The following is a 115343-nucleotide window of genomic DNA, read 5'->3' as shown; positions in this document are numbered from 1 at the left end:
CAGCAGCCCCACTCGGTGGACACCATCAAGGAAATGGTCAACGTCCTGCTCCTGCAGGGCAACTTCGGCAAGCCCGGCGCCGGGGCCTGCCCGGTCCGCGGACACTCCAACGTCCAGGGCGACCGGACCATGGGCATCTGGGAGAAGCCGAAGGAATGGCTCCTCGAAGCACTGGATAAGGAGTTCAAAATCCAGTCACCGCGCGGCCACGGTTACGACGCCGTGGAGGCGATGGAGGCCTTCGAACGCGACGACGTGGACGTTTTCGTGTCCATGGGCGGCAACTTCTCCCTGGCCTGCTCCGACACCGAGACCCTGGAGGCCGGGATGCAGCGGATCGGCCTGACGGTTCACGTATCCACCAAGCCCAACCGGTCCCACGTGGTTCACGGCCGCACGTCGCTCATCCTGCCCACGCTGGGCCGGACGGACAAGGACGACAAGCACCCGGGCGGCGCCCAGTTCCTGTCCGTGGAGGACTCCATGTCCGTGGTCCACTCCACCCAGGGCAGGCTCCACCCGGTGTCAGAGCACCTGCTCGCTGAGCCGGTGATCATCGCCCGGATGGCTGACGCCACCTTCGGCGCGGACCACCCGGTGGACTGGAAGGCCATGGCCGCGGACTACGACGTGGTCCGGGACCACATCTCCCGGGTCATCCCGGGTTTCCAGGACTTCAACCAGCGCGTCCGGACCAAGAACGGCTTTGTGCTGCCCAACCCGCCGCGGGACACCCGGTCGTTCAAAACGGACATCGGGCGCGGACGCTTCACGGTCAGCCCGCTGGAGTACCTGACCCCGCCGGCGGGCCACCTGGTGCTCCAGACCATCCGCAGCCACGACCAGTACAACACCACGTTCTACGGCGTGGATGACCGGTACCGCGGCATTTCGGACGGCCGCCGGGTGATCCTGGTGCATCCGGAGGACCTGGCCGAACTCGGCTTCCAGGACCGGGATCTGGTGGACGTGGTGAGCACATTCCGCGGGAACGACCGGCAGGCGGACAAGTTCCGGCTGGTGGCCTACCCGACGGCCAAGGGCTGCGCCGCGGCGTACTTCCCGGAGGCCAACGCCCTGGTGCACAAGGAGAACGTGGCCCGGGTATCAAACACCCCAGGGTTCAAGGCCATGTTCGTCCGGTTTGTGCCGCACCCAGCGGAAGCAGCAGCGGACGCCCCGGCTGAACGCAGCGAGGCAGCAACGCCGCACCCTGAAGGCGCGGCGGCCCAGCCGGCGTCGGTCGGCTAGGACAGGCCCCGGCCAGGACGGCTAGCTGCCTCCGAGCACCGCCCACCCGTAGCCGGGCAGGGCCACGGCGTCCCGTTCCGGATGCCGGTGGGCCCGCCCGGCCACGAGCGTGCCCGACCCTGCCGGCACTGGCAGGTCCGCAGGCGTGCCGGAAAGGTTCAGCGCGACCGTCAGCGCGCCGCCCTCGGCTCCACCGCCGCCCGTCAGCGCGCTGGCGTCCCCTGCGCCGCCGTCGGCCCGGACCTGGTAGACCAGGTGCTCGTTGGTGAGCGTCAGGACCGTGGTGCGGGCCCGGTGCAGCCAGGCGTGGCGCCGTCGGAGGCTGATCAGTTCCTGGTGCAGGTGGTAGACCGGCCAGCCGGTGCCCGCCAGGTCTGCGGGGCCGGCCGGAAACGCCGGACGGACCGCGTCATCTCCGCCGGCGCGGTCCTCCTTGATGCCGCGGAAGGCCTGCTCATCGCCGTAGTAGATGCACGGTGTCCCGCCCACGGTCATCAGGACGGTGAGCGCCAGCGCCAGCTGGTCCGGGTTCGCCAGCTTGCTGGCCAGGCGGGTGACGTCGTGGTTGCCTACGAAGGTGAGCGGCACGAAGGTGTCCAGGAACCCGTTGTGCCGCTCGAGCGCGGACGCGAGTTCGTAGAAGTTGGCGTCGTTGAGTGAACTCCAGACGGCCTTCCACAGTTCGTACTGCGTGACCGAGTCCAGGCTGCTCCGCTCCACTTCGCCGGCGAAGTCGCCGTGGATGTACTCGCCCACGAAGTAGGAGGCCGGATAGTCGCGGCGCACCTCCGCCAGCACCGGGGCCCAGAACGACGGCGGCACAGCGTACGCCGCGTCCAGCCGCCAGCCGTCCGCTCCCCGGGCCAGCCAGTGCTTCATCACGTCCGTGACCAGGGCGGCGACTCCCGGTTCGTCGTGGTTGAGCGCCACCAGATGATGGTGGCCCTCGAAATCCTCGTAGCCAGGCTCGGTCCCCGGCGTCCATCCGGAGTCCGGCCACCGAAGGCGGAACCACGACGCGGACGGGGCTTCCGGGCCGTCGCTGAGCACAGCCTGGAACGCCCCGAAGCTGCGCCCCACGTGATTGAAGACGCCGTCGAGCAGGACCTTCAGTCCACGGGCGTGGCACTGGGCGATGAGCTCGTCAAAGTCCGCGTCGTCGCCCAGCCGGGGGTCGATGCGGAAGTAGTCCGTGGTGTCGTAGCCGTGGGTCTCCGAGGCGAAGACAGGCCCCAGCGCGAGACCGGAAGCTCCGAGTTCCACCACGTAGTCCAGCCAGGGAACCAGCTGGCCCAGCCGGTGCACCACCGGCCGGCCCTGCTCCTTGGACGCTAGCTCCGCGGCAGTCTGCTCGGCACCGACGAAGCCGATCGGGTAGACCTGCCACCAGATAGCGTGTTGGACCCAGTTCGGCTCCGTCATGGTGATCCACCTTTCCTCAGCTTCCCAACATACTCGGTCAGCTCCCTGGCCGGACCTTGAGCAAATCCTTGCATTTCTTTGACCTGACGCTGAGCTACGTTCGCCACACTCGAAGGGAACGGTCAAGTACGAGTCAGTTTGCGCACCGGGGATGGTGAAGGTCCGCATGCAAAGAATTCAAAGCGGGGAAAAACTGCTGGGTGAAGCCCTGGCGCGGGCCGCCGTCGGACTGGTGCGGGAAGCCCCCGGGTACAAGAGGCGGGCCATCCACTACGCGAAGCACGCCTGGAAGGTCTATTACCTTTCCCGGGCCCTGGCCAAAGCGCTCGAGGACTCACGGGAGGCTTCCAGCTGGCCCGGCGACCGGCTCCAGGTGGGCACCCTGATGTCCCGGCGGGTGGAGCTGATCACCCGGCGCCTGCAGCGCGAAACGGACGCCTACGCGGCGGGCTAAGCACTTTTCCGCAAGCCCTCCTGACCCGATTTAAACCGAGAACGACGGCGACACTCCGGGCTCACCGGTGTGTCGCCGTCGTTCCGGCGTAAAAGAGGGTCAGGACGGCCGCCGGCCGCCGGCCGTCAGCCCCGCAGCCGCTCCATGCCGGGGTCGAACAGTGGCTCGGCCGAGACGGTGGCCGCGATGCGCCGCCCGAAGTACTCGACCTCCACGGCGTCGCCCTCGGACACCGACGCAGGCAGCCAGGCGTACGCAAGGGGTTTGTGGACCGAGTAGCCGTAGGCGGCGCTGGTGACGTATCCGGCAGCTTCGCCGTTGACGTACACCGGCTCCTTGCCCAGGACCAGGGACGTGCCGTCGTCCACGGTCAGGCACCGCAGCACCTTGTCCGCGGCCTGTTCCTTCCGCGCGGCGAGGGCCTCACAACCCACGAACCCGGTCTTGTCCTTGGCGATCGAGAAGCCCAGGCCGGCCTGGTACGGGTGGTGCTCGGACGTCATGTCCGTACCCCACAGCCGGTAGCCCTTCTCCAGCCGCATGCTGTTGAACGCGCCGCGCCCGGCCGCGACGATGCCGTGTTCCCGGCCGGCCTCGAACAGCAGGTCCCACAGCTTCAGCCCGTACTCGGCGGTGGTGTACAGCTCCCAGCCGAGCTCACCGACGTAGGAGAGCCGCATGGCTGTGACGGGGATCCCGCCCACCGAGATTTCCTTGGTGCGGAAGTACTTCAGGCCCTCGTTGGAGAGGTCGTCCGTGCTGAGCTTGCCGATCACCTCGCGTGCCAGCGGCCCCCAGAGCCCGATGCAGCAGGTGCTGCCGGTGATGTCCGAGACGTGCACCCACCGGGCCGGATCCGCGGCGGACTGCTTCCGGGCCTCGACCCGGAGGTAGTCGAAGTCCACATTGCTGTTCACGCCAAGCTGGAACTGTTCCTCAGCGAGCCGGGCGACGGTCACGTCGCTGCGGATGCCGCCGTCGTGCTCCAGCAGCAGGCAGTACGTGACGGCGCCGGGCTTCTTGGCGATGTTGCCGGTGCTGAGCCGGTGCAGCAGAGCCTGGGCCCCAGGCCCCACAACGGACAGCCGCTTCAGCGGCGTCATGTCGAAAAGTCCGACGGCGGTGCGCGTCTTCCACGCTTCGGCCGCCGAGATGGGGGACGAGAACATGGCGGACCACTCGTCCCGCTCCGGCGCCTGCCATTCTGTGGGAAGCTCCTCGAGCAGGACGCGGTTGGCCTCGAACCAGTGCGGCCGCTCCCAGCCGGCGGACTCCAGGAAGAATGCACCCAGCTCCTTCTGCCGGACGTTGAACGGGCTGACCCGAAGGTCCCGCGGGGATTCCCTGGGCTGCAGCGGGTGCATCACGTCGTAGATCTCCACGAAGTTCTGCTGGGACGTTTCGCTGACGTAGGCGTCAGAGGTCTGCACCTTTTCGAAACGGGTGAGCTCGCAGCCGTGCAGGTCGGTGCGGGAACGGCCCTCGACGAGCAGCTCCGCCATGGCCTTGGCCACGCCGGCCGAGTGCGTGACCCAGACGGCTTCGGCCACGAACAGGCCTTCGAGGTCGGGCGCCTCGCCCATGAGCGGGCCGCCGTCAGGGGTGAAGGAGAAGATGCCGTTGAAGCCGTCCTGGATCTCGGAGCTACGCAGTGCCGGCAGCAGGTCCTGGCTGTCCTCCCAAGCGGGCAGGAAGTCTTCCAGGGTGAACTCCAGGCGGGAGGGCATGCGGTGGTCCGACATTTCCTCTGCGGAGACCTTCGGCAGGGCGGACATGTCCGCCGGCATGGGGCGGTGGGCGTAGCTGCCGATGCCGATGCGGTCGCCCCATTCGCGGTAGTACAGGTCCTTGTCCTGGTAGCGCAGGATGGGCTTGCTGGCGCCCTTGGGGAGCTCGTTGACGCCCTCGAGTTCGGGCAGCGGGGTGCTGACGGCGTACTGGTGGGCCAGCGGCAGCAACGGGACTTCCAGGCCCACCATCTTGCCGAGTTCACGGCCCCAGAAACCTGCGCATGACACCACGATGTCCGCCGGGATCACGCCGTCGGCCGTTTCGACGCCGGTGACCTTACCGCCGGCCTGTTCTATGCCGGTCACGGCGGTGGAGCCGAGGTAGGTCACGCCGCGCTCGCGGGAACGCTCGATCAGCAGCTGCACGGCACGGGCAGCCAGGGCCAGCCCGTCCGTGGGGATGAGCAGGCCGCCCAGGACCTCGCGGCCGCCGGTGAGCTTACCGGTGTTCAAGAGCGGGTAGATCTTTTCGCATTCATCAGCGTCGACGATCCGGCTTTCGACTCCCCAGGAGGTCATCACCCCCATCTTGCGCTTGAGGTCGGCCAGGCGCTCGGGGGTGGTGGCCAGTTCCAGGCCGCCCACCTGGTTGAAGCAGGACTCACCGTCCTTGCTCAGGGAGAGGAACTTGTTGACCGTGTAGGTGGCGAATTCGGTCATGGTCCGTGACGGGTTGTTCTGGAACACCAGGCCCGGCGCGTGCGACGTGGAGCCGCCGGCAAGTTCCAGCGGGCCCTGTTCCACCACCGTGATGTTGGTCCAGCCGCGGGTGGCGAGTTCGTCGGCAAGGTTGGTTCCGACAATGCCGGCGCCGATAATGACAACGCGTGGTGATGCGCTCATGGGTTGTTTCTCCTGTTTTTGCGTAAGAGGCGTTGGCGTTAGCGGAAGACGACGGTGCGGGTGTTGTTGAGCAGGACCCGGTGCTGGCAGTGCCACTTAACTGCACGGGACAGTGCCTGGGATTCGGCGTCCCTGCCTACCGTGACCAGTGCGTTCGGGTCCAGGCTGTGGTCCACCCGGAACACTTCCTGCTCGATGATCGGGCCCTCGTCCAGGTCTGCGGTGACGTAGTGCGCGGTGGCTCCGATGAGCTTCACGCCGCGGTCATAGGCCTGGTGGTACGGCTTGGCACCCTTGAACCCGGGCAGGAAAGAATGGTGGATGTTGATGGCACGGCCGCGGAGGCTGGCGCACAGGTCGTTGGACAGGACCTGCATGTAGCGTGCAAGGACCACCAGGTCCGCGTTGTACTCGGCCACCAGTTCCAGCAGGCGCGCTTCAGCTTCGGGCTTGGTAGCGGCCGTTACCGGGACGTGGATGAACTGCAGGCCGGCGGCTTCCGCCATGGGGCGAAGGTCCTCGTGGTTGGACACCACGACGGCGATCTCCGCACCCAGGCTGCCGGCGCGCCAGCGGAAGATGAGGTCGTTGAGGCAGTGGCCGAACTTTGAAACCATCACCAGCAGGCGCTGGGGGCGGCCATCGTGGATGGCGAATTCCATGTCGAACTCATCGGCGATGGCGGCGAACTCCGCGCTGAGGCCTTCCGCGGAAACTTCCTTGTCTCCCGGAGTGAACGCCGTGCGCAGGTAGAGCTTGCCGCTGATGTGGTCATCGAACTGCTGGTGTTCAACAATGTCGAAGCCGCGATCAGCGAGGAATGCTGTGATGGCCCGGACGATTCCGGGGCGCTCCGGGCACGCAAGGGTGAGGACATACTGTACGGTGTCGGTGCCGCGGACGCCGGCAACGTCGCCGGCCTCCACCGTCGCGTTACCGGTGGGGCGGCCTTCGAGGACTGTGGTCATGGTCTACTCCTAATTCTTTGCAGGGGCTTGGGTGTCAGCGGGGGAAGCCGCGCAGCGGCCGTCGTCCGGACAGCGCTGATCACATTGATGCTTGGTAACGAGATCGAACTGCACGCCGCCGTGCTGGTCCACGCCGCTGCGAATGGCGCGCTCCACTACGGAGTCCGCCAGTCGGCGCCGGAGGGACAGCGGATCCCGGCGCAGGTCCTTGACCAGGGCGAAGCACAGCAGCAGCATGACCAGCACAAACGGCAGGGCCGCCACGATGGTGATCCGCTGGAGGCCGGAGAGCGCCTCCGAGGGTTCATCACCGCCGGCCAGCATCATGACGGCGGCTACTGCGCCGGTGAGCAGGCCCCAGAAGATGACCAGGCCGCGCTTCGGGTCGGAGGACCCGTTGGAGCTCAGGGATGCCATGATGATCGATGCGGAATCGGCTCCGGTGATGAAGAAGATGGCCACCAGGACCATGGCGAGAACCACCACTGCTGCGGTGAGCCAGGCAGGCATGGACATGTTCCGGACGAGGTCGAACAGGGCGCCGTCGAAGTCGATGGACGGTGACCCGCTGGCCATGGACACCAGTCCGGGGGTACCCGCCTTGTCCGCTTCCTCCTGGACGTGGAACGCAGTGCCGCCGAAGATACCGAACCAGATGACGCTGACGATGCTGGGGACCAGCAGGACGCCGGTGACGAACTGGCGGATGGTGCGGCCGCGGCTGATGCGGGCGATGAACATGCCCACAAACGGCGTCCACGACACCCACCAGGCCCAGTAGAAGATGGTCCAGCCGGACATCCAGGTCCGGAGCGCCTCGTCGCCCACGGCTTCGGTGCGGGAGGACATCTCGGCCAGGTCCCTGGCGTAGTCACCGACTGCTGCGGGAATGAGGTTGAGGATAAACAGTGTGGGCCCGGCGAGGAAAACGATGAGCGCCAGGATCACGGCCAGGACCATGTTGATGTTGGACAGCCACTGGATGCCGCGGCTGATGCCGGACACCGCCGAGGCCACGAAGCAGGCTGTCAGGACGGCAACGATGGCCACCAGGATGGGTGTTCCCACTTCCCCGATCCAGCCGTTCGACGTCAGGCCGCTGCCGATCTGGAGGGCGCCGAGGCCCAGGGAAGCGGCCGTGCCGAAGAGCGTGGCGAAGATCGCCAGGATGTTGATGAACTTGCCCACCGGCCCTTCCACCGTCCTGATGCCGAACAGCGACGTGAACGCTGCCGAGATCAGCTGGCGGCGGCCCAGGCGGTAGGTGCCGTAGGCCATGGCGATGCCGACGACGGCGTACATTGCCCAGGGGTGCAGGGTCCAGTGGAAGATGGAGGTTGCCATGGCCGTCTGGATGGCTGCCGGCGTCCGTCCGTCCACCGTTCCCGGCGGCGGGGAGATGTAGTGGTACAGCGGCTCGGCCACACCGTAGAACATCAGGCCGATGCCCATGCCGGCCGCAAACATCATGGCAATCCATGACACGGTCCGGAACTCGGGCTTCTCGCCGTCCTTGCCGAGGGGAATGTTGCCCCACTTGCCCAGGGCCAGCCAGAGCACAAAAACAACGAACAGCGAGGCCAGGACCATAAAGAGCCAGCCGGTGTACTCCATTACCCAGTCGAGGGCGGCTGTTGACGTGGCGGCCAGGCTGTCCCGGCCCAGGAAGCCCCACGCCACGAAGGCCAGGGCCAGGACCCCGGTGATGCCGAAGGTGGCCTTGTCGAGGGTGAGTTTGCGGTTCCGCCGCTCTGCCACAGCCTGCTCGGCTTTGGTCTGGCGGAGTTCCTGCATGATCTGTTCGGTGTCCTCGGCATCGTGTGAATCGTGGGAATCGTGGGAGGAAGGAGAGTTCTCGGGTGCAGGAACGAGCTTGGGCTCCTCCAGCTCAACGGGGGGTTGGGCATCCGTGCGGATGTCGCTGTTCAAAGCCATGTCAAGTCCTTTGGTTTGAATTCATGGGCTGAAGCTGTACTCCGGCGTCCCCAAACCGGGCGGAAGATCGGGGCCTTCCTGGCATTCATTGTTCAAGGCCAGCTCTGCTTTCATCGCGGCGGTTGTTCCGTAAAGAGCAACACGTCTCGCCATAAGCAACAGAGTGGTCCGTATCACTGTCACGTGTCAAGGTTTTTCTGAAGTCTTAAGCCCTGTTTCAGGGAATCCGGCTGCGCCTTGACGGTGGACCGGGGCAGGGGCTAGGCATCGATAACCAGGTCCGTCTGCGCCGTGGAGCAGCAGGGCAGGAACTTGCCCGCCGAGATTTCCCGCGCCCGGATCCCTCCCTGGTGGTTCATCTCGATCTCCCCTGAGAGCTTGACGACCTTGCAGGAGCCGCACATGCCTTCCTTGCAGTTCGCGCCAATCCTGACGCCCGCACGCTGGGCCACCTCGAGGATGCGCTCGGTGGGATCGATCCGGACATTGATGCCGGTACGCATGAAGGACATGGTGAGGCTGCCTGTCCCCACCGTGCCGAAGCTCGAGGCGTCAGGTGAACCGGCTTCCGGCTCCAGGCCCGGGCTGTCGACGGCGGGGTCGGAGCCGGGGGCCTCCGGGTCGCTGATTTCCAGCGGCAGCCCCGAGGCCTGCAGAGTCCCGTCGGCGTCGTAGCCAGGCTCGTAGAGCCCGAATGCGGCGGGCTGGCTTTCGAAGTAGTCCTCGGCGGATTCGGCGATCTCCTCGGCGATCTCCTCCGCGACGTCGGCTGCAAGTGCCACCTCCGCCTGGTATTCAAGGAGCGTCTGGCGGTCTCCCGAGAAGAACTCCATGAATATGGAAGTGTCATCGACGCCGACCTTTTGGAGGAGCTCGGCGGCGGTGTTCAGGTAACCCTCGGGACCGCATGCGTACACCTGGCGGCCGTTGGCATCGGGGGCCACCTCCTCGAGCATGGCCGCCGTCAGCCTTCCGCTGAGCCCTTCCCACCCCTCCGGTACGCTGCGGTCGCCCAGGGAGTAGTGGACCTTGACGCGCGAGTCCACGGAGGCGATATAGGCCAGTTCCCGGTGGAAGGCAAAGCCTCCAGCATCCGAGCCGTGGTAGAGCACCACAACATCGGCGTGTCCGGGCAGGGAATGGATGGTCCGCACCATGGACATGATGGGGGTGATGCCTGCGCCGGCGGCAAGCAGGAGATACCGTGCCCGTCGGTCGGCATCGGGCAGGTGGAATGCTCCCACCGGTCCCAGCATCTCAAGAACGGTGCCGGGTTTGACGTTCTCGTGCACCCAGGGTGAGGCCAATCCCGTGGGGTCGCGCTTGACGGTAATACTGAAAGTCCACGGCTCGGTGGGCGAACTGGACAGCGAGTAGCTGCGGTCCACCGGTTCCTGGTCCTCGCCATTCACAGGAAATGCGACGTTCACGTACTGGCCGGCACGGAACGCCAGGGGTGCGCCGTCGCATCGGCGGAACACGAAGGTCATCATGGCGCCGGCCTCGGGAACGGTCTCGACGCATTCGGCCATGAACTCCTGCGGATGCCATGGGCCCAACGCCCGGGCTGCCCGTGCGGGTGCCTCGGGGCTTCCCATCACCCTGTTCCACGGCATCTCAAGACCGCGAATACGCTGTGGTTCCTGGATTGCCGTTTCAGTGAGGAGTTCAATCATGCCAAGTGCTCCTGCACGCGCTGCACGTACCAGTTGATGAATGCCTCGACCTGGTATTCGCTCTTCATGTACGGACCGGGCTCGTAGGCGGGACTGCCGGCACCCTGCTGGCACAGCTCCACGAACGCCTTGTCCTGCAGGTTCGTTTGCTTCCAGGTGTAGGTGAGCTCCTCCAGGTCGTAGTCGACGCCTTCCACGGCGTCGTCAGCCACCAGCCAGGTGGTGCGTACGAGGCTCTGGTGTTCGTTGATGGGAAAGACGCCGAACGTGATGACGTGGTCGCCAAGGAAATGGAACCAGCTGTTGGGCTGCAGGTGCATCGAGCAGCGGCCAAGGCGGAAGTCGGGCAAATCACCCAGCAGCTTCTTGGAAAGCCTCCGCCCGTCCGCGGAGAACGACTCACCCTCTCCATCGAGTGATTCCCGTGAGATACGGATTCCCGCGATACGCGTGTCAAGCTGCTCGACCACCTCGTGGGGAAGGCCGTAGCGGCGGCAACGCTCCTCGAGGGAGGACTGAGCCTCCTTGTTCCGGTTCCACGCTTCCTCAAGATGGGGCGGAATCAGGCCCTCCGTCAGGCCCCAGGTGGGGAAGAGGGAGCAGGCGAGCTCAGGGTGGCCGTCGCAGTGGTAGCACTCACGGTTGTTCTCCATGACGAGCTTCCAGTTGCCCTCTTCGATGATGTTCTGCTGGTAGGCGATTTTTGTCTTCGAGAGATCGTGAGGCGCCAGGTAGGGCTCAAAGATCTTTGCGGTTTCGTCGAAGTCCGTCGGCGCATCATCGGCAATGCAGACGAAGATAAGTCCGGCGACCTCGCGGCCGTGGGCGCGCTTGAGGCCGAAGCAGCTCTTGTCGAACTTCGTTTCCCCCGGCGCGGAGGCATGGATCAAATTGCCCTCCGGGGAGTAGGTCCAGGAGTGGTAGCCGCAGACCAGGTTTCCGGTTGACCCGGCAGCTTCGGTGAGAACGCGGGCGCCGCGGTGGCGGCATACGTTGTGCAGGACGTTCACGGCGCCATCGTCGTTGCGCAGCACAATCAGGGAGTAGGGCCCGTAGTCGACGGTGACGTAGTCGCCCGGCTCCGGCAGTTCGGCGGTGCTGGCGGCAAAGATCCAGAGCTGGCCGAAAATGGCCTCCATGTCGATGTTGAAGATCGAGCGATCGGTGTAGAACGGGGCATCGAGGGAGTAGCCGGTGCGCCGGAACTCAAACAACGCGGTAATTTCCGCCAGCTGCTCGGCCGGCAAGGATGCAGCGAGCTTTCCGCGTGAATTGAGGGGGGCGTTCACTGAAGCAGTCATGGGTTTCCTCCCGGGAGGCATGGGTAGTGGGTGTTGCGGCGGCCATGCGTGGGCGGGGGTTAACGGCATGGTCGAAGTACTTGTAATGATGAGATTAGGGTCACAGGAGCTGCAACAAAAGCGCAAGATTTTGAAGATAACCATGCAGAATAGATGCATGATTGATCCACGGCTCATAACACTTCGGGTGTTTGCCCGGTGCGGCACTATTGGCGCAACCGCGGAGCTCACGGGCTATTCTCCCTCTGCCGTCTCCGCGCAATTGCGGGAGCTCCAGCGGGTGCTTGGAATGCAGCTGCTGACGAAGGACGGCCGGGGCCTGCGGCTTACCGCCACGGGACGCTTTCTGGTGGCGGGCTCGGATCCCCTCATTGCCCAATGGGAGAACCTGCGCGCCGCAGCCATGGATGCTGGCGACCAGGTGCAGTCCCGATTTGGGCTTGGGGGATTCTCCTCTGCAGCCGCCCAGTTGCTCGCGCCGCTGGCCGCCACCCTGCGCTCAACCCGCCCCCTGCTGGAGGTGCAGGTTCTTGAGGCTGAACCGGCCCGCTGCTTCGACTTGTTGATTGCGGAACGAATCGACCTTGCAGTTATCGTCGCCATGCAGTCCGACAGTTATGGTGAGGACGATCCGCGCTTCGAGCAGAGAGTTCTGCTCGACGATCCACTGGACGTGATCATTCCCGGTGACCATCCGCTGGCATCACGCCAAACAGCCACGCTTGAAGAGCTGGCATCGGAACCTTGGATTACGGAGGCCGCCGGTTCCACGTACCATTCCCTCTTCACCGCGGCGTTCACGGCAGTCGGGGTGACGCCGCGAATTGCCCATGAAGCCGTTGAATGGGAAACCCACATCGCGTTCGTGGGAGCGGGCCTGGGCGTCGGCCTGCTTCCCCGGCTGGCGCCTTTGCATGGTGCCGAAAACGTGGTTCGGTTACGCATCACCGGTCAGACGAAACCCACGCGCCGCATTGTCGCCGCGGTGCGCAGGGGCAGCATCGCCTCACCCCTGATCCAGGAGTCGCTCGGCATCCTGCAGGTCAACGCCAACCGGATTCTCACCGACCGGCTCAACGAGGACCTCTGAACGCTGCCGGCGTGGGGCGTCCTGGACCTGATGCCTTAGCGGCGGGTGTAGCCCATCTTTGCGCTGATCTGCAGTCCCGCCTGTTTCAGCGCTTCGAGCAGGCCGGGTGCTTTTTCCGGGTCAAAACGGAAGGCCGGACCGGAAATGCTGACCGCACCGATCACCGCGCCGAGGTGGTTGTACACCGGCACGGACATTGAGTTGAGGCCGATTTCGAACTCTTCGCGGACCACGCCGTAGCCGTCGCGGGCCACGTCAAGGAGTTGGGTTTCCAGCTCCTTCCGGTTGGTGATGGTCCGGGGTGTGCGGGCCGCCAGGCCGGTCTCCTTCAGGACGCGGTCGCGTTCGTCCGCAGACAGCGCCGCGAGCAGCACTTTCCCGCTCGACGTCGCGTGGAGCGGGGTCAGGCTGCCCACCCAGTCGTACGTGGCGAGCGTGGAGGGGCCCATGGCCTGGTCCACGTTGACGGCGTAGTTGGAGCGCAGGACGGCCAGGTTCACCGTCTCCTTGAATTCCTCGGCCAACGCTTCCAGCACAGGCCGGGCTTCACGGACCAGGCTGAGCCGTCCGGGGATGGAGCTCGCCAGCCTCAGGATGCCGAAGCCCAGCTGGTACTTGCCCCGTTCGCTGTTCTGGTGGACCATCTCCCTCGCCACCAGTGAACCCATCAGCCGGGAGACGGTGGACTTGTGGATGCCCATCTCCTCGGCAATTTCGCTCACGCCCGCATGGCCGTCCCGCGCCAGGATCTCCAGGACCGCAAGGGCGCGGTCCACTGACTGGACGCCGCCGTGCTGGCTCGAGTCCGCGTCGATGTCGGATTCGGGGTCGTTCTTCGAAGCCATGATCCATACCCTCAAGTAGTTTCTGCGGCTTGCTTACCCGCCACAAGGCCGCCTAGAGCGTCCTCTCGGTTTGTTCCACACTTTCGATCCTATGCCGAGATGCGTGCCGAAACCGGCATTGCGTTAAGGCCCGGACGTCACGGCAGGTGCAGGCGCATCAGCACGCGGGGAAAGCCGTTGAGCACGGAGTCCGTGCCGGCGGCCATGGTGAACCCGGCCTGCTCGAACAGCGTTCGCGTGCCAACGTAGGCCATGGTGAGGTCCACCTTCCTGCCTTGGTTGTCCACCGGGTAGCCCTCAATGGCCGGGGCGCCATGGCTGCGGGCAAAATCGACGGCGCCGCGCAACAAATGATGGGAAATCCCCTCGCCGCGGTGACCGGGCCGCACCCGGATGCACCACACCGACCACACGTCGAGGTCGTCCACATGCGGGATCTTGCGGGTGCGGGCAAAGCTGGTGTCGGCGCGCGGATGGACGGCCGCCCAGCCCACCACTTCGTCGCCGTCGTACGCGAGCACCCCGGGCGGCGGGTCCTGCGCCGTCAGCTGCCTGACCAGTTCCCCGCGCTCGGGGCCGCGCAACGCCAGGTTCTGTTTGGAGGGGATGCGGTAGCTCAGGCACCAGCACACGGTCGCGTCGGGGCGCTTGGGGCCCACCATCGTCCTTACGTCCTCGAACCGGGTCGCCGGACGAACCTCGATTGCCATGCCGCGGAGTCCTTTCGCTGCTGATCCTGATGTACGGTCCCAGGCCTAGCTGTGGGAATTACACCTAGCGCACTCCGTTGCTGTGCGCCATGGCGATTGCTTCGGTGCGGGAGGTGGCGCCCACTTTCCGGTAGATGTTGCGGAGGTGGAACTTCACGGTGTTCTCGCTGATGTGCAGTTTCGCGGCGATGGCCCGGTTCCGCTGTCCGGCGGCCAGCAGTTGGAGCACCTCGAGTTCGCGCTCCCCGAGCTTCCAGTCGGTGACGTCGGGCAGGGTGCGGGCCGGGGGATCAAGGGGGAGTGAGATGGCGACGTCGGCGCCCCAGCCGGGCATCACATCCACGGACATGCCGCCGTCGAGGGCTTCCACCCGCTGGGCGAGGCGGGCCATGGCGGGTGCGGCCGCAGAGAGCTCGCCGGGCCCGTCGTCGCGGACGTTGACCAGGAGGTTCTCGCCGTCGCAGTCCCACTGCGTCCGGATCCGCCGCACTCCCGCCTGGTCCACCATGGCAAGGACCAGCCCGCGGACGATCGCGCGGGCCGCGTGCGCCACTTCGCCCGGCAGGGCGCGGCCGTTGACGGGCGGCTCGATGAACTGGACGTCGATGCCGCTGAAGTTCATGAGCGGTTTCAGGTCCTCGCGCAGCCGCTGGAACGCGGTGGCCACCGGTTCCTCCACGAGTTCGGTGGTGCGGTCGTTGAGGGTGCGGAGCCCCACCAATGCCCTGGCGGCGACGTCGGTGGCGGACTTCCGCGCGGCGTCGTGGCTGAGTGCGGGCGACCGTAGCGCGGCGAGGAGGGTTTCGAGCGTGGTGGAGTGGTGGTCCACCAGTTCCGCCGTCACCCTTATCCGTTCGGCCGATGCCGCGCGGGATTCGATGAGGTACGACGGCGGCGCGTCCGCCACCTTTTCCCTGATCCGCTCCGCTGCCAGCGTCCACAGGTAGCGGAGCATGCGTTCCGCTGCTTCGCGGCGGTCCGGGTCCTGAGCGGGTACCGGATCGGCGAGGACCAGCAGCGCATTGCTGGGGGAAGACATCGCAAGGACCGGGTGCGCCTCGCCGCCGAGCACTGCTTCGCCCTGCCAGTGGCCTTCCGACCCCGCGTCACCCGCCGACTGTCCACGTGCAGCCGAGAGCGATGCCCGGATGCGGTCCAGTTCGGCGATGGAGACCCGGCTGATGATCGACTCGTCGCCGGCTTTCTTCTGCGGCCGGCCAGTGCAGTCCTCGGTGAAGATGACCAGGGCGCTGCTTCCCAGATAGGGGAGCGTGGCCTCCCGCAGCCGCTGGGCAATGGTGGCCAGCGGGGCGGTGGACAGGGCGGCGATGGCTTCGAGCAGGACGGTATCGGCGGCTTCCACCCGCCCAGTTTACGGCGCCGCGGGCATCTGCCTATCCCTTTGGGTAGTAAAGACCGTTCGATCATGGCGTTGGGCCCACCCAACAGGCGGTCAAGGATGGAGAGGTAGCAATTTTCGTAAAGGAGGAACCAGCCCATGAGCATCATCGCGGAAACCGATCCGGCAGCCCTGGCCGATACGTCCCGGGCCTTCGTCCGCAACCGGGTCCTGGTCCAGGACGAAATCAGGGAAGTGTCCGGGCGCGTAGACCCGGTGCAGGTGGCGGCCCTCGTGACAGAGCTCCGGCTGGCCGGCAGGATCTTCGTGACCGGCGCCGGCCGCAGCGGCCTGGTCCTGAAGATGGCGGCCATGCGGCTGATGCACCTGGGACTGACGGTGCACGTGGTCGGTGAGACCACCACGCCGGCCATCAGCGCAGGGGACCTGCTGCTCGCGGCCTCCGGTTCCGGCACCACCGCCGGAGTCGTCAAGGCGGCGGAAACCGCGGCCCGCCAGGGCGCGCGGGTCGCCGTCTACACCACCGACGCCGGTTCCCCGCTCGCGGCAGTTGCCGCCGCCGTCGTACGTATCCCGGCCGCCCGGAAGACGGACCACGGCTCGGCCGTGTCACGGCAGTATTCGGGCAGTCTCTTTGAACAGGTGCTGTTCACCACCGCCGAAGCAGTCTTCCAAAGCCTCTGGGACGAGGACGCGGCCGCTGCCGAGGACCTGTGGCAGCGGCACGCGAACCTCGAGTAGACCCACAATTTCCACCCAACCCCAACCCCAACCAGAAAAGAGACACCACGTGAAACTGCAAGTCGCCATGGACGTGCTGACCGTCGAAGCAGCCCTCGAGCTGGCCGGCAAGGTTGCCGAATACGTTGACATCATCGAGCTCGGCACGCCGCTGGTGAAGAACGCCGGGCTGTCCGCCGTGACCGCCGTCAAGACCGCCCACCCGGACAAGGTTGTGTTCGCGGACATGAAGACCATGGACGCCGGTGAGCTGGAGGCCGAGATCGCCTTCAGCGCCGGCGCGGACCTCGTGTCCGTCCTCGGCAGCGCCGACGACTCCACCATTGCCGGCGCGGTCAAGGCAGCGAAGGCCCACAACAAGGGCATCGTTGTTGACCTGATCGGCGTCGCGGACAAAGTTACCCGCGCCAAGGAAGCCCGCGCGCTCGGCGCCAAGTTCATCGAGTTCCACGCCGGCCTCGATGAGCAGGCCAAGCCGGGCTACAACCTGAAGGTGCTGCTCAGCGCAGGGGAGGAAGCCAGGGTGCCGTTTTCCGTGGCCGGCGGGGTGAACCTCTCCACCATTGAAGCCGTACAGCGTGCCGGTGCGGACGTCGCCGTCGTCGGAGGCTCCATCTACAGTGCGGATGATCCCGCGCTCGCCGCCAAGCAGCTGCGGGCGGCGATCATCTAGCGAGGCTGACGAGGAACTGGAACCTACCGAGTCGACGGCCCCGCCGCGGTTTGCTCGGCAGGTTCCAACTCCCGGAACGACTCAAGCGCGGGGTGCTGGGCCAGGGCATCGCGACCGTAGAGGCTAGCTGTCGCCAGCACGCACAGGGAGGCACCCTCCGAGCCGTGCAGGCTAATGGGTTGGGCGTCGTGGAACTCCAGTACCAGAGTTGACTCCTCCGGGCTGGGATAGCTCACGGAGACACCAGCGTAGTAGAAGCTCAGCCGCCCGGTGTTGGTGCGGCAGAGGATGCGGCGGTCGGTGACGAGCGTGCGCGATGTCTGGTGTTCGCGCCACATCGGACTGGCCGCGGCCGCGGCGGCATTACGACGCGAGGCGTTGCCCATTGCCTGCCCTGCCATCGCGGCAAGTACCCAAGCCGGGCGGCCCATGGTAAAGCCCGAGACGTGGCTGTAGACCGCGTCTGTGCCGTAGAAGCGAGAATAAGTCATCGGGGCATCCAGGATCAGTGCTTCATCGGGCTCAAGCATCACGTCCCAAGTACTAAGCGGAAAAGGGAGGCCACCAGCCAACAGATGCGCCTTGAGCTCGATTGCCCGCCGGCGTCCGTCCCTGAATGCCTGACGTGCGGCTCTTTGCTGCTTCTCGGACTTGGTCAACCAGCCGGCCTTTCTGCGAAGGCTACCAATGCCCTGGACAATCCGGATCAGCGTCACGACAGAAAAAACGACAAACAAAGCCAGCAGCATAAGCACTAGGGCGACTGCCCAAGCTGACCTTTCAGCCGTGTTTGCCAAAGCCGCCCCGACGAGACCCATTGCAACATACGCGGCACCCGCGGCAGCGGCCGGCCACCAAGGCCTCACCTTTCCCCAAAAAGATCGCATTTCAACTCCCCCAAATCGTCTCCGGACCTGTACCAACTTAGCTGCAGACGCCGTCGGTACCGAACACTGGCGTCGCCAGTGTTCGGTACGCCCACTTGTGCGTCAGGGCGGCTTAAATTCGAGTAGTGCGGGCCGTTCCGTCCGGACGGAGGCCATGCCACACTTGATGGACTATCGATTGACTGGGGGGATCCACGTCAGGAGATTGTCATGCGACCATTGATGCCCGCCACGACTCCGTCCCGCAGGTTGGCGGTGAACAACGCATGATGATCGGCTGGGCCTACCTCATGGCCGCAATCATGACGCTGGACTCGCTCCTGCTGGGTTTGCTGCTGCTGAACATGCGGTGGCCCAAGAGCTGGAAGAAGAACGGCTGACCTTCCCGTTCCGGACGCCGTCGACGAACGACCTGGGCTCCCGGCGCGCATTCACAGCTTGCCGACAGGATCCGAACAGCCGCGACTTACCTTGGCGCTGCATCTTTGAGTGAAGGACGGTGAAAACCGGCCGTTCTACCCAAAGAGCCGTTCATACGGCGGATCGAGGAGACATCAGATGTCACGCATGAAGAGAATCACGCTTGGCCTTTCGGCCGGGGCACTGGCGCTCGGCGCCGGACTGGGAGTCACCGGGATGGCCTCCGCGGCCGAAACCCCCACCCCGAGTGCCAGCGCATCGGCTGAGAGCACGGCGCCCGCAACCGGTTCCGCAGGGACCGACAACGGAATGCGCGGCGGGCACAAGGGCGGCGACCGCGGCCAGATCGCTTCGGACCTCGCCACGAAACTTGGCGTGGACGAGGCCAAAGTGACCGACGCCCTCAAGGCGTTCCGGGATGCCAACAAGCCCGCTGAGGGAACCACGCCCGCCGAGGGCACCAAACCGGACCGTTCCGCCATGGATGCGGCCATGGCCAAATCGCTTGCCGCCTCGCTCGGCGTCGAGGAATCCAAGGTCACTGCAGCCCTGGAGGAAATCCGGGCGGCAGGCCAGGCCGGGCGGGCGGCAGAGCTCAAGACCCGGCTTGACCAGGCTGTCACCGACGGCAAGCTGACGCAGGCCGAGGCCGACGCCGTCACCAAGGCCGTGGAAGCCGGGGTGATCGGCGGAGGCGGCCACTAAGAAGCAGACAGGACAGGACAGGAAAGCAGGGCAGGACGCTCTCTTCCTGCCGTTTTATGTGAGGCGCTCTCTCACTTTCTTGAGGAAAGTGAGAGAGCGCCTCTGGTTTTCATGGCGAAAAGTGAGAGAACGTTCCGGTTGGGGGCGGCCTACAGCACCTTGCGGATGGTCTCTTCAAAGCTCGTCACGTGGTGCAGGGCCAGTTCGCCGGCTTTGTCGGCGTCCCCGGCGGCCACCGCCTTGAGCAGTTCCACGTGCTCGGTGATGTGGCCGCTCACCGAGGGCACCTTGTCCAGGACCAGGCACCAGATGCGGGTGGCCAGATTGTCGTAGCGGATCAGGGTGTCTTCCAGGTGCGGGTTGGCTGCCGCTTTGTAGATCAGCCGGTGCACCGTCAGGTCATACTTCATCAGCTCGCGGGACTCCGCTGGGCTCGGATCAAGCTCCGCGATGATCGTGGCGACGTCCAGCAGTTCGCGGCGCATGGCGGCATTTGCCCTGGTTGCGGCACTTCGCGCCGCCAGCGGCTCCAGCAGCTCCCGGACCTCTGAGACGTCGGCCAGTTCCGTGAAGTCCACGGTGGTGGCAAAAGTTCCCCGGCGCGGATAGGACACCACCAGGTGGTCCACCTCAAGCCGCTTAATAGCTTCGCGCACGGGGGTGCGGCCAAACCCGAGCTCGGCCGCCAGCTGCCCGTCATTGATGGGCTCGCCCGGCCTGATCTCCAGCATGATCAGTTTGTCGCGGAGCTGCCGGTACGCGGCCTCCGCTTGGGACAGTACTTCGTCCTCGGCGGGTGGCAGGGCAGGAAGTGCATTCAAGGTGCCGCTCCGTTCTTCGCTACTCAGTCCTTCACCACTGGTCTTCACCACTCAGTGGCCCGGTCCCAACCGGAAGCTCAGTGCCACTTTGCCACCGGCTATTGACTCTCATGTGATCCCAATCATACCATTGACCTCACACTGATATATCAGTCATAGCAATAGTGGTATTTCAAAGGAGCATCCGTGGTTGAGCAGTTGAACGAGCGACTTTCCGCAGTCGATCCCGAGGTCCAGCAGGCCATCGCCAATGAGCTGGGCCGCCAGCAGTCGACGCTGGAAATGATCGCCTCGGAGAATTTCGCCCCGTCCGCAGTCATGGAGGCACAGGGCTCGGTCCTGACCAACAAGTACGCCGAGGGCTACCCGGGGAAGCGCTACTACGGCGGCTGCGAGCACGTTGACGTGATCGAGCAGCTGGCCATCGACCGGGTGAAGGCGCTGTTCGGCGCCGAGTTCGCGAACGTCCAGCCGCACTCCGGCGCCCAGGCCAACGCCGCCGCCATGTTCGCGCTGCTGAACCCGGGCGACACCATCATGGGCCTGGACCTGGCCCACGGCGGTCACCTGACGCACGGCATGCGCATCAACTTCTCCGGCAAGCTCTACAACGTGGTTCCGTACCACGTTCGTGAATCCGATCTCCGGATCGATATGGCAGAGGTCGAAGCGCTGGCCCTGCAGCACCGCCCCAAGCTGATCGTTGCCGGCTGGTCGGCCTACTCCCGCCAGCTCGACTTCGCCGAGTTCCGTCGCATCGCGGACCTGGTGGGCGCATACCTGATGGTGGACATGGCCCACTTCGCCGGCCTGGTGGCAGCCGGACTGCACCCCAACCCGGTACCGTACGCCGACGTCGTCACCACCACCACGCACAAAACCCTCGGCGGTCCGCGCGGCGGCGTCATCCTGGCCAAGGAGGAATACGCCCGCAAGATCAACAGCGCCGTGTTCCCGGGCCAGCAGGGCGGCCCGCTGGAGCACGTCATCGCCGCCAAGGCAGTGGCCTTCAAGCTGGCGGGCACCCCGGAGTTCAAGGAACGCCAGGAACGCGTCCTGCAGGGCTCGAAGCTGCTGGCCGAACGCCTCCTTCAGGACGACGTCGCAGCGGCCGGAATCTCCGTGGTCAACGGCGGCACCGACGTGCACCTGGTCCTGGTGGACCTCCGCAACTCCGAACTGGACGGACAGCAGGCCGAAGACGCCCTGCACCGGATCGGCATCACGGTCAACCGCAACGCCGTACCGTTCGATCCCCGCCCGCCGATGGTTTCCTCCGGCCTCCGGATCGGAACCCCGGCCCTGGCCACCCGCGGCTTCGGCGCGGTCGAATTCGCAGAGGTCGCGGACATCATCGCGACGGCGCTTATCGCCGCTGCTGCCGACGGCACCATCGGTGACAGCACCGTCGTCGAACTCCGTGCCCGGGTGACCGCCCTCGCCGAACAGTTCCCCCTCTACCCCCACCTCAATGGCGGCACCGACATTGCCGCTTTCGAATCAGACCTGATTGGAGCAGCCCAGTGAGTGCAGATCTCCTCCCCGAGCACCCGGATTTCCTCTGGCGCAACCCGGAGCCCAAGTCCTCCTACGACGCCGTGATTGTGGGCGGCGGCGGGCACGGCCTGGCCACGGCCTACTTCCTGGCCAAGAACCACGGCATGACCAACATCGCCGTCCTGGAAAAGGGCTGGCTGGCCGGCGGCAACATGGCCCGGAACACCACGATCATCCGTTCCAACTACCTCTGGGACGAGAGCGCGGCCATCTACGAGCACGCCCTGAAGCTCTGGGAAATCCTGCCGGAGGAGCTCGAGTACGACTTCCTGTTCAGCCAGCGCGGCGTCATGAACCTCGCCCACACCCTGGGCGACGTCCGCGAAAGCATCCGCCGCGTGGGAGCGAACAAGCTCAACGGAGTGGACGCTGAATGGCTGGAGCCGGACCAGGTCAAGGAACTCTGCCCCATCCTGAACATCAGCGACAACATCCGCTACCCCGTCATGGGCGCCACCTACCAGCCGCGCGCCGGCATCGCCAAGCACGACCACGTGGCCTGGGCCTTCGCCCGCAAGTGCGACGAACTGGGCGTGGACATCATCCAGAACTGCGAAGTCACCGGCTTCCTCAAGGACGGCGACCGCGTGGTGGGCGTCAAGACCAACCGCGGCACCATCAACACCGAGAAGGTGGGCCTGTGCGCCGCCGGCCACAGCTCGGTCCTGGCGGAAATGGCCGGCTTCCGGCTCCCCATCCAGTCCCACCCGCTCCAGGCACTGGTGTCCGAACTGCACGAACCGGTCCACCCCACCGTGGTGATGTCCAACCACGTGCACGTCTACGTCTCCCAGGCCCACAAGGGCGAACTGGTGATGGGTGCCGGCGTGGACTCCTACAACGGCTACGGCCAGCGCGGGTCCTTCCACGTGATCGAGAACCAGATGGCAGCCGCCGTCGAACTGTTCCCCATCTTTGCCCGGGCCCACGTGCTGCGGACCTGGGGCGGCATCGTGGACACCACGCTGGATGCCTCGCCGATCGTGGGCACCACCCCGGTGGAGAACATGTTCGTGAACTGCGGCTGGGGCACCGGCGGTTTCAAGGCCACCCCTGCCGCCGGACTCACGTTCGCCCACACCATCGCCACGGGCGCCCCGCACAAGCTGAACAAGCCGTTTGCGCTGGAACGCTTCGAAACCGGAGCCCTGATCGACGAACACGGCGCAGCCGCCGTCGCCCACTAGCCGCCGTCCCATAGAAAGAAGACGCACATGCTGCTTATCTCATGCCCCAACTGCGGCTCGCGCGACGAGACCGAGTTCCACTACGGCGGCCAGGCCCACGTGCCGTACCCGGAGAACCCGAACGACATGAACGACCGCGAATGGGCCGAGTTCCTGTTCTACCGCGACAACACCAAGGGCACCTTCGCTGAGCGCTGGCTGCACAGCACCGGCTGCCGCCAGTGGTTCAACATGCTCCGCGACACCGTCACCTACGACATCCAGGCCGTCTACCCAATGGGCACGCCCCGGCCTGACGTGTCCGTCCCAGCGGCGGCCGAGTCCGGCACTGCCAGCACCGCCGCTGACAGCACCACAACCGGCAGCGCCGCGCCCAGCACCTCTGCAACCAGCATTTCTGCAACCAGCACCGCCTCCAGCACCACCGCCCCGGAAGGAGCAACCAAGTGACTTCCCAGAACGCCCGCCTCGCCGCCGGCGGACGCATCGACCGCAGCATTTCCTGGCGTTTCACCGTGGACGGCGAGGAATTCACCGGCCACCCCGGCGACACGCTGGCCTCGGCCCTGCTCGCCAACGGCCGGATCGCCGCCGGCAACTCGCTCTACGAGGACCGCCCCCGCGGCATCATGTCCGCCGGCGTGGAGGAATCCAACGCGCTGGTGAGGGTCGAAGCACGGTTCCCGGGCCACGTAGCCGAATCCATGCTCCCCGCCACTACCGTCACCCTGGTGGACGGCCTGAAGGCGGACCTGCTCAACGGCCTGGGCCGCCTCGACCCCGAGGAGGACCGCGCCGAGTACGACAAGAAGTTCGTGCACACGGACGTCCTGGTGATCGGCGGCGGCCCCGCCGGCCTGGCCGCCGCCCGCGAGGCCGTCCGCACCGGCGCCCGCGTGATGCTGCTGGACGACCAGCCCGAGCTGGGCGGCACGCTCCTGTCCGGATCCACCGCACCGGACCTGGCCGAGGCCATCGAAGGCAAGCCGGCCCTGGAATGGGTGGCTGACGTGGAAGCCGAGCTCGTCTCGGCCGCCGAATGCACCGTCCTCAACCGCACTACGGCCTTCGGCGCCTACGATGCCAACTATGTCGTCGCGGTCCAGAACCGCACCGACCACCTGTCCAGCCCGGCCGCCCCCGGCGTGTCCCGGCAGCGGATTTGGCACATCCGTGCCAATCAGGTGGTCGTAGCTCCCGGCGCCCACGAACGCCCGCTGGTGTTCGAGAACAACGACCGCCCGGGCATCATGCTCGCCTCGGCCGTCCGCAGCTACCTGAACCGCTACGCCGTGGCCGCCGGGCAGCGCGTCGTCATCAGCACCACCAACGACAGCGCCTACGCCCTGGCTTCGGACCTCCGCGCCGCCGGCGTCAAGGTGGCCGCCGTCGTCGACGCCCGTCCCCGCCTCACGCCGGTGGCTGCCGCCGCCGTCGAATCCGGCACCCGGGTGCTGATCGGCAGCGCTGTGGCGAACACCTCCGCTTCCGAGTCCGGCGACGGTCGCCTGGACGCCGTCACCGTCCGCAGCATCAACGACGACGGCGAACTCACCTCGGGCATCGAAGAGATCGCCTGCGACCTGCTGGCAGTCTCCGGCGGCTGGAGCCCGCTGGTCCACCTCCACTCCCAGCGCCAGGGCAAGCTGCGCTGGGACGACGAGCTCGCGGCCTTCGTGCCGAGCACCGTGGTTCCGAACCAGCAGACCATCGGCTCCGGCCGCGGCAGCTTCGAGCTCGAGGACTGCCTCGCCGAAGGCATCTCCGCCGGTGCGGCAGCCGCCATCGGTGCCGGCTTCGCGTCGGAAACCAAGCCGTCAGTGATCGGCGAACCAAAGGCATCCGCCCCCACCCGCCAGCTGTGGCTGGTTCCGGGTCAGGAGGGCACGCCGGATGACTGGCACCACCACTTCGTTGACTTCCAGCGCGACCAGTCCGTGGCTGACGTGCTGCGGTCCACCGGCGCCGGGATGCGGTCCGTGGAGCACATCAAGCGCTACACCTCCATCAGCACCGCCAACGACCAGGGCAAGACCTCCGGCGTCAACGCCATCGGCGTCATCGCCGCCGCACTCCGCACCGCCGGCGAAGCCTCCCGTGGCATCGGGGACATCGGCACCACCACCTACCGCGCTCCGTTCACCCCCGTGGCCTTCGCAGCACTGGCCGGACGCCAGCGCGGCGAACTGTTCGACCCCGCCCGGGTCACCTCGATCCACCCGTGGCACGTTGCCAAGGGCGCCCTGTTCGAGGACGTGGGGCAGTGGAAGCGCCCCTGGTACTACCCGCAGGCCGGCGAGGACATGGACACCGCCGTGCTGCGCGAGTGCGCCGCCGTCCGCGAATCCGTGGGCTTCATGGACGCCACCACTCTCGGCAAGATCGAAATCCGCGGCAAGGACGCCGGTGAGTTCCTCAACCGCATCTACACCAACGCGTTCAAGAAGCTCGCCCCGGGTTCCGCCCGCTACGGCGTGATGTGCATGGCGGACGGCATGATTTTCGACGACGGCGTGACCCTGCGCCTCGACGAGGACCGGTTCTTCATGACCACCACCACCGGCGGAGCCGCAAAGGTGCTGGACTGGCTGGAGGAATGGCTGCAGACCGAATGGCCTGAGCTGGACGTGCACTGCACCTCGGTGACCGAACAGTGGAGCACCATTGCCGTCGTCGGACCCAAATCCCGCGCGGTCATCGCCAAGGTGGCACCGGAACTCGCTGCCGACGGCGGGCTGGAGGCGGAAGCCTTCCCGTTCATGACGTTCCGCGAAACCACCCTCGCCTCCGGCGTGCAAGCCCGGATCTGCCGGATCTCGTTCTCCGGCGAACTGGCCTACGAAATCAACGTGCCGTCCTGGTACGGACTGAACACCTGGGAGGCTGTGGCCGCGGCCGGGGCCGAATTCAACATCACCCCCTACGGCACCGAAACCATGCACGTGCTCCGCGCCGAAAAGGGCTACCCCATCGTCGGCCAGGACACCGACGGCACCGTCACCCCGCAGGATGCGGGAATGGAATGGGTGGTCTCCAAGGCCAAGGAGTTCATCGGCAAGCGCTCCTACGCCCGGGCCGATGCCAAGCGCGAGGACCGCAAGCACCTGGTCAGCGTCCTTCCCGTGGACGGAACGCTGCGGCTGCCGGAAGGCACCCAGCTCGTGGAGAAGGGCATCACCGTCAACCCCGCCTACGGTCCCGTCCCCATGCAGGGCTTCGTGACCTCGAGCTACCACAGCGCCGCACTGGGCAGGTCGTTCGGCCTGGCCCTGATCAAGAATGGCCGCAACCGCATCGGCGAGACCCTCGTGGCCGCAGCCGGCGACCAGCTGGTTGATGTCGTTGTCGCAGAAACTGTACTTTTTGACCCCGAAGGGACCCGCAAAGATGGCTAACACAGCAGCACTCGAAGGCATCAATGGACTCCGGGACATCCGTCGCAGCCCGGCCTCCCACCTGACCGCCGCGCTGGAGACCGGCTCCGTCCAGGGAACAGTGGTCCTGAAGGAGGGCCCGTTCCAGACCATGGCAGGGGTCCGAGTTGACCCCCGCTCCGAACAGGGCTCACGGATCGCAGCCGTCGCCGGCGGCCTGCCGGCACGGTGCGGCGAAGTCAGCGGCACGGACAGCGTCAGTGTCCTCTGGCTGGCGCCGTCCGAGTTCCTGGTGGTGGCGCCGGAGGAAGCCCATGATTCCCTCGGCGGGGACCTGATCGGATCCCTCACGGCCGCCCTTGGTGACGCACCGGGCCAGGTGGTGGACCTTTCCGCTAACCGCACCACGTTTGAACTCTCCGGCCCGCGCGCCCGCGCCGTCCTGGAGAAGGGTTGCGCCCTGGACCTGCACCCCCGCAGCTTTACCCCGGGAACGGCCCTCACCACCGAGGTGGGCAACATCCCGGTGATCCTGCTGAAGACCGGGGACGAGAGCTTCCGGCTCTTCCCGCGGGCTTCGTTTGCGGACTTCCTGGGCCGGTGGCTTCTGGACGCCATGAGGGAATACGCTTCCCCCGAGGTGCCCTGATGGCGCTGAGCGCCCTGGACCTCTTCTCCGTTGGCATCGGGCCGTCGTCGTCACACACGGTCGGCCCGATGCGGGCGGCGAAACTGTTCGCCGACGGGCTCAAAGGTGACGGCCATCTGAGCGCCACCGCGCGGGTCCAGGCCGAACTGTTCGGATCGCTCGGCGCCACCGGCAGGGGCCACGGCTCCGACAAGGCAGTGGTGCTCGGACTCCAGGGCCTGGACCCGGAAACCGTGGACACCTCCACCGCGGACGACCAGGTGGCCGCGGCGGCACTCGACGCCGAACTCCGGATCGGCGGGGACCACCGGGTGGACTTCAACTGGGACGAGGACGTGGTACTGCACCGCCGCAAGTCCCTGCCCGCCCACCCCAACGGCATGACCTTCCGGGCGCTGGACCACACCGGTGCCGTGCTCAGCGAACGGAGCTTCTATTCCATTGGGGGCGGCTTCGTGGTTGACGGCGACGCCGACGCAGGAGACAAAGTAGTGGCGGACGACACCCCGCTGCCGTACCCCTTCACCACGGCCGACGAACTCCTGGAGATCTGCCGCCGCGAAGGGATGTCCATCTCCGACGTCATGCTCGCCAACGAATTGGTGTGGCGCAGCGAAGCGGAGCTCCGGACGGAGCTGCTGAAACTCTGGGCCGTCATGCGCGAATGCGTGGACAACGGCTGCGCCGCGGAAGGGATCCTTCCGGGCGGGCTGAACGTCAGGCGCCGGGCGCCGTCGTTATTCAAAACCCTGACCGCGGACACCGGCGTGACGGACCCCCTCCGGGCCATGGAGTGGGTGAACCTCTTCGCGCTGGCCGTGAACGAGGAAAACGCCGCCGGCGGGCGGATCGTCACCGCCCCCACCAACGGCGCGGCCGGGATTGTGCCGGCGGTGCTGCACTACTACGTCAAGTTTGTTCCCGGAGCCGACGACGACGGTGTGGTCCGCTTCCTGCTGGCCGCGGCCGCCGTCGGGATTCTTTTCAAGATCAACGCCTCCATCTCCGGCGCCGAAGTGGGCTGCCAAGGCGAAGTGGGCTCGGCCTGCTCCATGGCGGCCGCCGGACTCTGCGAGGTGCTCGGCGGCACTCCCGAACAGGTGGAGAACGCCGCCGAGGTGGGCATTGAACACAACCTCGGGCTGACCTGCGACCCCGTGGGCGGCCTGGTGCAGATCCCCTGCATCGAACGGAACGCCATTGCCAGTGTGAAGGCCATCAACGCCGCCAGGCTTGCCCTGCACGGCGACGGCAGCCACAAGGTATCGCTGGATAAAGCCATTAAGACCATGCGCGAGACAGGAGCGGACATGAAAACCAAGTACAAGGAGACCTCCCGTGGGGGCCTCGCCGTGAATGTGATCGAGTGCTGAGCTTATGACTGCCATTGAGACTGAAACTTCTTCCCTCCCGTCCCTCGCTGGCCAGCCCGCGACCACCGTGGAGCACGTCCTGACGCTCGACTGCAACGAGTCGCCGGGCATCGTCCACGCCGTCTCCGGCTTCCTGCTGGAACACGGCTGCGACATCATCGACAACCAGCAGTTCGGCGAACGCTCCGAAGGGCACTTCTTTATGCGGGTGCACTTTGCGTCCGACGGCGATGCCTCCACCGCGGATACCCTGCGGGCCGCTTTTGGCCCGGTGGCCGACCGTTTCGGGATGACCTGGCGGCTGGAGCCGCACGGTTCCAAGCGCCGCGTGCTGATCATGGTGTCCAAGTTCGGGCACTGCCTCAACGACCTGCTGTTCCGCGCCAGGATCGGTGAGCTGCCGGTGGACGTGGTGGCCGTGGTGTCCAATCACACCGACCACCAGGCCCTGGTGGAATGGCACGGCATCCCGTTCTTCCACGTGCCCGTCACGGCCGCCACCAAGCCGGAGGCCGAGGCGCGGCTGCTGGAACTGGTGGACGAGTACGACGTGGAACTCGTGGTGCTGGCCCGCTACATGCAGGTTCTCAGCGACGGCCTCACCCGCAAACTGGACGGGCGTGCCATCAACATCCACCACTCGTTCCTGCCCAGCTTCAAGGGCGCCAAGCCGTACCACCAGGCCTACGCCCGCGGGGTGAAGACGGTGGGTGCCACGGCGCACTATGTCAACGGCGAGCTGGACGAAGGACCGATCATTTCCCAGCAGGTGGTGGAAGTGGACCACACCTACGGCCCGGAAGACCTGGTGGCCGCCGGCCGCGACACCGAGTGCAAGGCGTTGTCCAACGCGGTGCGCTGGCACTGCGAGGGCCGGGTCATCCTGCGCGGCAACAGGACCGTGGTGCTCCGCTAGGACACTCTCTCACTTCCGGTGGGTTTGACCGGGACGCTCTGTCACTTACTTAGGGAAAGTGAAAGAGCGTCCCGATTTTTCTTGCGTTAAGTGAGAGAGCGTCCTGGTGGCTGGTGGCTGGTGGCTACAACGCCGCCAGCCGGGTGGCGAGGTGCAGCGCAGCGAGCCGGCCGGTTCCACGGGGATCCCCGCCGCACAACTCAAAAATCCGCTGCAGCCGGTGATGCATTGACTGCCGCTCCACGTGCAGCTCCCTGGCGGCCTGCGCCGTATTGCAGCCGGAGTCCAGCCAGATGGCCAGCGTTGCGAGCAGTTGGGAATTGCGCCGGGCGTCGTGATCCAGCACGGGACCCAGTTGCTGGCGGACGAAATCCTGCCGGGTGCCCGGGTCCAGATGCTGCACCGCCAGGCGCTCCACCGCCAGGTTTTCGACGTCGATCACCACGCCTTCGGTGTCCGACGCCGGCCGGGCCGCCGACCGAAGCGAGCCGTTGACGGCGAGATCCAGGGCGCTCTTCGCCTCCGACAGCGACCACGGCGCGTGTTCGATCCCTGCCGCGAGGGGACCTACGGCCGTCATGGTTCCCGCCTCAACCGGGAGCTCCCGGAGGGCCGCCACGATCCCGGCCCGAGCGGCCGCCGCCCCGTCAAAAGGGAGGGCGGCAAGCGCCAGGAGCTCGGCGTTGTCCACATAGCTGGCGCTCTGCTGCGCCGTGCGCTTGAGGATATTGTCCATGGCTGCCCTCAGCTGCTGAGAGGTGGACGACCGGACGACGACGGCGACCACCGTCGCGGAGGGCGGGATCCCGGCGGCGGGGGAGAGCTGCTGAAGCCGCCACGGCTGGCTGCCGGAACTTACGGCCCGCAGCAGCGCGGTTCCGGCCACTTCTTTCAGCCCTGGCGGCATCCGCTGCAGCAGCGCGAGCGACAGGATGTCCACGCATCGGCCGCCGGCCACGCGCGCCAGGTTGACGTCGCCGCCGGCCGGTACGTTGATCTGTAGCCTCGCGGAGGGCACGCCACGGACCGGCACATCAATGGTGATCAGCGTGCCGTCGGAGCCCGGCCCTGCCGCGCGTCCGGGCTCTGCGGAGGAGCCGCTGCCGGATTCGGGGACCTCTGCCGGCTGGGAATCGGCGCTGCCTGCCGGACGTGTCCCGGCGCCGTCCGGGCCGGCGTTGCCCAGCGTCACACCGGACACGGACGAGAGCTCCAGTGTCGCATCGATGATTCCGGCCAGCACGGCAAGGATCTGGTCCAGACTGCTCCCGTGGGCCAGCTCAACAGCCATGGCGTGGCTGGCCTCATCAGCACGGCGCAGATGGGCCACCGATTCACTGACGAGCATCGAGTTAATCGCCTGCATGATGCCCACGAACGGCACCACCTTGCGGAATTCAATAAGGGGAAGCCCGGCGGTTTCCGCGGCCTGGATCATCGACGACGGCAGCGAGGCGAGCCGCTGGCCCGTTTCCACCGCCAGCGCACCGACCCCGCGCTCTGAGAGCTGGCGAACGTACTCAACACGGCGGGCATCCGAGGCAGTTACCAGTGCATCGCCGCCGGTAAGAAGCAGCTCACCGCCGCTAAGTAACGGCGCGATGTCCAAGACTTCACTGGAGTGCACCCACCGCAGCTGCGTACCCGCCACAGCGCCAGCACCGGCGCGGATCACGGGATCGGCGGCGGTGAGGGTGGCATGGTTCAGGATCTCACTGAGCTTTATTGGCATTACGCTCCGTCACACAAATGGGTCTTTTGATGTACATATCGTATCTTGTTGTGTGTGGTCTGCGGCACATACTCTGGCTGTATCCCCTTTCTCCCACGGAGGCCCCACATGCAAAACAACTCCACAGCAGTCCCGGCCGGCCACGTGCCCGCAGCCGGCGAAGACGTCGAAGCCTGGCTCCAGCCCATCCCCGAGTCACAGCGGACCCGGAAGGTCTCCGGACAGTTCTGGATCTGGGCCGGGGCAAACCTTGCGCCCATCAACTGGGTGCTCGGCGCCCTGGGCATCCACCTCGGACTTGGCTTTGCCGACACCGTTACCGTTCTGGTTTTGGGGAACCTGATCGGCATGCTCCTGTTCGGCTGCTTCGTGTTGCTCGGTCAGAAGACCGGTGCCACCGGCATGGTGCTGGCCCGCGCGGCATTCGGCCGGCGCGGAAACTACCTGCCGGCCGCCATCCAGGCGCTACTGGTCATCGGGTGGTGCGCGGTGAACACCTGGATCATCCTGGACCTTGTCATGGCACTGTTCGGCACCCTCGGCTGGGTTGACCCGACCGCCCACAACTACGCCTGGAAGATCGGCGTCGCCACCACCATCATGGCTGCGCAGGTAGCCATCGCCTGGTTCGGCTACAAGGCCATTGCGGCGTTTGAAAAGTGGACCGTCCCGCCCACCATCATCATCCTGGCGGTTATGTCCGCCGTCGCCTGGTTCGGCATGAAGATCAACTGGACCTACGCCGGCCCTGCCGGCAACATCCTCGAAGGCTCGGACCGGATCGCCGCGATGAGCGCCGTCATGACGGCCATCGGCATCGGCTGGGGCATCACCTGGTTCACCTACGCCGCCGACTACTCCCGCTTCGTCAGCACCGAAGTTCCGAAGCGCAAGGTCTACCTCGCCTCGGTCCTGGGCCAGTTCATCCCCGTCGTCTGGCTCGGAATCCTGGGCGCCAGCCTCGCCACGAACAGCGGCGAGATCGATCCCGGCAAACTCATCGTCCAGAACTTCGGAGTCCTGGCACTTCCGGTGCTGCTGATGGTCCTGCACGGACCCATCGCCACGAACATCCTGAACATCTACACCTTCTCCGTTGCGACGCAGGCACTCGACATCACCATCAGCCGCCGCAAGCTCAACCTTTTCGTCGGCGTCTTCTCGCTTATCGCCGTCATCTTCTTCATCTTCCAGGAGGACTTCGCGGCCGTGCTGGACGCCTGGCTGATCGGCCTGGTGGCATGGGTGGCTGCCTGGGGCGGCGTGATGCTGGTGCACTTCTTCTGGATCGAGAAGAAGTGGCCCGGCGAAGCCGCACGGCTGTTCGACGGGGTGGGCACCAAGCGCCTTCCCGGCGTCAACTGGGCCGGCATCGTGTCCCTTCTCGTCGGCATCTTCTCCACCTGGCTCTTTATGTACGGGCTTGTCCCCGCAATGCAGGGCCCCATCGCCGTGGCCCTGGGCGGCTGGGATCTGTCCTGGCTCGCCGGCGGCCTCAGCAGCGCTGCGTGCTACGCGGTTCTTGGCCCGCGGGTCCACCGCAAGTTTCTGGCCGGTGCCGCCTTTGAGCCGGTCCCGGTAACCGTCCCGGAGACCACAGTCCCGGACGCTGCAGCCCGCCCGTCAACCGCAGTTTCGCTGTAGAAAGGATTCGGACCATGGAATTCCCCGCCTTCCCGGACTCCGCCCACCCCATCACCTGGCCCGAAGGGTACCGGGCGGCCGCGTCCTTCACCTTCGATGTGGACGCGGAGTCCTGCACCATCGCCCACGATCCCACCAGCACGCGCCGGATGTCGCTCATGACCCACCAGTCATATGGACCCAAGGTTGCTGTGCCCCGGCTGCTTCAGATCCTGCAGCGCCAGGACATCCAGGCCACGTTCTTCATCCCCGGATTCACCGCTGAAAGCTACCCCGACGTGGTGCGCCGGATTGTGGACGCCGGCCACGAGATCGCCCACCACGGCTACCTGCACGAACCCATGCAGGGCATCGACGCCGCCACCGAGGCACGCTACATCGACCGCGGGCTGGAGGCACTGGCCAAGGTAGCCGGCGTGCGGCCGGTGGGCTACCGCGCCCCGTGGTGGGAGCTGAACTGGCACTCGCCGGCGCTCCTTGCGGACCGCGGCTTCCTGTACGATTCCAGCCTGCTCGACGGCGACGCACCGTACCGCTTCAGCGTCGCCGACGGGGACTCCAGGGACCTGGTGGAGATTCCAGTCGACTGGGCGCTGGACGACTGGGAGCAGTACGCCTTCTACCCGGGAGTTACCGGCAGCGGCGTCATCGAAAGCCCCGCCAAGGTCCTGGAGATGTGGACGCTGGAAGCGGAAGCGCATCACGCCGCCGGGAGCTGCTTCGTGCTCACCAACCATCCGTTCATCTCCGGCCGGCCCTCCAAGGCCGTGGCCCTGGAACAGCTGATCAGCCGGGTCAAGGGCATGGACGGGATGTGGGTGACCACGATGGCGAAGATCGCCCAGCACACACGGGATACCGTCACCGACGTCCACAGCCACGCACGGATTGAGGTCCCCGGATTCCCCGACGCCGGCGCCCGCTTCACCCCGGCGCAGGTGCGTCAGTCAGCACTGGTATCTGACCGGGCCCGCCTCTAGCCGCCTCTAACCCAACCACCGGCGTCTCCAACCACCGGCGTCTCCAACCGCACGGACCCTCTCTCGCTAGTTACAGAAAAAGCCGGAATGCTCTCTCACGGCGTGAGACAGCATTCCGGCTTTTGTTGCGCCAAGTGAGAGAGCGTCGGGCTAAAACCCCTCTGCCGGAAGGTAACGAGCGTCCTTAGACGCCCAGGGTTTCCTTCAGCGCCGCCACGTGGCCCTGGGCCTTGACCTGGTACTGGGCCAGCTTCACTTTGCCCTCGGGATCGAGCACCACGGTGGAGCGGACGATTCCTTCAGTCACTTCGCCGTCGCGCAGCTTTTCGCCCCAGGCGCCGTAGGCCAGTGCCACGGCGTGGTCCTCGTCGGCCAGCAGCGGGAAGGTCAGCGCGAAGTCGCCGGTGAAGTGGGCCAGCTTTTCGGGGGCGTCGGGGGAGACGCCCAGGACCTCGTAGCCGGAGCCCTGCAGGGACTCGAGGCTGTCGCGGAAGTCGCAGGCTTCGGTGGTGCAGCCGGGGGTGGCGGCTTCCGGGTAGAAGTACACTATGACGTTCTTGCCGCGGTAGTCGGCCAGGGACGTCGGCTTGCCTTCGGCGTCCGGCAGGGTGAAGTCCGGTGCTTGGGTTCCGGGCTGGAGCTTGGTGGTCAGGGTGGGGCTCATGGTGATCCTTCGGGAGTCTGTTTACTGACAAAAGAGCTGCGTCCTCAACGGGTGCGCCAGACGGCTGTACTTGCACAACCACTGGTTCAGATGCAGTATTCCGCCGGTCCGCGCACTTTGGTGTGGGGGCCCGGGACGAACTGGTAGCCGCCGCCGCGCACTGTGGCGATCGCGTGCCGGCCGCGGCGCAGCTTCCGCCGCACCCGGCCTACGTACACATCGATGGAGCGCGAGGCCGCCGCGGGGGAATCGAACGATTCCAGGAACAGCCGCAGTTCCTCCCGGCTGACGGTCCGCGAGCAGTTTTCCACGAGGTAGCGCAGCAGTTTGAACTCGACGCCGGTGAGCGCCACCTGCTTGCCGTCCAGCCGGACCTCGCTGGCGGCGAGGTCTACGGACACAAGGCTCGCGGGACCGGCCGACGGCGGGAGGGGAGTTGCGCCGTCGTCGTCCTCCGGGGAGTCCTCCGGAACGGACGACGACGGCACCCGGGTTCCGCTGCCGGCTGGCCCGTGCGGTCCCCCCGGCAGGCCAGCCTCGGCAGCGGACGTTGCAGCTCCGGCGGCAGGCCAAATGTGGACTTCCGCCTCCGGAGCAATCTTCAGGGCACGTGCCAGCAACAGTTCCGCGGCGCGCGCCATCACGGCGTCATCAATGTCCTGGTCGCCTTCCGGGGTGACCCAGACGGCCAGGCCATGGGCCTTCAGCTGCGGACCCGGTTGCGGACCCGGCTGCGCCGAACCGGCCCGCCCCGGACCTGCCAGCACCGGACCCGCAGCACATATGCCGCGCGGGGAATGTACCTGGACAGCCATAGCGTGGTGCCTCAGACGCCGCCGCGGCGGATGAGCTTGCCGCCGGGGGTCTGGCCGTCGATTTCATGTCCGCGCAGGAATGTCTTCCGGACTACGCCGGAGAGTGCCTTGCCGTCGTAGGGCGTGATGGGGTTCTTGTGCTTGAGCTTGGAAACATCCACCACGAAAGCTTCATCCGGGGCGAAGACCGAGAAGTCCGCGTCGAACCCGAGCGCCAGCTGGCCTTTGTTGGACAGGCGTGCCAGTGCGGCCGGCTTCTCGGCCATCCAGGAAACAACCTGCTCCAGCGGGATGCCGCGGTGCCGGGCCTCGCTCCAGATCAGCGACAGGCCCAGCTGCAACGAGGAGACGCCGCCCCAGGCCACGGCGAAGTCGCCGTTCTCCAGGTCCTTCAGGTCAAGCGTCGACGGCGAGTGATCGGACACGATGCAGTCGATGGTGCCGTCCTCCAGGCCCTTCCACAGCAGCTCCCGGTTGGACGCCTCGCGGATGGGCGGGCAGCACTTGTAGGCGGTGGCGCCGTCGGGGATCTCCTCGGCCATGAGCGTGAGGTAGTGCGGGCAGGTCTCCACGGTGAGGTGCACGCCGTCGCGCTTGGCGCTGGCGATCATCGGCAGTGCATCGGAGGAGGAGAGGTGGAGGATGTGGGCGCGAGCGCCGGTCCAGCGGGCCCGCTCGATCACCTCGGCGATGGCCTTGTTCTCGGCGCCGCGGGGGCGGGACGCCAGGAAGGTGGAGTAGTGGTCGCCGCCCGGATGCGGTGCACGGTCAATGGCGTGCGAGTCCTCGGCATGGACGATCATGAGCGAGTCGAAGGACTTGAGCTCGGCCATGTCTTCTTCCATCTCGTCCGCCTCCAGGTGCGGGAACTCGTCCACGCCGGAGTGCAGCAGGAAGCACTTGAAGCCGAACACGCCCTCGTCGTGCAGCGGGCGCAGGTCCGCCTTGTTGCCGGGCACCGCGCCGCCCCAGAATCCGACATCCACGAACGCCTGGTCCTCGGCCACCTCGCGCTTGAGCTTGAGGCCTTCCACAGTGGTGGTGGGCGGGATGGAGTTCAGCGGCATGTCGATGATGGTGGTGACGCCGCCGGCGGCGGCCGCACGGGTGGCGGAGGCGAAGCCCTCCCACTCGGTGCGGCCGGGCTCGTTGACGTGGACGTGGGTGTCCACCAGGCCGGGGATCAGGGTTTCGTCGTCGGCAAGTTCGATCACTTCGGTGCCGTTCAGGCCGTTGCCGAGGGGTTCGATGGCCACGATCTTGCCGCCGCGCACGCCTACTTCACGGGGCGCGATGCCGGCAGTGGTGAGGATGCGCTGCCCCCGGATAACGAGGTCAAAGCTTTCTTCAGACATTGAGGGGCTCCTTAGTGCGGGCGCTGGTCGTCGGCGTGGTGGAATCAACGGTGGTGGCGGCCCGGGTCAGGTCCGCCAGTTCCGCGCCGATGTGCTTTCCCAATTGTTCAAGCAGGGGTCCTGCTTCGGCTATACATATTTCTACCTTGGCCTCCAGCGAGGTCAGCGGGTAGACCTGCCGGAATCCGGAATCCTTCTGCTGTTCCGGCGTCAGCGTGGTGCGTCCGCAGACGGCCACCACCGGAACACCGGCCCGGGCCGCCGCTCGGGCCACGCCCATGGGCGTCTTGCCGAGCAGGCTCTGTTCGTCCAGGCTGCCTTCGCCGGTGATCACCAGGTCGGCGCCGGCCAGCCGCTCGGCCAGCCCCGTGAATTCAAGCACGACGTCGATGCCGGGCCTGCGCGTCGCGGCCAGGACCGCGATGGCTGCGTAGCCTACGCCGCCCGCAGCTCCGGCGCCCGGTGCGTCCGCGGCCTTCAGCGCGCGGGGACCTATTTCGGCGGAGAGCACATCCACAAAGTGCGCCAGGGCGGCGTCGAGGATTGCCACGTCCTCCGGGGTGGCACCCTTCTGCGGGCCGAAGATCGCCGGGGCGCCTTCGGCTCCGAGCAGCGGGTTGTCCACGTCACTGGCCAGGACGAAGCGCGCCTCGTCCAGCCGGGAATCGAATCCGGAGAAGTCGATCCGGTCCAGCCTGGCGAGGGCCGCGCCGCCGGGCGGCAGTTCGTTGCCGTCGGCGTCGAGGAGCTGCGCGCCGAGTCCCTGCAGGACGCCGGCGCCGCCGTCGGTGTTGGCGCTTCCGCCGACGCCCAGAATGATCTGCCGGCATCCGGCGTCGAGCGCTGCCCGGATCAGTTCGCCGGTGCCCAGGCTGGTGGCGTTCTTTGCGCTGGCCGAATCCGGCCGGCCGGATGATCCGCTTTCAGCGGGGAGGACAGCGAGGCCCGACGCGGCGGCCATTTCGATGACCGCCTCGCGGCCGCGGACCGCAAAGTCCGCCCGGAGCGGCTGCCCGGTGGGACCGCTGACCAGGGCGCTCCGGCGGGTGAAGCCGGAGCCGACGGCGGCATCGAGGGTGCCCTCGCCGCCGTCGGCCACCGGAATCCGGAGGACGTCAAGGTTGTGGCCGGTGGCCGACTGCAGCCCGGCATCCAGGTGGCGGGCCACCTCCGGGGCGGACAGCGAGCCCTTGAACTTGTCCGGTGCGATCACGATCCGCATGATTAGGCCTGCATCGCCAGGATGGCAGTGGGGGCGTCGGCGCTGGTCTCGGCCAGTTCCTCGAACTCGTTCACTGCGTTGATTTCCACGCCCATGGAGATGTTGGTGATCTTTTCGAGGATCACTTCCACCACCACAGGAACCTTGAACTCGCCGGCCAGCGCCTTGGCCTTGTCGAAGGCGGCACCCAGATCGTTCGGGTCCTCCACGCGGACGGCCTTGCAGCCCAGGCCCTCGGCCACCTTGACGTGGTCCACGCCGTAGCCGTTTGTCTCCGGGCTGTTGATGTTCTCGAACGCCAGGGACACGTTCTGTTCCATGTTGAAGCCGCGCTGGGACTGGCGGATCAGGCCCAGGTAGGAGTTGTTCACCACCACGTGGATGTACGGCAGGTTGAACTGCGCGCCCACGGCCAGTTCCTCGATCATGAACTGGAAGTCGTAGTCACCGGACAGGGCAACAACGGTCTCGTCCGGCTTGCCGCGGACCACGCCCAGGGCGGCCGGAGCGGTCCAGCCCAGGGGACCGGCCTGGCCGGCGTTGATCCACTTGCGCGGGCCGAACACGTGCAGCATCTGGGCGCCGGCGATCTGGGACAGGCCGATGGTGGACACGTAGGTGGTGTCCTTGCCGAACGACTTGTTCATCTCCTCGTATACGCGCTGCGGTTTGATGGGGATGTTCTCGAAGTGCGTCTTGCGGTGCAGGGTGGCTTTGCGCTCCTGGCATTCGGCGGCCCAGCCGGAGTAGTCCGGCAGGGAGCCGGCTGCCTGGCGTTCGCGGGCCAGTTCAACCAGGCCCTCCAGTGCGGCGCCGGCGTCGGACGCGATGCCGAAGTCCGGGGAGAACACGCGGCCGATCTGCGTGGGCTCGATGTCGATGTGCACGAACGTGCGGCCGGCCGTGTAGGTGTCCAAGCCGCCGGTGTGGCGGTTGGCCCAGCGGTTGCCGATGCCGATCACGAAGTCGCTGCGCAGGTAGTTCTCGTTGCCGTAGCGGTGCGAGGTCTGCAGGCCCACCATGCCGGCCATCAGCGGGTGGTCGTCGGAGGTGGCGCCCCAGCCCATCAGCGTGGGGATGACGGGAACGTTCAGGATCTCGGCCAGTTCCACCAGTTGCGCGGAGGCGCCGGCGTTGATGATGCCGCCGCCGGCCACGATCAGCGGGCGCTCGCCTGCGGTCAGCATGTCCAGGGCCTTTTCCAGCTGCTTGCGGCTGGCCTTGGGCTTCTCCACGGGCAGGGGCTCGTAGGTGTCGATGTCGAATTCGATCTCGGCCATCTGTACGTCGATCGGCAGGTCCAGCAAAACCGGGCCGGGGCGGCCGGAGCGCATCAGCTGGAAGGCCTTCTGGAAGGCGCCGGGTACCTGGCCGGGTTCCAGGATGGTCATGGCCATCTTAGTGACGGGCTTGGCGATGGACTCGATGTCCACGGCCTGGAAGTCTTCCTTGTGCAGCTTGGCAACGGGGGCCTGGCCGGTGATGCAGAGCATGGGGATGGAATCGGCCCAGGCCGCGTACAGGCCGGTGATCATGTCCGTGCCGGCAGGGCCGGAGGTGCCGATGCAGATGCCGATGTTGCCGTCGGCGGCGCGGGAGTAGCCGTCCGCCATGTGGCTGGCGCCTTCAACGTGGCGGGCCAGCGTGTGGCGGATGCCGCCGTGGGCCCGCATGGCCGAGTAGAAGGGGTTGATCGCCGCGCCTGGCAGGCCGAACGCCTCGGTGGCGCCCTCCTTTTCCAGGATCGCGACGGCAGCATCTACGGTGCGCATCTTGGTCATTGTGTACTCCTTGAAAGCTTTGGGGTGCCCTTCGCGGGCGGATTTTGGGTGTAGTTGGGGAGCCGCCGTCGTTGATGTACGACGGCGGTTGCCCGGTTTTTGCTTGTTATCCGGCCTGCTGCCGGAGGTGCTTACTTCCGGCCGCTGAGCTGGAGGACCTGCTTGAAGAGGCCCGAGTGGTCGAGTCCGCCGTCGCCCTGGTTGACGGTGGCGGCGACGAGCTGTGCGACGACGGCGCCGAGCGGGAGGGCCACGTTGGCTTCGCGGGCTGCGGACGTGACGATGCCGAGGTCCTTGTGGTGGAGGGCCAGACGGAAGCCGGGGTCGAAGTTGCGGTCCAGCATCTTCTGGCCCTTCTGGTCGAGGACCTTGGAACCGGCGAGGCCGCCGCCGAGGACCTTGAGGGCTGCGTCGGTGTCCACGCCGTAGGCCTCGAGGAAGGCGATGGCCTCGCCGAGGACCTCGATGTTGACGGCGACGATCAGCTGGTTGGCGGCCTTGACGGTCTGGCCCGAGCCTGCGGGACCGACGTGGACGATGGTCTTGCCGACGGCGTTGAGGACGTCCTGCGCTGCCTCGAAGTCGGCCGCTTCGCCGCCCACCATGATGGAGAGTGCGGCGTCAATGGCACCCTGTTCGCCGCCGGAGACCGGGGCGTCGAGTGCGCGGATGCCGGCTGCCTTGGCGTCGTCCGCCAGGCGCTTGGCCACGTCCGGGCGGATGCTGGATGCGTCGATCCAGAGGGTGCCCTTCTTCGCGTTGGCGAAGACGCCCTCCTTGCCGCTGACTACGCCTTCGACGTCGGAGGAGTCGGGGACCATGGTGATGACGACGTCGGCGTCCTTGACGGCGTCCGCGATGCTTGTGGCGCCCTTGCCGCCTTCGGAGACAAGCTTGTCGATCTTGTCCTGGCTGCGGTTGAAGCCGGTGACGGTGTGGCCGGCCTTGACGAGATTGATGGCCATGGGCAGGCCCATGATTCCGAGTCCGATAACTGCAACGTTGCTCATGATGGTTCTCTTTCTGAAAGTCTGTGTGGGGCTAGGGGGACTACTGCGAGACGCGCTGGCGGATGGCCCAGCTGAAGGCCGTTTCCTTCGGTTCCTTGTATTCGAGTCCGATGTAGCCCTCGTAGCCGAGTTCGCGGCTGCGGGCGATCCACTCGCCGAGGGGAAGCTCACCGGTTCCGGGAGCCCCGCGGCCGGGGTTGTCGGCGATCTGGATGTGGCCGAAGTCCTTCGCGTGCTTTTCGATGACGGCGGCGACGTCGTCTCCATTGACGGCCAGGTGGTAGAAATCGGCGAGGAGCTTGATGTTCTCAGCGCCGGATTCCTCCTTGACCCGGGCAATGACGTTGAGGGCGTCCTGGGCCTTGAGGAGCGGGTACCTGGGGGCGCCGCTGACCGGTTCCAGGAGGACGGTGCCGCCGATGCGGGCCACGCCGGCTGCCGCCGCCGCGAGGTTTTCGGCGCCGATGGCGTCCTGCTTGTCGGCCGATTCGCCGTCAACGCGGTTGCCGTAGAGGGCGTTGAACGCCTTGCACCCGAGGCGTTCGCCGATGCCGGCGACGACGTCGATGTTGTCCTGGAATTCGGTGGAGCGTGCCGGCCAGGAGACCAGGCCGCGGTCGCCGCCGGGCATGTTGCCGGCGTTGAAGTTCAGGCCGGTGAGTTGCACGCCGGCGTCCTTGATGGCGTTCTCGAACTCGGTGACCTGGGCGTCGGCGGGGACGGAGGTTTCGAAAGGCCACCAGAATTCGACGGCGTCAAAGCCGGCGGCCTTCGCCGCGGCCGGGCGCTCCAGCAGCGGCAGTTCGGTCAGCAGGATAGAGCAGTTCACTGTGTACGTCATCGTAGGTGTCCTTCCGGGGGAGGGGCTTTGATCTATCTTCCTCTGTGCCTTGCGCCGAGGCCGGTTCGCCTCGTCGCTTTCCGCCTTGTGGAATTTAGATTCTGCTTTATGAAAAGTCTAGGGAAGGCTGGGGTGGGAGTCAAGGGGGCTTCGCCCTGCGGCTATGCTGAGGAACGCCGGTGAGGCACGGCAGTGGTGTGGCGGCAAGGACCAGCGTCACTGGTCGCGGAAGGACAATCGAATGGCGCGAGCGACAGTCCAGGACGTCGCCAGAACAGCGGGAGTGTCTGTAGGGACGGTGTCCCGCGTCCTGAACGGAAGTCCGGCTGTCAGCGAGTCGAGCAAGGAAAAGGTCAACGAGGCAATCCGCCAGCTGAGCTATCGGCCGCTTGCCTCGGCCCGGGACCTTCGCCGGGACCGGACAATGCGGGTCTTGGCCCTCGCCAAGAACCTGGACTCATTGGTGATCAGTGAAGTCTTCCGGGGTGTGGGCGACGCCGCGGCGGACTCCGGCTACGTCAGCCTCATCGCGGCGACGGCCGGGGACCCGGAGCGCGAACAGCAATTAGTGGACATGCTGCGGAACGGCTCCGTGGACGGATTGGTCCTGTTTTCGCCGACGATGTCGGATGAAGAGGTCGGTGCGGTGGCCGAACAATTGAGTGTGGTCCAGGTCTGCGAGATCGTCGACGCCGAGGCGGCATTCGGCGTGTCCATCGACGACCGCCAGGCCGCGTACGACATCACGCGCCATCTGATTGACACTGGCGGCCGAAGGCTGGCCATGATCGGGCACAGGGGTGCCCGCTCTGGCCGACTCCGCGAGGCAGGGTTTCGGCAGGCTGTCACCGATGCGGGCTTGGCTCCGGACCAAGTGCTGTTCGGGGAAGGTAGTTTCGGCTTCCACTCCGGGCGCGCCCTGGCCCGGAAGCTGCTGGAGGCGGGGCATCTTCCTGACGCAGTTTTTTGCGGCACCGACATCGTGGCGGCGGGGTGCGTCCGTGAACTCACCGACGCCGGGCTGCGGGTGCCTGACGACATCGCCGTGGCAGGTTTTGATGACTCGGCCCAGGCGGAGATGTGCGTCCCGGAACTGACCACTGTTCGGCAGCCGGCCTATGAAATGGGCCGGGTGGCATTTGCGGAGCTCCTGGAACGGATGACGGTACCGGGCGCACATCGCCGCGGCCGAACCTTCCTGCCTTATGAACTCGTGATACGGGACTCCACCAGGGGTTGAGAAGCAGGGTTGACAGCCTGACGTGGTCCCTGTCACACTACTTTGGAATCGATTCCACAGAGTAAAAGCCATCACTTTTCCTAGCTTTGGAATCGATTCCAAAAGTTGTATGCAACGAAGCATCCGGCAAAGAAGCCATGGGTGCGCGGCAGTCTCCGTCGCTGCCGCCCAACTCAGCTTCCCACTGCCCACAGACCCCCAAAGGAGCCACTCGTGGACTTGATTCGACCTGCTTCTCCGCTCCAGGAGGACACCGCAACATCCCGGAGCTCTGCGCGCATGACCGAACTGCGCGCAGGTTCCCCGCGGCGGCCGCGGCTCATCATTGCCGCCGCCGCAGCTATGGCCGCGGGCCTCCTGATCAGCGGTTGCGGTGGCGGCGCGGCACCCCAGGGTGCGGACAATGCGGCGGCTGCAGATCCGGCGTCGGGCGCGAATGCCAGCGGCAGCATCAACGTCTGCGGCGGCAAGGACGCCTCCGGCATCTACAAGGGCACGGCAGAGCAATTCACCAAGGCGAACGGCAAGGTCACGGCCAAGTACACCGAGATCGGCGCCACCACGGATGAAGCCCGCACTCAGACCGTGCAGCGGCTCGAAGGCAAGTCCACGGAATGCGATATCTTCCTCACGGACGTCATCTGGACCTCCGAGTTCGCCTCGCAAGGCTGGCTGCTGGACCAGACCAAGCTCGTAGAGTCCAGCAAAGACCGGCTCATCCCTTCCACGGTGGAGACCACGAAGTACGAGGACAAGTACTGGGCCTCGCCGTTCTTCACCAACGCGGGATTGGTGTACTACCAGAAGGACAAGGTGGCAAAGCCCGAGACCTGGCAGCAGCTTTACGCAGAAGCAGCCAAGGCTCCCGGCAACGGGTACGTCTACCAAGGGAAGCAGTACGAGGGCCTGACGGTGAACTTCCTTGAAATGCTGTACAGCGCCGGCGGCGAAGTGCTCAATGACAAGGGCGAGGTGACGATCGACTCCCCGGAAACCCGCGAAGTTCTCGAGTTCATGAGCAACGGCCTCAAGGATGGCTCGGCGGACCGCGCCGTCCTGACGTACAACGAAGACCCCACCCGCCTCGCCTACGAGTCCGGCAACTTCGGCTACCAGCGCAACTGGCCGCACGTGTACCGCCTGCTCAACGCCACACCGCTGGCGGGCAGCTTTGGCGTAGCGCCGCTGCCGGCGTGGGAAGGCGGCAAGGCGTCCGGCGTACTGGGTGGCTGGAACCTGGCTATCTCGGCCCACTCCACGAACCAGGCCGGGGCGGTGGCGTTCATCGACTTTGCCACCACGCCGGAGTGGCAGAAGCACGTGGCCATGGACTACTCCCAGGCCCCGGTTAATGAAGCGGCCTACTCTGATGCGGCGGTTCTCCAGAAGATGCCGTTCGCCACCGAGCTGCTCGCGTCCGTCAAAGGTGCCAAGCCCCGCCCGGTCTCCCCGGTCTACCCGCAGATCTCCCAGGCGATCTATAAGAACGTCTACGCCGTTCTTTCCGGTACTGCCTCCGCTGAGGACGCCGTGAAGAGCATGGCAGAGGAAATCAACACCGCCAAGGCGAGCTTCTGACCATGGCAACCAAGGCACTTTCGCCTGGTCGCACCGTGAACGGCCGCGACCAGGCAGAGCGGCGGCTCGCGGTCCGCATGACCGCCCCGGCGCTGGCACTCATGGCCCTGGTGGCGGCTGTGCCCATCGGCTACGCGATCTGGCTCTCGCTGAACCAGTACAGCGTCCGCACTGCCGGCCTCTCCCGCTTCGTAGGCCTGGAGAACTACGTCGCGGCTTTGAGCAGCCCCGAATGGTGGGCGGCCTTCGGCCAGACGTTCCTCTTCGCAGCCCTCTCGGTCTCCCTGGAGCTGGTGCTGGGAACCGGCATGGCGTTGCTTCTCAACCTCGCGTTCAAGGGCCGCGCAGTCCTTCGCACCGTGGTTCTGCTGCCGTACGCGATCGTCACGGTCGTCAGTGCCATCACCTGGCAGACGATGTTCCAGCCCAACATGGGTCTGGTGACCAACGTTCTCTCCGCCCTTGGGCTGCCCGGCGGCGACGTCGTCTGGCTCGGAGAGCATGGATACGCCATGGCCGTGATCGTCCTGGCCGACGTCTGGAAGACCACGCCGTTCGCTGCACTCATCATCCTGGCCGGCCTGCAGGTTATCTCCGCTGAGACCTATGAGGCGGCGGAACTCGACGGCGCCAGCAAGTGGCAGACATTCGTGCACATCACCCTGCCGCTCCTTCGTCCCGCCATCGTCCTTGCAGCGATCTTCCGCACCATGGATGCCCTGCGCGTGTTCGACTTGCCGTTCGTGCTCACCCGCGGCGCCAACGGCACCGAATCAATGTCGATGCTGGCCTATACCCAACTGCGGGAGAACCGGCTGGTGGGCGAAGGGTCGGCGCTGTCCATCCTGACCTTCCTGACCGTCATGGTGGTCTCCGTCATCTACATCCGCTTCGCCGGCGGCAACATCCGCGAAGCCGGCAAGGAGGAACAATGAGCACGCTGACTGCGGAACGCCCGACGGCGGAACCCGCCGCCCGCCCCAGGGCGCCGAAGCGTCGGCTCCGCGGCGAAGCGAAGCTGCACCCGCTCGTCTGGGTCTTCGTCGTTGCCGTCATGGGCTTCTCGCTCATACCGTTCTACTGGCTGGTCAACACCTCGCTCAAGAAGGGAGCGAGCCTGTCCAAGGGTGAACTCTTCCCGAGCCAGCCCACCGTGGAGAACTATCTGGTGGTATTCCAGAACCCCGAGTTCCTCCTGGCCTTGCGCAATTCGGTGATCATCGCCGTCGTCACCACCACGGTGGCGCTGGTATTCGCATCCTTCGCCGCCTACGCGTTGGCCAGGCTCAAGATGCGCCGCAAGGCGATGATCCTGACGCTCATCCTTTCGGTAACCACCTTCCCGGCCATCGCCATCGCGGCCCCGTTGTTCTCCATCTGGCGGGAAATCGGCCTGTACGACACGCTTCTTGGCCTCATCATCCCGAAGCTGACTTTCGCGTTGCCGCTGGCGATCTACACGCTGACCTCCTTCTTCAAAGAGATCCCGCGTGAGCTCGAGGAGTCGGCGTACATGGATGGCGCCACGCCGTTCACCGCCTTCCGCAAGGTCATCCTGCCTTTGGCGGTCCCGGGCCTTGCCACGACAGCGATCCTGGTGTTCATCTCGGTCTGGAACGAATTCCTCCTTGCCGTCACCCTGACCACTTCGCCGGAGGCCCGTCCGGTCCCGGTAGCGATTGCGTTCTTCAGCGGAACCAGCGAGTTCGACCAACCACTGGGCACCATCAGCGCGGCGTCGGTGATCATCACCGTCCCGCTGGTCATCCTCGTACTCGTGTGCCAGAAGCGCATCGTTTCCGGCATGACGGCCGGCGCCGTCAAGGGCTAAGCCCGCCGCCACTGAATCCAGCCCCACCCAACAGACTCCAACGAGAACCATAGAAAGAACAGGAACAACGTGAGCATTCAGCAGCAGGTCCCGTCCGCAATCCTCAAGGTGGGAGTTGTGGGCATCGGTTGGGCCGGCCAGCAGCACCTCAAGGCATACAGCAATATCGACGGCGTCCAAATTGTCGCCGTCGCCGGCATGGAACAAGACCTCCTTGCCCGGATGAAGGAGGAATACAGCATTCCTCACGCCTTCGCCCGCTGGGAAGACATGATCGAGCTTGAAGGCCTCGACGCCGTCAGCGTCGCCGTCCCCACGTTCCTGCACGCCCCGATCTCCATCGCGGCCCTGGAACGCGGATTGCATGTGCTGAGCGAAAAGCCCTTGGCCCGCAACGGCGCAGAGGGCCAGGCGATGGTGGATGCTGCCCGCAAAGCCGGCCGGGTCCTTGACGTCGCGTTCAACCACCGCCGCCGCGGTGACATCCAGGCACTCAAGGAAGTGATCGACGCCGGCACCCTGGGCCGCCCGTACTACGCAAAGGCATCCTGGCTCCGCCGCCAGGGCATTCCGATGCTCGGAAGCTGGTTCACCAACCCGGAACTCGCAGGCGGTGGTCCGCTGGCAGACATCGGCGTCCACGTACTGGACTATGCCCTGCACCTCCTGGGCGAACCAAAGGTCCTGGCGGTCTCCGCCTCGACCCATTCCGAACTCGGCCCGCGCGGCCTTGGTGGCAACGCCCGCTACACCGCGATGAAGTCAAGCCACAAGTTCGAGGTGGAAGACTTCGCGTCCGCGTTCATCCGTCTGGAAGGTGGCGGGACCCTCATCCTGGAAGCCGGATGGGCCAGCTACCGTGACGAGCGGGATCTGATGGACTTCACCGTTTACGGCACCGACGGCGGAGCGGAACTGCGCGCTGTCGGCGCTTCCGAGAATCCCGTGGCGGATGTGCGCGTCTTCGCGGAGAAGGACGGCGAGAACGCCGACTTCGAGGTGGTGGCCGAACCCGGCCGCGCGCACCAGGCCGTCGTCGACGACTTCATTGCCGCCGTGCGCGGTGGGGAGACCGTCTGGGGAAGCCATGACGGGTCACTTGCTCTGAGCCGTGCCCTGGTACTCGATGCCTGCTACAAGTCCGCCCTCGAACACCGGGAAGTGGTGCTCTGATATGTCCGATAAGAAACTGAAGATCGTCGTCTGGAACGAGGCCGTCCACGAGGCCCGCAACGAGCCGAAAACCATGGCCGGGATGTACCCGGAAGGCATCCACGGCGCCATTGCTGCCGGGCTCCGGGCCTCATACCCGGACTCCGAAATCTCCACAGCCACCCTGGCCGACCCCGAGCACGGACTCTCCGAGGAAGTCCTCGAACAGACCGACGTATTGCTGTGGTGGGGCCACATAGCGCATCAGGAAGTCAGCGACGAAGTGGTGGAACGCGTGCAGCGCCACGTACTGGGAGGCATGGGCCTGGTGGTGCTGCACTCCGGGCACTTTGCCAAGATCTTCACCAGGCTGCTTGGCACCACCTGCTCACTGAAATGGCGCAACGAGGGCGAACGCGAACTCGTGTGGACGGTCAAGCCCTCACACCCGATCGCGGCCGGCATCGAAAGCCCCATCGTCATCCCCGAGCAGGAAATGTACGGGGAACTGTTCGACATTCCGGAGCCCGATGACCTGATCTTCATCAGCTCCTTCGCCGGCGGCGAGGTGTTCCGCTCCGGCGTGACGTTCTCCAGGGGCAAGGGCAGAATCTTCTACTTCAGCCCCGGCGACCAGGAGTACCCGGTCTACCACCAGCCGCAGATCCAGAAGGTCATCGCCAACGGCGTTGGCTGGGTGGCCCAGCCGGAGCAGTTCCGGGAGGCACCTGAGGTCTCCAACCCTGCCCGGGGCTGGTTCGAGGAGGCCTAGGCGCCTCCTTCCGTGAATCCGCACAAACCACCCTCCTAACCATCAGGAACGAGAACATGTCCAGCCCTGAACACCCGTCCGACCGAATGCCTTCCTCGCCAGTTTCGCGCCCGCTCGGCGTGGCCGCCATTGGCTATGCCTTCATGGGGAAGGCCCATTCGAATGCGTGGCGGAACGTGGCCAGTTTCTTCAATGTCCCGGCCTTCGAGCAGAAAGTGCTCGTAGGCCGGGACGCCACCCAGGTGGCCGAAGCCGCAGCCAGGTACGGCTGGGCCGAGTCCGCCACGGACTGGCGTGCCGTCATTGAACGGGATGACATCGACATCGTGGACGTCTGCGCCCCGGGCTGGATGCACGCGGAGATCGCCATTGCCGCGCTCGAGGCGGGCAAACACGTCCTCGTCGAAAAGCCGCTGGCCAACACTGTGGGTGAGGCTGAGCTAATGGCGGCGGCTGCTGCGGCGGCCCGTTCCCGGGGCGTGCAGTCGATGATCGGCTTCAATTACCGCCGCGTCCCCGCGCTGGCGCTGGCCCGGGAGCTGATTGCGGAGGGCCGCCTCGGCACTGTCCGGCACATCCGGGCCGCCTACCTGCAGGACTGGCTCTCCAACGCCGAAGCCCCCATGACCTGGCGGCTGGCGAAGGAAACTGCCGGATCCGGCGCCCTGGGCGACATCGCCTCCCACGCCGTCGACCAGATTCAGCACCTCACCGGTCAAACTGTCACTGAGGTGACTGGAACGCTGAGGACTTTTGTTGCCGAGCGTCCCGGTCCCGCGGGTCTGGAAGCGGTCACGGTGGACGACGCCGCCTGGGCCACCCTTGGAATGACGGGGAATATCAGCGCCTCGGTCGAGGCATCCCGGGTTGCCACCGGCCTGAAGAATTCCCTCACGCTCGAAATCTACGGCTCACGCGGGTCGCTGACGTTTGACCTCGAGAACCTGAACGAACTGAATTTCCTGGACGCCACCGTCCCCGTCCGGGAACAGGGATTCCGGCGCATCCTGGTCAACGAACCCGAGCACCCGTACCTGGCTGCCTGGTGGCCCCAAGGCCACGTGATCGGCTGGGAACACACCTTCACGCACCAGATCCGCGACTTCCTCGCTGCAATCCGCGAAGGCGAGGCGCCGTCGCCGTCGTTCGAAGACGGGCTCCAGATCCAGCGCGTCTTGGCTGCGGTCGAAGAGTCTGCCGGTAACAAGAGCACGCTCACCGTTGTCGGCCCCATGTCGCTTGCCGCCACCGAAGGAGCCTGAAAGCGGGCGGTTCCTGTCGGAGCCGCCCGCTTCACCGGTTTGTTTCTTAGTGCCTCTTGAAGGCGTGCCTGAATTTTTCGCCGGCCTGCTTGAGGTCGGCCCTGATCGCCTGGCCCTTGCCTTCGGCCCTCATCCGGCGGTTGCCGCTGGCCTCGCCGGCGGCTTTCTTTCCCTTGCCGTGAAGTCGCTCCGCGGCGTTGTGGATCCTGTCACCCAAACCCATTGCGGTCCTCCTTGTGGTGCGGCCCATGCGGCTGGTTGCCGCAATTCCCGCCACTTAAATTGTAGGAAGAATTGGCTCCAGGTCCATGGCGCCCGTAAAGGAGTACCCTAGGGAACGTAAGCATGCTTGCTATCTGAAGAGGTGGTTCCCATGAAGAAATTTCCAGTTCTTGGCGTTGCGGCCGCGGCGATGCTTGCCTTGGCCGGATGTACAGGCGGCGGAGCGCAAAGCCCCACACCGAGTGCCAGCGCAACAACCAGCGCGGCGCAGGACAAGGTCTATAGCGAAGATGAACTCCGGAACCTGATCTCGGGCAGGACCGACAAAGACGGCAATGAGCTCAAGCTCTACTCCAAGGAGCAGGTGGAGCAAGGCAGCAACATCGCAAACCTGCTGATGAGCGCCGCCACTACCGACCCGCAGGACTGCAAGGGGATCGCCACGGCCGGGCTGCTGGACAAGGTTGAGAGCGGTGACGTGGCCATTGCCCTCTCTGAGGGTTCGCAACCGCGCACGCTGTCCGCCCAGTCGGGAAGCGAAGGGCCCGACGCCGCCGGCCTGCTCGATCAGGTCAGCAGCAAGATGGACCAGTGCGCCAAATTCACGCTCTCAGTGCTGGGACAGCGCTATGACGTGGCCAGCAAGGAGCTGAAGGCCGACACCGACGGCGAGGAGACCTTCGCGACCGTCAGCACCCGAGGCGGCAACGCGTCCGACATGCTGATGCAGGTTTCCGCGGCGCAGGGCCGCCTCCTGGTGGTGGCCACCAAGGGCGGCGCCAACCTGGGCGACGCCGACCAGAAAGAGCTGGAAGATCTGGTCAACGAAGTCCTGGCCAAGGCGGAGGGCGGTTCTTCCGGAACGGCAACCCCGACGCCGACCGGAAGCTCGACGTCGACCGTCACCGGAACCTCAACGCCTAGTGTTACGGAAACGACGACGGCGACAGTCACCGTGACCCCAACCGAATCCGAGTCCCCGGAGAGCCCTTCGCCGTCTAACTAATCACTCACCAAGGTACCGGCCGGGGCGATGGTTCAGCGCGAGGACAAAGTTGAGGAGCGTTGCCCCGGCCGCCGACAAAAGGACCACCAGCGGACCGACGAAGGCGAAGGCGGCCAGCACTATCGCCACGTCCAGGATCAACTGAACGTATCCGGCGCGCCAGTTCAGGCGTTCCTGGAGGACCAGGGCGAGGATGTTGAAGCCGCCCAGGCTGGACTTATGCCGGAACAGGATGAGCAGGCCCACGCCGGCCAGCAGGTTTCCGCCGAACACGGCATAGAGGGGGTCGATCTGTACCGCCCCGAGAGCGGCCGGGTGAACGGAAGACAAAACGGACACGACGGCGACAGCGGCCACTGTCCTGAGGGCGAAGTTCCAGCCCTTCTTCCAAACGGCCAGCGCGAAGAACGGCAGGTTGACAGCCATGAAGATCACGCCGAATGGAAGCGGAATGGAATAGCTGACCAGAAGCGCAAGGCCGGCCGTCCCGCCGGTAACAGCCTCGCTGGATTTGAGGAGGAACAAACCCAGGGACGCGGCAAAGGTACCCGTGAGTATTCCCAGGATGTCCTCGGCGGCTGAGTGCTTCACTGCGGCCGGTGTCGGCGCGGCCGGTGTGGCCGCGTTCTTTGCCGGCGGGGCAGGGGCTGTATGAGTGGTCACTGTGCACCAAACCGGCTGCGGTCGGAAAGAACCGCGAGGACGCGGTTGTTGGTTTCCCGGTCAGCGAGGCTGACGCGCACCCCGTCACCCGGATAGCCCCTGGCCAGGATGTCTGCATCTGACAGGGCAGCGAGGATCTGCTCACGCTGCTGGTCCGGCACCCTGAGCCAGTAGAAATTCGCCTCGCTGTCGGGGACCTGCCAGCCAAAGCTGCGAAGCGACGAAATCACCCGGCCGCGCTCCTCTGCCACCGCGTTGGTGCGGGTCCGGATTTCCGTTTCGGCAGCCAGGGACGCGACCGCCGCCCGCTGGGCCATCCTGTTGACCCCGAAAGGGATTGCCGTCCGGCGAAGCCCCTCGGCCACGGCGGGCCTGGCGATGGCATATCCAACGCGAAGACCGGCAAGGCCGTAAGCCTTGGAGAATGTGCGCAGGACGCAGATGTTCGGATACCGGCGGAAGAGCTCCAGGGAATCCAGGCCGTCTGCGCTCCTCTGGTATTCGATGTATGCCTCGTCGATCACCACCAGGACATGCGGAGGGACCTTGGCGAGGAAGTCTTCCATCTCCGCGGAACCGATCGAGACGCCGGTGGGATTGTTGGGCGAGCACAGGATAACGATGCGCGTCCGGTCGGTGACGGCGTCAGCCATCGCCGCGAGGTCGTGGTGTTCGTTGGCCAGCAGCGGGACCGCCACCGGCCTGGCGCCGGCCACGCTGATCAGGATGGGGTAGGCCTCAAAGGACCGCCAGGCGAAGACCACCTCGTCGCCGTGGTCGCAGACTGCCGCGATCATCTGCTGCAGCACGCCTGAGCTTCCCGGCCCCACGGCGACTTCTTCGGCGGACACCGAAAAATGCCGGGCAATGGCTTCCCTCGCTTCGGCTGAGCCCATGCTGGGGTACTTGTGGATCCGGGCGCCTTCAGCCGCTATCACGTCCACTACGGAAGGAAGCGGGGTGAAATGACTTTCGTTCGATGCCAGGGCAGCCGTCAGTGCGGATTCGGCGCTCCGGCCGGCAATGTAGGTGGGCAGCTTGGCGACGGCGTCGCGAAGCATTGGCTCCGCGGGCGGGTGAAGGGTGCTGGTCATGTAAGCATCTTTCGGCATCGGAATCACTATGCGCAACAGAGCACATAATGGCGGGACAGATCCGGCCTCTAGATGAGTCCGGTATGACAAAATGCTCAATATGCACCGCGTTGACTCTTTGGATGCCAGGATACTTCTCGCCCTCGACCAGGATCCGCAGGGAACCGTCCTGTCCTTGTCGCGGCAGTTGGGCGTCGCACGGAATACCGTCCACGCCCGGCTGCGGCGCCTGCTGAGCGACGGCAGCCTGGGCCCCTTCAGCCAGCGCGTGCGCATGGACGCCCTGGGCCTTCCCCTCATAGCCTTCATTTCCATTGCCATCAGCCAGTCGGCAAGCGAAGAGGCCGTGGCTGCGCTCCGCGTCATTCCGGAAATCATCGAGATGCATGCGACCACCGGGGACGCGGACCTGCTCGCAAAAGTGGCGGCGCGTGACCCGGCGGACCTTCATCGACTGACCAACAGGATGCTCAGCATTGACGGCGTCATGCGCACCAGCACGGCGATGTCCCTGGTGGAGGTCATGCCGCTGCGGACCCTTCCGCTGCTTGAGGCCGCAGCCGGGGACATCTGACTGCGCGCGAGCCAGCTTGCTTAGTCGAGCAGGTCCAGTGCGTCGGCGCCCGAGCCGGCCACTGGCTCCAGCCGCGGCTGGCGGCAAAGCAAACGAAACAGAACATTTTCTCCCATATTCCATCGTCAAGTCCTTGACCGATCCAGTCACGTCCTGATAAACCTAAGAGGCGGAAAGCGCTTTCTCTCCCGCCCGAATCCCTCGAAAAACTTCACGGGACCGGGCCGGGAGAAAAAGTGAAACGATACAAAACCCCATTGGCGGCAGACTCAGCTGCCGTCAGCATCAAAGGAGATGTTCTTTGGCATACCCCGCGAAATGTTCTCTTTCCAATAAGGCAGGGCGGTTCCGTAAGGCGGCGCCGGTTGCCGCTGCGGCCCTGGCAGCCGCCGCACTCGCCTTCACCGGCGTCCCGCTGGCACAGGCCGATCCAACCCAGGCTGATCAGACAAAGGCCGATCCAACCCAGGCGAGCCCCGGCCAGAACGCACAGCTGCCGGTCCAATCAGGCAAGTCCGCGCTCAAGCGCCAGGTGGAAAACCTGGACCGTGCGCCCGTGGCGGTCCTCACCGATCAGGGCGTCACCCTCAGCTGGCGGATGCTGGGCCTGGACCGGGACAGCATCGGCTTCCACGTGATCCGCGACGGCGTGCAGCTCACGGTGGATCCCATCCGGAACTCCACCATGTACGTCGATCCGGAGGGGACCGCGTCCTCCAAATACGTCATCAAGGCGGTGGGCAACGGTGACGGGCAGAACCAGCTCACCGAGGAGTTCACTCCGATGGCGCAGAACTACCTGGCCATCAAGCTGGACAAGCCGGCCGACGGCGTTACCAAGGACGGCAAGCCTTATACCTACTCCGCCAACGACGCCAGCGTGGCCGACCTCGACGGCGACGGCAAGTACGAAATCATCCAGACGTGGGCGCCGTCCAACGCCAAGGACAACTCGCAGTCCGGCTACACCGGCAACGTCTACGTGGACGCTTACACGATGGACGGCACCAGGCTGTGGCGCATCGACCTGGGCCACAACATCCGGGCCGGGGCCCACTATACCCAGCTGCTGGCCTACGATTTCGACGGCGACGGCAAGGCCGAGCTGTCGATGAAGACCGCGGACGGCACCACGGACGGTGCCGGCACCGTGATCGGCGACCCGTCCGCGGACTACCGCACCACCGCCGGGTACGTCCTGTCCGGTCCTGAATTCCTGACAGTCTTCAACGGCGCCAGCGGCACCATCATGGACACCGTCAACTACGACCCGCCGCGCGGTTCGGTGGCAGCGTGGGGCGACGGCTACGGCAACCGCGTGGACCGTTTCCTCGGCGCGGTGGCGTACCTGGACGGCGAGCACCCTTCCATGATGTTCAGCCGCGGCTACTACACCCGGACAGTCCTGGTCACCTATGACCTTGTGAACGGCAAGCTGGTACAGCGCTGGAAGTTCGATTCCGACGTCGCCGGCGCCGAATACAAGGGCCAGGGCAACCACAACCTGTCCGTGGCTGACGTGGACCAGGACGGCAAGGACGAGTTCGTCTTCGGCTCCATGACCATCGATGACAACGGCCAGCCTCTCTATAACACCAAGCTTGGCCACGGCGACGCCATCCACACGGGCGACCTGGACCCGTCACGGCCCGGCCTGGAAACCTTCGCCGTCCACGAAAGCATGAGTCAGAGCGGGAACCGGGGTGCCACTTTCCGTGACGCAGCCACGGGTGAAGTCCTCTGGAGCATTCCGGCCATCAAGGACACCGGGCGCGGCGCCGCGGGGGATATTGATCCCCGCTATGCCGGCGCTGAAGGCTGGGCCATCGGCGGCAGCGCCGCCTGGAACTCGCCGGTGGGGCAGCTGATGTCCGCGAAGGGTGAACTGATTGCGGAGAACATCCCGGCCGCGAACTTCCTGGCCTGGTGGGACGGCGACCTGCTGCGCGAAATCGTGGACCACGACTATGACGCCGCCACGTCCGTCGGCGTGCCCACCATCTCCAAGTGGAACTGGGAGACCGAGACAAGTGACCGGCTCCTGACCGCCACGGGTGCGCGGAGCAACAACACCACCAAGGGCAACCCGTCCCTGCAGGCTGACCTGCTGGGGGACTGGCGCGAGGAGCTGGCCTTCCCGTCCAGCGACAGCACGGAACTGCGGATCTACACCACCACGTCGCCCACCGAGGTGCGGCTCCGCACCCTGATGCACGATCCGATGTACCGCACCGGCGTGGCTCGTGAAAACGTGGCCTACAACCAGCCCCCGCACCCGAGCTTCTTCATTGGCGAGGGAATGGAAACTCCGGCGATGCCCTCCGTCACGTACGTCGGCGCCGATAAGTAATACGGCCGACGACGGAACAAAAGCACCGCCCGCATCTTCACGATGCGGGCGGTGCTTTGCGACGGGTCAGTGCTGGCCAAGGCCGCCTCCCATGGGTGGGAGATGCCCGTCGTGGCGGTGCTGTTCCCGCAGGCGTTCGGCGGCGCTGTGGTTCTCACCTTCGGCCGTCTCGTCGGACTCACCTTCGAAGTCCACCAGCCCGTTGGTCTGGTCGAAGGGATGGGCGAACCGGTTGTACTCCGGACCGGCCCCTAGAGTCCTGGCCTGGGCGGCGTCGGGAACCGGAGCGCGCCGGGCGCTTGTCGCGTGGCCTTCGTGCTCGATGAACTGCTTGAACTTCTTGAGGTCGTGCTCCGCCTGGCGGCCCACTATGTGGAGCAGGTTGCCCACTTTCTCGACGGCGCCCGCGGGCTGGTACTCCAGGGTGAGCTTGAGTGAGGTCCTGCCGCTTCCGGCGTCGCTAAAGTCCACGGCGCCGGAGTTGGTGGCGCCAGCGGTGGCTGCCCAGGCAACCCGACGGTCGGGGACCTGCTCCAGGATCTTGGCTTCCCATTCCCGGCGGACTCCTGCAATGCGGGCCACCCATTTCAGTCGGTCGTCACTGAGCCGGGTGACGCTCTGCACTCCGGGCATGAAGCACGGGAAGTCCTCGAACTTGGTCCACTGCGTGTAGGCCTCGCTGACCGGCACGTTGACCACAATGTGCTTTTCCACCGTGCTGCTCACGGCGTCTCCTTCGGTTGAGATTCTGATGGAAGGGATTTGGCTGGAATGAAGGAGCCAGGGGCGGCTGCGCCCCTGGCTCTTTCGATGTGCAGACCGCTGAGCGGATCAGATGCACGGATCGGTGAAGTGGTCAGTTAGCGCCTGCCACCGAGGACTGCGATGTCGCTCTTTTCCCAGCGGGTCCAGTCTGACCAGTTGTTGCCGCTCTTCACGCGGAAGGAAACCTCGTGGTACACGCGGTCCTTTCCTTTGTCCCTGTCGACGTTGTCCCTGCTGTGGATGGTGATGCGGCCATCACGCCTGTCGAAGGACTCCTTGAATGTGGTGCGCCCCAGGAGGTCGTCCCGCCAACGATTGTCCTGCTCGAAGCGCCTCTGACGGATCTCCACGGTCTTGTTGCCATTGCAATCGACGCGAATTCTGAAGTCCGCGACATCCTTCGCCCCGTAGCGTCCCACCGGTGTTGGCTTCAGCGGGTCAACGGTACAACCGCGCAGCGACGTCGATGCGTCAGCGGGCACAGCCAGTGCAACAGGTCCGCCAATAAGACCCAGCGAAACAGCCGAAATCAATGCGAATCGGGTTCCGAAGGGGCGGGATTTGGTTGATTGAGTGATGGACATTTCTTTTGCTCCTACATAAGGATGCGAGCGATCATTTTCGGGCAGGACTGGCCGGCCGCGATATCACTCCCCTGTGAAGCGGCAACCAGTTCCAGCCGGTTTCAAACAGCACACCCGGTCTCTGCGGGGGCTTGACTCCGGGCTCTTTGACGACGTCATTTCGTGGCCCGGTAGTACAATCGTGCGCCCGCTTTTCGCCAAGCGCCAGTGCCCTAGCGCCCCTATTTTCCGCGATTTTACGGGAAAAACCGGGGCTTATTCCGGACATCAGAAGTCCGGATTTGTCGCCGCTGCGAGACGCGAAACCATAGGCTTGCAGTGCCGGCCGGACGTCGAAAACGGACGGCCGCACCGAGCACTAACCACAAACGAAAGGCGCCACCATGACCGACCCCCAGGAAGCCGCAACCGACCCCGCAAACCTGATCGGCCCCGGCGATCCGGACGCCGTCGACCCCAAGCAGCCCCGCCCGGGCGGTGGGACGGCGAAGAACATCCGCGAGGAGCAGCAGACGCAGGCGGCAGGCACCGTTCCGGCGTCGTACGTCGGCAGCGGCGAGCCGGACGCGGAACGCAAACCGGAGGATGCAGCCGAGGGCGCCGGCACCTGGGATGACCAGGTGTAGGGCGGCACCGCCAGTACCGGCAGCAGATTCCATTCTGCGGTTAAACAATTCCGCAGTATGGATTTAGCATTCCGGAAACACGGGGTCCCTAGCGTTGCCTATGACCTGAAGGCGTCCAGCGCGTCTTTTCCCCGTTGATTGGCAGCCCTGATGAACCTCCCCTCGCCCCTGGTGCCCGACGCAAGCAGCGCACCGCTGAAGAAGCCCCTCTACAAGTCGCTCTTCGTCCAGATCCTCGTGGCCGTGTTCCTGGGCATCGGGATCGGCCATTTCTGGCCCGATCTCGGCTCGGCCCTGCGGCCATTGGGCGACGGGTTTATCCAGCTGATCAAGATGATCATCGCCCCGCTGATCTTCCTGGTGATTGTGACGGGCATTTCGGCCGTGGGCGACGTCAAGGCCGTTGGCCGGGTGGGCGTGAAGGCGCTGCTGTACTTCACCGGCGCCACGCTCTTCGCACTGGTGTTCGGCCTGGTGGTGGGAAATGTTGTCCAGCCCGGCGCCGGCCTGAACATCGACCCGACCACACTGTCCCAGGACGCCCTCAACGCCAAGACCGGGACGGCCCCGCCCAAGGATGCCGGTGCGTTCCTGCTGGGCATCATTCCCACCAGCGTGGTAGGCGCCTTCGCCTCCAACAGCCTGTTGCAGGTGCTCTGCTTCTCCGTATTCTTCGGCGCGGCCATCGTAGTGGTGGGCAGGGAACGCTGCCTGCCCGTGGTGACGCTCCTGGAAACTGTCCTGGAGCTGTTCTTCAAGATCATGGGCTGGGTGATGCGCGTAGCCCCGGTGGGTGCGTTCGGCGCCATGGCGTTCATCATCGGCCAGTACGGCCTCGGCTCACTGAGCACGTACGCCCTGCTGATCGCGGCCTGCTACGGCGCGGCCATTATTTTCATCGGGCTGCTGTTCGTGGTGGCCTGGGTGTATCCGCGGGTGCCGCTGTGGCAGTTCATCAAGTACAGCCGCGAGGAATTCCTGCTGGCGCTGGGTACGGCGTCCACCGAGTCGGTGCTGCCGCGCATCATGACCAAGCTGACCAACGCCGGCTGCTCCCGGGCCACCACGGGACTGGTGGTGCCCACCGGTTACTCCTTCAACCTCGACGGCGCCGCTCTGTACCTGTCCATCTCCCTGCTGTTCCTTGCCCAGGCCTTCGGACACAACCTCGACCTTGGCCAGCAGCTCGCGGCCCTGGGCATCCTGATGCTGACTTCCAAGGGCATGGCGGGCGTCCCCGGCTCGGCCTTCCTGGCACTCTCGGCCACCGCGGCCGCCCTGGGCATCTTCCCGGTGGCCGGCGTGGCCCTGCTCCTGGGCGCCGACCGGCTCATGGACTCCATGCGCGTCTCCGTGAATCTGCTGGGGAACTGCGTGGCCACGTTCGTGGTGGCCAAATGGGAAGGCCAGTTTGACCGGGAAGCCATGCTCCGCGCGTTCCGCGGGGATTTGGACGAAGGCGCGAGGGCGGAGAATGCGACGGCGGGCGGCGCACCTGCGGCGGATGCCGCTGTCGAGCCTGCGGGTGCCGGATCAGCCGGTGCTGCACCGGCCGCGGTGCGGTAAGACAGCGGAAGCCGGGGACGACGGCGGCACTGGCGCGCCGCCGTCGTCCCGCCCTGCGGAACGGGCTGGTTTGACCGCCGCAGGACGGGCAGACTGAACGCATGAAACCGCTTTCTCGCGAAGAGCATGCCACCTTTCCGGGCGGCGGGACCGCCACACCGCCAACGGACTTTGCCGTCATCGGCGGCGGGTACCGGGCTGGCTTCTTCCTCCGTGTGGCCCAGGCGCTTCCGCACCTCTTCCGGGTCTGTGGCGTGGTGGCCCGGCGGGAGGAAAACCGGGCAGCGGTGGAGGCGGAGTGGGGCGTCCCGGCGTATCCCACCCTGGCGGCCCTCCTTGACGAGGCCGCGCCCGACTTCGCGGTTGTATCCGTCAGCGGCGGCGCGGCGCCGGGAGTCATCGCTGATGCCGCCTCGCACGGTCTTCCCGTGCTGACGGAAACCCCGCCGGCGCCGGACCTCGCGGGGCTCCTGTCCCTGTACCGGCTGGTGGAGGACGGGGCGCGGATCCAGGTTGCCGAGCAGTACCACTTGGAACCGCTGCTCTCGACGCAGATCGCAGTCGCCCGCTCAGGCCGGCTGGGCAGCGTCACGGAGGCCTTTGCCTCGGTCTGCCACGGATACCACGGGGTCAGCGTCCTCAGACGGCTGCTGGGGATCGGGTTCGAAAACGCCGAGGTAACCGCCCACGAGTTCCGCTCGCGGATGCAGGCCGGACCCGACCGCTCCGGGGATCCGCAAGAAGACCGTCTCATCGACGAGGCCCACGTGTCCGCACGGCTGGACTTCGGCGGCAGGCTGGGCGTCTTCGACTTCACCACCGATCAGTACCGCTCCTGGATCCGTTCGCCGCACGTGCTGGTCCGGGGCGACCGCGGTGAACTCCGCGACACCCACCTGCGCTATGTGGAGGACTTCCGCACGCCCATGCGCAGCGAAATCCGGCGCATCGGTGCCGGGCAGGCGGGCAACCACGAAGGCCTGTTTCTCCGCGGCCTGGTGGAGGGCGGGAACTGGCTCTACCGGAACCCGTTCCTGCCCGCCCGGCTCGCCGACGACGAACTTTCCGTCGCCGCGCTGCTGCGGGGCATGGCCGATTACGTTCACGGCGGTCCGGAGGTGTACAGCCTCGCGGAAGCCTGCCAGGACCAGTACCTTGCCCTCACCATCCAGCAGTCCATGGAATCAGGGGAGAGCATCCGGACCAAAACCCAGCCCTGGGCCGCCACCTAGCGCACCTGCTGGAGCGCCGGGAGGTGTCCGCCGATCAGGGCCAGGTTCTGGATCACTGCCAGGCCGAACTGCGCGGCATCGTTGGTGGACACTGTCAGGGCCTCGTCCACGGGCGCGAGGACGTACGGCGGTTGGATTTTCCGCAGCGTGAACGCCTCCTGGTGGTTGAGGTTTTCGCCGCCCTCCGCGAAGCTGTCCCAGGCCTGTGCGGCCAGCTCAGCGTCACCCAGCCGCGCGGCTGCGTAGGCGGAGAGCCGGCTGTGGGCCTGGGTCAGGTGGATGCCGTCCAGCGGCCGGCCCACCTCGGCGGCCTGCTCCTCTTCCGTGGCCAGGAACAGCCGGCAGTACTGCAGCCACGCGCGTTCAAACGCGGCATCCGGCACCAGGCTGACCAGTTCGCTGCAGATTTCCACTAGCCCAAACACGGCGCTCAGGTGCGAGACGCTGACGACTTCGCGGCCGGCGTCGAACCTTCCCTTATCCAGGTCGTACAGCGCTTCGCCCGTGAGGAAGCCGTATTTCAGGGCGCCGATGTCCGCCATTGTTCCCAGCAGGCGGTCCCGTGAGCGCGGGTTGCCGGTGCGTTCCCAGTCGGTCAGCCAGGTGGCGGCCAGCGATCCCCAGTCCGTTCCCAGGCCCACGGCCAGCGCGCTGCGGTCCGGCCGGTACGTGGCGATGTCCGGGCGCACCTTGCGGGTGGGGTCCAGGCCCAGGAAGTTCTGGTCGCTGTCCACGAGCTCGGCGAGCAGGTCGCCGGTGCGTTCGTCCGCCGTCAGGTAGTAGTAGAACCGGCGGTAGGCGGGCGTGCTGATCCGCAGCTGCTTGGCGCTGCAGCCCCAGTGCTGGACGTTGTGCCGGGAGCCCAGGCCGCGCCACTCGCCCAGGTGGTAGACGTCCACTTCGCCGGTGTGGCGGGTCATGGCCTCGGCAAAACGGAACACGTCCGCCCGCCCGGACCGCAGGTACATGTACCAGAGCCACAGGTCGGGGGAGAGCTCAGAGTTGTCCCAGGCGTACCCGCCCACGTCGTAGCGCCAGACGTGCCGGTCGGCGTCGTAGGTGTGCATCACGTCGCCGTAGTTCCAGAACCCGTACCAGCGGCGCTGCTCCACCTGGCCGGTGTAGAAATCGAAGAGGAAGTCCAGCTTGTCCTCCAGCCCGGCCCGCTCCGGCGTGCTGCGGTCCACAGGGGACCAGTCGCCGAACACGCCGGCCGAGTGCAGGTACTCCGGGGCGGCCTGCAGCAGGGGCGGCGTGGAGGAGGCCTCCACATCGGCGGCGAGGGAGCGGGTGTCCGGAGTGGAGTCGTACGCGAACAGCGTCAGCTCGTGGGTGCGGGCGATGCCGCGGGGAGTGCCGAATCCCGGTTCGTAGTCCTCGTAGGTGATTTCCAGGCCCTCGAGCTGCTCCTCGAACGTGTCCTGACCCAGTCCGTCATGGTAGAACCGCAGATCCATGGGCTGGGCCTCGGGGGAGTACAGCCACGCCGTCACCTCTGCCTCGGCGGTGGCGGCGCCGCGGATGTCCAGCTGGCCGGGGTGGGATTGCCAGAAGTTGCGGACGCCGATGCCGAAGCCGCCGCCGGGAGTGCTGAGTGAACAGAACCCGGCAGCCCGCGTGCCGCCGGAGATTCCCACCCAGCCGTGGCCCTCGCCGGTCCGTTTGCGGAGCTCGAAGCCGTCCGCGCTCAGCTGGGTCAGGGTGTAGTCGTTCCAGGCCGGGATCAGGTGCAGCCGCCTGGACACCAGTTCGCTCCACTCCTCCAGCGGTGGCGTTGCTTGTCCCGCTATCTGGGCGCGGCGGACGGCCTCGCCCGGGTCGCGGCGCAGGCCGGTCAGGCCGCGCACCGCCTCGGTGAGGAAACCGCCGTCGGCCCCTGCAATGCGCACATGCCTGTCGTGCAGCTGGCCCTCGAGCGGCACCGTGAACCGGACGCCGAGGCCGGCCAGGAAGTCGCGCTCGGCATCGCCGTCCCAGATGAAGGAGTGGACCATCCGCACGCTGCGGGCTCCCGCGTAAAAGTAGAACCGGACCACGAACGGCAGCCAGCTGCGCCCGTCACCGCTGTGGCTGTCCGGGCGGTGCGAGCCTTCCAGCCGCACCACCGTGCGGACCGGACCGCTTTGTTCAAGCACGACGGCGGTCACCTCACCGGTGAACGCCTGCCGGCTGACGCTGCCGGGGCCGTCCGGGACTCCGTCCTGGAGCAGGCTGACCAGCTTGCCATCGCGGGCCATCACGGTGCCGCCGCGGGAGAGGGCGGCGAACAGGGATGAGCCGGTTCGGTTGATGACCATGTCCAGCGTGCCGGTGGAGATAGTGATGGAGTCTTCCGTTTCCTTCACGGCGATCTCCGCGGCGGGTGCAGCCTCCGGTGATGGCCCGGCCTCCGGCGAGGCGCCGCCGTCGGACGTTACCCGGTAGTGCGCGGAGGGCGTGTCGGTTGCCGGCAGGGCAACGCCGGCCCACTTCAGCGAGCCGTCCGGCCACGTTGCCAGCGGCCAGGCCTGCGAGGCGACCGGCCTCCCTTCGGCGTCCGAGACCGAGAGTCCGCCGACGCCGGCCAGCGAGCCCCGGGCGAAGGGCATGCCCCAGGTGGTGCCGCCGGAGAGCTCCGCGGGAGCATCGCCGTCGAGCCAGTTGAGTATTGCTTCGGTCGTCATCGTCCGTCTCCTTTTAAAGGCGCGAAGTCGCGAACCTTCATTCGGGTTTCGTTCTTGTATCGTTTCAATTCATCGATTGAATATCTGGCGCGCTGGAATGGGTGTGGTGGATAAGCGCGAGTCGGAAACCGCTTTCCGATCATTTCTAACAGCGATGACAGGGCGTGTCAACGAATTTGTGGGATTTGCCTGCGCTAGTGGGTGGTTCTGTGTGTGGTGGCTACCAGCCCGAGCCGCCGGTCAGCTCTCCCCGCGGCCGGCAGTGTCGATCACGCAGAAACGGTTGCCCTCCGGATCGGCCATGATCACGTAGTCCGCGTCGGCGGGCCGTTGGCTCCACTCAACGCGGGTGGCACCCAGATCGAGGAGCCGCTGCACTTCGCCGCTCTGGTCCTCTGTGTAGAGGTCCAGGTGGATGCGCGGCGGAAGGTGGACGCAAAGTGCCCCGCAACGCACAAGGGAATCTGTACTTCACGCGCAGGTTCATCGCGGAGTTGGACGCCCACGTGCGCCAGCCGGTCCCCTCACACACGGGACCTTGTTCTCTGGGAGCGCGATACCGGGATCCTTAGCATGGGCAGGGACGGATGGCCGAGCCACACCGGACCCGGCACGAGTCGCTGCTTGGTAGGAGAACCAGATGTCGAAGGTATCGAAAGCCACCGCTTCGTTTCACCAAACATTCCCGGGGTATGTGGACGCTTACGAGCAGGAGATCGGTGACTGGACCGTCAGCCTGGAAAGCAACTTCATCGATATGGATCAGGCGCGGTTCTTCAAGGGTGCGCCGAATGATCAGTGCCAGGCGAACCACCTGGGCTACGTGCTCAAGGGGAAGTTCGGTATCCGGAGAAGCGACGGGGTCGAGGAGATCTTCGAAGCCGGTGACGCATTCGTCATCGAGCCCGGGCACACGCCCCTCGTCTTCGCCGGGTGCGAGTTTGTGGCCTTCACCCCCACCGAGGAGGCCAGGCAGCAAAACGCGGTGATGATGCCAAACGTCATGAAGTTCGCCCAAGAGCAAGGGATCGAGCTCCCGGGACAGGACACCGGCACCGCCACCATGTAGGGGAAACTCGCCGGGATCCGTCCCTCCACTAGGCTGGCACCCATGACCCGGAAGATCACTGTCAGCCTGCCCGATGCCGTACTTCGCGAATACCTGACGCCGCACCCGGACGTCACCGTGCTGGAGTGGGACTTCTCGGGCGAACCGCCGCAGGCGCAGATCGACATCGTGGTCCCGCCGTACATGGGCGGGACGGGCGTCCTCCGGAACCTTGAAGCCGTGGAAACCGCCCTGGTGCAGAGCCAGTCGATCGGGTACGACGGCGTGGCGGACTCCCTCCCGGCCGGCCGGGTCTTCGCCAACGCGGCCGGCGTGCACGAAACCTCCACCGCGGAACTGGTCCTCGCCATGATGCTGGCAAGCCAGCGGGAGTTTCCGCGGCTGATGCGCAACCAGCAGGACGGCATCTGGGAAGGCCGGCCCACCGCCAGCCTGGCCGACCGGCGCGTTCTCATCGTGGGCTACGGCGGCGTGGGCAAGGCAATTGAGCAGCGGCTCATCCCGTTCGAAACCAGCGTCACCAGGGTGGCCAGCCGGCCGCGGACCGATGAAAACGGCGTGATCCACGGGATCGCCGAACTGCCGCAACTGCTGCCGGAGCACGACATTGTGGTGGTCGGCGTCCCGCTCAGCGACGCCACGACGCACCTGATCGACGACGCCTTCCTGGCGGCAATGCCCGACGGCGCGCTGCTGGTCAACGTGGCCCGCGGGCCGGTGGCGGACACCGAAGCCTTGGTCCGCCATACTGCCTCAGGCAGGATCCGCGCCGCGCTGGACGTCACGGATCCCGAGCCGCTGCCGCAGGACCACCCGCTGTGGGGCACGCCCGGCGTCATCATCACCCCGCACGTCGGCGGAGCAAGCTCCGCGATGCGCCCGCGCATGGGCCGGCTGCTGCAGCGGCAGATCGACCTGATGCTGGCGGGGGAGCCGCCGGTCAACGTCGTGCTGGGCGGCTGAGCTACCCCCGGCCGCGCTGCAGACCTGTCAGTAAAGCCTCGCCGGTCTGCCTCCAGATGCCCTGGCCGGCAGTGTCCGCGGAATGCTCGGCCGCATCTTGGGCCACGAGCCAGTCCCCGAAATGCGTGATGTCCCTGCCCCGGGACGCCGCCTCAGCGTCGCAAGCGAAACCCACGGCCGTTGATCCGTCGTTGAGCAGAACCGACCCCAGCAGCATGGGTTCGGGGAGCTCCGCGAGGAAGGACCCGAGAGCCGCCTCGGACAGCAGCCACCGTTCGGCGGCCAGTTCCGCGCCGTCGTCGGAACGGACGACGCCGGGCTTCGGCGGCTGAGTGTCCAGCGCCACCATCCGGTAACGGGGTGCCAGGGTAACCGGACCGTCCCAGAACGCGCCCCGCCGTTCCAGTTCGTCCACCAGCGGCTGGCCTTTACGATGCGCGCCCACCACGACGAGCGGCACGGCCTGCGCGCCGGCGGCCACGGGCCACGGCAGCCGTTCCGCGGCGGCACGGCTAAGTGCGGCCCGGCTCGGTGCGGCCCCGGACGCAAACAGTGACGGGAGGTCCGGCGTCGCCTCGATCCTGCGGGCAATGTCGGCCACCACGCCGTCGTCGAACGTCCTCCCCACAACGGTGAGCCCGAACTGCGCGACACCGTCGCCTCCGGCGTCCGCGACGGTGCCGGCAGGCACTGCGACGGCGCACATATCGAAGAGGTTGCAGAAGTTGGTGTACGTACCCATCCGCGAGTTGACCCCCACCGGGTCCGCGGCCACCTCGGCCAGTGTCGGGTGGAAAGGAGTGGTGGGCACGATCAGCGCATCAAATCCCTCGAGCCGGGACAGGGCTTCGCGCCTCAGCTCCTCCAGCGCCGCTGTGTCGCTGACGTACTGATGCGCGGCTACGCGGCCTGCCGCAGTGATGATGCCGGTGACCGTCGGGTCCAGCCCGCCGGCGGTGCCGCTTCCGGACTCGTCACCTGCCACCGCGGCGTCAATGAAGGACCCGACGGCGGCGTGGCGCTCGGCCACGAGCGCGCCGTCGTACAGCAGCCGGGCCGCCTGCAGGAAGACGTCCAGTTCGATCGGCTCGGCGTCCACACCGGTGGAGCGCAGCCGTTCGATCTGTGCGCCAAACTCGGCAGCCCATTCCTCCGGGAGCGCCGGGAGCGACGCCGGGTAGGCCACCCGTGGCCGGGACGGCGCCGCCAGCCTTACGTCTGCAGGCCACGCCCGCGATTCTCCGGCCATGATCCCCATGGCCAGCTCGGCGGTGTCCAGGTCGCGGGTCAGGATGGTGGCGGTGTCCCAGGACCGGCAGGCGGGCACCATTCCCGCCGTGGACACTACGTTGAGGGTGGGCTTGATGCCCACGATTCCCTGCAGCCCGGCAGGAACCCGGCCGGATCCTGCGGTGTCCGTTCCGATGGCGATGTCCGCCAGCCCCAGGGCCACGGCCACGGCGGAGCCTGAACTGGAGCCGCCCGAGATCCGGTCCGGCCGCCGCGCATCGCGGACAGCGCCGTACGGGCTGCGGGTTCCGACGAGCCCGGTGGCGAACTGGTCCAGGTTCGTTGAGCCCAGCACCAGGGCGCCGGCGGCACGCAGCCGCGCCACTGCCACGGCATCTTCGGCGGGCTCGTAGCCGAAACCGGGGCACGCCGCCGTCGTGCTGACTCCGGCGACGTCCACGTTGTTCTTGACCGCCAGCAGGAGCCCGGCCAGGGGAAGTCCGCTGCCGGACGCCGCGTCGGCGTCGATGCGTGCGGCCTCGGCCAGCAGGTCCTCGCGGCCGCGGACCGTGATCCAGATTTCGGGACGGTCGACGGCGTCGATCGCGGCGAGAGCCGCCGTCACCCGGGCGGTGGCTGATCCGCTGATGCCGCTCATGCCGCGCTCCCTTCGAGGACGAGCTCTTTGTCGTTCAGTTCCGCCGCTTCGAGGACCACCAGCGGTTCGCCTGCCACCACCTGGGACCCTGCGCTGGGCAGTACCCGCTGCACGATGCCGTCGCTGGGTGCGGTGAGCACGGTTTCCATTTTCATGGCTTCGATGGAGACCAATGGCTGGCCTGCCACCACCTTGTCTCCGGGTGCCACGTCCACCTTCCAGACGCTCGCCGCGAACGGCGAGCTCACCAGGGTTCCGCCGTCGGGAACCACCACTTCCTCGGAGGGCGGCGCGATGGCGACGGCCTTTTCCGCACGGTCGAACTCGCCGGCGTCCTCCCAGGCCTTGCGTTCGATGGCGAAGGCCCTCTCCTGCCGTGCACGGAACGCGGCGATCGAATCGCTGTTCTCATCGAGGAAGTCCTCGTGCTCGGCGAGGGAGAAGGTGCCGTCCTCGATCTCCACGCCCCGGCCCCGGCCGGCAGCCATGTCCGCCCGCAGGTCCAGGAGTTCCTCCGGGCTGACCGGGTACCAGGAGATCCGGTCGAAAAACCTCAGCAGCCACGGCGAGCCGGGCTCGAACGGGGCGGCCGTGGCGTGCCGGGACCAGACCTGCGTGGTGCGGCCGACGAACTGGTAGCCGCCCGGACCTTCCATGCCGTAGATGCACATGTACGCGCCGCCGATTCCCACCGCGTTTTCCGGGGTCCAGGTCCTGGCGGGGTTGTATTTTGTGGTGACCAGGCGGTGCCGCGGGTCCAGCGGCGTGGCCACGGGAGCGCCGAGGTAGACGTCGCCCAGGCCGAGCACCAGGTAGTCCGCGTTGAAGACGGTGTCGAAGACGTCGTTCACCGAATCCAGTCCGTTGATCCGGCGGATGAACTCGATGTTCCACGGGCACCAGGGAGCATCGTCCCGCACGCCCGCCATGTACCGCTCGATTGCCTCACGCGTGGCGGGGTCGTCCCAGGACAGCGGAAGCCTGACGGTGCGGCTCGGGACAACGAGCTCCGAGCTGGCGGGGAGGGCGGCTTCGATTTCCCGCACGATGCCCAGCAGGCGGGAGGTGGGGAGGACGGACGGATCGGCCTTGACCTGCAGTGAGCGGATGCCGGGTGTCAGGTCCACGATGCCGGGAAGCCGCAGCCGCTCCAGTTCCTGGTGCAGGGCGTGGACCCGGGCGCGGAGGCCGAGGTCCAGCACCATGTCGCCGTATTCCACCAGCAGGTTGTCGTCGCCGGAGCGGCGGTACGTCACGGCCGGCCGGCCGTCGCCTTCGGGCACGCGGCCCAGCACGCCGTCGTCGCCGTCGCCGTTGGAGCGGCCGGTGCTGGAAGAGGGGAGCAGCAGTTGCTGCCGGGCCGGGCCGAGCTCTTTGGCGGACGGTGCCTGGACGGTCTTCACCGGAACGAAGCGGACCGTGTCGCCCGGGCGGAGCTGGCCGAGCTTCCAGCGCTCGCCGGTCACCACGGTGACCGGGCAGACGAAGCCGCCCAGGCTCGGGCCGTCGGGGCCGAGCAGGATGGGGGTGTCCCCGGTGAAGTCCAGGGCGCCCACCGAGTAGGCGGTGTCGTGGATGTTGGAGGGGTGCAGGCCCGCCTCGCCGCCGTCGTTCCGTGCCCAGCGCGGCTTCGGGCCGATCAGGCGGACGCCGGTCCTGGCCGAGTTGAAGTGCACCTCGTAGGACGCAGCGAAAAGTTCGTTGATGTCCTCGCGCTGGAAGAACTCCGGGGCGCCGTGCGGTCCTTCCACCACCATGAGCTCCCACTGCCTGGTCAAGGCGGGGCGGCTTTCGGCCGGAACCGGGGCGGGCACCGTGTCGGGTGCCGTTCCGGCCACGGCGCGGAGCACATCGCCGGCGCGCAGCACGCGGCCGCCGTGGCCGCCGAACTGGCCGAGGGTGAAGGTGGAGGCGCTGCCGAGGTAGGTCGGGATGTCCAGGCCGCCCTCGAAGAGGATGTAGCCGCGCAGCCCGGCACCCTCGGCCGATCCGACGTCGAGCACGCCGCCGGCGGGAACCGTGACGGGCTCCCATGCCGGAACGGCATGCCCGTTGACGGTGACGGCCACCTCCGCGCCGGTGACGCAGACGGTGGTGTCGTGCGTGACGCGCAGCGCCGGGCCGGCCATGGTGAATTCGAGTCCGGGCGCACCTTCGGGGTTGCCCAGCGCCACGTTGCCCAGCCGGAAGGAGAGGTCGTCCATGGGGCCGCTCGGCGGCACGCCCACCTGCCAGAGGCCGGTCCGTCCGGGCCAGTCCTGCACGCTGGTTTGCAGGCCGGGACGCTCCACCGTGATGCGGGGTTCGGGGTCGCCCACGCTGTCCAGGGTGCTGGTGGAGTGCGCGGCGGCCCGGACCACGTCCAGCCCGGTGACGGAGCGCAGCATGCCGAGGTTGGTTTCGATGCCGTCCATGCGGGTGTGCAACAGGGCGTCGGACAGGGAGTCGAGGGCTTCGTCCCGGCTGGCGCCGAAGGAGATGAGCTTGCCCAGGAGGGGGTCGTAGTTGGTGGACACCTCGCTGCCGGTTTCCACCCAGGCGTCAACGCGGACGACGTCGGCGCCCGGGTATTGGGCGTTGGTGACGGTTCCGGCGCTGGGCTGGAAGTTGCGGGCGGGGTCTTCGGCGTAGATGCGGGCTTCGACGGCGTGGCCTGTCACCGGAAGGCTGTCCGGCAGGCCGTCCAGCACGGGCTGCTGCTGGGCCAGGTTGAGCATCCATTCCACCAGGTCCACGCCGGTCACGGCTTCCGTGACCGGGTGCTCCACCTGCAGGCGGGCGTTCACTTCGAGGAAGGACGCTTCCTGCCGGACGGGGTCGTAGACGAACTCCACGGTGCCGGCGGAGCGGTAGCCCACGGAGGCGCAGAGCGCACGGGAGCTGCGGTGCAGTTCCTCGCGAAGTCCGGCCGGAAGGTCCGGCGCGGGTGCTTCTTCGAGGACTTTCTGGTGCCGGCGCTGCAGGGAGCAGTCACGGTCCCCGAGGCTGACCACGCGGCCTTCGCCGTCGCCGAAAATCTGCACCTCGACGTGGCGGGCGTGTTCGATGTAGCGCTCGGCGAAGACGCCGGCGGTGCCGAAGCTCGAGCTGGCGAGCCGGGCCACCCGGGCGTAATTCTCGGCCAGTTCGGCTTCGGTGCGGCAGACGGCCATGCCGATGCCGCCGCCTCCGCCGGTTGCCTTGAGCATCAGCGGAAAGCCGATCGTGGCGGAGGCCGTGATGGCTGCGTCGAGGTCCTCAAGCAGTCCGGAGCCGGCGATCATGGGCACTCCGGCGCGCTGGGCGGCGTCCCGGGCGGTGTGCTTGGTGCCGAAGATCCGCAGCTGGTCCGGAGTGGGGCCCACGAAGACCAGCCCGGCGGCTTCCACGGCCTCGGCGAACCCGGCGTCCTCGGACAGGAAGCCGTAGCCGGGGTGGATGGCGCCGGCGCCGGTGGCTGCCGCGGCGGCCAGGATGGCGTCGACCCTGAGGTAGGACTCCTTGGCGGGGGCCGGTCCCAGCAGGACGGCTTCGTCGGCGAGGCGCACGTGCTTGGCGCCGCGATCCGCCTCGGAGAAGACGGCCACGGTGCGCAGCCCGATCTTCCTGGCGGACTCGATGATGCGGCAGGCGATTTCGCCGCGGTTGGCGACGAGCAGGGTGTCGAAGCGGTTCATCGGGAGGCCTCCGGGCGGGTGACGATCATGCGCACGGGCGTGGGGTTGAAGCCGTTGCAGGGGTTGTTGATCTGGGGGCAGTTGGAAACCAGGACCAGGGTGTCGGCCTCGGCGCGGAGGGCCACCCGTTTCCCGGGAGCGGAGAGCCCGTCCACGATGCCGAGGGCGCCGTCCGGGTCCACGGGGACGTTCATGAACCAGTTGATGTTGGAGACGAGGTCCGGCTTGCCGAGGCCCCATTTGGAGCCTTCGATGAGGAAGTTCTCCACGCAGGCGTGCTGTTCGTGGGTGTGCTGGCCGTAGCGCAGGGTGTTGGATTCCTGCGAGCAGGCACCGCCGATGGTGTCGTGGACACCCACTTCATCGGCCACCACGGTCATGAGCGGTTCGCCGCTGTCAGCCCTGAGGACGGATCCGGTGGTGAGGAAGATGGAGCCCTGCGCGGCGATGGTTGCGGCGGCGGAGTACCGGGCGGCGGTGTCTCCGTCTGCGTAGAGCAGGCAGTCCACGGCCTGGTTTCCCTCAAGGTCCACGATGGTGAGGACGTCCCCGGCTTCCACCACGGCGGACCACGGGCCGCGGGCTTCGACGTATTCATCCAGGACGACGCGCCCCGGGACCAGGGCGGCAGTAGCGGCGTCCGGCTGGGTTGCCTGCGGCTGGACGGTCAATGTGCTGGTGTTCATGCGGAAGTCCTTGCGGTGAAGTCGTGTTCGGTGTTCTGGAGGGCAAGCAGGTGCTCGGGGCCGGGCGTGAATCCCAGGTTTCCGGCGGCAAGGGCTGCGAGGTCTTCGGGCGCCTGCCACGCGACGATGTCCACGGCGCTTCCGGTGAAGTCCGGCCGCGGGTCCAGGGGGTGGGCCGTATTGGCCAGCACCAGCACGGCGTCCATCTGGAGGAGAAGTTCGACGGCGGTGCCTGCACCGGCGCTGCCGGTGAACCGGATGGTGCCGTCCGCGTCCACTGCGGTGCCCTTGAAGAAGGAGATCGACGGCGGCACTTCCCGCTGGCTGATGCCGTGCTTGAGGGCGCCGAGCGTGAGCAGTTCACGGCCGGCGGGTGAGGCGCTGTGCGCGGAGCCCGCACCGTATTTGGCCTGGTTGCCTGCAATGCTGGTGGTTCCGGTGAGGGCGTCGTGCCTGCCGGAGGAGTCGGCCACGAGGGTGGCCATCAGCCGGCCGGCATCGGAGAGCAACGGATGCCCCGGACCGAGGTAGGCCTGCCACGGGACCTTGACGGTGTCCGCGACGTTGATCCGCTCGTAGCTCGCACCGGCCCGGAACAGCACGGCGTGGACGCAGGCGTCGCCGTCGGTATCGGTCAGCCGGATCCTGGTTCCGCGGGCCAGTTCCAGGTGGGTGTACCGGCCGAACGCGAGCGATTCTGCCCAGGTGAGCGTGGCGGCGGCCTCCGCCGGCAGCCCCGCCGTGAGGCGGTCGGGGGCCGTTGCCGCGGGCACGTGGATCATGGTGTCCGCCGTCCGTCCGTGCTGGGCACGGGCATGGGCGCGCGCACCCGCCGTGGTGGCGGTTCCGGCTGTGGTGGTCCCTGCGGGGTCGGTTCCGGCGGCGGGCAGTGCGGATTCGAGGGTCTGTGTCATGTCAGTCATCTCTTAGCTGTGTTGGCTGTTAGCTGTGTTTGGCTGTTGGGCAGGTCGTCGGGCGGCTACGCTGCGGGAGCGTCGGAGGTCTTGCGGCTGCGCACCCAGATGCCCAGGAGCAGCACGGCCCCCACCATGAGCGGTGCGGAGAACAGCAGGAATCCGTTTTCGCCGCTGGGGTCGTAGACCTCGGGGCGCGGCCAGGCGAGATTTACCACCATCACGGCGCCGTAGAGGACGGCCAGGACGTTGACGGGAAGCCCCCAGTGGCCCAGCGAGAACAGCCCGCCCGGCATGGTCTGGCTCACCCGGTCCCAGTCTCCGCGCAGGCGGCTGAGCAGCTGCGGAACAGTGACCAGGAGGTAGGCCAGGTACACCATGACGATGCAGACGCTGCAGAGCGTGGTGAACAGGGCGGCGTTGCCGATGTTGATGGCAAGGACTCCGACGGCGAGGCCGCCGATGGCGATGGACGGCCACATCGGCGTGCCGCGCTCCGGGTGGACCGTAGAGAGGAGGGCCGAGGCTGGGAGTTTACCGTCGCGGGCCATCGAGAACACCAGGCGGGATCCCGCGGTCTGGATGGCGAGGGTGCAGACGAAGATCGCGACGGCGACGTCCACCAGGAGGACCTTGCCCCAGAAGGTTCCCAGGACGGCGGTCAGCACGTAGGGCAGGCCCTCGGTGGCGAGGCGCCCGTCGTCGAGGCTGGGTGCGGCCATGAGCGCGGTGATGATCATGAGCCCGCCGCCGATGCCGGAAATGATCAGGGCCGACAGGATGGTGCGGGGCGCCGTCTTCCGCGGGTTCTTGGTCTCCTCCGAGAGTTCCCCGGCGGAGTTGAAACCGACCATCACGTAGGCGGCCATGAGGCCGGAGACCAGGAACGCGCCCACGGCTCCGAGGTCCGAGCCGGCCACCACGCTGACGTCCGCCACTACCTCGGGTCCGCGCTGGGCAGCGGAAATCAGGGCCAGGATGACGGCGGCCACACCCACGATTTCGCAGGTCACGCCGATGGAGTTGACGTGGGACATCAGCTTGACGCCCATGCAGTTGATCACCGTGGTGACCACCAGGAGTGCCGCGCCGAGGACTACTGCGTTGGCTGCGCCGGTGACGGTGGCCAGGGCGGGATCGCCGCCCACCACCTGGAAGCCGTCCCACAGCTGCGGGAGGACCACCTGGAGTGCGATGGCTGCGGCTGCCGCCGTGACAACCTGGGCGATGGACATGAACCAGCCGGCGAACCAGCCCACCACTTCGCCGCCCATCCGGCGGGACCACTGGTAGACGGCGCCGGAGAGCGGGTAGCGGGCAGCGAGCTCGGCGAAGTTCAGGGCAACGAGCAGCTGGCCGATCAGTACCACCGGCCAGGTCCAGAAGAACGCGGGTCCGGCGAAGGAGTAGCCGAAGGCAAAAAGCTGGAAGATGGTGGTCAGGATGGAAACAAACGAAAATCCTGCGGCAAAGGAGGCGTAGCGGCCAAGTTTGCGGTGCAGTGACGGCTGGTAGCCGAGCGAGGTCAGGTCTGCATCGTCTGCGTGGGCGGACGCCGTCGAAATGGTGGAAGTCATCGGTTTCTCCGTGTCTGGAACGGGGGCTGGTGACCACATCTGGGTAGCCGCTGTATGGCCCCTCCCGAAATACCGGTCACTTGATAGTTTTCCAGTGCCGTGTCCCGGTTCCGTTTCACCCGTGTAAAAGCTGGATTTCCAGGTGTTTCAGTTCTGTGAACAAAAACTCACCGGCGCCCGGCCCTGCCGGCCCGGCGCATTCGGCACTCTCAGTCGGTGTAAGAATGTGGGGTGACTTCAGCCGGACCGGGTCGACCCCGCAAGCAGCAGCCAGTGCGCCCGGGGGCCACCGCCCGGGACGAAATCCTCGATGCCGCCGCCGAACTCTTCACGGGCCAGGGTTTCGCGAACACCTCCACGCGGGCGGTCGCCGATGCCGTGGGCATGCGCCAGTCGTCGCTCTACCATCACTTCGGCACGAAGGATGACATCCTCGGCGAGCTGCTTAAAGGCACTGTGGCCGGCGGCCTGGAGTTCGCGAGGGCTGTCTGCGCGGCTCCCCGGCCGGCCGGCGCAGTGGCGGCGGCCGCAGCGCTCCATGCAGTCGCGCTTTATGACGGGAGCTTGCTGTGCAATGCCCGTTGGAACCTTGGCATCCTCTATCACCTGCCGGAGGCGCGGGCGGAGCGTTTCGAACCGTTCATGGCGGACAGGCGCGAGTTGCGGCAGCTGTACCGGGACCTGGGCCAGAGGGTCGTGGAACTGGTTCCGGCACCCGGCGGTGCCGGCAGCGCGCCCCTCGGTGAGCTGGCGTTCCGCATGGTTGAGTCATTGATCAACCTCCGCGCCGACGGGCTCGCGGACAATGACTCAGCCACGCAGACTGCTGATGCCGCCGTCGTGCTGGCGGGCCTCTCCGCCGAACTGGACGAGGTTCGCACACTCAGCGGGAACCTGATCTCGGAACACGGCCGCTAGCTCAAGGGCCCGGACACCCCCGGCCAAGCGGCCGGCACCGTACCCCGCGACCGGGTCCGGGCAACTGAATCCGGCAGCTGCTACTGCCGCCTTTCTTCGTGGACTGGCCTGAGCCGGTGCGGCGCACCGTCTGCGGGCGCGACGGGGAACGTGCACGTGAACTCGCCCCGGTAGCCAAAGAGGAACCCTAGAGCGGGATTCCGAACCTGCATTTGGATGGTGAAGACCCCGCGGGCGTCGTCAAAATTCTCATACAGCTCCGCGGTGCCCGTGAGGGCCGGCGGGAGGGTAAACCCGATGAAGCCTTCGTAGAACCGCTGGTCCGTGGACTGGAGATGAAGCGACCCGTCCGGCAGGACCTCCAGGACGAGGCCGGTGGCCAGGTGCTGGTGGGTCCCGAGGTAGTCGATGATTCGCCCGGTGTCCGGACTATAAACCATGGTGGCGTCGAACCGGCGGTGTTTTGCCCGGGGGAGTTCCAGGGTGCGGACGAAGGTGACAGTGGGCCGGCCGAAACTATCGATATAGGGATAGTTCTCGATGGTGAACGGGACGTCCTCTCCCTGGTCGGGGAAGAGGATGTTGCGGTATGCCCCGAGCCGCAGGAAAGGGACCGTCCACCATGCCCCGCGGCGGACCTCCGAGAAAACCCCGCGTCCCACGCACGCGTAGCCTGCTCCGGCGTCAACACCGAACCGTTGCTGCAGCATGGGGTGGAGCCGGTTGAAGTCCGGCCCGAGCGCCAGCTCAAAGATCGACGCCACGGCTACTTCCCGCCTGCAGGCTGGCCTTCGCTGCCCGGCAACGGAAGCGACGGAAGCGACGGAGGCGACGGAAGCGCCGCAAGGGCAGACGGGGCCCGCCCGGACCGCGGATCGGGAGTCTGCCGCAGGCATCGCCCGGCCCGCGGAACTGTCCGGTGCGGCGGGAGGATCCATGAGGCCAGCGCCGCGGTGACGGCCAGGGCAGTCGCCCCGGCCGCGTGCTGTCCCGTGAATGCACGCCGGAGCAGCAGGGCGGAGGCGATGAAGCCGCCGGACCTGGCCGCGGCGTCGATGATCCACCGGTTCCGTGAGTCCCGCGGGTCAATGTCCGACTCCGCCCACAAACGCAGGCGGTCGAAGCTTATGGCCGTCGCCCAGCCCAACGCCGGCCGGATGACCCGGCCGTCCATCATCTTTCCGAGGACGCCCATTCCCGGCCGGTAGTTGTAACCGGTGATGAAGCGCACCCCGCCGGCCGTGGGGATATATCGCCAATAGCCGGATCCCGGCCCTATGGGGGAGAGCGCATCGGCGGTGGCGAACTTCAGCACGGAGGTGGCCTGCCCGTCGGCGCGGAACCGGTGGCCCAGGGACGTCCCGGTGCCTTTGATGGTGTGGAACGGCAGCCGGAACTCATAACGAAAGCTGACGGGCCCGCCGTCGTCACCGCCAGTCGGGATGATGCGGGAAAACCGCAGGTCCCACCGGGGATGCAGATCCGGATCCTGGCTCAGCGTCCAGAGCCGGTCCATTGATGTGCGAATACCGATTTCGACGTAGATCTGCCCGCGCGTCCCCGGCGATTTCCCGCTCTGATGCTCCCCCATTCCAGCATCCTAATTCGCCGCCGGGCCGTCCGCCTCCGTTCTAGGCGCTGGTGGCGTCCTGCACTTCGCCCACGAGCTCTTCGATGATGTCCTCCAGGAAGAGGACGCCGGTGGTGTTCCCGTGTTCGTCGAACACCCGGGCCACGTGGGCGCCGGTGCGGCGCATGGTGGCCAGCGCGTCCTCGAGGTCGCTGCCGCTGAACGCGGACGCGAGCCGGCGGATCCGCTTGGCGGGCACGGGCCTGGCGAACTTTTCCGGCGTCGTCAGGTCCATGACGTCCTTGAGGTGCAGGTAACCGGAGGGCACGCCGTCGTCGTCCGTGAGGATGTAGCGGGAGAACCCGTGCCGGGCCACCGCGCTCTGGATATCCGCCGGCGTCGCAGATGCCGGCAGGAGCACCATCCCGCTGATGGGCACTTCCACGTCCGCCACGGTCTTGGCGGTGAACTCGAAGGCTGCATTCAGCGTGCCGGTGGTGTCGGTGAGCATGCCGTCCCGGGTGGACTGCTCCACGATGTTCGCCACCTCATCCAGGGTGTAGGCGCTGGTGGCCTCATCCTTGGGCTGGACCTTGAAGAGCCGCAGGATGGAGTTGGCGATCCCGTTGAGGCTCCAGATCACGGGCTTGAACACCCGCGCCACCATCACCAGCGGCGGGGCCAGGATGAGTGCGGCCCGGGTGGGGACGGAGAAGGAAATGTTCTTGGGGACCATCTCGCCAATGACCACGTGCAGGAACGTCACCAGCAGCAGCGCGGCCACGAAGGCGATGATGCCGATCGCTTCGCCGGAGAGGGACGTCAGGCCCAGCGGGATTTCCAGCAGGTGGTGGATGGCGGGTTCGGAGACGTTCAGGATCACGAGCGAGCATACGGTGATGCCCAGCTGGCTGGTGGCCAGCATCAGTGTGGCGTGCTCCATGGCCCACAGCGTGGTCTTGGCGGCCTTGCTGCCGGACTCCGCTTTGGGCTCGATCTGCGAGCGGCGGGCGGAGATGACCGCGAACTCGGCTCCCACGAAGAAGGCGTTGACCACCAGGAGGACCACCAGCCAGATGATGCCGGGAAGGTATTCACTCATGGGTCAGCTCCGAGGTGAGGGTGTCGATGATGCGGTCGTGCGGGCTCTGGGGTGCTTCCTGAGATTCGTCCGGCGTGAAGCGGAGGCGCTCCACGTGGGTGCCCACCACGCGTTCCACGCGCAGCGTTCCGCCGTTGACGGTGACTTCGTCCCCGAGCTCGGGGATCCGGTCCAGCTGGTCGGTGACGAAGCCCGCGAGGGTGTCGTACTCCTCGCCGTCGGGGACTGCAATCCCTGTCCGGTCCAGCAGCTCGTCCGGGCGCAGGGACGCATCGAACGTGATGGAGCGCCCGGTCCGGACCACGCCCACGCGTGCGCGGTCGTGCTCGTCCTCGAGCTCGCCCACGATCTCTTCCACCAGGTCTTCAAGGGTGACGATGCCGGCCGTTCCGCCGTGCTCGTCGGACACGATGGCTACCTGGAGGCCCTGTTTGCGAAGCAGGACCAGCAGCGTGTCCACGCCCATGGACTCGGGGACGCGCAGCGGATCGATCATGAGGCTGGCGGCGGTCACGCTGGCCCGTTCCTCCAGTGCCACAGCAAACGCCTGCTTGACGTGCAGGACGCCCAGGACGTCGTCGCGGTCCCGTCCAATCACCGGAAAGCGCGAGTAGCCGGTGGACGTGGCCAGGGTGACGATCTGTTCCGCCGTATCGTCGGCGTTCACCGCCGTCATCCGGACGCGGGGCGTCATGACGTCGGCTGCGCAGTGCTCAGAGAAGCGCAGGGTGCGGTGCAGCAGGACCGCATGGTCGACGTCGAGCACGCCTTCCAGCGCGGAGCGCCGCACCAGGGAGCTGAGTTCCTCGGCGCTGCGCGCGCCGGAAAGCTCTTCCTTCGGCTCGATGCCGAACGAGCGGATGATGCCGTTGGCGGTGTTGTTGAACAGCAGGATCACCGGCTTGAAGACGGCGGTGAACAGGGCCTGGAACGGAACCACGATCTTGGCGGTGGCCAGCGGCAGGGCCAGGGCGAAGTTCTTCGGGACCAGTTCGCCGATCACCATGGAGAAGATGGTGGCCAGGAAGATGCCCGCCACGGCGCCGATCCCGGGCACCACGGATTCAGGCAGTCCCGCAGCAAGCAACGGCCCGCTGAGCATCTTGCTGATAGCCGGCTCAAAGGTGTAGCCGGTGAGGAGCGTGGTCAGCGTAATGCCGAGCTGCGCTCCGGAGAGGTGCGTGGAGGTGATCTTGAGGGCCTTGATGGTGGGCGCAAGGCGTTTCTCGCCGCGGGCCTGGCGGGCCTCAAGGTCGTTCCGGTCAAGGTTGACCAGCGCGAACTCGGACGCAACGAAGAAGCCGGTACCCACCGTGAGGACGAGGCCGATACCGAGCATGATCCATTCATACATTCGGGCGCCCCTCTCCCGTGGTGGCCGGTGAACCGGTCAGAAGGTGGAGGGGCTCGGGCATATGTGAAGGAGGGTCATCCATAGTGCGGACAAGTCTACGGGGCGCGGGGCCGCCGGCTTAGGCGTGTGCGCCGTGGGCGAAAAGCTGTGGCGTGGGTACGGTGCCCGCCCGCTCCGGAGTTGATTATTGCCGGCCTGTTCCAAAAGGAAAATTGAGGTCCAATTGAGCTGCAACTTTTCCTGACGAAAGATTGCGGATTCCTTTTCGAATACTTTCTGACCGCTTGCGTTTCCGTTGAAAAACTCGGAGTCAACAATCAAATTGACTAATTCCGGTGGGGAGCTGCGGAACCAGTGCGTGACTATTCGAATGATGTTCCCGGAACTGCGGGTGCCGGGCTTCTGTGATTACAGTCCTTATCCCTGCGCACAATGAGGCTGCAGGTATCTCTGACACGCTTAAATCCCTCACATCCCAGACCCTCCCGCCGGACCGGGTGGTGGTTGTTGCGGACAACTGCACCGACGCCACCGAGGAAATCGCCGTGGCACTTGGCGCGGAGGTCATCCGCACTGTTGGAAACACGGACAAAAAGGCGGGAGCCTTGAACTTCGCGCTGGAGGGACTGCTGCCGGGCGCAAATCCGGCGGACATGATCCTCGTCCAGGACGCTGATTCGCAGCTGAGCCGTGACTTCATCGAGCGGGCAACCGCCCACCTGGGCGCGGACAGGCGGCTTGGTGCCGTGGGCGGCGTCTTCCGGGGCGCCGCGGGCGGCGGTTTCGTCGGCCACCTGCAGCGGAATGAGTACGCCCGGTACGCGCGGGACGTTAAGCGGCTTCACGGCAAATGCCTGGTGGTGACGGGAACGGCCGCGCTGTTCCGTGTCCGGACCCTGGTGGACGTCATCGAAGCCCGGCTGAACGGCACGCTTCCGCCCGGCAACGGCAGGGGAGGCGTCTACGATACCTCCGTGCTGACCGAGGACAACGAGTTGTCCTTCGCCCTGCTGACCTTGAACTACCGCATCAAATCGCCGTCCGACTGCACGCTCGTCACGGAAATCATGCCCACCTGGCGCGAACTCTGGGCGCAGCGGCTGAGGTGGAAGCGGGGAGCGGTGGAGAACTGCGTCCAGTACGGCTGGACCAGGGTCACCCGACCGTATTGGGGGAGGCAGGCCCTCTCCGTGACGGGAATCCTGGTGTCGATGGCCTACTTCGGAACGGTGGCTTTTGCACTGGGCACGGGAGAAGGGCTGCACATGCATCCTTTCTGGATCGCCGTGACCGGTGTCTTCGTGATCGAACGGGTAGTGACTGTGCGGCTGCGTGGCTGGAGGTACATGCTGGCGGCCGCAACGATGTACGAACTTCTGATCGACCTGTTCCTTCAGGTGGTCCACGCGAAGGCTTACGTGGATGCAGCGCTCAACAAAAAGAAAGCTTGGTAACACTATGTACAGCAATCCAGCAGCTCCCGCCGCGGCCGGTGTCGGGGCCGGAACCCTCGCCGTAACCGGGGCCGGTGACCTCTTTTGGTTCGCCCTGGCGGCCTTCGCCCTCCTGGCGCTCGGCCTTGCCATCAAGCGCATTGTGCCGGTCAAGGCCGCCAAGTAACTCCGGCCTGATCGGGCGGGTGGCCCGGATTCGCTACGAATCCGGGCTGCCCGTTTTCGTTCGGCTCAGGTGACCACGCTGACGGTGCTGGAGCATGCAGCAGCATCGCAGACCTTGTAGTTAGTGGTTGCTCCGCCCTTGAACTTGTTCACGTAGCTGCCCGTGTTGGGGACCGTCTTAGGGGTGCCGTTGAACCATAACGTGACGCTGGAGCCGGTGGCCCCGGTCCACGTCAGGGTGGTGGCATTGACGCCTTTGACCTTGCTGTTGGCCGCCGTCAGCTTGATGGGGGACTCGGCCGCCGGCGTTGTGCTGGCGGCCGGTGTGAACGAGAAGTCCCGGATCACCACGGACTCCGGCTTCACATGTTCGGGATCGCCGCCACCCCCGCCTGTGACCCACAGGTTGAAGTGGATGGCTTCCTTGGCCGGCACCGGAACCGTGCTTCCCTGCAGGACCGTGCGTTTGAGGAGGGTACCGCCGTACCCTTCGCCGGCAAAGGTTTCGAACGTGATCTTTCCGGGCTCCCAGACCATTTTGTGGGTGAGGATTGCGTCGTTCGTCGTATCAAAGACGATGGTGTTGTTGCCCTGCCCCGGCGGTTTGGTGGCGTCAAACCAGTAGCCGTGTGCCTGGGATACGGGCCAGGATTCCCCGTAGCTTGCACCGCCGCCCCAGGCGGACGCCTCGCACAGGTCGATCTCGTTGTAGCCGGGAGCGGCCAGGGGGTCGTAGGTGAACAGGCATCCCCACACCACTTCCTTCTGGAGGGCGCTCACATCCTTCTCCACCGTGGTGCTGTATGTGCCGTAGCCGAATCCCTGTCGGGTCGACTGGAACTCGGCCCCGACGGGGGCGGTTCCGGTCGGGTTGGTGAGTGAAAGCTTGACGTATCCGTTGCTGTCGGGATTGCTGACGTTGGCCGCGTCGAAGGCCTTGTTGAACTGTGGCGCACCGCCCCAGAACCGCTTTTCCCAGTTGAATCCCTTCCAGGCGAAGCTGCCCGCGGGCCCCGGGTTCGGGTCCATGGGAGTGGTGTCGGCGGCCTGCGCCGACGTTGTTGCGGACAACATGACCAGGCTGGCGGCTGCCAGCATTGCAAGCGGCCTGTTCAGCCAAACGGCTTTTGCGACGCGAGACCTCAAGGAAACCATTTAACGCCCCCTAATTTTGCGCTGATGACAGCAGCGCCGCGCCCCCAGTGAGCACATGATGATCATCATTCAGCGGGGTGGGGTTGGCAATAGATAAATGCTGATATCTACATTTTGACTTTCCTCAATAAATGCACAATTTTTACGCAATTCCTAGTTGAGGAATTAGTGGTACTTACTAAAGCTGAATAAGCACGAGAATTTCTGAGGGGTTTTGATGGTTACGCGCGGCATGGCTGTGGTGGTTGACGGCGACGGTCGCAACAGGGCATCTCTGGAAGAGCTGCTCGTCCAATCCGGATTCGACGTTGTTGCCACGGCAACCGGCGCCGAGGGAGTGGCTGCCGTCCGGAAGCACGACCCCGTACTGGTCACTTTGGAGGTAGGGCTCCCCGACTTCGACGGCATCGAGGCCTCCCGCCGGATCCGTACCTTCAGCCACGCCTACGTGATCATGGTCAGCGCACTGGCGAGCGAAGCGGATGCACTGCTGGGCCTCGAGGCCGGCGCTGACGACTACCTGGCCAAGCCCTTCCGTCCCCGCGAGCTGCGGGCCAGGATCGCCGCCATGCTCCGCCGGCCCCGGCGCCACGCCCTGGTGGAAGCGGCACAGTGCGAGGCCGGCCACTTCGCCGCCAAACCTGATGACGCGGACCTGCCCGCACCCACCGCGGGCGCCCGCCGTCAACTGGCCGCCCCGGCAGCTGAGGGTCCGGCCGCCAGGACCGGGTGGGACTTTGAACACCGGGGCCTTGCCCTGATGGACAGCACACGAGCCGTATCAGTGGACGGGCAAGCTATAGACCTCACCCGAACCCAGTTCGAGTTACTCCGCGCACTGCTCCACAACAAAGGGGCGGTGCTGACCAAGGCGGACCTCGCCCGCCAGCTGCGCAATGAGCCTGCTGTCTCGGGTTCCGCCGTGGCAGCCCGGGACGAACGTGTGCTGGAGGTTCATATGGGCAACCTCCGCAAGCGCCTGGGCGACAGCTCCCGTTCGCCGCGGTGGGTGCAGACAGTCAGGGGAGTGGGCTACCAGCTGACCGCGCCGTAGCACCCCCGGCCTGCCGTTCACCCGTCTGCCGCTAAATCGACACGCGGCTAAATCGACACGCGGCCGCTCACCACGGCCCGGCTGGTTCCGCCGATCCAGATGTCCTCGTCCTCGACGCTGACTGTAACCACGCCGCCGCGTCCCAGGACGGTGCCTTGCTGGACCGTGTAATCGCCGCGCACCACCCCTTCGCCGACGAGCCACTGGGCCAGCCCGGCATTGAGGCTGCCGGTTACCGGGTCTTCGGGCACGCTGAGCCCGGGAACGAACGCCCGGACTTCGAAGTCCGCCGGTCCTCCCTCCGCGTAGCTGCCGATCACGCCGACACAGAGCTGATCCATCAGGGCGAAGTCGGGCTGCAGCTCCAGCACCTGCTCCGCCGATTCCAGCCGGATTCCCAGCCAGCCCGGGCCGTTGTCCACCCAGTTGCTGCCCAGGACCTGGCCGGCGTCGACGCCCAGGCTGGCGATGGCCTGGGCCAGCGCTTCAGGTTCCACCGCGCCCGAGCGGATCAGCGGCGGTGCCGCGAAGGCCAGTTCCGTACCGGCGCGGCGGATCTTCACCAGCCCCGCCTCGCATTCCTGCAGCAGCTCTCCGTTACGGAACGGCTGTCCGCCCTCTTCCAGCCAGGCGTGGGCCGAGCCCAGCGTGGGATGCCCGGCAAAAGGCAGTTCGGACGCCGGCGTAAAGATCCTCAGCTTGTAGTCCGCTTCCGGGTGCGACGGCTTCAACAGGAACGTGGTCTCCGACAGATTGGTCCAGTTCGCGAAGCTCTGCATCTGTTCTGTGGTCAGTCCGTCCGCGTCATGTACGACGGCGACGGGGTTCCCGGCTTTCGGGCCGGGGGCAAAGACGTCTACCTGGGAGAAGGGATATTCGTTCACAACAGTGGGCATGCTGGTCTCTCTGGATCTCGGGAAAACTTCGGCGGGAGCCGTCTTCCACCACGGTAGGCGGCGGCCGGGCAGGGAAACCATAGCCAATTCCGGAAAGTGGCCTTGCCTCTCCAGCGGTAGCGCCGCCAACGGGCCCGCCGGCGGCCCTTGGCCAGGATCTCAACGAACCACTGCGACGCGGATGCAGCCGGGTTTAAGCTGAAACTGTGGGCACGGAACTCTTACCCGCACATGATTCTCAGCTCAACGCCGGAATGCCGGCCGGCAGGAACTAGGGGAGCGCCACCATGGGCTTCGATCACAACGAACCCGATCAACGCAGGCAGTTGCGGGCGGCGCTGAAGGCCGTGGGCCTCACGCCCGGGGAACTCTGGCTGAACTACTTCAGCATCGGCGGCAGCGTGGGCGAATACGAAGTCGAAGCCTACCTGCAGGGGCTGCTTTCCCTTCCGCCGGTCCAGCGGGACCTGCTCGCCATGGCCGCCAATGAACTGATCGAGGACGTTCCACGCCTGTACGCACCCTATTCCGACGACCCGGACCTCCCGGATTCAGGATGCGTCTCCGGACGAGGCTCGAGCGAAGCCGGACGCAACTCAGGCGAAGCCGGCCAGGAGACCGAGTCCGCGGGCGGTCACGACACCCGCGGCGGGCCCGGACCTGACGAGTCCACCGACCCTTCCGGCGACAGCTAGCAGACCGGCCGCCGGCGGGGAAGGGACTTCGGCCCTGATCATCGCGCAAGGCCGGCAACTAGGCTGGAAACCGTGAAGAAATGACCTCGAGATTGGAGGCGGACAACGATGTCCGGACACTTCGAATTAATTAGCGCACCCGACGGCGGGTACAGGTTCAGGCTTATCGGCAAGGCCGGGGAACTGGTGGCGGTATCTGTGAAGTTCCCAACCAAACGGGCTGCAGCGCAGGGGATCTCGCTTGTTCGTGAGATTGCCGGGACCGGCCTGATCCGCGATATGAGCAACAGCCGGCGGATCGAACCATCCCACCGGATCAGGCCCTCGCAGCCGGCACCGGTCCACAGCGGCGCCCCGCTGCTCCGGACGCGCGCGGCCCACAACCTACGCCCCGAGTACGGTCCGGCGCAACTCAGCTCAGCAACCCGCCGCTAAGCCGACTGCTCGGCTGAACCGGCTACCGGGCTGACCCGGCTGCCTCGAACTGCCCCCGGAAGAACGCGTTCGCCGGGGGCAGCCACATCAGCACGGCGCCGGCCAGCGTCAGGGCCAGCCCGGTCACCACAACAGGTGACAGCTCAAACGGCGCTCCCAGGGCGGAGAGTACGGCGATGATCGTCAGCACCGTGCGGACCCATCTGATGCCCGCCAGGAGCCGAAAGGCAGCCCACACCTGCAGGGCCACGAACGGGACCGCGAGGACAACCATTGCCCAGTCGGGCGCGGACGGTTCGGTGCCAGCCCCGCCGAACTCCAGGATCACCGGCAGTACGCCGGCCACCAGCGCGCTGGCCAGCCAGAACGCCGTCGATGCCCTCACCACCGGCGGAACCGTGGCCGGTCCGCCAAAAATTAAACGCTGTTCCCCCAAAGGGTCCCCCATCATCACCATGCATTCCACGCCCGCGGGCGCGCTGAATCTACCAGCGTAGCCACGGGCCGGGGAGCCGTCTTGTCATACGGGAACGGCAGCGGATCGTTATGTGGATTCCCCGGCCGAGCGTTTTTTGCTGGTGGGTCAGTGGGCGGCACCCAGTTCAATGAGCAGGACGCCGGCGATGATGAGGCCGAGCCCCAGCATCATGACGGGGGTAATCCTCTCCTTGAAGAAGGCACGGCTTCCCAAAGCGGTCAGTGCGACGCCGGCAGCTGCCCAGGTGCCGTACGCAACCCCCAGGCTCATTCCCTGGTCCAGGGTCAGGGTGAGGAGGGTGAACGCCAGGAAGTACCCGACGCCGACCGGCAAGTACCAGCGGCGCTTGCCAGTCGACGCGACACGCAGGCACAAGGTGGCGGTCACCTCGGTAAGGATGGCTCCGGCCAGCAGAAGCCACATCATGAGCGGGCCATCGCGTGTGCCGGTTCTTGTGCCGGCTCCTCGTGCGACCCGAGTTCAACACACAGCACCCCGCCGATGACCATGGCGACTCCGATCAGCATCATCGGGGTCACTGCTTCGCCGAAAATGATGGCGGCCAGCCACACGGTGAGCGTTACTCCCAGAGCAGCCCAGATGCCATAGGCAGCCCCGAGGCCCAGGCCTTTTCGGAGGACTCCGGCGAGCAAGCCGAAGGAAGCGGTGTATCCAATAACAACCACAACGAAGAAAGCAGGATTATCCAGCGCTGCTTTCAAGGAAAGTGACGCAGTCACCTCACTCAGGATCGCGCCGGCGAGAAGAATCCACTTCATTCGATATGTCCTTGAGAGTTGTTGGGGGTGGCTACACCTGGGGGACCAGTTCGGCGCCGGCCACCGCGGAGCTGCCGAGGTCACTCCTCGTCAGAGGTTGCCGGCTGTCCAGCGCCTGAATCCAATCAGCAGTATTCGGCACCGCTGCCCAGTTGGAGTTCAGCAACGTCAGGAGTGTTGTGTGGACCGTCTTGGCGTCAGCGAAGCCTGCGTCGTTGGCGAGGTTTATGGCGCCGGTGGCGTCTGAGAGGACCTCGGTGGTGAAGCCGAGGAACTCTGCCTCCACGGCTGAGGCGAGCACGCAGTTGTTGGTCATGTAGCCCACCAGGGTGACTGTGTCGACGTCGTGCTGGCGCAGCCAGTCGGCGAGGTCCGTGCCGGCGTACGCGGACCCGTACTGCTTGACCACTGACTTCCATGCGGCGGTCTTGCGGCATTCAATTTCCGGGTGCACGTCGAACTCCGGTGTGCCGGGCGCAAATACCGGCGCACCAACACCGGCGGAGTGCTGAATCACGGCGATGGGAATGCCGGCGGCGGTGGCAGCGTCCACTGCCCTCGCAATCGTGGGCAGGGATTCCTGGTGTGGCGGGTACTGGATCTCGAGCGGGCCGCCGAAGTACTGCTGCTGCACGTCGATGAGGATGAGGGCGCGGCGGGGGCTGGTCATGTTCTTGGTTCTCCCTGGTGGTTTACGGGCCGCCGATCGGCGACCGTTCCAGTCTTCCTGCTGCCGGTGACTGCCAACAGTGGCATGAAGGCGGATATACGATGGAATTGGGCCAATCGTCGGGAAGGGATGCGGATGCAGATCGCGGTGTACGCCTTTGACGGGGCCACCATGTTCCACCTTGCCGTTCCGCAGATGGTGTTTGACGAGGTGCCACGCCAGGGCCTGGCCGAGTGGGAGACGGTTCTCTTTTCTGAGCAGGCAGGCGGCATAACGACCGCTGAGGGCTACCGGCTGGGCGGGGTGAAGGGGCCGGAGGCCGCGGACGGGGCGGACCTCGTGGTGGTGCCGTCGTGGTTCGACGACGGGCGGATGCTCACTGATGCGCTCCGGCGGGTGCTCCAAGGCGCGCACGCCCGGAGCGTGCCGATTCTCGGACTGTGCCTTGGTGCGATCCCGGTGGCAGACGCGGGGCTGCTCGCCGGGCGCCGGGCCGTCACGCATTGGCAGGCATTTGATTCCCTGGCGGTGCGGCACCCCGATGTCCCGCTGGATCAGTCTGTGCTCTATATCGACCACGGTGACGTCCTTACCTCGGCCGGAACCGCTTCTGCGTTGGACGCCTGCCTGCACGTGGTGCGCGCACGGCTCGGGGCGGAAGCAGCGAACAAGGTGGCACGGAGCCTGGTCATCGCTCCGCACCGTGAAGGCGGACAGGCGCAGTACATCGATCGCCCGGTGCCTGAACGCTCCACGGATGACCCGATTTCGCGCCTGCTGGAATGGGCTCTGGCACGCCTGCGTGAGCCGCTCACCGTCGACCTGCTGGCGGCGCAGGCGCACCTGAGCCGCAGGACTTTTGTCCGCGCCTTCCGGGCAGCAACCGGAACGACGCCGGCCGCCTGGATCCGCGCCCGCCGCCTTGACTCAGTCCGGAGGCTGCTCGAGACCACGGACTTGTCGATAGACCAGATCTCCGCCGACTGCGGATTCGGCAACGCGGTCACCCTGCGCCAAAACTTCGCCGCCGCCTTTTCCACGACGCCCACGGAATACCGTCGGCGCTTTGGCACCCGGGCTGGGTGACTTCGCGGCGTCCGCAACCACAGCCGGAGAACACTCCAGGGCAAACCCGATGCCGGCCTCCGTTAGGGTTGATGGGTGCGAGCCATCCTTCAGCGGGTCACCCGAGCCGAGGTCACCGTCGACGGCGAAACGGTGGGGTCCATTGACCGCCCGGGACTGGTTGTCCTGGCCGGCGCTACCCACACGGACACGATGGATGATGCCAAAGCCCTCGCCGCCAAGATCTGGACCCTGCGGATTCTTGACGGCGAAAGGTCGTGTGCCGACCAGAGCGCCCCCCTGTTGGTGGTCAGCCAGTTCACGCTGTACGCGGACACGCGGCGGGGAAGGCGCCCGTCATGGTCGGGCGCGGCGCCGGCGGACACCAGCGAGCCCTTGATTGAACATCTGGTCGCTTCCCTGCGCGGCCTCGGGGCGGAGGTTTCCACCGGGCGGTTCGGGGCCATGATGCAACTGACCCTGGTCAATGACGGACCGTTCACGATCAGTCTCGACACCGCCGATTTTTCAGCTCCCCGCCGCGGCTGATGGCTATGGACTGGAGAGGGAGCCGGTAGGGGTCCTTGGGCGGGGAATACGCTCTGGGAGAACCCGCCCACTTCTGCCGGCCGCCCACTGTTTGCCCCCGGCAACCAGACGTAAACTGACCTTCGAACCACTTCTTGTGGACACTGTGTCAGGAGCCGCCTTGCTCTGGAAACTGCTCGTTGAATACCTGCGGCCGCAGCGGCGGCTGCTGCTCGCCGTCGTGATTTTCCAGCTGGCGCAGTCCATCGCGTCCCTGTACCTGCCCACGCTCAATGCGGACATCATCGATGAGGGTGTGGCCAAGGGGGACACCGGCTACATCATGCGGGTGGGCAGCCTGATGCTGTTCATCACCATGCTGCAGATCGCGTGCGCGGTGGTGGCCGTGTATTTCGGGGCGAAGGCGGCCATGGCCCTGGGCCGGGACCTGCGCGGGGCCATCTTCACCCGGGTGGGGGAGTTTTCCGAGCAGGAGGTCACCCGGTTCGGGGCGCCGAGCCTGATCACCCGCTCCACGAACGACGTCCAGCAGGTCCAGCAGCTGGTGCTCATGTCCGCCACGCTGATGGTGGCGGCGCCCATGCTCAGCATCGGCGGGGTGATCATGGCGGTCCGGCAGGATGCGCAGCTGTCCTGGCTGATTGCCGTCAGCGTCCCGGTGCTGCTGATCGCCGTCGGGCTCATCATCACCCGGATGGTGCCGCTCTTCCGCAAGATGCAGGTGCGCATCGACACCGTGAACCGGGTACTCCGCGAGCAGCTCACCGGCATCCGGGTGGTGCGGGCGTTCGTGCGCGAAGACATTGAAACCGCCCGGTTCGCGCAGGCCAACGAGGACGTCACGGACACCGCGCTCCGGGCCGGCCGGCTGATGGCGCTCGCCTTTCCCACCGTGATGCTGGTGCTGAACGTCTCCAGCGTGGCGGTGATCTGGTTCGGCTCGTTCCGGATCGAGGACGGCTCCATGCAGGTGGGCACGCTGATCGCCTTCCTCAGCTACCTGCTGCAGATCCTGATGTCCGTCATGATGGCCACGTTCATGGCCGTGATGATCCCGCGCGCCGCGGTCTCCGCGGACCGGATCGGCCAGGTGCTCACCACGGAGTCCAGCGTGCGGCCGCCGGAGCATCCGGTCACCGCAGCCGCCGGCCGGGGCGGTGCGGGCAGCGGCGAACTGGAAATGCACGACGTCGGATTCGCCTACCCGGGTGCCGAGCAGCCGGTCCTGTCCGGCATCAGTTTCACGGCCCTGTCCGGGCAGACGACGGCGATCATTGGCAGCACCGGGTCCGGCAAGACCACCCTGGTGAACCTGCTGCCGCGGCTTTTCGATGCGACCAGCGGTTCAGTGAAGTTCGACGGCGTGGACGTCCGCGAGCTGCAGCCGGACCAGCTGTGGGGGCACATCGGGCTGGTGCCGCAGCGGCCGTACCTGTTCTCCGGCACGGTGCGCAGCAACCTGCTGTACGGTAAGCCGGACGCCACCGAGGATGAGCTCTGGCGGGCGCTGTCCACCGCGCAGGCGCAGGAGTTCGTCCGGGAGATGGAGGGCGGGCTGGATGCGCCCATCTCGCAGGGCGGCACCAATGTGTCCGGCGGCCAGCGGCAGCGGATCGCCATCGCCCGGGCGCTGGTGAAGCGGCCCGAGCTCTACATTTTTGACGACTCGTTCTCCTCGCTGGACACCGCCACGGACGCCCGGCTGCGGCAGGCGCTGAAGCACGACACCTCCGGCGCCACGCTGGTGATCATCGCCCAGCGGGTGTCCAGCATCGCGGACGCGGACCAGATCCTGGTGCTCGACGACGGCAGGATCGTGGGCCACGGAACGCACGATGAGCTGCTGGAGACGTCGGAGACGTACCGCGAGATTGTGTCCTCGCAGCTGGCAGCGGAGGAGGCGGTATGAGCGCCACGGGCAGGCCGGCAGGCGGGGCACCCGGCGGGACTGCCGCCGTCGAACGCATCCCCAGGCCGCGCGGCGGCCCCGGGCACGGCGGACCGTTCGCCGGGATGAACGTCCCCGCCGAAAAGGCGATGAACTTCTGGCCGTCCGCCAAGCGGCTGCTGGGCACGCTGCGGCCGGAGCGGCTGTGGCTGGTGCTGGTGATTGTGCTGAGCGTCGCCGCGGTGGCGTTGTCCGTGATCGGGCCGCGGCTGCTGGGCGAGGGCACCAACCTCATCTTCGCCGGCGTCGTGTCTAAACAGCTTCCGGCGGGGGTCAGCAAGGCGCAGCTCATCGCGCAGCTCCGGGCCGCGGGGGAGAACCAGAAGGCGGACATGCTCGGTGCCATGGCGCTGACGCCGGGGCAGGGGATCGACTTCACCGCACTGGCGAATGTGCTGCTGTGGGCGCTGGCGCTGTATGTGCTGGCGTCCGCGTTCATGTGGATCCAGGCGTACATACTCAACGGCGTGGTGCAGCGGACGGTGTACCGGCTGCGCGAGCGGATCGAGGCGAAGATCAACCGGCTGCCGCTGCGGTATTTCGATTCGATCCAGCGCGGTGAGCTGCTGAGCCGGGTGACGAACGACGTCGACAATATTTCCCAGAGCCTTCAGCAGTCCATCAGCCAGGCGGTCACCTCGTTGCTGACCGTGCTGGGCGTGCTGGTGATGATGTTCCTGCTCTCGCCCACGCTGGCGCTGATTGCGCTGGTGACCATTCCGCTGACGCTGGTGACGACGACGATGATCGCCAAGCGCTCGCAGAAGCTGTTCGTGGCGCAGTGGAAGCACACCGGCGAGCTGAACGGGCAGATCGAGGAGACGTACACCGGGCATGCATTGGTCAAGGTGTTCGGCCGGCAGCAGGAGGTGGGGGAGCGGTTCCGGCAGAAGAACGCGGAGCTGTATGAGGCGAGCTTCGGCGCGCAGTTCATCTCCGGGCTGATCATGCCGGCCATGACGTTCATCGGGAACCTGGTGTACGTGGGGATCGCCGTGGTGGGCGGCCTGCAGGTGGCGTCCGGGGCGATGCAGCTGGGCGATGTGCAGGCGTTCATCCAGTACTCGCGGCAGTTCACCCAGCCGCTGGCCCAGCTGGGGTCCATGGCCAACCTGCTGCAGTCCGGGGTGGCGTCGGCGGAGCGGGTGTTCGAGCTGCTGGATGAGGAGGAGCAGTCGCCGGAAGCTGCTGGTTCTGCGCCCGACGGCGGACGGGGCCGGCTGGTGTTCGAGAACGTCTCGTTCTCCTATTCACCGGACAAGCCGCTGATTTCGGACCTTTCGTTGGTGGCTGAGCCGGGGCAGACGGTGGCGATCGTGGGCCCCACGGGGGCCGGGAAGACGACGCTGGTGAACCTGATGATGCGGTTCTATGAGATTGATGCGGGACGGATAACGCTCGACGGCGTGGACATCACCTCCGTTTCCCGGCGCGAGCTACGCTCGCGGATGGGCATGGTGCTGCAGGATACGTGGCTGTTCGGCGGGACGATCCGGGACAACATTGCGTACGGCCGGCCTGACGCCACCGAGGAGGAGATCCTGCAGGCGGCGACGGCGACGTATGTGGACCGCTTCGTGCACTCCCTGCCGGAGGGCTACGACACGGTGCTGGAGGACGAGGGCGGGAACGTTTCGGCGGGCGAGAAGCAGCTGCTGACGATTGCCCGGGCGTTCCTGGCCCGGCCGTCGGTTTTGATTCTCGATGAGGCCACTTCTTCGGTGGATACGAGGACCGAGGTGCTGGTGCAGAAGGCGATGAGTGCTTTGCGGTCCGACCGGACGTCGTTTGTCATCGCGCACCGCCTGTCCACGATCCGCGACGCCGACCTCATCCTGGTGATGGAAGCCGGGCAGATCGTAGAGCAGGGCACGCATGCTTCACTGCTGGCTGCGGGCGGGGCTTATGCGAGGTTGTATGAGGCCCAGTTCGCGGCTCCGGTGGCGGAGGTTTGATCGGTTGCCATTAAATGAATGGAGGCTCCGTACTCATATGAGTACGGAGCCTCCATTTGGTGATGAAGACAATTAGCCCGAGTTAGCCTACGAGGGCCCGCGTGTGGTCGTTGAGGAACATTCCGCGGGGATCAAATTCGCGGCGGACCTGCATAAAGGTGTCCAGTTCCGGGTAAAGGCGCTCAAGGCGGGCCCGTGTCATGAAGTGGATCTTCCCCCAGTGGGCCCGCGGCTCGAATTCCTGCAGGACAGCGTCGGCATCCCGGAAGAACTGCCAGTAGTCGGTTCCCGGCTGGGTGGTCAGCGTGATGACAGTGCTGTCACGGCCTTGGAACTGGGACATGTAGGCGTCGTCGGCTTTCACCCAGCGGACTTCCACAGGGTACTTCTGCTCGGGGTACCTGCTGCGGATCAGGTCCTGGATGGCCTCGACGGCGGCCAAACCGTCCTCACTGCGGACGAAGTACTCCAGTTCATGGAACTGCGTGGTGAAGCCGCCGGGATAGATCCGGTACGAACGGTCCAGCCGGGCACCTTCAACGCCTGAGATCTGGCGTTCGTCCTGGACGTCCACGATGTTGTACTTCTTGGTGTAGCTCCGGCCGCCCATCCGGTAATCCGGCGAACCCGGCAGGTCCAGAAGCTCGCACGAGTCGTCTTCGGGGCACCAGAGAAAGGAGTAATGCCTGTTGGAATCGATGTCGGACTGCCACGTTTCCGCAGTTTCCGCCCAGGTGGGGTAGGTGATCTCTTCCTGCAGGTAGTACCTGTCTTCGACCGCCAACTCGACTTCCAGGAAGATTCCCAACGTGCCCAGGGCTACCTGCGCGGCGCGAAGTTCGCGGAGCTGGCCCTCGCCAATCTCTACGATTTCGCCGGAGCCGTTGATGAGCTTCACCCAGCGCAGCTTGGAGGAGAAGCTGCCAAGGTCTTTGCCGGACCCATGGGTGCTGGTGGCCAGGGCACCTGCGATCTGCTGCTTGTCGATGTCGCCCTGATTGCTGAGCGCCAGTCCCTTGTCCCACAACGCGTCCCCAAAGGCGTTGATGGTGGTACCGGCCAAGGCCCGGGCGCGGCGCCCCACCCGGTCGGTGCCGGTGATGGCGGAGAGGCCGGACATGTCCATCAGGACGCCGCCGGTTTGAACCAGGGGTGAAGACGAATGACCTGAGCCGACCGCCCGCACAGGCAGGCCTTCGCGGATGGCGAAGCGGACGGCGTCGAGCGCTTCCTGTTCACTCCCCGGCCGGACCGTAAACGCCGGCGTGGCGCTTTGGTTCCCGCCCCAGTTGGTCCAGGTGACGTCCGTGCCGAAGGGGGCGGAGGGCGTGGAGGCACCTGCCAAGGAGGCGGGACGGGAGACGTTGGTGGTCATGGTGAAAGCTCCGTTGCTTGTCTGGGTGCTCATGCGCTGTGGTTAATCATGACGTGCTTGGTGCGCGAGTAATCATCCAGGGCGTAGAGCGACAGGTCGCGGCCGTAGCCGGATCCCTTGAATCCGCCCCACGGTACCTCGCAAGCCAGGACCAGGTGGGCATTGACCCAGACGGTGCCGAAGTCGAGTTGCTTGGGAATCCGCAGGGAGAGGCTGGAGTCCTTGGTCCATACCGAGGCGGACAGGCCATAAGGGCTCTCGTTGGCCCGGGTGACGGCTTCTTCGGTGGTGCTGAAGCTCTCGACGGTGACTACGGGGCCGAAGATCTCGTGGGTGGCGATGTGCGCGCCAGCCGGGACGCCGCTGATGACCGTTGGCTCGATGAAGTAGCCGGGGCCTTCCAATGCCGAGCCGCCAATGGCGATATCAAGGCCTCCCGCCCGGGCTTCGGCGAGGGATTCCTTAACACGCTCGAAGTGGGGGCGGGAGATCATGGGACCGATTTCGACATCGTCCCCTGCCGCCGGAGTGCCCACTACCAATGTGCCAACCTCCCGGACCAGGTGCTCCGTGAATTCTGCCGCCACGGACTCATGGACCAGAACGCGGCAGGCGGCACCACAATCCTGGCCGGCATTCCAGAAGCCGGCGTTCCGGACTCCAGCGGCGGCCGCGCGGAGATCGGCGTCCGGGAAGACAACGACTGGAGCTTTGCCGCCGAGCTCCAAGTGGACGCGCTTCACGGACTTTGCGGCGGTTTCCGCAACGGCCTGGCCACTGACAACGCTGCCCGTCAGCGCCACCAAGGCGACGTCAGGGTGCTCGGAAAGCCGCTGCCCAACCGTCCTTCCCTGACCGGTGATGACATTCAGGATGCCATTGGGGATGCGTCCGGCCACGAGTTCGGCCAGCTTCAGCGTGGACAGCGGGGTCTGCTCGGAGGGCTTCATGACGATGCTGTTGCCAGCGGCGAGAATCGGTGCGATCTTCCAGGCGGCCATCAGCAGCGGGTAGTTCCAGGGGGTGATGACGCCGACGACGCCCACGGGTTCGCGGAGGATCACGGAGGTGTGGCCGGTGGCGTAGTCGCCGCCGGCCATCGACGTCAGCGTGCGGGAAGCGCCGGCCATGAAGCGGAAGGTGTCAATGGTGCTGGTGACATCATCCTCGGCCACGGCGTGTGGCTTGCCCGTGTTGGCGGACTCGATGACCTCGAACGCTTCGCGGTTGGCCTCGATGATGTTGGCGATCAGGTTCAGGACATCAGCCCGTTCCTTGGGGGTGGTGGCTCCCCAAGATTTCTGGGCTGCGACGGCGGCTTCAACGGCGACGTCGACGTCGGCAGCGGTGCCTTCCTGGACGGATGCGATGATCTGCTCAGTGGCGGGGTCCACGACGTCGATGAACTGCTGGGAGGAGCCCGGAACAAACGATCCGTTGATGAAGTGGCCAGCGGGCGGGAGCGGCAGCGGCACGGCACCGGCGGAAGCCGGGTCAGCGGAGGAACGTCGGACGGTGAACTGTTCGGCCTGGGTGGTGGTCATGATGGTTCGCTTTCAGATGAGGTCTGGGGTGAGTGCAGGGGAAGGAAAGGCGGCGGGTTCCGTCTTTTGACGGAATACGCGGGCAGCGACGTAGTAGAGGGGAGCAACCACTACCAGCCCGACGATCCAGGAGATGTCCACGCTGCCCATCGCGGCGGCCAGCGGGCCTGTGTAGATCGCGGTTGCCGAGAACGGGACCTGGATCAGGGCGCCCGCTACGTAGGAGCCGATGGCGACCCAATTGAACCGCCCGTACACACCGCCGTCGCGCTTGAAGAAGTCTTCCACCCGGTAGTCGCCATGCCGGAGAAGGTAATAGTCCACCAGGTTGATGGCCGTCCAGGGAACCAGCACGTACATCAGGAAGGACAGGAAGTTGGTGTAGAAGAGGATGAAATTGTCGCGGGCAAACAGGGCGATGCTGACGGCGAGAATGAAGAGGATGACTGCAGCGATGCTGCGGGTCTTGGCACGCGGCAACCACGTCGGCTTGAACGTCTGCCCGATGGTGAGGGTACAAAGAACACCGCAATACAGGTTCATGGCGTTCGACGCCGCGACGCCCAGGCAGAAGATGCCGACGATGATCAGGGTCCACGGCTGGAGCAACGCGCCCAGGCTGCCGACGATCTCCACGTCGCCGGCGCTCACGGTCATGGCGAGCGTTCCTACCAGCGCGCCAAGGATCATGGGGAACAGGGTGCCCAGGACGCAGCCTGAATACGAGGCCCAGAACGCAGGGCCGGATCCTGTGCCTTGCGGCATGTAGCGGGAGTAGTCGGAGACGTAGGGTGCGTAGGCCAACTGCCACAGGGCGGAGACGGAGATGGTCCCCATGAAGCCCACCCAGTTGAAGTTGCCTTGCTCCAGGAAGCTGGCCGGCAGGCCGTGGACCACGAGGATCCAGCCGAAGGCCAGCAGCAAGGCCAAACCGGCGGCGACGCTCAGGAAGCGTGCATACGCGTGGATGAGCCTGTAACCGAAAATCGTGGCGATAACGCTGACGACGCCGATAATGATGATGCCCGCGTCAACGCTGATGCCCGGGCTGACTGCGGCCATTGCTTCGCCACCGAACACGAGGTTCGCGGCGAAGAAGCCGACGTACATGACCACCACGATGACCACGATCAACAATGCACCGAAGGAGCCGAACTGGCCGCGCGTCTGGATCATCTGTGCCACGCCCAGTTGCGGGCCCTGGGCGGAGTGCAGCGCCATGAAGATGCCGCCTACAACGTTGCCGATGATGATGCCCACGATCGCCGGCACAAAGCCGAGGCCGAACACTGTGGTGGCGAGTCCGCCGGTCACGATGGTCATGATCATGATGTTGGAGCCGAACCAGATGGTGAAGAGGTCCCTGGCTTTGCCGTGGCGTTCGTTGGCCGGGATGGGCTGGATGGTCTTATCTTCGAGCCGCGGTACTTCTGTTGCCGGAGTGTCAGTGCTCATGATGCGGTCCACGTGGCTTCTTGAAGTTCACGGACAGGGGTGGCCTTGCTGCGGTTAACCATGAGCCCGAGAAGGTCGAAGACCAGGGTGGCCGCGGCGAGGGTGGTGATGTCCGCATGGTCGTAGGCCGGTGCGACCTCCACGACGTCGGCGCCCACAATATTGATGCCGTTCAGTCCGCGGAGCAGGGCAAGGAGCTCACGGGAATGGAGCCCGCCCATCTCCGGGGTGCCCGTGCCGGGTGCGAAGGCGGGATCCAGGACGTCGATGTCGATGGAGACGTACACCGGGGTGTCGCCGAGCCGGTCCTTCACCTGGGCGATGGCCGCCGGAACACCGATGACGTCCAGGTCCGAGCAGCGGATGATCTGGAATCCGAATTCGTGGTCGCGGAGGAAATCGTTGCGGTCATAGACCGGTCCGCGGATGCCCACATGCATGGACTTGTCCTCCACAAGCAGGCCTTCTTCAAATGCCCGCCGGAAGATGGTTCCATGCGTGACCGGCTGATCAAAGTACGTGTCCCAGGTGTCCAAATGGGCGTCGAAGTGCAGCAAAGCCACCGGACCGTGGACCTTGTTCAGGGCCCGCAGCATGGGCAGCGCGATGGTGTGGTCGCCGCCGATGGAGATGAGCCGCTTGTCCTCCCTGATCAGGGGCAACGCCTGCTCCTCGATTTCACGGACTGCCCGGGTGATGTCGTAGGGAGTGCACGCAATGTCGCCGGCATCCACAACCTGGGCTTCGCACACGGGCTCTACGTCGAGCTCGGGGTGGTAGCCGGGGCGCAGGAGGCGTGAGGCCTCGCGGACCGCGGCAGGACCGAAACGGGCGCCGGGCCGGAAGGAGGTTCCGCCGTCGAAAGGTACACCGACAATTGCGATGTCGTAGTCCGGGACGCGGTCAATTTGGGGGAGGCGGGCGAAGGTGCCGAGGCCTGCATACCGGGGGACTTTGGTTGCGTCGACAGGGCCGATGGGCTTGTGCGTTGTCATGCCGGATCCTTGGGTTGAGGGGTGCTCGCCATTGAGCGGGAACTAAGTAATTCCATTGTTGGTGACGCGGATCACCGCGGATAGCGCTACATTGACTACAAATGGCCGAGGCGCTTAGACGAATGTCTAGGTACCGCCCCAGCAGGCCGGGAATCAAGGAACCAGGACGGAATCCGATGGCAATCACCGTGGCCGAGCTCGTGGCTGAACCGCAGCTGGGGCTCACCCTCATTGCCGGCGCGGCCGGGCGGGACAATCGCATCACGTGGGCCCACACCTCCGACCTTCCCCGGCTCTGGGAATGGGTCACCGGCGGGGAACTCATGATGACCAACGGCCTGTCCATCCCCGCCGATGCCCCGGGGCAGGTGGCGCTCGCAGAGGCCCTGATGGATTCGGGCGCCAGCGCCTTGGCCATCGGCGAGAAAATGCATGCGCCCCCGCTGCTTCCGGAGTTCCTTGACGCCTGCGACCGGCTGCCGCTGCCCCTGATCAACATCCCCTACCCGTTGCCGTTCATCGCGATCGCCCGCTCGGTTGCCGAATCTTCCCTGCTCGAAGAGTCCCGCCGCCTGCGCCAGACGGCCCGCGTTTACGATCTGCTCAGAACGGCGGGGGCCTCCGAGGACCATTGGCAGAGCCTCGTCCAAAGATTGGCGACGGAACTGGACGCTGAACTCTTCGTGGTGGATCGTCGCTGCCTTCACCCCTGGCATCCCGACGGGCAATCACTGCCGGCGTTCCTCGCGGACGAGTGGGCGCCGCTCTCCGGGCAGGTGTCCCTGGCGGGCAAGAACTTCCAGTGGCATCGGGTCAGGGGCCGCCACGTGTTGACCATGGACATCCCCACCCACGCCAACGCGCTCCTCGTGGTGCTGCCCAGGAGCGAACCGCACCCGGACGCCGTCGTACTTTTGCATGCGGCAACCGTGCTGGGACTCCAGCTTTCGCGCATTGTCCTGTCGCTGGAAGGGCAGCATCGGCTGGCGGGTGAGTTCCTGCTGCAGGCAATGGAAGGCCGGCTTGGGACGGCGGAGATGGAAAGCCGGTTAGCGGCTTTCGGCGTCCCGGCGCAGGATTTTATGGTCGCGTCGATCTCGGCGGACGACGGCGAACAGCTGGCTAACGTCCACATTGAACTTTGGCGTCACGGAGTTTCAGCGGCCTCCTTGAGGCGGAACAACAGGCTTCACGTTGTGGTGCCGGCGGATGTCCCCGACGACGTGCTGGTGCACTGTGCCGGGTCCAGTGCCGCGATGGGCATCAGCGCCCCGACGACGGTTGCCGGTATTCAACGGGCATTGCAGGAGTCCCTCTGGGCGCTGGGATCGGCCCGGGCCAACAAGCTGGGGCTGGCCCGGTACGCGCAAGGTCCGTCGTGGCTGGGGCTGACCGGCTTCGAGGAAGGAACCGCGCTGGTCCGTCGGCTTTTGGGTCCGATTTTTGAATACGAGCAGAGCCAGGAAGGCGATCTGATAGTCACGCTGAGGACGTATTTGGACTCGCAGCGTTCGTGGCAAAAGACTGCTGCTGCCCTGTTCGCGCACCGGCAAACCATCATCTACCGGATACGGAAAATCGGTGAGCTGACGGGGTTGGACATGGGTGAAACGTCCACGCTTGCACAGTTGTGGTTCGCGCTGCAGATTCACGAGGCGATGCGGCGGTAGTTACGCCCGACGGCGCCGGGCGGGGGTTATTCGCGGTTGTACGGGACGCAGTTCGCGGCTCCGGTGGCGGAGGGTTGGGGAGCGGGCGCGGTCTTTTGAGACCGCGCCCGCTGCAGGTATGCCGGGTCGTGCAGGCGCTTCGCCAGTACCTGTGGGACGCCTGCTTTGGATCAACGCTGAGGCTTATGCCGGCACGCCCGCGAGGTTGCCGGCCGTGAGGGGCAAGCGCTGCCCGTTGATCTGTTCTGCCTCCAGATCGAAGATCCGCTGTACAGCGTCGGCAAGGACACTGACATCGGTGTAGCCAGGGAATTTGCGTTCCGGCTGGGCTGCGCGCATCCGGTCATCGACCAGGGCCTTGACGATGAAGACCAGGGCGGCCGAATGCTGAGCGGAGTGGGGGCTTTCATTTCCTGCCTGCAGGTGCCGGAATCCGTCGGCCACGGCCAGTGTCCATGCCTCGGCGGCGGACTTGACAGCGGCATAGGCGGCGCCGCCCGCTGTCGGCGAGGAGGCGGACTGCGCGGAAACGACGGCCAGGCGACCCGCAGGGGAGGCAGCCAAATCGTCGTAAAAAGCGCGGCTGGTGTTCCTCAATGTGGTGAGGACGCTGGTGTGCAGGAAGTCCCAGTCTTCATCCGTCTGACCGGTAATTCCGGTACCGCCCCGCCACCCCCCTACAAGATGGATCAGGCCGTCCACGGGACCCAGATCGTTCCGGACAGACGTCGCCAGGTTCTCAACGGCTTGCAGGTCCGCGAGGTTGCAGACATAGCCCGTGACGTTGTCGTACGCGACCGCGAGCTCCTGCACGCGATCCTCAAGGATGTCCACGGCGGCCACGCGTGCCCCTGCTTGCGAGAGGGTATGCACCACCGCGACGCCTGCGGCGCTTGTCGAACCGGCGACGACGACCGTACGTCCTGAGAGATCCTGGCTCATGCGTCCGCCTCGCCCTTAGTCTTCACAGGGCTCTTCCCGGTGATCCCGGCAGTTGATTCAATGACGGGGCGCATCTTCTTCTCCAGTGCTTCGTAGAACATCGACAGGGGGAATTCGTCATCAAGGATCTGGTCCGTCAGACCCTTGGGCGGACCGTCCAGCGGAAGGGCCTCCGGTCCCTTGGCCCATACGGAGGCCGGGTGGGGGGTGAGGGTTTCCGAGACGAGCTCGTAAGCAGCCAGCCAGTGTGCGGTCTTCGGCCGGTCGATTGAACGCCAGTAGAGTTCCTCGATGCGGAGACCCAGCTCGACGACCACGCCGGCGACGTCCGTCCAGTCGATGCTCAACTTTCCATCGGTCCAGTGCAGGACCCGGTGCTGGTGCATCCAGGCGAACAGCAATTGGCCGCCCACGGCGTCGTAGTTACGGACCCTGTTCCCTGTAATCGCGAAACGGAAAATGCGGTCGAAGATCACGGCGTACTGGACCAGCTTGGCGTGCTTGCGGGCGTCCTCGGAAGCCGTTTCGTCCCGCTCGATGAGGACGGACTCGCGGAAGGCGGTCAGATCGCACCGGAGCTCCTCCAGGGAGTACAGGAAATACGGCATCCGCTGCTTGATCATGAACGGGTCAAAGGGCAGGTCACCGCGCATGTGGGTCCGGTCATGGATCAGATCCCACATCACGAAGGTCTTCTCCGTGAGGTGTTGGTCGTCGATGAATTCCGCGGCGTCAGCCGGCAGGTCCAGGGAAGTGATGCCGGCAGCAGCTTTTAGGACGCGACGGAACCGCGCAGCTTCGCGGTCCGCGAAGATACCGCCCCACGTGAAGGAAGGGGTGCTCCGGACCGCTACGCTCTCGGGGAAGAGGACTGCGGAGTTCGTGTCATAGCCGGGCGTGAAGTCAATGAAGCTGATGGGGACGAACAGCTTGTTGGAGTAGCTTGTTGCCTCCAGGTCGGCCACGAATGAAGGCCAAATGACCTCGATGAGGACGGCCTCGAAGTAGCGGTTCGTGCTGCCGTTCTGCGTGTACATGGGAAACAGAACCAGGTGCGGCAGCCCGTCGATGCGCCACTGCTCGGGGTGGAAGGCTACCAATGAGTCGAGGAAATCCGGTACGGCGAAGCCCTCGGACGCCCACCGCTGGAAGTCCTGCACGAGCAGCTCAAGGTAGTCCGTGTCGTGGGGGAGGTGGTGGCGCAGATCGTTGAGTGAGTCCGCAATGATGCCGACATTCCGGCGCGCCTGGCCGTGGTCAGCGGGTTCCGGAACGGAACCGTCCTGCACTTGTATTTGCTGCAGCCCGACGACGGCTGCCTTCAGAGCCTGCCATGCGGGGAGCGCCTTGAGGTCTTCTGCCTGGATGGTTGTCACTTCCGGGTTTGCGATTACAGACATGCTCTTTCCTTCCGTTGAGAGGATTCCTGAAGAAGCTAGCAGTGCGTAAGCATCCGTGAAGCACAATTCCAAAATGCATAAGAAATACTTTTGCTCAGGAACTGCTCTTTAGCGCAATGCCTGCGTCTGACCTTGGGGTCGGTGTTTTTGAGACCCCCCAAAAACGGCGCATTACAACGGATAGGCGGCGGTCTTGGGACGAGTGGAGGTTCGGCTTCTGCACCCTGTGCCCTCAGTGGCATTGGCTGCCCGCCGTCTGCCAGCGCGCCATAGCAGATCATCAGAGCCGCTTAGTCACCGAGTGAGATCAAATCAGCAACTCTTGGGCTCGGGTTGGATTGCCACCGCCTATGCGTAAGGACTTGACCCGTCGGACGTGCAACATTCGCCACGCCAAAAGTCGCTTCGTTTGCCTGTGTTAGCTTGATCACCGTCCTTCCCCGCCCGAGGGCTTCGGAAGGCCCAAATTCACCGCAGCTACCTTTTCGGAGGCACCATGGGACTTGGCTCCCGCACACAAAGAAGTGATCGGACTATGGCGGCCTATCTGCTCGACACGGCAGTCGCAGAAGCCTGCACTGGTCGAGCCGCTATTGGCACCGGGAACCCGACCCGGCCCGAAACGATCTCCCAGGGTGGTGCTGCATGACACCACCGATCGGAACTCTCGAAGAAATCAAGCCCGATGGAACAGAGGGGTCTTCCCTTGCGATAGCGGCAGATCACGCTTCCGGCGGATCCACCAACGAACTCAAGCGCGGGCTGAACCACCGCCACCTGCAGATGATCGCCATCGGCGGTGCGATCGGTACCGGGCTGTTTGTGGCCTCGGGCAGCACTATTTCCCAGGCGGGTCCCGGCGGTGCGTTGGCCGGCTACGCGCTGGTCGGGCTGATGGTATTCCTGTTGATGCAGTCACTGGGCGAGATGTCGGCCAAGATTCCGGTTGCCGGTTCGTTCCAGTCCTTTGCCACCCGTTTCGTCTCCCCGTCCTTTGGGTTCGCGATCGGCTGGAACTACTGGTTCAACTGGGCCATCACGGTGGCCGCAGAGCTGGTCGCGGCCGGAATCATCATGGACTTCTGGTTCCCGGGGGTCCCAGGGTGGGTGTGGGCAGGGTTCTTCCTGCTGTTGCTGACCGGGCTCAATGCCCTCTCGGCCAAGGCCTTTGGTGAGTCGGAGTTCTGGCTCTCACTGATCAAGGTCAGCGCAGTTGTGCTCTTCCTGATCGCCGGCGTGCTGATGATTTTCGGCATCCTCGGGGATAACTCTCCGGGACTGAGCAACTGGGAAAACCGCGACGACGTGTTCCACGGGGGCTGGGTCTCGATCATCTCGGTCTTCATGGTTGCCGGGTTCTCCTTCCAGGGCACCGAGCTCGTAGGAGTCGCCGCAGGCGAAGCGAAGGACCCGCGCCGCGAGGTACCGAAGGCCATCCGCACTGTCTTCTGGCGCATCATGCTTTTCTACATTGGCGCCATCTCTATCATCGGCTGCCTCATTCCGTTCACCGATCCGAGCCTGCTGGCCTCCGGTGAGTCCGACATTGCCTCATCGCCCTTTACCCTGGTCTTCTCTCGCGCCGGCATCGCCTTCGCGGCGGCCTTGATGAACGCCGTGATCCTGACGGCAATCCTGTCCGCGGGCAACTCCGGACTATATGCCTCCACCCGGATGCTTTACGCCATGGCCCATGACGGCATGGCCCCGAAGATCTTCGGCCGAACCAACGCGCGTGGTGTGCCGATCGCGGCGTTGCTCGCGACGGCGGCCGTGGGACTCTTCGGGTTCCTCTCCGCGATCGTCGGGCAGGGTGCAGCCTACTCCTGGCTGCTGAACATGTCGGGCCTGTGCGGCTTTATCGTCTGGGCGGGAATCGCGGTCTCCCACTACCGTTTCAGGCGCGGCTTCCTGGCCCAGGGAAACGAAGTCAGCGACCTGCCGTACAAAGCATCCCTGTTCCCCGTTGGCCCGCTGCTGGCCTTCGCCTTGCTCATACTGGTCATCGCGGGACAGAACTACGAGGCTGTGCTTGCCGGACGTTCCGTGGAGGTGCTTTCCTCCTACATCGGGTTGCCAGTCTTCATCGTTCTATGGCTGGGTCACCGCTACATCACCAAGTCCAAAGTAGTGCCGCTGCTCGAGATGGATCTCACAGCACCAAAGGACGTCGAGGACGAACCTAGGGGCGCCACCCAGTAACTAGGCAAGGCGGAGGGAAGCCGGGTGAGAACAGCACCCGGTTTCGCTCCGCCCCCAGGTCAGTAAAGGACGTGGGGATTGCCGTGGTGGGCGGCCTGCAGGTGGCGTCCGGGGCGATGCAGCTTGGCGATGTGCAGGCGTTTATCCAGTACTCGCGGCAGTTCACCCAGCCGCTGGCGCAGCTGGGGTCCATGGCCAACCTGCTGCAGTCCGGGGTGGCGTCGGCGGAGCGGGTGTTCGAGCAGCTGGATGAGGAGGAGCAGTCGCCGGAAGCTGTTGGTTCTGCGCCCGACGGCGGGCGGGGGCAGCTGGTGTTCGAGAACGTCTCGTTCTCCTATTCACCGGACAAGCTGCTCATTTCGGACCTGAGCCTGGTGGCCGAGCCGGGGCAGACGGTGGCGATTGTTGGCCGACCGGTGCTGGGAAGACGACGCTGGTGAACCTGATGATGCGGTTCTATGAGATTGATGCGGGGCGGATAACGCTCGACGGCGTGGACGTCACCTCGGTGCCGCGGCGCGAGCTGCGGTCCCGGCTGGGGATGGTGCTGCAGGATAAGTGGCTGTTCGGCGGGTCGATCAGGGACAACATTGCGTACGGCCGGTCTAGGGCTACTGAAGCTGAGATTTTGGAGGCGGCGCGGGCGACGTATGTGGACCGGTTCGTGCACTCGCTGCCTGACGGGTACGACACGGTGCTGGAGGACGAGGGCGGTAACGTCTCGGCGGGTGAGAAGGAGCTGCTGACGATTGCGCGGGCTTTCCTGTCCCGGCCTTCTGTTTTGATTCTGGATGAGGCGACGTCTTCTGTGGACAGCCGGACCGAGGTGCTCGTGCAGAAGGCCATGAGTGCGTTGAGGAGCGACTGGACTTCGTTTGTGATTGCGCACCGCCTGTCCACGATCCGCGACGCCGACCTCAGCCTGGTGATGGAGGCCGGGCAGATCGTGGAGCAGGGGACACACGTTTCGCTGCTGGCCGCGGGCGGGGCTTACGCGCGGCTCTATGAGGCGCAGTTTGCGGCGCCTGTGGCGGAGGTTTAAAAAGCGGGGCTTGGCGGCGGACACGAGGCGCGGTGATTGAAGGAACCGACATTCTATCGGCTAAGTTCTCTACATGAAATCATTGGCGTTTTTCAATAATAAAGGCGGAGTCGGGAAGACCACTCTTGCCTGCAACATGGCACATTATCTTGCCACTAAGTTCAATCTGAAGACACTTGTTGTTGACTGCGATCCTCAGTGCAATGCTACGCAACTGCTGCTTCAAGATGAAGAATGGCTGGACATCTACGAGGACCGGAGTTCGTCGGAGCGGAAGACAATTCTCAAAGTTCTCACGCAGATCCGTTCGGGTGACAGCGGAATTGACACGGACTTTCTTATCCATCACAGCGAACGGTTTGGTGTGGACGTTTTGGCGGGGCACCCGACTTTGTCAGCGGTCGAAGACAAACTCAGCCAGTCATGGACGGAGTTTAGAGCGGGAAGTTTCGGTGGCGCGAGGAGGAGTAGGTGGGTTGCAGCCCTCGTGGCGGCAACTGACTACGATTTGATCGTCTTCGACGTAGGGCCAAGCCTGGGTGCCTTGAACCGTTCCGTGCTTATCGGCACTGACAGATTCGTCACGCCAATGGCTGCTGATCTCTTCAGCCTTTACGCCCTGGACAACATCACGGAGTGGATCAATAGTTGGACGCACGATTACGAGGCTGCCATCGCAGCCGTTACTCGTGAGAATGCCGGATTACCAGGCGTCCTCGATTTGCCCCAGACATCCGGGATAGAGCAGGGTTTCGTCGGGTATACCATCCAACAGTATGTCAGCAAACGAACCGGAAACGAGGTTCGCTCGGTTGCAGCTTATGACCGCTTCAAACATCAAATACCGGAACGTGCAAGGATGCTGACCAAGTTTGCGGCGCCGGATGTAATCGACCCTGCCCTTGGAGTTGTTCCCAACATGTTCTCCATGATCCCCCTAGCGCAAAGCGTCCATGCTCCCATACTGGAACTGTCGCCGAAGGACGGAGTTCGCGGTGCGCAGGTTTCACAGCAGCGAGCCTATTCTGATCAGCTGACGGCTATAGGTGACGCCCTCGCGGAAAACGCAGGGCTGAAGCGATGACGGTCGCTACTGCGTCAGCGGCCAGCCTGCTAACAAAATGGCCGGACAATCTCGTTCAGCGCATCGTTGCCGATGACTGGGCGTTGGTCATTGGAGCAGGGCTATCCAGAAATGCGTCTAACGGTCAATCTAGTCCGCTTGGCTGGAAGCAGTTGATCGAGCAGCTCAGCGCGACATTTACGAGTGGTGATGAAAGGAAACTCGTTGACGAATTAGTACGACTTGGTCAGTTCCTAGATGCTGCTGAGGTCGTGAAACAGAGCGCTATAGCCGCGGGCAAAGAACATGACTTTAGGGCAATGATTCGTGTTGCAACAGACGGCGCCGCTGGCGCTCCTTTCAAGGCATCTGCGCTACATGAAAAAATCATCAACGAATTAGCTCCCTCTCTCATCATTACCACGAATTATGACAGACTCATAGAACGTGCAAGTGATCACGGTTATAGCGTTCACCGGCCAGGTGACCTTAACTTAGGCGCGGACGTGCGTACGGGAACGCCGGCCTTAGTGAAGCCGCACGGCACGGTCGATGACCTCAGCAACATTGTGCTCACTCGATCGGACTATGCGACGATCCGCCATAGAGCTGCAGAACTTTACAGGGTGATGGAGGCGGTCTTCCTAACTAAGACGTGTCTTTTTGTTGGATACTCTTTTCAAGACCCTGACCTGATGCTTCTTCTCGAAAACTCTTTTGGAGGTGCTAGCCGGGCTGGGGCCCATTATTGGTTAGCTCCATCTGATGGTCCAATGTATTTGCAGCGTCTCTTTCAAGAACATTATGGAATTGAAATGATTAGTTACGATCCCAAGGATTCGCATATCGAAATGAAAAGTATGATTGATGCGCTGTGCTTCACGGTGTCCTCATCTCGCTAACAATTTCTTTGCGGAGGTTCCACTTTGCTTAGCTGAGTCATGAACTCCTCGGTTTCTCCCTGAGCAGACAGACGCACGCTATTAGTGCTAACTGCAAGACAACTGCCTTGCAGTTGGTGGAAGACAAGTGAAACATTCCAGTAGTGCGGGGGCTGGGGGCTATTCGCGGTTCGCCGGGGCATGGACTGGTGAACCGCGAAGAGCCCCCAAACGTGCGGCGGTTGCCAGGGCAACTATGACCGGAACCAGTTTGTTGTGACACCGGATTGCCGGCTTTTTGACGATTTCTCGGCGCTAGACGATGGGCGTGAACTCCGTCTCCTGGCAGTCTGCCGCCGAATAGAGAACCCTAAGTCAGGCCCAGCAGATTCGGGTAAGAGCCGGGGCTAGGCTTCCCAAGTCCCATGCCGTAGTACACGGACACACAGCGCAACGTTCCGGCCCCCGCACGTAATCTGTTTAGATGCCTCGTTTTGCGCTTGATATTGAGTCCGTGCCCCGTCCCGCCCGCGCGCAAGCGCTTCTGGACGCGGTGAACCACCGGGTCGTCATCGCTGATGGGGCGATGGGCACCATGCTGCAGGGCCGGGAACTGTCGCTTGAAGCAGACTTCCTGGGGCTGGAAGGCTGCAACGAGATCCTCAATGACACGCGCCCGGACGTCCTCGCGGACATTCATGACGCGTACTTCGCCACCGGCATCGACGCCGTCGAAACCAACACCTTCGGCGCCAACTGGTCCAACCTTTCCGACTACGGCATCGACGACCGGATCGAGGAACTCGCCCGCAAAGGCGCCCAGATCGCCCGCGAACGCGCCGAAGCGGCAGAAAAAACAGACGGACGCATGCGCTGGGTCCTCGGCTCCATGGGTCCGGGCACCAAGCTCCCCAGCCTGGGCCACACCAGCTACGACTACCTCAAACAGACCTTCGCCCTGCAGGCCGAGGGCCTCATCGACGGCGGTGCGGACGCCTTCCTCATCGAAACCAGCCAGGACCTCCTGCAGACCAAAGCCGCGGTCAACGGCTGCAAGCAGGCGATCGTCACCCGCGGCGTCCGGCTCCCCATCTTCGTCGAGGTGACCGTCGAAACCACCGGAACCATGCTGATGGGATCCGAGATCGGCGCCGCACTCACCGCGCTCGAGCCGCTCGGCGTCGACGCCATCGGCCTGAACTGCGCCACCGGGCCGGACGAGATGAGCGAGCACCTGCGCCACCTCTCCAAGCAGTCCTCCGTGGCCATCGCCTGCATGCCCAACGCCGGCCTCCCGGTCCTTGGCCCCAACGGCGCGCACTATCCGCTCTCACCCAGCGAACTCGCCACCGCACACGAACAGTTCGTGCGGGAATTCGGCCTGGGCCTGGTGGGCGGCTGCTGCGGTACGACGCCGGAACACATGGCCGCCGTCGTCGAACGCCTTGCGCCCTTCCGCACCAGCGCCGCCGTTACCGGCGGTGGGAGGGGAGCCGACGGCGCCCGCGTCCCCACAGAACGCGAAGCAGGCATCGCTTCCCTCTACCACCACGTGCCGTTCGACCAGGAATCCGCCTACCTCGCCATCGGTGAGCGCACCAACGCGAACGGTTCGAAGGCGTTCCGCCAGGCGATGCTGGAAGAGCGCTGGGACGACTGTGTGGACATCGCCCGCGAACAGGTCCGCGTTGGCGCGCACCTGCTCGATGTCTGCATCGACTATGTAGGGCGCGACGGCGTGGCCGACATCAAGGAGGTCGTGTCGCGTTTCGCGTCGGCCTCCACCCTTCCGCTGGTCATCGACTCCACCGAACCGCCGGTGCTGCAGGCCGGGCTCGAACTCATCGGCGGCCGCCCGGTGGTCAACTCCGTCAACTATGAGGACGGCGACGGCCCGAACAGCCGCTTCGCGCGCATCATGCCGCTGGTGAAGGAACACGGCACCGCCGTGATCGCCCTGACCATCGACGAACAGGGCCAGGCCCGAACCACCGAGGGCAAGGTGGCCATCGCCTCCCGCCTCGTCGACGCCCTGGTGGGCGAATGGGGCATGCGCGTCGAGGACATCATCGTGGACGCCTTGACCTTCCCCGTCGCCACCGGCCAGGAAGAAACCCGCCGGGACGGCATTGAAACCATCGAGGCCATCCGCCAGATCACCACCAAGTACCCCGGCATCAACACCACCCTCGGCGTCTCCAACGTCTCGTTCGGCCTCAACCCGGCAGCGCGCGTGGTGCTGAACTCCGTGTTCCTGCACGAAGCCGTCCAGGCCGGCCTGTCCAGCGGCATCATCGACGCCGCCAAGATCGTGCCGCTCGCCTCATTGCCGGAGGAACAGCGCAAAGTGGCCCTGGACCTCGTCTATGACCGCCGCGAATACGATGCCGACGGCAACATAACGTACGACCCCCTGGCCATCATGCTGGACCTGTTCGCCGGCGTCGACACCGCAGCGCTCAAGGACCAGCGCGCTGCCGAACTCGCCGCCTTGCCCACCGGCGAACGCCTGCAGCGGCGCATCATCGACGGCGAAGGCAAGGGCCTGGAAGCTGACCTGGACCTTGCCCGCAGCGAAGGCATGTCACCGCTGGCCATCATCAACGACCAGCTGCTCGAGGGCATGAAGGTGGTGGGTGAGCGCTTCGGCGCCGGCGAGATGCAGCTGCCCTTCGTGCTGCAGTCCGCCGAGGTGATGAAGAACGCGGTGGCCCTGCTGGAGCCGCACATGGAGAAGTCGGACGCGTCGGGCAAGGGCACCATGGTGATCGCCACCGTGCGCGGCGACGTGCACGACATCGGCAAGAACCTGGTGGACATCATCCTCACCAACAACGGCTACAAAGTGGTCAACATCGGCATCAAGCAGGGCATCGCCGAGATCATGGCAGCAGCCGAGGAGCACGACGCCGACGTGATCGGGATGTCCGGGCTCCTGGTGAAGTCCACCGTGGTGATGAAGGAAAACCTCGCGGAACTGCAGTCCCGCGGCCTCGCGAAGAAGTGGCCCATCATCCTCGGCGGCGCAGCCCTCACCCGCGCGTACGTGGAGCAGGACCTGGCGGAGCAGTTTGAAGGCACCGTCCGGTACGCCAAGGACGCCTTCGAGGGCCTGGCGCTCATGGAACCCCTGGTTCAGGTGGCCCGCGGCGCCGACCCGGACGCCGTCGGCCTTCCGCCGCTGAAGAAGCGGATCCACAAGGGAGGCCCGAAGTTCACGGTGACCGAACCGGAGGCCATGCCCGGCCGGTCCGACGTCGCCTCCGACAACGCCGTTCCTGCGCCGCCGTTCTGGGGCACCCGCATCGTGCGCGGCGTGGCACTGCACGACTACGCGGCGTTGCTCGATGAGCGCGCCACTTTCATGGGGCAGTGGGGGCTCAAGCCCGGCCGCGGCGATGACGGCGCCTCCTATGAGGAACTGGTGGAACTCGAGGGCCGGCCGCGCCTGCGGTACTGGCTGGACCGCATCCTCGCCGAGGGCATGCTGGACGCCTCCGTCGCCTACGGCTACTTCCCGGTGGTCTCCGAGGGGGAACAGGTGGTGGTGCTGCACCACGGGGAGGATCACGACGGCGTGCTCGGCACCCCGGGCCTGCTCGCCCCCGATGGTGGTTCAGGCGGTCCCATCGGCACCGAGCGGCTGCGTTTCGACTTCCCGCGCCAGCGCCGGGACCGGCACCTGTGCCTCGCCGACTTCGTCCGCTCGCGCGAATCGGGGCAGGTGGACGTCCTGCCCGTGCAGCTGGTCACCGCCGGCTCGAAGATCGACGAGGTGACGTCCGAGCTGTTCAAGGGCAACCACTATCGCGACTACTACGAGCTCAACGGCCTGGTCATGCAGCTCACCGAGGCACTCGCGGAATTTTGGCACGCGCGCATTCGCTCCGAGCTGGGCTTCGCGGCCGAGGAGCCCAAGGACAAGGCCGGGTACTTCAAGCTCGATTACCGCGGTGCCCGGTTCTCGCTCGGCTACCCCGCGTGCCCTGACATGGAGGACCGCCGCAAGGTGACGGAGCTGCTGCGTCCCGAGCGGATGGGGGTGGTCCTGAGCGATGAGCTGATGCTGCACCCCGAGCAGTCCACCGACGCCTTCGTGTTCCACCACCCGGAGGCGAAGTACTTCAAGGTGTGAGCTGGGGGCTTGAAACGGCCTCAATGTACCCTGCGGGGCGTGCCGGAAGCGGAGCAGCTCACATCCGCGCAACGGGCAGCTCCGCCTCCGGCCAGGTTGGAGCGATCATCGGCAACCTGCTTGATCACCGGCGCTGTCGCTGCCGGAGCCGTCTGGATCAACACCACCTATGGGATCCACATCCTGGCCTCCGACCTGCTCATCTTCGCAGCCTGGGACGTCGACCCCGGCAGGTCCGCAAGGACTGATTGGTCAGAACTCCCGCACCCGACACCACCCGGGCGAACTCCAAGGACCTTGAGTTGCTCCCATTGGAACCATACGGCGGGCATGAAGCGGCAGCAATGACGTACCTATGAGTTGGAGGTAACGGATTTACATGGCCGTAACGGGACAGCAACCTAAGTTGCGCAAAAAGCAACTAATTTGGTTCGTGAGCAACAAGGCACGCTTCGGAAGGCGCGTTGCCGTCCGACTAAATTGGCGCCATCCCCTGAATGGAGACAACATGGAACGCGATCTTGCAGACAACTCACTGGAGAAGGTGAGCCCGGAACGCCTGCGTAAGGTGGTGCGGGCCTCCTTTGCCGGGACCGTGGTGGAGTGGTTCGACTTCGCCATCTACGGCTACATGGCAACCCACATTGCCGCGACCTTCTTCGCATCCAAGGATCCGGTCACGGGTCTGCTGGAGACGTTCGCCGTGTTCGCGGTAGCCTTCGCGCTGCGGCCCTTGGGCGGGATCTTCTTCGGACGCCTGGGCGACCGTCTTGGACGTAAAAAGATCCTGGTGCTGACCGTCCTGCTCATGTCCGGATCTACGGCCGCAATCGGGCTCATCCCAAGCCACGAGACGATCGGCATCTGGGCCGCTGTCCTCCTGGTCTTGGCCCGCTGTATGCAGGGCTTTTCTGCCGGCGGCGAATATGCGGGTGCCACCATCTATGTCGTCGAGCACAGCCCCGACAACCACCGGGCGCGCTACTCGTCCGCCATGTCCGCGGCGACGTTCTCATCGTTCGCCTTCGCTGCTGGACTCGGAGCGCTGCTTAGCTTCCTCCTGCCCGCCGAGGCCATGGGTGATTGGGGCTGGCGCATCCTCTTCCTCCTCTCTGTGCCGATGGGACTGATCGCCTTCTACATTCGCGCCAAACTCCACGAGTCCCCTGAGTTCCAAGCGATGATCGATGATTCTGCCTCCCGGCCCGCCCCATCCCTGGGAGCTGTCTTCCGCACCCAGTGGCCCGCGATGCTGCGCCTGGGCGGGTTTGTGATGCTCACGGCCCTCTCCTTCTACATCTACTCCACCTATATGTCGACCTTCCTGATCAAGGTGGTCGGCCTGCCCCAGGACCTCGCGCTGTTCTCGAGCTTGATCTCGCTGACCCTCGCGACGGCGCTGGCCCCCGTCATGGGCCGTGTCTCGGATCGCATAGGGCGCCGCCGCACCATGCAGACCGCCGCCGGCCTGTTGGCCATTCTCACCATTCCGGCGTACATGATCGCCGAGCAGGGAACGTTCGCAACCGCCGTTGTCAGCCAACTGCTCATAGGACTCGGTGCCGTGACCGCTAACGTGGTGACCTCGGTCCTGATGTCGGAAATGTTCTCCACCGATGTGCGCTTCGCGGCATCGGGCACCTGCTACAACATCACGTACGCGGTGTTCGGCGGTACCGCACCCTTCCTGGCAACGTGGCTTGTCGCGGGAACGGGATACTCGCTCGCCCCCGCCATCTACGTCGCAGTGATTGCCGTCGCATCATTCCTCGTCGCCACCTTCCTCATACCTGAGACGGCAGGACGGCCTCTGCGCCGGTACCACGACGACCCCGCGCCGGCAGGACATGCGCGCGCCGCAGCCTCGCAATTGTTGCCCCGCGCCTAACGTCCCATGGCACGTAAAAGGCCAGCTGCTGTCCGGACCTGGTAGGTCCAGGCAGCCGCTGGCCTTGCCGGGGCCGATCCCGACGACACAGTCCGCTGGTGGACGAAGGACGGTTTGCGTAAACCTGGCGTACTCATTGCCGCCATATTAAACTCCTTCGTGACCATTAGAGGCCCTGCTCTGGCAACCGTGAACCGACGGGCGTAGCGTTCGAATTGAACGACGGCGGTGGCCGCAGCCTGACTAAGGACCGGCGCGCTGGCCGTATGGTGCCAATCCGTTCGAGGAGCCGGAAATGGCTGGATGGAATGCCGATACCGCGGCCGGACCACTGGGCGCCGGGACCATCACATTGGTGGAAGGCTCATCCTTCTGCATCTCCCTGCCGAACGGGGACATCCAACCCGAACTCCCGCACGGGGTCTTCTTCCAGGACACGCGAATCCTGTCCCGCTGGAGCCTGACCGTCAACGGCCAGGTGCTGGAGCCGTTGGCGGCGGAAACCAAGGAACCGTACCGGGCGCTGTTTGCTGGACGTGTTGCCCGCTCGGACGGGTATGCGGACAGCCCGCTGCTTGTGGAGCGTCTGCGCGAGGTGGGTGCCGGCATCACGGAGGAGCTTACGGTACGGAACTACTCGCTGGATCCGGTCGAATGCGTGGTCTCCCTCAGCGTCGAAGCGGACTTCGCCGATCTGTTCGAGGTCAAGGAGGCGCGCATCCAGCGGCACTGGGACCAAATCCGGCAGCCGGATGCAGGTTCGCTGACGATCAGGGGCACTTGGCAGGGTGCCCGCAAGGGGATTGTCATCAACGCCAACGGCGCCGACCACGTTGGTGCGGAAGCCTTGACATATCGCACAGTTGTTCCGCCGCACGGCCACTGGAGCACCGTGCTGAGCGTGGTGCCTGCCGTGGACGGAACCGGCATAGCACCGTTTGTTCACCCGGCACCGGGCGATATTTCTCCACGGGACCGGCGCCGGATGGAGTGGGTGGCGAGGATTCCGGTGCTGCAGATGGGCAACCGTTCCATCGAACGCACCTTGCAGCGCAGCTACGACGATCTGGGCGCGCTAAGGATCGAAGACCCCGACCATACGGACCGGGTGGTGGTCGCCGCCGGGGCGCCCTGGTTCATGACCCTGTTCGGCCGCGACTCACTCTGGGCCTCGGAGATGGCTCTGCCGGTGGACCCATCCCTGGCCCTGGGCACGCTGCAGACGCTGGCCGACCGCCAGGGCCGGGTGGTGGACCCGATGAGCGAGGAGGAACCGGGCAAGATCCTCCACGAGGTCCGGCTCGGAGTCTCCAGCGGCCTGTCCTTGGGCGGTAAGCCGGAATATTATGGCAGCGTCGATGCGACCCCGCTGTTTGTGAGCGTGCTCGGGGCCGTCAGCCGCTGGGGCTTTGCCAAGGAGACCATTGCCGCCCTCTTGCCCAACGCGGACCGGGCCATGGACTGGATCCGGGACTACGGGGACCGCGACGGTGACGGCTTCGTCGAATATGAACGCCTGAATGATCGGGGGTTGATCAACCAGGGCTGGAAGGATTCCTGGGACGGGATCAACTTCGCGGACGGCACCTTGGCGGAACCGCCGATCGCCCTGTGTGAGGTCCAAGCCTACGTCTACTCGGCGTACATGGCGCGTGCCTGGATGGCCTACGACGTCGGCGACGCGCCGATGGGTGACGAGCTCACCGACCGGGCGGCGCAGCTAAAAAAACGGTTCAACGAACAGTTCTGGTTGCCCGATCACGGGTACTACGCGATCGCGCTGGATAAGGACAAGCGCCCGGTGGATGCCTGCGCGTCTAATATGGGCCACTGCCTCTGGTTCGGTCTGGTGGATGAGGACAAGGCGCCGCTGGTGGCCGAGAAACTGATGTCCCCGGAGATGTTCTCCGGCTGGGGCGTTCGCACCCTGGCTTCCGACATGGGGGCTTACAATCCGGCGAGCTACCACAACGGCTCGGTCTGGCCGCACGACAACGCCATTATTGCGGCTGGCCTGGTTCGCTATGGTTTCGTGGAAGAAGCGCAGCAGATCGCTACGGCGCTGCTTGAGGCCGCCCAGTACTCGGACGGCCGGTTGCCCGAGCTCTTCTGCGGCTTCGACCGGGAACGGTTCACCCAGCCCGTGCCGTACCCGACGGCGTGTTCCCCGCAGGCCTGGGCCGCGACCGCGCCGATTCTGCTGGTGACAAGCCTGATGCGCTACGACGCACATGTCTCCCGGGGTGGTATGTGGCTGGACCCGGTACTACCGGAGTCCTACGGCGACCTGCACATCGCCAATGCGCCCATGGCCGGCGGCCGGATTACCATCGATATCTCAGGTTCCACAGTCTCCGTCCAAGGGCTGCCCAGGGGCATGGCGCTGCACCGCGGGCACCGGCCGTGGATGACCGAACTGGTGGAACAGGCCCAGCTGCGCAAAGAGCCTTAGCGGGACGGGCAGGCCCTGCAGCCTCGTGGCAACCCCGGCATGGCACCTTCTGCGCACCCCGGCTGGGAAACGGTGCCGCAGCAATTGGACCTTGCCGTCGCGGTCCACTCGATAGAGAAACCTGCCATGTTAAAGTCATCGGCACGGCGGGAGCTCTCTGGTGTTCAGGGAGTTCCCGCCGTGCCGATGGTTGTTTGTGGTGCGGGTTCGTCCCTGTCAGTCTGTGCGGACCGTGCTGGGGTCGACGTTCCGGGCGGCAAAGATGAGCAGGCCGGAGGCCAGGATGGGGAGGACGCCCCACCAGAGGGTGGCGTTGATCCAGCCGGCACCGGCGGCGAGGGCGGCGGTGATCAGCAGGCCGCCGATGATCGCTCCGACCTGGCCGGAGGCGTTGATGATGGAGCTGCCCGTTGCCCGGGTGTGGACGGGGAAACTTTCGCCGGTGAAGAACAGCAGGGCGGAGAAGGGGCCGATGAGGAAGAACAGCCCGGCGCTGTACAGCCCAATGATGAGCGGGAAGTTCCCGTTCGGTGCCTGGAGCATGGTGAAGAAGGAGACGGCGCACAGGATCCAGCCGATCCCGATCGCGTTGCGGCGCCCGATCCGGTCACCGAGCCAGCCATGGAACAGGTAGCCGGCGAAGGCCGTGGCATTCGAGATGATGAGGACCAGCAGGGCGTTGTCGAACTCGATGTTCTTGCCGTCCGGTGCCGTGAGCAGCGACGTGCCGAGGATCGCGAATGCAAGGACGCCCAGCCAGTTCAGGAGGAAGGCTCCGCCGATCGTCAGGGTGGACCGCAGCGATTCCCCGCGGAAGACCGAGACGAGTGGGCTGGCCTTCTCCGAGACGTCGATTCCAAACTTCTCCCCGAGCTGCTGCGCCTCTTCCACCCGGCCATCCTTGATCATCTTGTCGATCTGGTGACGGTGGCCGAATTGGGGGCTCTCCTTGAGCCAGCGTCCGGCGATGACGATGAAGACTGCGGGGATGGCGGCCACGGCAAAGCAGAGCGCCCACCCGCCGATGGGGAACAGCAGGTAGACGGACCCGGCGGCCAGGACGGAGCCGACCGGCCAGCCGGACTGGACGAGTGAGTAGATGAGACCGCGGCGGCGGGCCTTGGCGGGATCG

Annotated in this window: 95 protein-coding genes and 1 pseudogene (2 of these 96 only partly in view); 48 read left to right on the top strand and 48 right to left on the bottom strand. The window is 65.7% G+C overall.

Annotated features, from left to right (window positions below; all coding sequences use genetic code 11):
• Window positions 1–1251, top strand: the 3' portion of a protein-coding gene (locus TV39_RS18770) for an FdhF/YdeP family oxidoreductase (protein ID WP_043484536.1). The gene continues 1149 nt to the left of window position 1, outside the view; only the last 1251 of its 2400 coding nucleotides appear in the window; the start codon falls outside the window, past its left edge; it ends in the stop codon at window positions 1249–1251.
• A gap of 21 nt (window positions 1252–1272) precedes the next feature.
• Here the strand turns inward: TV39_RS18770 and TV39_RS18765 are convergent, their stop codons facing one another.
• The gene (locus TV39_RS18765) at window positions 1273–2673 is read right to left on the bottom strand and encodes an alpha-amylase family protein (RefSeq protein WP_043484534.1); all 1401 of its coding nucleotides are present in this window, start codon (window positions 2671–2673) and stop codon (window positions 1273–1275) included.
• 166 nt (window positions 2674–2839) lie between these two features.
• Between TV39_RS18765 and TV39_RS18760 the strand changes: the two genes are divergently transcribed.
• Complete coding sequence (locus tag TV39_RS18760; RefSeq protein ID WP_144406469.1) at window positions 2840–3127, top strand: hypothetical protein; 288 nt, start codon at window positions 2840–2842, stop codon at window positions 3125–3127.
• A 125-nt stretch (window positions 3128–3252) separates the two neighbouring features.
• On the opposite strand, the gene TV39_RS18755 is transcribed toward TV39_RS18760, so the two are convergent.
• From TV39_RS18755 to TV39_RS18735, 5 genes are all read right to left on the bottom strand, one after another.
• Window positions 3253–5760, bottom strand: a complete 2508-nt coding sequence (locus TV39_RS18755; RefSeq protein ID WP_043484532.1) for a GcvT family protein — start codon at window positions 5758–5760, stop codon at window positions 3253–3255.
• Between the two features lie 38 nt (window positions 5761–5798).
• Window positions 5799–6728 carry a formyltetrahydrofolate deformylase gene (gene purU, locus TV39_RS18750; RefSeq protein WP_082049880.1) on the bottom strand — a complete coding sequence of 310 codons (930 nt, stop codon included), beginning with the start codon at window positions 6726–6728 and terminating at the stop codon, window positions 5799–5801.
• A gap of 9 nt (window positions 6729–6737) precedes the next feature.
• A complete protein-coding gene (locus tag TV39_RS18745) occupies window positions 6738–8663 on the bottom strand; it encodes a BCCT family transporter (RefSeq protein ID WP_043484529.1) in 1926 nt (641 codons plus the stop codon).
• Window positions 8664–8923: 260 nt separating this feature from the next.
• Window positions 8924–10339: a ferredoxin reductase gene (locus TV39_RS18740; RefSeq protein ID WP_043484527.1), complete on the bottom strand. Its 1416-nt coding sequence runs from the start codon at window positions 10337–10339 to the stop codon at window positions 8924–8926.
• Window positions 10336–11640: an aromatic ring-hydroxylating oxygenase subunit alpha gene (locus tag TV39_RS18735; protein WP_043484525.1), complete on the bottom strand. Its 1305-nt coding sequence runs from the start codon at window positions 11638–11640 to the stop codon at window positions 10336–10338. The genes TV39_RS18740 and TV39_RS18735 overlap by 4 nt, the downstream gene beginning before the upstream one ends.
• A 157-nt stretch (window positions 11641–11797) precedes the next feature.
• Between TV39_RS18735 and TV39_RS18730 the strand changes: the two genes are divergently transcribed.
• The gene (locus TV39_RS18730) at window positions 11798–12730 is read left to right on the top strand and encodes a LysR family transcriptional regulator (RefSeq protein WP_043484522.1); all 933 of its coding nucleotides are present in this window, start codon (window positions 11798–11800) and stop codon (window positions 12728–12730) included.
• Window positions 12731–12765: 35 nt separating this feature from the next.
• Here TV39_RS18730 and TV39_RS18725 read toward each other — a convergent pair whose 3' ends face one another.
• The 3 genes from TV39_RS18725 to TV39_RS18715 all read right to left on the bottom strand — a co-directional run bounded on the left by TV39_RS18725 (window position 12766) and on the right by TV39_RS18715 (window position 15648).
• On the bottom strand, window positions 12766–13575 hold the full coding sequence (locus TV39_RS18725) for an IclR family transcriptional regulator (protein WP_043484520.1): 810 nt from the start codon (window positions 13573–13575) through the stop codon (window positions 12766–12768).
• Window positions 13576–13712: 137 nt separating this feature from the next.
• Complete coding sequence (locus TV39_RS18720; RefSeq protein ID WP_043484518.1) at window positions 13713–14285, bottom strand: GNAT family N-acetyltransferase; 573 nt, start codon at window positions 14283–14285, stop codon at window positions 13713–13715.
• Window positions 14286–14349: 64 nt separating this feature from the next.
• Entirely contained in the window at window positions 14350–15648 is a 1299-nt protein-coding gene (locus tag TV39_RS18715) for a helix-turn-helix transcriptional regulator (RefSeq protein WP_043484516.1), read from the bottom strand.
• A 135-nt stretch (window positions 15649–15783) separates the two neighbouring features.
• Here TV39_RS18715 and hxlB point away from each other — a divergent pair, with 135 nt between their 5' ends.
• Together hxlB and hxlA are read left to right on the top strand one after the other, a co-directional pair.
• Window positions 15784–16386, top strand: a complete 603-nt coding sequence (hxlB, locus tag TV39_RS18710) for a 6-phospho-3-hexuloisomerase (RefSeq protein ID WP_043484513.1) — start codon at window positions 15784–15786, stop codon at window positions 16384–16386.
• A gap of 49 nt (window positions 16387–16435) precedes the next feature.
• Window positions 16436–17059, top strand: coding sequence for a 3-hexulose-6-phosphate synthase (gene hxlA, locus TV39_RS18705; RefSeq protein WP_043484511.1), 624 nt, complete (start codon window positions 16436–16438; stop codon window positions 17057–17059).
• A 23-nt stretch (window positions 17060–17082) separates the two neighbouring features.
• Here hxlA and TV39_RS21470 read toward each other — a convergent pair whose 3' ends face one another.
• Window positions 17083–17796 carry a hypothetical protein gene (locus TV39_RS21470; protein WP_144406468.1) on the bottom strand — a complete coding sequence of 238 codons (714 nt, stop codon included), beginning with the start codon at window positions 17794–17796 and terminating at the stop codon, window positions 17083–17085.
• Between the two features lie 708 nt (window positions 17797–18504).
• Between TV39_RS21470 and TV39_RS18695 the strand changes: the two genes are divergently transcribed.
• The gene (locus tag TV39_RS18695) at window positions 18505–19071 is read left to right on the top strand and encodes a hypothetical protein (protein ID WP_043484510.1); all 567 of its coding nucleotides are present in this window, start codon (window positions 18505–18507) and stop codon (window positions 19069–19071) included.
• A gap of 149 nt (window positions 19072–19220) precedes the next feature.
• Here the strand turns inward: TV39_RS18695 and TV39_RS18690 are convergent, their stop codons facing one another.
• Window positions 19221–19892: a GntR family transcriptional regulator gene (locus tag TV39_RS18690; RefSeq protein WP_043484508.1), complete on the bottom strand. Its 672-nt coding sequence runs from the start codon at window positions 19890–19892 to the stop codon at window positions 19221–19223.
• Window positions 19893–20078: 186 nt separating this feature from the next.
• Between TV39_RS18690 and glyA the strand changes: the two genes are divergently transcribed.
• From glyA to purU (TV39_RS18655), 7 genes are read left to right on the top strand one after another with little or no spacing between them, the layout of a single operon-like run.
• On the top strand, window positions 20079–21419 hold the full coding sequence (glyA, locus tag TV39_RS18685) for a serine hydroxymethyltransferase (RefSeq protein ID WP_043484506.1): 1341 nt from the start codon (window positions 20079–20081) through the stop codon (window positions 21417–21419).
• Window positions 21416–22636, top strand: coding sequence for a sarcosine oxidase subunit beta family protein (locus TV39_RS18680; protein ID WP_043484505.1), 1221 nt, complete (start codon window positions 21416–21418; stop codon window positions 22634–22636). The genes glyA and TV39_RS18680 overlap by 4 nt, the downstream gene beginning before the upstream one ends.
• 27 nt (window positions 22637–22663) lie before the next feature.
• A complete protein-coding gene (locus TV39_RS18675) occupies window positions 22664–23086 on the top strand; it encodes a sarcosine oxidase subunit delta (protein WP_043484504.1) in 423 nt (140 codons plus the stop codon).
• Complete coding sequence (locus TV39_RS18670) at window positions 23083–26031, top strand: sarcosine oxidase subunit alpha family protein (protein WP_043484502.1); 2949 nt, start codon at window positions 23083–23085, stop codon at window positions 26029–26031. The genes TV39_RS18675 and TV39_RS18670 overlap by 4 nt, the downstream gene beginning before the upstream one ends.
• The gene (locus TV39_RS18665) at window positions 26024–26659 is read left to right on the top strand and encodes a sarcosine oxidase subunit gamma (RefSeq protein ID WP_043484499.1); all 636 of its coding nucleotides are present in this window, start codon (window positions 26024–26026) and stop codon (window positions 26657–26659) included. The genes TV39_RS18670 and TV39_RS18665 overlap by 8 nt, the downstream gene beginning before the upstream one ends.
• Window positions 26659–28032 (top strand): L-serine ammonia-lyase, encoded by a 1374-nt coding sequence (locus tag TV39_RS18660; RefSeq protein WP_043484495.1) that lies wholly within the window; start codon window positions 26659–26661, stop codon window positions 28030–28032. The genes TV39_RS18665 and TV39_RS18660 overlap by 1 nt, the downstream gene beginning before the upstream one ends.
• Window positions 28033–28036: 4 nt before the next feature.
• Window positions 28037–28948 carry a formyltetrahydrofolate deformylase gene (gene purU, locus TV39_RS18655; RefSeq protein WP_052500625.1) on the top strand — a complete coding sequence of 304 codons (912 nt, stop codon included), beginning with the start codon at window positions 28037–28039 and terminating at the stop codon, window positions 28946–28948.
• A gap of 124 nt (window positions 28949–29072) precedes the next feature.
• Here the strand turns inward: purU (TV39_RS18655) and TV39_RS18650 are convergent, their stop codons facing one another.
• On the bottom strand, window positions 29073–30680 hold the full coding sequence (locus tag TV39_RS18650) for a PucR family transcriptional regulator (protein ID WP_043484492.1): 1608 nt from the start codon (window positions 30678–30680) through the stop codon (window positions 29073–29075).
• A 108-nt stretch (window positions 30681–30788) separates the two neighbouring features.
• On the opposite strand from TV39_RS18650, the gene TV39_RS18645 reads away from it, so the two are divergent.
• Both TV39_RS18645 and TV39_RS18640 read left to right on the top strand, forming a co-directional pair.
• Window positions 30789–32324, top strand: coding sequence for a purine-cytosine permease family protein (locus TV39_RS18645; RefSeq protein ID WP_082049879.1), 1536 nt, complete (start codon window positions 30789–30791; stop codon window positions 32322–32324).
• 14 nt (window positions 32325–32338) lie between these two features.
• Window positions 32339–33304 (top strand): polysaccharide deacetylase family protein, encoded by a 966-nt coding sequence (locus TV39_RS18640; protein WP_043484489.1) that lies wholly within the window; start codon window positions 32339–32341, stop codon window positions 33302–33304.
• 184 nt (window positions 33305–33488) lie between these two features.
• Here the strand turns inward: TV39_RS18640 and bcp are convergent, their stop codons facing one another.
• From bcp to TV39_RS18605, 7 genes are all read right to left on the bottom strand, one after another.
• Window positions 33489–33968 (bottom strand): thioredoxin-dependent thiol peroxidase, encoded by a 480-nt coding sequence (bcp, locus tag TV39_RS18635; RefSeq protein ID WP_043484486.1) that lies wholly within the window; start codon window positions 33966–33968, stop codon window positions 33489–33491.
• An 86-nt stretch (window positions 33969–34054) separates the two neighbouring features.
• Window positions 34055–34783: a winged helix-turn-helix domain-containing protein gene (locus tag TV39_RS18630; protein WP_043484483.1), complete on the bottom strand. Its 729-nt coding sequence runs from the start codon at window positions 34781–34783 to the stop codon at window positions 34055–34057.
• A gap of 11 nt (window positions 34784–34794) precedes the next feature.
• Window positions 34795–36138, bottom strand: a complete 1344-nt coding sequence (gene allB / locus TV39_RS18625; protein WP_043484480.1) for an allantoinase AllB — start codon at window positions 36136–36138, stop codon at window positions 34795–34797.
• Window positions 36131–37360 carry a glycerate kinase gene (locus TV39_RS18620; RefSeq protein WP_043484478.1) on the bottom strand — a complete coding sequence of 410 codons (1230 nt, stop codon included), beginning with the start codon at window positions 37358–37360 and terminating at the stop codon, window positions 36131–36133. The genes allB and TV39_RS18620 overlap by 8 nt, the downstream gene beginning before the upstream one ends.
• Before the next feature lie 2 nt (window positions 37361–37362).
• Complete coding sequence (gene gcl, locus TV39_RS18615; protein ID WP_043484476.1) at window positions 37363–39141, bottom strand: glyoxylate carboligase; 1779 nt, start codon at window positions 39139–39141, stop codon at window positions 37363–37365.
• Window positions 39142–39272: 131 nt separating this feature from the next.
• Window positions 39273–40151: a 2-hydroxy-3-oxopropionate reductase gene (locus TV39_RS18610; protein WP_043484475.1), complete on the bottom strand. Its 879-nt coding sequence runs from the start codon at window positions 40149–40151 to the stop codon at window positions 39273–39275.
• Window positions 40152–40191: 40 nt separating this feature from the next.
• Window positions 40192–40992: a hydroxypyruvate isomerase family protein gene (locus TV39_RS18605; protein ID WP_043484473.1), complete on the bottom strand. Its 801-nt coding sequence runs from the start codon at window positions 40990–40992 to the stop codon at window positions 40192–40194.
• Between the two features lie 241 nt (window positions 40993–41233).
• Here TV39_RS18605 and TV39_RS18600 point away from each other — a divergent pair, with 241 nt between their 5' ends.
• The 7 genes from TV39_RS18600 (at window position 41234) to TV39_RS18570 (ending at window position 48827) form a co-directional block, all read left to right on the top strand.
• Window positions 41234–42232: a LacI family DNA-binding transcriptional regulator gene (locus tag TV39_RS18600; protein ID WP_043484472.1), complete on the top strand. Its 999-nt coding sequence runs from the start codon at window positions 41234–41236 to the stop codon at window positions 42230–42232.
• 213 nt (window positions 42233–42445) lie between these two features.
• Window positions 42446–43810 (top strand): ABC transporter substrate-binding protein, encoded by a 1365-nt coding sequence (locus tag TV39_RS18595; RefSeq protein ID WP_082049877.1) that lies wholly within the window; start codon window positions 42446–42448, stop codon window positions 43808–43810.
• A gap of 2 nt (window positions 43811–43812) precedes the next feature.
• Window positions 43813–44745, top strand: coding sequence for a carbohydrate ABC transporter permease (locus TV39_RS18590; RefSeq protein WP_043484470.1), 933 nt, complete (start codon window positions 43813–43815; stop codon window positions 44743–44745).
• The gene (locus TV39_RS18585) at window positions 44742–45641 is read left to right on the top strand and encodes a carbohydrate ABC transporter permease (RefSeq protein WP_043484468.1); all 900 of its coding nucleotides are present in this window, start codon (window positions 44742–44744) and stop codon (window positions 45639–45641) included. The genes TV39_RS18590 and TV39_RS18585 overlap by 4 nt, the downstream gene beginning before the upstream one ends.
• 69 nt (window positions 45642–45710) lie before the next feature.
• Complete coding sequence (locus tag TV39_RS18580) at window positions 45711–46814, top strand: Gfo/Idh/MocA family protein (protein ID WP_043484466.1); 1104 nt, start codon at window positions 45711–45713, stop codon at window positions 46812–46814.
• A 1-nt stretch (window position 46815) separates the two neighbouring features.
• Window positions 46816–47565, top strand: coding sequence for a ThuA domain-containing protein (locus TV39_RS18575; RefSeq protein ID WP_043484465.1), 750 nt, complete (start codon window positions 46816–46818; stop codon window positions 47563–47565).
• Window positions 47566–47621: 56 nt separating this feature from the next.
• A complete protein-coding gene (locus tag TV39_RS18570) occupies window positions 47622–48827 on the top strand; it encodes a Gfo/Idh/MocA family protein (protein ID WP_043484463.1) in 1206 nt (401 codons plus the stop codon).
• 46 nt (window positions 48828–48873) lie between these two features.
• Here the strand turns inward: TV39_RS18570 and TV39_RS18565 are convergent, their stop codons facing one another.
• Entirely contained in the window at window positions 48874–49050 is a 177-nt protein-coding gene (locus TV39_RS18565) for a CsbD family protein (protein WP_043484461.1), read from the bottom strand.
• Between the two features lie 150 nt (window positions 49051–49200).
• Here TV39_RS18565 and TV39_RS18560 point away from each other — a divergent pair, with 150 nt between their 5' ends.
• Window positions 49201–50055 carry a hypothetical protein gene (locus TV39_RS18560; protein WP_082049875.1) on the top strand — a complete coding sequence of 285 codons (855 nt, stop codon included), beginning with the start codon at window positions 49201–49203 and terminating at the stop codon, window positions 50053–50055.
• Here TV39_RS18560 and TV39_RS18555 read toward each other — a convergent pair whose 3' ends face one another.
• Both TV39_RS18555 and TV39_RS18550 read right to left on the bottom strand, forming a co-directional pair.
• Window positions 50056–50718 carry a YitT family protein gene (locus TV39_RS18555; RefSeq protein ID WP_043484457.1) on the bottom strand — a complete coding sequence of 221 codons (663 nt, stop codon included), beginning with the start codon at window positions 50716–50718 and terminating at the stop codon, window positions 50056–50058.
• Window positions 50715–51812: a histidinol-phosphate transaminase gene (locus TV39_RS18550; protein ID WP_043484455.1), complete on the bottom strand. Its 1098-nt coding sequence runs from the start codon at window positions 51810–51812 to the stop codon at window positions 50715–50717. Before TV39_RS18550 ends, TV39_RS18555 begins: the two co-directional genes overlap by 4 nt.
• Before the next feature lie 100 nt (window positions 51813–51912).
• Here TV39_RS18550 and TV39_RS18545 point away from each other — a divergent pair, with 100 nt between their 5' ends.
• Entirely contained in the window at window positions 51913–52386 is a 474-nt protein-coding gene (locus TV39_RS18545; RefSeq protein WP_082049894.1) for an Lrp/AsnC family transcriptional regulator, read from the top strand.
• Between the two features lie 301 nt (window positions 52387–52687).
• Window positions 52688–54736: a rhamnogalacturonan lyase gene (locus TV39_RS18540; protein ID WP_043484451.1), complete on the top strand. Its 2049-nt coding sequence runs from the start codon at window positions 52688–52690 to the stop codon at window positions 54734–54736.
• A gap of 66 nt (window positions 54737–54802) precedes the next feature.
• On the opposite strand, the gene TV39_RS18535 is transcribed toward TV39_RS18540, so the two are convergent.
• A complete protein-coding gene (locus tag TV39_RS18535; RefSeq protein WP_043484448.1) occupies window positions 54803–55462 on the bottom strand; it encodes an SRPBCC family protein in 660 nt (219 codons plus the stop codon).
• A gap of 134 nt (window positions 55463–55596) precedes the next feature.
• A complete protein-coding gene (locus TV39_RS18530; RefSeq protein WP_144406467.1) occupies window positions 55597–56085 on the bottom strand; it encodes a hypothetical protein in 489 nt (162 codons plus the stop codon).
• 383 nt (window positions 56086–56468) lie between these two features.
• Here TV39_RS18530 and TV39_RS18525 point away from each other — a divergent pair, with 383 nt between their 5' ends.
• From TV39_RS18525 to TV39_RS18515, 3 genes are all read left to right on the top strand, one after another.
• Window positions 56469–56711, top strand: coding sequence for a hypothetical protein (locus TV39_RS18525; protein WP_043484442.1), 243 nt, complete (start codon window positions 56469–56471; stop codon window positions 56709–56711).
• Between the two features lie 150 nt (window positions 56712–56861).
• Window positions 56862–58277 (top strand): cation:dicarboxylate symporter family transporter, encoded by a 1416-nt coding sequence (locus TV39_RS18520; RefSeq protein ID WP_043484776.1) that lies wholly within the window; start codon window positions 56862–56864, stop codon window positions 58275–58277.
• 101 nt (window positions 58278–58378) lie between these two features.
• Window positions 58379–59509 carry a Gfo/Idh/MocA family protein gene (locus tag TV39_RS18515; RefSeq protein ID WP_043484439.1) on the top strand — a complete coding sequence of 377 codons (1131 nt, stop codon included), beginning with the start codon at window positions 58379–58381 and terminating at the stop codon, window positions 59507–59509.
• Here TV39_RS18515 and TV39_RS18510 read toward each other — a convergent pair.
• Complete coding sequence (locus TV39_RS18510; protein WP_043484436.1) at window positions 59506–62172, bottom strand: exo-rhamnogalacturonan lyase family protein; 2667 nt, start codon at window positions 62170–62172, stop codon at window positions 59506–59508. The two genes, TV39_RS18515 and TV39_RS18510, sit on opposite strands and share 4 nt — an antisense overlap.
• A gap of 240 nt (window positions 62173–62412) precedes the next feature.
• A complete protein-coding gene (locus tag TV39_RS18505; protein WP_442853510.1) occupies window positions 62413–62628 on the bottom strand; it encodes a VOC family protein in 216 nt (71 codons plus the stop codon).
• Between the two features lie 184 nt (window positions 62629–62812).
• Here TV39_RS18505 and TV39_RS18500 point away from each other — a divergent pair, with 184 nt between their 5' ends.
• Together TV39_RS18500 and TV39_RS18495 are read left to right on the top strand one after the other, a co-directional pair.
• On the top strand, window positions 62813–63241 hold the full coding sequence (locus TV39_RS18500) for a hypothetical protein (protein WP_043484433.1): 429 nt from the start codon (window positions 62813–62815) through the stop codon (window positions 63239–63241).
• 42 nt (window positions 63242–63283) lie between these two features.
• The gene (locus TV39_RS18495; protein ID WP_043484430.1) at window positions 63284–64204 is read left to right on the top strand and encodes a 2-hydroxyacid dehydrogenase; all 921 of its coding nucleotides are present in this window, start codon (window positions 63284–63286) and stop codon (window positions 64202–64204) included.
• 1 nt (window position 64205) lies between these two features.
• Here the strand turns inward: TV39_RS18495 and atzF are convergent, their stop codons facing one another.
• The 5 genes from atzF to TV39_RS18470 form a co-directional block, all read right to left on the bottom strand.
• Window positions 64206–66092, bottom strand: coding sequence for an allophanate hydrolase (atzF, locus tag TV39_RS18490; protein ID WP_043484428.1), 1887 nt, complete (start codon window positions 66090–66092; stop codon window positions 64206–64208).
• Window positions 66089–69748 carry an urea carboxylase gene (gene uca, locus TV39_RS18485; protein ID WP_043484425.1) on the bottom strand — a complete coding sequence of 1220 codons (3660 nt, stop codon included), beginning with the start codon at window positions 69746–69748 and terminating at the stop codon, window positions 66089–66091. The genes atzF and uca overlap by 4 nt, the downstream gene beginning before the upstream one ends.
• On the bottom strand, window positions 69745–70434 hold the full coding sequence (locus TV39_RS18480) for an urea amidolyase associated protein UAAP2 (protein ID WP_043484422.1): 690 nt from the start codon (window positions 70432–70434) through the stop codon (window positions 69745–69747). The genes uca and TV39_RS18480 overlap by 4 nt, the downstream gene beginning before the upstream one ends.
• Entirely contained in the window at window positions 70431–71348 is a 918-nt protein-coding gene (locus TV39_RS18475; protein WP_043484420.1) for an urea amidolyase associated protein UAAP1, read from the bottom strand. The genes TV39_RS18480 and TV39_RS18475 overlap by 4 nt, the downstream gene beginning before the upstream one ends.
• Before the next feature lie 65 nt (window positions 71349–71413).
• Window positions 71414–72925: an amino acid permease gene (locus tag TV39_RS18470; protein WP_043484418.1), complete on the bottom strand. Its 1512-nt coding sequence runs from the start codon at window positions 72923–72925 to the stop codon at window positions 71414–71416.
• A gap of 231 nt (window positions 72926–73156) precedes the next feature.
• Here TV39_RS18470 and TV39_RS18465 point away from each other — a divergent pair, with 231 nt between their 5' ends.
• Window positions 73157–73843, top strand: coding sequence for a TetR/AcrR family transcriptional regulator (locus TV39_RS18465; RefSeq protein WP_043484416.1), 687 nt, complete (start codon window positions 73157–73159; stop codon window positions 73841–73843).
• A gap of 80 nt (window positions 73844–73923) precedes the next feature.
• On the opposite strand, the gene TV39_RS18460 is transcribed toward TV39_RS18465, so the two are convergent.
• The 4 genes from TV39_RS18460 to TV39_RS18445 are packed head-to-tail and all read right to left on the bottom strand — an operon-like array spanning window position 73924 to window position 77869.
• Window positions 73924–74607 (bottom strand): DUF4166 domain-containing protein, encoded by a 684-nt coding sequence (locus tag TV39_RS18460; RefSeq protein WP_043484415.1) that lies wholly within the window; start codon window positions 74605–74607, stop codon window positions 73924–73926.
• A 2-nt stretch (window positions 74608–74609) separates the two neighbouring features.
• On the bottom strand, window positions 74610–75434 hold the full coding sequence (locus TV39_RS18455; RefSeq protein ID WP_043484414.1) for a hypothetical protein: 825 nt from the start codon (window positions 75432–75434) through the stop codon (window positions 74610–74612).
• A gap of 40 nt (window positions 75435–75474) precedes the next feature.
• The gene (locus TV39_RS18450; protein ID WP_043484413.1) at window positions 75475–76515 is read right to left on the bottom strand and encodes a hemolysin family protein; all 1041 of its coding nucleotides are present in this window, start codon (window positions 76513–76515) and stop codon (window positions 75475–75477) included.
• Window positions 76508–77869: a hemolysin family protein gene (locus tag TV39_RS18445; protein WP_043484411.1), complete on the bottom strand. Its 1362-nt coding sequence runs from the start codon at window positions 77867–77869 to the stop codon at window positions 76508–76510. Before TV39_RS18445 ends, TV39_RS18450 begins: the two co-directional genes overlap by 8 nt.
• 404 nt (window positions 77870–78273) lie before the next feature.
• Between TV39_RS18445 and TV39_RS18440 the strand changes: the two genes are divergently transcribed.
• The gene (locus TV39_RS18440) at window positions 78274–79323 is read left to right on the top strand and encodes a glycosyltransferase family 2 protein (protein WP_043484408.1); all 1050 of its coding nucleotides are present in this window, start codon (window positions 78274–78276) and stop codon (window positions 79321–79323) included.
• A 4-nt stretch (window positions 79324–79327) separates the two neighbouring features.
• Window positions 79328–79489 carry a hypothetical protein gene (locus TV39_RS22415; protein ID WP_200891052.1) on the top strand — a complete coding sequence of 54 codons (162 nt, stop codon included), beginning with the start codon at window positions 79328–79330 and terminating at the stop codon, window positions 79487–79489.
• A 65-nt stretch (window positions 79490–79554) separates the two neighbouring features.
• Here the strand turns inward: TV39_RS22415 and TV39_RS18435 are convergent, their stop codons facing one another.
• On the bottom strand, window positions 79555–80586 hold the full coding sequence (locus TV39_RS18435; RefSeq protein WP_052500624.1) for a hypothetical protein: 1032 nt from the start codon (window positions 80584–80586) through the stop codon (window positions 79555–79557).
• 274 nt (window positions 80587–80860) lie between these two features.
• On the opposite strand from TV39_RS18435, the gene TV39_RS18430 reads away from it, so the two are divergent.
• Window positions 80861–81697 carry a response regulator transcription factor gene (locus TV39_RS18430; protein WP_052500623.1) on the top strand — a complete coding sequence of 279 codons (837 nt, stop codon included), beginning with the start codon at window positions 80861–80863 and terminating at the stop codon, window positions 81695–81697.
• A 47-nt stretch (window positions 81698–81744) separates the two neighbouring features.
• Here TV39_RS18430 and TV39_RS18425 read toward each other — a convergent pair whose 3' ends face one another.
• Entirely contained in the window at window positions 81745–82593 is an 849-nt protein-coding gene (locus TV39_RS18425; RefSeq protein WP_043484769.1) for a PhzF family phenazine biosynthesis protein, read from the bottom strand.
• A gap of 287 nt (window positions 82594–82880) precedes the next feature.
• Here TV39_RS18425 and TV39_RS22650 point away from each other — a divergent pair, with 287 nt between their 5' ends.
• Both TV39_RS22650 and TV39_RS21460 read left to right on the top strand, forming a co-directional pair.
• Window positions 82881–83288: a hypothetical protein gene (locus tag TV39_RS22650; RefSeq protein ID WP_043484405.1), complete on the top strand. Its 408-nt coding sequence runs from the start codon at window positions 82881–82883 to the stop codon at window positions 83286–83288.
• Between the two features lie 108 nt (window positions 83289–83396).
• Window positions 83397–83723 (top strand): YegP family protein, encoded by a 327-nt coding sequence (locus TV39_RS21460; RefSeq protein WP_052500622.1) that lies wholly within the window; start codon window positions 83397–83399, stop codon window positions 83721–83723.
• A gap of 22 nt (window positions 83724–83745) precedes the next feature.
• Here TV39_RS21460 and TV39_RS18410 read toward each other — a convergent pair whose 3' ends face one another.
• The 4 genes from TV39_RS18410 to TV39_RS18395 all read right to left on the bottom strand — a co-directional run bounded on the left by TV39_RS18410 (window position 83746) and on the right by TV39_RS18395 (window position 85650).
• Window positions 83746–84180 carry a hypothetical protein gene (locus tag TV39_RS18410; protein WP_043484402.1) on the bottom strand — a complete coding sequence of 145 codons (435 nt, stop codon included), beginning with the start codon at window positions 84178–84180 and terminating at the stop codon, window positions 83746–83748.
• A 126-nt stretch (window positions 84181–84306) separates the two neighbouring features.
• Window positions 84307–84627: a DMT family transporter gene (locus TV39_RS18405; RefSeq protein WP_144406466.1), complete on the bottom strand. Its 321-nt coding sequence runs from the start codon at window positions 84625–84627 to the stop codon at window positions 84307–84309.
• Window positions 84624–84980: a DMT family transporter gene (locus TV39_RS18400; protein ID WP_043484397.1), complete on the bottom strand. Its 357-nt coding sequence runs from the start codon at window positions 84978–84980 to the stop codon at window positions 84624–84626. Before TV39_RS18400 ends, TV39_RS18405 begins: the two co-directional genes overlap by 4 nt.
• Window positions 84981–85011: 31 nt before the next feature.
• The gene (locus TV39_RS18395) at window positions 85012–85650 is read right to left on the bottom strand and encodes an isochorismatase family protein (RefSeq protein WP_043484395.1); all 639 of its coding nucleotides are present in this window, start codon (window positions 85648–85650) and stop codon (window positions 85012–85014) included.
• 135 nt (window positions 85651–85785) lie between these two features.
• Here TV39_RS18395 and TV39_RS18390 point away from each other — a divergent pair, with 135 nt between their 5' ends.
• The 4 genes from TV39_RS18390 to TV39_RS18375 all read left to right on the top strand — a co-directional run bounded on the left by TV39_RS18390 (window position 85786) and on the right by TV39_RS18375 (window position 91167).
• Window positions 85786–86736, top strand: coding sequence for a GlxA family transcriptional regulator (locus tag TV39_RS18390; RefSeq protein WP_082049892.1), 951 nt, complete (start codon window positions 85786–85788; stop codon window positions 86734–86736).
• Window positions 86737–86811: 75 nt separating this feature from the next.
• Entirely contained in the window at window positions 86812–87264 is a 453-nt protein-coding gene (gene dtd / locus TV39_RS18385) for a D-aminoacyl-tRNA deacylase (RefSeq protein WP_043484390.1), read from the top strand.
• A gap of 160 nt (window positions 87265–87424) precedes the next feature.
• A complete protein-coding gene (locus tag TV39_RS18380) occupies window positions 87425–89173 on the top strand; it encodes an ABC transporter ATP-binding protein (RefSeq protein WP_043484387.1) in 1749 nt (582 codons plus the stop codon).
• Complete coding sequence (locus TV39_RS18375; protein WP_043484385.1) at window positions 89170–91167, top strand: ABC transporter ATP-binding protein; 1998 nt, start codon at window positions 89170–89172, stop codon at window positions 91165–91167. The genes TV39_RS18380 and TV39_RS18375 overlap by 4 nt, the downstream gene beginning before the upstream one ends.
• A gap of 82 nt (window positions 91168–91249) precedes the next feature.
• Here TV39_RS18375 and TV39_RS18370 read toward each other — a convergent pair whose 3' ends face one another.
• Genes TV39_RS18370 through speB form a run of 4 tightly spaced genes read right to left on the bottom strand, consistent with a single transcriptional unit; the run spans window position 91250 to window position 96536 of the window.
• Window positions 91250–92575 carry a D-arabinono-1,4-lactone oxidase gene (locus tag TV39_RS18370; protein ID WP_043484382.1) on the bottom strand — a complete coding sequence of 442 codons (1326 nt, stop codon included), beginning with the start codon at window positions 92573–92575 and terminating at the stop codon, window positions 91250–91252.
• Window positions 92572–94086 (bottom strand): aldehyde dehydrogenase family protein, encoded by a 1515-nt coding sequence (locus tag TV39_RS18365; RefSeq protein ID WP_200891051.1) that lies wholly within the window; start codon window positions 94084–94086, stop codon window positions 92572–92574. Before TV39_RS18365 ends, TV39_RS18370 begins: the two co-directional genes overlap by 4 nt.
• A gap of 12 nt (window positions 94087–94098) precedes the next feature.
• Window positions 94099–95541 (bottom strand): purine-cytosine permease family protein, encoded by a 1443-nt coding sequence (locus TV39_RS18360; protein ID WP_043484766.1) that lies wholly within the window; start codon window positions 95539–95541, stop codon window positions 94099–94101.
• Window positions 95538–96536, bottom strand: coding sequence for an agmatinase (gene speB, locus TV39_RS18355; RefSeq protein WP_043484379.1), 999 nt, complete (start codon window positions 96534–96536; stop codon window positions 95538–95540). Before speB ends, TV39_RS18360 begins: the two co-directional genes overlap by 4 nt.
• 176 nt (window positions 96537–96712) lie before the next feature.
• Between speB and TV39_RS18350 the strand changes: the two genes are divergently transcribed.
• A complete protein-coding gene (locus tag TV39_RS18350; protein WP_043484377.1) occupies window positions 96713–98206 on the top strand; it encodes a PucR family transcriptional regulator in 1494 nt (497 codons plus the stop codon).
• Between the two features lie 183 nt (window positions 98207–98389).
• Here the strand turns inward: TV39_RS18350 and TV39_RS18345 are convergent, their stop codons facing one another.
• Entirely contained in the window at window positions 98390–99148 is a 759-nt protein-coding gene (locus TV39_RS18345) for an SDR family NAD(P)-dependent oxidoreductase (protein ID WP_043484374.1), read from the bottom strand.
• Window positions 99145–100548, bottom strand: coding sequence for a DUF6421 family protein (locus tag TV39_RS18340; RefSeq protein WP_043484372.1), 1404 nt, complete (start codon window positions 100546–100548; stop codon window positions 99145–99147). Before TV39_RS18340 ends, TV39_RS18345 begins: the two co-directional genes overlap by 4 nt.
• Before the next feature lie 645 nt (window positions 100549–101193).
• On the opposite strand from TV39_RS18340, the gene TV39_RS18335 reads away from it, so the two are divergent.
• The 7 genes and pseudogenes from TV39_RS18335 (at window position 101194) to TV39_RS18310 (ending at window position 114211) form a co-directional block, all read left to right on the top strand.
• Window positions 101194–102750 (top strand): amino acid permease, encoded by a 1557-nt coding sequence (locus tag TV39_RS18335; protein WP_043484371.1) that lies wholly within the window; start codon window positions 101194–101196, stop codon window positions 102748–102750.
• 71 nt (window positions 102751–102821) lie between these two features.
• Window positions 102822–103792: pseudogene (locus TV39_RS18330) on the top strand (ABC transporter ATP-binding protein); the annotation flags it as partial.
• A 73-nt stretch (window positions 103793–103865) separates the two neighbouring features.
• A complete protein-coding gene (locus TV39_RS18325; RefSeq protein ID WP_043484370.1) occupies window positions 103866–104876 on the top strand; it encodes a ParA family protein in 1011 nt (336 codons plus the stop codon).
• A complete protein-coding gene (locus TV39_RS21855) occupies window positions 104873–105757 on the top strand; it encodes an SIR2 family NAD-dependent protein deacylase (protein WP_082049873.1) in 885 nt (294 codons plus the stop codon). Before TV39_RS18325 ends, TV39_RS21855 begins: the two co-directional genes overlap by 4 nt.
• 463 nt (window positions 105758–106220) lie before the next feature.
• Complete coding sequence (metH, locus tag TV39_RS18320) at window positions 106221–109871, top strand: methionine synthase (RefSeq protein WP_043484369.1); 3651 nt, start codon at window positions 106221–106223, stop codon at window positions 109869–109871.
• 508 nt (window positions 109872–110379) lie between these two features.
• Window positions 110380–111759: an MFS transporter gene (locus tag TV39_RS18315; protein ID WP_082049871.1), complete on the top strand. Its 1380-nt coding sequence runs from the start codon at window positions 110380–110382 to the stop codon at window positions 111757–111759.
• A 295-nt stretch (window positions 111760–112054) separates the two neighbouring features.
• Window positions 112055–114211 carry an amylo-alpha-1,6-glucosidase gene (locus TV39_RS18310; protein WP_043484368.1) on the top strand — a complete coding sequence of 719 codons (2157 nt, stop codon included), beginning with the start codon at window positions 112055–112057 and terminating at the stop codon, window positions 114209–114211.
• 216 nt (window positions 114212–114427) lie between these two features.
• On the opposite strand, the gene TV39_RS18305 is transcribed toward TV39_RS18310, so the two are convergent.
• Window positions 114428–115343: the 3' portion of an MFS transporter gene (locus TV39_RS18305; protein ID WP_043484366.1), read on the bottom strand. 449 nt of this gene lie beyond the right edge of the window; 916 of the gene's 1365 nt are visible here — the last part of the coding sequence; its start codon lies off the right edge, out of view; its stop codon occupies window positions 114428–114430.

The organism is Arthrobacter sp. SPG23, assembly GCF_000876655.1.
Classification (GTDB): domain Bacteria; phylum Actinomycetota; class Actinomycetes; order Actinomycetales; family Micrococcaceae; genus Arthrobacter.
Note: the sequence above shows the minus strand (reverse complement) of the source record. Positions and strands in the feature narration are given on the sequence as shown.

Coding starts and splice junctions, on each gene's coding strand:
- TV39_RS18310 (WP_043484368.1), top strand. CDS start 112,055: ATGGCTGGATGGAATGCCGATACCGCGGCCGGACCACTGGGCGCCGGG.
- TV39_RS18325 (WP_043484370.1), top strand. CDS start 103,866: ATGAAATCATTGGCGTTTTTCAATAATAAAGGCGGAGTCGGGAAGACC.
- TV39_RS18550 (WP_043484455.1), bottom strand. CDS start 51,812: ATGACCAGCACCCTTCACCCGCCCGCGGAGCCAATGCTTCGCGACGCC.
- TV39_RS18495 (WP_043484430.1), top strand. CDS start 63,284: ATGACCCGGAAGATCACTGTCAGCCTGCCCGATGCCGTACTTCGCGAA.
- TV39_RS18515 (WP_043484439.1), top strand. CDS start 58,379: ATGAAACCGCTTTCTCGCGAAGAGCATGCCACCTTTCCGGGCGGCGGG.
- TV39_RS18435 (WP_052500624.1), bottom strand. CDS start 80,586: ATGCTGGCAGCCGCCAGCCTGGTCATGTTGTCCGCAACAACGTCGGCG.
- TV39_RS18755 (WP_043484532.1), bottom strand. CDS start 5,760: ATGAGCGCATCACCACGCGTTGTCATTATCGGCGCCGGCATTGTCGGA.
- TV39_RS18480 (WP_043484422.1), bottom strand. CDS start 70,434: ATGAACACCAGCACATTGACCGTCCAGCCGCAGGCAACCCAGCCGGAC.
- TV39_RS18470 (WP_043484418.1), bottom strand. CDS start 72,925: ATGACTTCCACCATTTCGACGGCGTCCGCCCACGCAGACGATGCAGAC.
- TV39_RS18525 (WP_043484442.1), top strand. CDS start 56,469: ATGACCGACCCCCAGGAAGCCGCAACCGACCCCGCAAACCTGATCGGC.
- allB (WP_043484480.1), bottom strand. CDS start 36,138: ATGTCTGAAGAAAGCTTTGACCTCGTTATCCGGGGGCAGCGCATCCTC.
- TV39_RS21855 (WP_082049873.1), top strand. CDS start 104,873: ATGACGGTCGCTACTGCGTCAGCGGCCAGCCTGCTAACAAAATGGCCG.
- TV39_RS18735 (WP_043484525.1), bottom strand. CDS start 11,640: ATGACTGCTTCAGTGAACGCCCCCCTCAATTCACGCGGAAAGCTCGCT.
- TV39_RS21460 (WP_052500622.1), top strand. CDS start 83,397: ATGTCCGGACACTTCGAATTAATTAGCGCACCCGACGGCGGGTACAGG.
- TV39_RS18545 (WP_082049894.1), top strand. CDS start 51,913: ATGCACCGCGTTGACTCTTTGGATGCCAGGATACTTCTCGCCCTCGAC.
- TV39_RS18365 (WP_200891051.1), bottom strand. CDS start 94,086: ATGACCACCACCCAGGCCGAACAGTTCACCGTCCGACGTTCCTCCGCT.
- TV39_RS18510 (WP_043484436.1), bottom strand. CDS start 62,172: ATGACGACCGAAGCAATACTCAACTGGCTCGACGGCGATGCTCCCGCG.
- TV39_RS18610 (WP_043484475.1), bottom strand. CDS start 40,151: ATGAGCAACGTTGCAGTTATCGGACTCGGAATCATGGGCCTGCCCATG.
- TV39_RS18620 (WP_043484478.1), bottom strand. CDS start 37,360: ATGCGGATCGTGATCGCACCGGACAAGTTCAAGGGCTCGCTGTCCGCC.
- TV39_RS18445 (WP_043484411.1), bottom strand. CDS start 77,869: ATGTATGAATGGATCATGCTCGGTATCGGCCTCGTCCTCACGGTGGGT.
- TV39_RS18760 (WP_144406469.1), top strand. CDS start 2,840: ATGCAAAGAATTCAAAGCGGGGAAAAACTGCTGGGTGAAGCCCTGGCG.
- TV39_RS18720 (WP_043484518.1), bottom strand. CDS start 14,285: ATGGCAATCGAGGTTCGTCCGGCGACCCGGTTCGAGGACGTAAGGACG.
- TV39_RS18315 (WP_082049871.1), top strand. CDS start 110,380: ATGGAACGCGATCTTGCAGACAACTCACTGGAGAAGGTGAGCCCGGAA.
- TV39_RS18570 (WP_043484463.1), top strand. CDS start 47,622: ATGTCCAGCCCTGAACACCCGTCCGACCGAATGCCTTCCTCGCCAGTT.
- TV39_RS18455 (WP_043484414.1), bottom strand. CDS start 75,434: ATGGGGGAGCATCAGAGCGGGAAATCGCCGGGGACGCGCGGGCAGATC.
- TV39_RS18395 (WP_043484395.1), bottom strand. CDS start 85,650: ATGACCAGCCCCCGCCGCGCCCTCATCCTCATCGACGTGCAGCAGCAG.
- TV39_RS18405 (WP_144406466.1), bottom strand. CDS start 84,627: ATGATGTGGCTTCTGCTGGCCGGAGCCATCCTTACCGAGGTGACCGCC.
- TV39_RS18665 (WP_043484499.1), top strand. CDS start 26,024: ATGGCTAACACAGCAGCACTCGAAGGCATCAATGGACTCCGGGACATC.
- TV39_RS18425 (WP_043484769.1), bottom strand. CDS start 82,593: ATGCCCACTGTTGTGAACGAATATCCCTTCTCCCAGGTAGACGTCTTT.
- TV39_RS18640 (WP_043484489.1), top strand. CDS start 32,339: ATGGAATTCCCCGCCTTCCCGGACTCCGCCCACCCCATCACCTGGCCC.
- TV39_RS18590 (WP_043484470.1), top strand. CDS start 43,813: ATGGCAACCAAGGCACTTTCGCCTGGTCGCACCGTGAACGGCCGCGAC.
- TV39_RS18630 (WP_043484483.1), bottom strand. CDS start 34,783: ATGGCTGTCCAGGTACATTCCCCGCGCGGCATATGTGCTGCGGGTCCG.
- TV39_RS18730 (WP_043484522.1), top strand. CDS start 11,798: ATGATTGATCCACGGCTCATAACACTTCGGGTGTTTGCCCGGTGCGGC.
- TV39_RS22650 (WP_043484405.1), top strand. CDS start 82,881: ATGGGCTTCGATCACAACGAACCCGATCAACGCAGGCAGTTGCGGGCG.
- TV39_RS18695 (WP_043484510.1), top strand. CDS start 18,505: ATGTCACGCATGAAGAGAATCACGCTTGGCCTTTCGGCCGGGGCACTG.
- TV39_RS18560 (WP_082049875.1), top strand. CDS start 49,201: ATGAAGAAATTTCCAGTTCTTGGCGTTGCGGCCGCGGCGATGCTTGCC.
- TV39_RS18645 (WP_082049879.1), top strand. CDS start 30,789: ATGCAAAACAACTCCACAGCAGTCCCGGCCGGCCACGTGCCCGCAGCC.
- TV39_RS18450 (WP_043484413.1), bottom strand. CDS start 76,515: ATGAGTGAATACCTTCCCGGCATCATCTGGCTGGTGGTCCTCCTGGTG.
- TV39_RS18530 (WP_144406467.1), bottom strand. CDS start 56,085: ATGTCCATCACTCAATCAACCAAATCCCGCCCCTTCGGAACCCGATTC.
- uca (WP_043484425.1), bottom strand. CDS start 69,748: ATGAACCGCTTCGACACCCTGCTCGTCGCCAACCGCGGCGAAATCGCC.
- TV39_RS18350 (WP_043484377.1), top strand. CDS start 96,713: ATGGCAATCACCGTGGCCGAGCTCGTGGCTGAACCGCAGCTGGGGCTC.
- TV39_RS18360 (WP_043484766.1), bottom strand. CDS start 95,541: ATGAGCACTGACACTCCGGCAACAGAAGTACCGCGGCTCGAAGATAAG.
- purU (WP_052500625.1), top strand. CDS start 28,037: ATGACTGCCATTGAGACTGAAACTTCTTCCCTCCCGTCCCTCGCTGGC.
- TV39_RS18605 (WP_043484473.1), bottom strand. CDS start 40,992: ATGACGTACACAGTGAACTGCTCTATCCTGCTGACCGAACTGCCGCTG.
- TV39_RS18600 (WP_043484472.1), top strand. CDS start 41,234: ATGGCGCGAGCGACAGTCCAGGACGTCGCCAGAACAGCGGGAGTGTCT.
- TV39_RS18370 (WP_043484382.1), bottom strand. CDS start 92,575: ATGAGCACCCAGACAAGCAACGGAGCTTTCACCATGACCACCAACGTC.
- TV39_RS18410 (WP_043484402.1), bottom strand. CDS start 84,180: ATGGTGATGATGGGGGACCCTTTGGGGGAACAGCGTTTAATTTTTGGC.
- TV39_RS18400 (WP_043484397.1), bottom strand. CDS start 84,980: ATGAAGTGGATTCTTCTCGCCGGCGCGATCCTGAGTGAGGTGACTGCG.
- TV39_RS18390 (WP_082049892.1), top strand. CDS start 85,786: ATGCAGATCGCGGTGTACGCCTTTGACGGGGCCACCATGTTCCACCTT.
- bcp (WP_043484486.1), bottom strand. CDS start 33,968: ATGAGCCCCACCCTGACCACCAAGCTCCAGCCCGGAACCCAAGCACCG.
- atzF (WP_043484428.1), bottom strand. CDS start 66,092: ATGAGCGGCATCAGCGGATCAGCCACCGCCCGGGTGACGGCGGCTCTC.
- TV39_RS18725 (WP_043484520.1), bottom strand. CDS start 13,575: ATGGCTTCGAAGAACGACCCCGAATCCGACATCGACGCGGACTCGAGC.
- TV39_RS18740 (WP_043484527.1), bottom strand. CDS start 10,339: ATGATTGAACTCCTCACTGAAACGGCAATCCAGGAACCACAGCGTATT.
- metH (WP_043484369.1), top strand. CDS start 106,221: ATGCCTCGTTTTGCGCTTGATATTGAGTCCGTGCCCCGTCCCGCCCGC.
- purU (WP_082049880.1), bottom strand. CDS start 6,728: ATGACCACAGTCCTCGAAGGCCGCCCCACCGGTAACGCGACGGTGGAG.
- TV39_RS22415 (WP_200891052.1), top strand. CDS start 79,328: ATGTACAGCAATCCAGCAGCTCCCGCCGCGGCCGGTGTCGGGGCCGGA.
- TV39_RS18520 (WP_043484776.1), top strand. CDS start 56,862: ATGAACCTCCCCTCGCCCCTGGTGCCCGACGCAAGCAGCGCACCGCTG.
- TV39_RS18765 (WP_043484534.1), bottom strand. CDS start 2,673: ATGACGGAGCCGAACTGGGTCCAACACGCTATCTGGTGGCAGGTCTAC.
- TV39_RS18745 (WP_043484529.1), bottom strand. CDS start 8,663: ATGGCTTTGAACAGCGACATCCGCACGGATGCCCAACCCCCCGTTGAG.
- TV39_RS18575 (WP_043484465.1), top strand. CDS start 46,816: ATGTCCGATAAGAAACTGAAGATCGTCGTCTGGAACGAGGCCGTCCAC.
- TV39_RS18675 (WP_043484504.1), top strand. CDS start 22,664: ATGCTGCTTATCTCATGCCCCAACTGCGGCTCGCGCGACGAGACCGAG.
- gcl (WP_043484476.1), bottom strand. CDS start 39,141: ATGACCAAGATGCGCACCGTAGATGCTGCCGTCGCGATCCTGGAAAAG.
- hxlB (WP_043484513.1), top strand. CDS start 15,784: ATGAGCATCATCGCGGAAACCGATCCGGCAGCCCTGGCCGATACGTCC.
- TV39_RS18500 (WP_043484433.1), top strand. CDS start 62,813: ATGTCGAAGGTATCGAAAGCCACCGCTTCGTTTCACCAAACATTCCCG.
- speB (WP_043484379.1), bottom strand. CDS start 96,536: ATGACAACGCACAAGCCCATCGGCCCTGTCGACGCAACCAAAGTCCCC.
- TV39_RS18650 (WP_043484492.1), bottom strand. CDS start 30,680: ATGCCAATAAAGCTCAGTGAGATCCTGAACCATGCCACCCTCACCGCC.
- TV39_RS18345 (WP_043484374.1), bottom strand. CDS start 99,148: ATGAGCCAGGATCTCTCAGGACGTACGGTCGTCGTCGCCGGTTCGACA.
- TV39_RS18340 (WP_043484372.1), bottom strand. CDS start 100,548: ATGTCTGTAATCGCAAACCCGGAAGTGACAACCATCCAGGCAGAAGAC.
- TV39_RS18565 (WP_043484461.1), bottom strand. CDS start 49,050: ATGGGTTTGGGTGACAGGATCCACAACGCCGCGGAGCGACTTCACGGC.
- TV39_RS18335 (WP_043484371.1), top strand. CDS start 101,194: ATGACACCACCGATCGGAACTCTCGAAGAAATCAAGCCCGATGGAACA.
- TV39_RS18475 (WP_043484420.1), bottom strand. CDS start 71,348: ATGACACAGACCCTCGAATCCGCACTGCCCGCCGCCGGAACCGACCCC.
- TV39_RS18430 (WP_052500623.1), top strand. CDS start 80,861: ATGGTTACGCGCGGCATGGCTGTGGTGGTTGACGGCGACGGTCGCAAC.
- TV39_RS18375 (WP_043484385.1), top strand. CDS start 89,170: ATGAGCGCCACGGGCAGGCCGGCAGGCGGGGCACCCGGCGGGACTGCC.
- TV39_RS18660 (WP_043484495.1), top strand. CDS start 26,659: ATGGCGCTGAGCGCCCTGGACCTCTTCTCCGTTGGCATCGGGCCGTCG.
- TV39_RS18585 (WP_043484468.1), top strand. CDS start 44,742: ATGAGCACGCTGACTGCGGAACGCCCGACGGCGGAACCCGCCGCCCGC.